Consider the following 115,103-nt stretch of genomic DNA (forward strand, 5'->3'; position numbering starts at 1 on the left):
GGATCCGTTCGACGAGGAGCTCGTCGAGCGACTGGAGAGCCATCAGTTCGATACGGTGAAAGTACTGCAATGGCGTACCGCCGCCTTCGACTTTTCATCGATCCCGGCATTGCAGCGCAGCCTGGAAGCCGCGCCGCGCGTCGAGGGGTTGACGCGTGCGCTGCCGGCAATCGACCAGCAGGCGCTCGATTTTCTGGCGCGCTATCCCGAGATCGTTGATCTCGCCAATACGCCAGCGCGGGTCGAGAAACTTTGGGAGGCTTGTGCGCTTCCCGATTATCGCAGAATTACACCGGCGCAGCATGCTGATCTGATCCAGAGCCTCTTTTCGGATCTTGTCAGGCATGGCACGGTAAATGAGGACTTCCTGGCCGAGCAGGTGAAACGTGCCGATCGCACTGATGGTGAAATCGATACGCTTTCGGCGCGAATCGCTCAGATCAGGACGTGGACTTATGTGTCGAACCGGCCGGGCTGGCTTGCCGATCCGACACACTGGCAAGAAAAGACGCGGGAAATCGAAGACCGATTGTCCGATGCGCTACATGAACGGTTGACGAAACGCTTTGTTGATCGCAGGACATCTGTGCTCATGAAGCGCTTGAGAGAGAATGCGATGTTGGAAGCTGAAATCAGTGTGAACGGCGATGTCTTCGTAGAGGGACATCACATGGGGCAGCTCGCCGGTTTCCGGTTCACGCCCATTTCGGGAACCGAGGGACCGGATGCCAAGGCTGTACAGTCTGCGGCCCAGAAGGCCCTCGGTCTGGAATTCGAGGCAAGGGCAGCAAGACTGCATGCTTCCGGCAACAATGATCTTGCGATTAGCTCGGACGGTCTGGTTCGCTGGCTCGGCGATCCCGTCGCACGCCTTACGGGCAGCGACCACATGCTGCATCCGCGCGTCATCCTGCTCGCCGACGAGCAGCTGACCGGCAATGCACGCGATCACGTGGTTGCTCGCATCGAGCGCTTTGTCAATCATCACATCTCGACGGTGCTGAAGCCGCTCGACGATCTTTCTCGCGCCGAAGACCTGCAGGGTCTCGCCAAGGGGCTGGCCTTCCAGCTCGTGGAAAACCTCGGTGTGCTGTTCCGTCGCGACGTTTCCGACGACGTGAAGTCGCTAGATCAGGATGCGCGCGCATCGATGCGCCGCTACGGCGTGCGTTTTGGCGCTTATCACATCTTCATGCCGGCTCTCCTGAAGCCGGCTCCGGCCGAACTCATCACCCTTCTCTGGGCGTTGAAGAATGACGGCCTCGACAAGCCGGGCTATGGCGACCTCATTCCGGTTCTGGCGGCTGGCCGTACCTCGGTGGTCACCGATGCCAGTTATGAGCGCATGTTCTACAAGCTCGCCGGCTTCCGGTTCCTCGGCAAGCGCGCGGTGCGCATCGACATTCTCGAGCGTCTGGCGGATCTCATTCGTCCGTTGCTGCAGTGGAAGCCTGGTGCCACGACGCGCCCGGACGGGGCCTATGACGGTCGCCGGTTCACGACCACGACCGCGATGCTGTCGATCCTCGGCGCCACGCCGGACGACATGGAAGAAATCCTGAAGGGTCTCGGCTACCGCGCCGACAGCGTCACCGCGGAAGAAGCTGCAGCCTTCCTTGCTGCGCAGTCACCGGTCGATGCTGCCCCGGCAGTCGAAGTTGCTGCGGGCTCCGAGGCAGTTTCGGAAGAAGCTTCCTCTGACGAAGAGCAGGGTGGCGACACCGCACAGGGCGAAGCTGAAAGCGAAGTCGTGGCGAGTGCCGAAGCCCCGGCAACGGATGCAGAAACAGCCGTTGCAGCGGACGTGGCGGTTTCTACCGAGGACGCCGTTTCAGCTGAAGATGCTGCACCCGCCGAGCCGAAGCCGGTTCTGCTGTGGCGTCCGGGTGGCCGCAACGACAACCAGCGTGGCGCGCGTCCGGGTGGCGAGCGGCGCCATGGTGGTGGCAACCGTGCCCCGGCCGAAGGTCGTGGCGAAGCCCGTCGTGACGATCGTCGCCGTGACGACGAGCGCCAGGGTGGCAAGCCCAAGGGCAAGGAAGGTGGACGCGGCGGGTTCGGTCAGAAGGCCGATGGCGGCGGACGTCCGGACCGCGGAGATCGCAAGGATCGTTCGAACCGGCCGGAGCGTGACAACAAGTCGCAGCCCGCCCGCTTCGAGGCGAAGCCGCCCCGCAAGGAAAAGCCGATCGATCCGGATTCGCCCTTTGCGAAGCTCGCTGCTCTCAAGGAGCAGATGAAGAAGTGACAACGGCCGATCAACAGCCACCTTCCGGTTCGCGTCAGCGCATCGACAAGTGGCTGTTTTTCGCCCGGATCCTCAAGTCCCGGACGCTCGCGCAGGAGCGGGTGTCCGCCGGCCATGTCAAGGTCAATGGCGCCAGCGTGCGCCAGCCCAGCCATCTCGTGAAAGTCGGCGATCGCCTGGAGATTGCGCTGGAAAGGCGCAATCTCGTAGTTATCGTGCTGAAATCCGGCGAGCGGCGTGGGCCTTACGAAGAAGCCCGACAGCTCTACGACGACCTAACGCCACCTCAACCCGAACGGATCACTCTGCTGGAGCAGGCGATGCGCCATACCGGCAGCGGCCGGCCCACCAAGAAAGAACGGCGTGCAATCGACCGATTGCGGCCGGACGAACCCTAATGTTCTGATTGAAACATGTCGCGCGAAAGCGCGGGGGATTTCACGGCGGCGACATGCAGCAAAACAGGGAGATAAAGCGCAGCGCGCGAATCTGAAGGATCGCGATGCGCTTTAGAAAACTGTATGTGTTCTGGGCTATTTCCAGGATTGTTTATCCTTGCTATAGCGCCAAGAACGCAGTAGCTGACGAGCCGTCCGACCGATCCTCCCAACCGGTTCACCGAGCGCGTTCGGCCTTGGTCTGAACCAAAATTTGCGCGGGACTAGGGTTCCACCGAACCTCGCGCGGAAAACGAGCTTCTGGAGTGCCGCAATGACCTATATTGTCACCGACAATTGCATCCGCTGCAAATACACCGATTGCGTGGAGGTCTGCCCGGTCGACTGTTTCTATGAAGGTGAAAACTTCCTCGTCATCCACCCGGACGAATGTATCGACTGCGGCGTGTGCGAGCCGGAATGTCCAGCCGAGGCGATCAAGCCTGACACTGAGCCGGGTCTCGACAAGTGGCTGAAGATCAATACCGAATATGCCAAGATCTGGCCGAATATCACGGTCAAGCGTGATCCTATGGAAGAAGCGCGGGAGATGGACGGCGTCGAGGGCAAGTACGAATTGTACTTCTCTCCCAACCCTGGCAAGGGCGACTGATAGCCCGTTCTGGGGAGATTGAGCCCTGTCTCCACTGTTCGGGTGATTCGCCGTATTTGAGGCATCGTCAAGTCTGCGTCGCGGCATTTGTGGCGACGCGGCAGTAAAATATTGATTTCCTCAGATTTTTATGATAGCTTCCAAAAACTGTTCCACCTTACGGCATTTGCTTGCCCTGAACCATCACGAAAGCAAACTCATCATCCTCCGCGATTTCCGTGACATCAACGACACCTTTATGTCGGGTCGCTGTCGCGAAGAGGATTGTTTTTGCGCGTGATGGGCTGGACCAGGATGGAGTGACCCGACGGTTTCCCCCGTCTCATCCGGGCCTGACCGACCCGGCGCCGGTGTCATACCGGGAGCATAACAGGGAGTTTTTGAAACGAATGACGACCCAGCAGAAGAAATCCCCGACACGCCACGGCTTCAAGACCGGCGAGTCGATTGTCTACCCGGCACATGGTGTCGGTACCATCAGCGCCATCGAAGAGCAAGAAGTAGCAGGCATGAAGCTTGAGCTTTTCGTGATCGACTTTGAAAAGGACAAGATGCGCCTCAAGGTTCCGGTCGCGAAAGCCGTCAGCATCGGCATGCGCAAGCTGTCCGAAACCGATTTCGTCGATCGTGCTTTGAAGGTCGTTCAGGGCAAGGCGCGCGTCAAGCGCACTATGTGGTCGCGTCGCGCGCAGGAGTATGATGCCAAGATCAATTCCGGTGACCTTATTTCCATCGCAGAGGTGGTTCGCGATCTCTATCGCGCCGAGAACCAGCCGGAGCAGTCCTATTCGGAGCGTCAGCTCTATGAAGCTGCTCTCGACCGTATGGCTCGCGAAATTGCTGCCGTGAACAAGATGTCGGAAACGGAAGCCGTACGCCTCGTTGAAGTGAACCTTGCCAAGGGTCCGAAGCGTGGCAAGAACATCGAGGAAGACGACGCGCCAGAAGAAGAGGCTGCATAAGTCTCCCCGCGCCGGCGATCTGGTCGCCAGTCGCATCCTTTGAAAAAGCCTCCGGTTTGCGCCGGAGGCTTTTTTATTGGGGTCTGATCCGGCCAGCAGTCGTCATGGCTGGCGGCCACTCGGTCGAATTATGGATCTCCCGGAGTGACAGGCCTCCGGGTAACTCCGGGTCCTATGTAAGTGACAATTGAGGCCTGAACTAAGAAATCTCACGGTGGGTGATGCCAGGCAGTTGCCGCCCTACCGCCCGGAACGACGTTCGATCAGAAACGCAATATCGGCTATTTCCACCGGGAGGTTCCTCGGGCTTGTGGGAATCGCCGGGCATTATTCCGCACGCGGATTTACCCTCACTCATCTTTTTGCTGATCGCGAACCGTGTTCAGGAGCCGGCTTCCCATGGCCTCGGCAGCCTGGCTGAAAGGCAAGCATTCAACCAACAAAAAAGCCCCGCCGGCTGGCGGGGCTTTTCAAACCGTTCGGACGAACCTGCTGGGGTTCTGTCCGGTCCAGTTCCTTCCGTTAATCGCGGTTGCCCATGAAACGGAGGAGGAAGAGGAAGAGGTTGATGAAGTCGAGGTAGAGCTGCAGGGCGCCCATGATGGCCTTGCGGCTGGCTACGTCTGCACCGTCAGCTTCATAATAGGATTCCTTGATGTTCTGGGTATCGTAGGCGGTGAGGCCCGCGAAGATCAGAACGCCGATCGCCGAGATGGCAAAATCCAGGGCCGAGGAGGCCAGGAAGATGTTTACCAGTGAAGCGATGATCAGGCCGAACAGACCCATGACCAGGAACGAGCCCATGGCGGACAGGTCACGCTTGGTGGTGTAGCCAAAGAGCGACAGGGCACCGAACGAAGCGGCCGTTACGAAGAAGGTCTGGACGATGCTGGCGCCGGTGTAGATCAAGAAGATCGACGAAAGCGACAGGCCCATCAGAGCTGCGTAAACCCAGAAGGTCGTCTGCGCGGCGGAAACGCTCATCGAATGGATCTTGAAGCTCATGAAGAACACGAGAGCGACCGGAGCAAAGATGACAACCCACTGCAGCGGGCTCTGGTACAAGGCAGCGCCGAGGCTGGTCAGCATCGTGCCGTTTCCGAGCTGCACGGCGGCGGCCGACTGATCGGTAGTCGTTGCCATCATGAAAGTGACGTATGCAGCAATACCGGTGATCGCGAGACCGAGGGCCATCAGATTGTAGACCTTCAGCATATAAGTGCGAAGGCCTTCATCGATCATTGTGGCCGATTGGGCGCCACTCTGGCCCATACGGCTTTGGTAGTTGCGGAGTTCAGACATTGTTTCCTCTTTTCAAGCCCCGAAAGAATTTACGGTGTCGGGCCAATTGCCCAGGCGCCGCTGCGGAGCTCCAGCATGCCTTGCGACAATATGAGGATTATTGCGTCCAGCGACAAGACCTGGGCATGTCAAAAAGCCGTTATCGCTCCACGCGTTGGTAAATAGAACCGAATTTAGAGCTCGCGCAGCACGGGTGCAGCTTTTTGCCCGAGGATACGCCAGGTGCCGGCCAGACCTATGCCGATCGTCGTCACCAGTGCGATCACCAGCGTCATGAGAGCGACGTCGGGAAGGAAATTGGAGGGCAGTTTCATGATCCGGCTCAGCACGTACCAGGCGACACCGCCGCCCGCTACGAGGGCGAAAATCGCGGTTGCCGCGCCGAGCAGGAGATATTCGTACGTGAAGGCCCGGATCAGCATGGCCCGGGTCGCGCCCAGCGTCTTCAGCACCACCGCATCGTGGGTGCGGGCGCGATTGCCGGCCGCAAGCGCGCCGGACAACACCAATACCGACGCAATGAGCGCGATTGCCGCTGCTGCCCGGATTGCGGTCGCGAGCTGCCCGACCAGCCGGTCGACGACATCGAGCGCATCCTTGACGCGAACGCTGGTGATGGTCGGATAGGCCTGCGTGACGGCTTTCAGGATTGCCGCTTCGTCCTCTGGCGTTGCCGCGGGATCGGAAAGCGTCGCCAGCCAGGCATGGGGTGCGCCAGCGAAGGTGTTGGGTGAGAAGACCATCACGAAATTGATCGATAGCGATTCCCACTCCACCTTGCGGAAGTTGGCGATACGGGCGGTGATATTCCGTCCCAAAACATTGACCGTGACGGTATCACCGAGCTTCAGGCCGAGTTCCCCCGCCTCCTGGGCGGAGAAGGAGACAAGTGGTTCGCCGGTATAATCCGCCGGCCACCAACTTCCTTCTGTAACGGAGGCATTTTCCGGCAGATCGGTGGAGTAGGTGATCCCGCGGTCGCCGCGCAGCACCCAGCGTCCCTCCGGGGGCACCTGCATCTTGGTGACATCGGTGCCGTTGAAGGCGAGGATACGTCCGCGCAGCATTGGCACCTCGACGATATCTCCCTTGGGTGCCTTTTGTTGCAGGATCGTGCGGAAGCCGTCGAGGTCGGCTTTCTGGATATCGACGAAGAAGAAGTTCGGCGCTCTTTCCGGCAGGTTGCCGGTCAGTTCCTTGCGCAGGTTGCCGTCGATCAGGGCGAGCGCCACGAGCAGGCTGAGGCCGAGCCCGAGCGAAAGGGTCACGGCCGGCGTCAGGGCGCCGGGCCGGTGAATGTTTCCGATGGCGAGCCGAAGTGCGGGTGACGGCATGTGGGGGCTGCGCCGGGCGAGGAAGGCGATCAGCATGGCCACCAGCCTCAGCAGCAGGAAGCCCGCCGCCATGGCCACCAGAAAAATCGTTGCAATACGCCGGTCTTCGGAAGAGAAGATAGCCAGTGCGGCGAGGCCGGCAAGCGCAAGCGTCGTTGCGGCGACATAGGGCCATGCCGGAAGACCTCTCGTCTCGAAGCCCTGTTCACGGAAGAGCGCCGTTGCCGGCACCTTGCGGGCGTGGCCGAGTGGCAGGATCGCGAAGGCGAGCGTCACCAGCATGCCGAACACGGCGGCGAGCAACAGCGCTGCCGGATAAAGCCGTGGTTCGGGTGAGATCGGCAGGACGCCGGCCAGATAGCTTGCCGCGATGATCGGAGCGATGGCACCGAGTAGCAGTCCGATACCGATGCCGATCGACGCAACGATGATGATCTGGAACAGATACACCATCACCACGACGGAGGCCGGTGCGCCGAGGCATTTCAGCGTGGCGATCACGGTGCGTTTGGAATCGAGGAAGGCACGCACAGCATTGGCGACGCCGACGCCGCCCACCACCAGCGCCGTCAGGCCGACCAGCGTCAGAAACTGTGAGAAGCGCTCGATGTTTTCCGTCAGCGACGGTGCTGCGCGGTCGCTGGTGCGGATCGACCAGCCAGCATTCGGCAATTCTTTCTGGGCCCTGTCACGGATTTCCGTCGGACCGGGCGCCGGATCGTTATAGCGGACTTTGTAGGCGTGTTCGACGAGGCTGCCGGTCTCTATGAGGCCGGTTGCCTTCAGCGCGTCGCGGCTGGTCAGAAGGCGTGGCGCAAAGCCGAAACCGTCGGAAATTGCATCCGGCTCGTTGATGATGGCGCCGGTGATCTTCAAGCGGGCCTTGCCCAGGAGGATCTCCTGCCCGACCGAAACGCCGAGCCTTTCCAGAAGCAACGGGGCGGCGACTGCGCCATAGACCCCGTCGCTCAAGGCAAGGAGATCGGCTTTAGGCAGGTCGGGCTCCGAAACCAGCTTGCCATAGAGCGGATATGCGTCATCCACGGCCTTGACCTCGACCAGCGACTGGTCCGATCCATCCGGCAGGCGAGCCATCGAGCGAAGCACCGTTGAGACGGAAACCGTTCCAAGTCCTTCGAGGAAACGCATCTCCTCACTGGTTGCCTCGCGATTGTTCAGTTCGAAGCGGATGTCGCCGGCAAGCAGGGTGCGGCCTTCCGAAGAGATGGAATCGGTGATCGCGGTGGAGACGGAGTTGACTGCAGCAATGGCGCCGGTGCCGAGGGCGATGCATGCGAGGAAGATGTAGAAGCCTTTCAGGCCACCCCGAAGCTCCCGGAGCGCGATGCGGAAGGCGATACCCAGCCTTGTGGAAAAATCCTTCATGCGGGTTGCCGTTCCGGCTGCTTCTCGTCGTTTGCGACGTCGGCGGCAATGCGCCCCGAGGCGACCCGCACCTGCCGGGAGCAACGGGCGGCAAGCACCGGATCGTGGGTGACGAGCACCAGCGTCATCCCGCGTTCGGCCTGCTTCGCAAACAGCAGATCGGCGATCTGGCGACCGGTCTCGACGTCGAGATTGCCGGTGGGCTCATCGGCAATCAGCACGGCGGGCGAGGGGGCAAGCGCACGTGCTATCGCAACGCGTTGCTGCTCGCCACCGGAAAGCTGACCGGGATAGTGGTCGAGACGCTCGCCAAGGCCGACGGCCTGAAGCTCCTTGCGTGCGATGTCGAAGGGATTGCGGACGTTTGCGAGTTCCAGCGGAACCGCAACGTTTTCCAGCGCGGTCATGTTGGCAATCAGGTGGAAGGACTGGAAGACGATGCCAATGTTCTTGCCGCGAAAATCAGCGAGTGCATCTTCTCCAAGGCGGTGCAGCGGCTCGCCATTGACGTTGATTTCGCCGCTATCAAGCCGTTCCAGCCCGGCGAGCACCATCAGCAGGGTGGACTTCCCCGAACCGGAAGGGCCGATGATGCCGACCGATTCACTCTGGGCGATGGCGAGATCGATATTCTTCAGCACGTGGACCGAGGCTGCGGCGTTCCCGAGCGTCAGATCGGCCTGCTTGAGTTCGATGATGGTTTTTCTCACGCTTTCCCGCCTTATATAGAATGACGCGAAGAGGTCGTCGCGCACCGTCATCGGCTTCGTCAATTTAGGAAAGGCACAATGATATTTAAAGCCGTTCTTCTTCATTTCGCCGTGATCCTCGGCGCAGCTTTTCCGCTCAACTCTTCCGCATCCGCCGAGCCGTTACAGCTCGTCGGCTTCGGCGACAGCCTGATGGCGGGATACCAGTTGCCGCCCGACGACGCATTGCCGAACCGTTTGCAGGCGGCGCTGGTGGCCAAGGGATATGACGTGGCGATCGCCAATGCGGGGGTATCCGGCGACACGACCTCGGCCGGTCTCGCTCGCGTCGACTGGTCCGTACCGGATGGTACTGCCGGCGTCATCCTCGAACTCGGAGCAAACGACGCCTTGCGGGGCATTGCACCGGAAGAGACCGAGCGCAATCTCGAAGCAATTATTAGCCGGCTTAAGGAGCGTAATGTTCCGGTGTTGCTGGTCGGAATGCTGTCGCCGCCCAATATGGGTGAAGACTATGCCAAGCGCTTCAATGGTATCTATCCGCGACTTGCCGAAAAATACGGCCTTGCCTTCTACCCCTTTGTTCTGGATGGCGTGGCGGCCCAGGCCGGATTGCAGCTGGAGGACGGGATGCACCCCAATGCCAAGGGGGTTGGTGTCATGGTCGAGCGTATGCTGCCGGTTACGGAGAGCTTCATTGCAACGATCGGTGGCAAGCGGAAATAATAGCTTGCGCCTATGCGCATTGCGTGATTCGCTATGTGCATCTGCAAAAGATTCGGGGAGCTCGCAATGCCGAGATTATTTACTGCCCTCGAAATTCCGCGCAATGCGGCATTAAGCCTCTCCTTGCTGCGCGGTGGTCTTCCCGGTGCCCGATGGATCGATGTGGAGAACTACCACATCACCCTTCGCTTCATCGGTGACGTGGATGGTCGCACCGCCGACGAGATCGTCGACCGGCTCGACCGCATCGACCGGCCGGAATTCCAGCTCAATCTCAACGGCATCGGGTCCTTCGGGTCGAAGAAGCCGCATTCGGTCTGGGCCGGTGTTACGCAGGCCCCTGAGATGTATGCCCTACAGGCGGAAATCGAACGAATCTGCCAGCGGATCGGTCTCCCGCCCGATCCGCGGAAGTTCACGCCGCATGTGACGCTGGCGCGTCTCAAGTCATCGCGTGTCGATGACGTGGTTCACTACCTCGCCGGTCGCGGCGATTTCCACACGGCTCCCTTCACCGTCACACGTTTCGTGCTGCTGTCGTCGAAGGAATCGGTCGGTGGCGGTCCTTATCTTACGGAAGAGGTGTTCCCGCTTCACGAAGCGCGGGCAGCCTCGAGCTTCGCGAGTATGGAACGACAGCCCGTCAAGAGCATGCTGTAGACCTGTTCGAAATCCGAGGTGGCGCCATAATAGGGGTCGGGGATCTCGGTTTCGTCTCCGAAGGCATAATTGCCGAAGAGCGTGATGTTGCTCCGGCTTGCTGGCGGAGCCATCTTGCGAAGGTCGGCGAGATTGTTCTTGTCCATCGCCAGGATCAGGCTGAAGCGTTCGAAATCCGTTGATACGATCTGTCTCGCCCGAAGGCCGGAAAGATCGATGCCGTGGCTGAGCGCCACCTTAACGGAGCGGTGATCCGGTGGATTGCCGATGTGCCAGCCGCCTGTGCCGGCGGAATCGGCGAGATAGGAAGAGGCGCGGTCGCCTTGCTCAGTCAGATGGCGGAAGACGCCTTCGGCCAATGGCGAGCGACAGATATTGCCGAGACAGACGAAAAGAATTGGGAACGCAGTCATTCAGGTCCTGTCCGAAGGCGTGTCGCGATCTTTTCGATTCGCTCCGTATGCCCTCGGCCTTAGTTGTATCGCATGTCGTCTTGCAAAACCGCTGCACTCCTTTGCACGACATGACTGAGGAGGTTTCGCTGCGATGAAATACGAGAAACTGGATGCAGCCGCAATCGACACCCTGTTGACGGAGCGGCGGCTATGGGAGCTCGCCCGCGACGGGGCCGCGATCAGCCGCAGTTTCAAGTTCCGGGATTTCGGTGAAGCCTTTGCCTTCATGACGCGCTGCGCGCTCATCGCCGAGAAGCTCGATCACCACCCCGAATGGTTCAACGTCTACAATCGCGTCGACATCGTCCTGTCGACTCATGCCGTCTCGGGGCTGAGTGCGCTCGACTTCAAAATGGCGGAGGCGATAGACCGCCTGACACCCGCCGATTGAATTTCCCCCGCCATTCACCATATTTTGATCGTGTCCAAACACAGGGATCATGCAGGCATGGACGATATCAAGATCGGTGAAATCCTTCTGCCAGGGGACGAAGAGACGCAGGAGCGGCAGGAAGAGAGGGTCCGCGCAAAATTTTGGCCAACGCTCAGGAAGGCATTCCGGCAGATCCCGTTCTCGCGTGATCTGGTTGCTTCTTTTTATTGCGCTACAGACCGGGAAACGCCGCTTCGTGTCCGTGGTATCCTGCTTGCAGCGCTTGGTTATTTCGTATTGCCGCTTGATGCCGTTCCCGACATGTTTGCCGTGATTGGCTTTACCGACGACATCGCCGTGCTGACGACGGCGATTGCACTGGTCAGCCGACACATCAAGGAGAGCCACTATGTGGCGGCGGACCGGATGCTGGCCGATGGTTCGTCGGAGCCGGATGCCGCTTAAGCGGCTGAAACGGGCTGCGAAAACCGATCTGTCAAAATCGTTTGCGAACAAAGACGCCTCCAGCCCAACTCTTGCCCGATTTCTTGAATCTAGATCAAATCATCGGGAAGGATGGTGCGGTAAACATCTCCCCAAGGCCCGGTCACTGATAGGAAGCCAAGGTTGTGACGCGACCTGCGACAAGAAACATCGCGGCGTTGACGGTTTGGTAACCTAAATTAAGTCAAACTGAATCATGTTTTGACGACAAGTGTCCCGATCTCCCCGATCGGGCGATGGATGGAAACACAACCGGCAGGAAGACATGTTCGCAAGAAGTACCGTAACCGCAGTGGCAATCCTTCTGGCAAGCGGCAGTATTGCTGCGGCCCAGTCGCCCACTCGCATCGAGCAGTTCAAGGCCTGGGGTGCCTATTCCTACAAGACGAATAGCGGAACGGTCTGCTACGTGTTGTCGGTACCGACCGACAAGCAGCCGGCTGCCGTTAATCACGGGGATATCTTCTTTGTCATATCCCAGCGTCCCGGCCAGAACATCTCCTACGAACCGCAGGCGATGATGGGCTATGCCCTCAAGGAAAATTCCAAGGTCAACGTCACGATCGACAACAAGAACTTCGTGATGTTCGTGAAGGATACCTCCGCATGGGTGGAAAACGCCGCTGAAGAGCCGGCGCTGGTCGCGGCCATGAAGACCGGTCATTCGATGACGGTCAAGGCGACCTCGGCCCGCGGAACGGGAACCGCTTACACCTATTCGCTTTCGGGCATTTCGGCTGCGCTGAAGAAGATCGAAGGCTGCAAGTAAGTCCGGCCCCATGAGGGCTGTGCACGAAGGGCCGGCGCAAGCCGGCTTTTCGCGTTTCGTGGAACCCTCACATTCGGCGTGACGCAGGGCAAAAAAGCTGCTAAAGGCGCGACCCGAGCCGGAAGGTCCGCGGGAATTCGCGCGCCTGCGGAATTGTCCGAACCGCGTCGTGATCCTGAAGATGGTATCCTGTGTTTCGGTTTCTTGTTTTTCGCATGTCGTGATCGCAAAACCGATCAATATGTTTGCCCGGCATGCCTTAGATGCATCGAAGTGTTCGACAGCGCCCGCTTTTGAAGCGGCGGCTCGGTCGGGGTATTTGGTCAGGAAGGTTGAGCGGCATGGCCGTCATGGAAAATGTGATCGCACGTGATGTTGCACCGGCGGCGCCCGTTGCGGGCAGGCTATCCGAAAAGCCGTCCCTGATCGGCCTCAGCCGCGAGGACATGGCGGCTGCGCTGCGCGAGAAGGGTGTGCCTGAACGTCAGGTCAAGATGCGCGTCAGCCAGCTGTGGAACTGGCTCTACGTTCGCGGTGTTTCCGACTTCGACGCGATGACCAATGTCGCCAAGGACATGCGGGAAATGCTGAAGACGCATTTCACCATCGCACGCCCGGAAATCGTTGAAGAGCAGGTTTCCAACGACGGCACCCGCAAGTGGCTGCTGCGCTATCCGGCACGCGGCGCCGGCCGGCCGGTCGAGGTCGAGGCTGTCTACATCCCCGAAGAAGGTCGGGGCACGCTCTGCATTTCCAGCCAGGTCGGCTGTACGCTGACCTGTTCCTTCTGCCATACCGGCACGCAGCGGCTGGTGCGCAACCTGACGGCGGAGGAAATCCTTTCCCAGCTTCTGCTTGCCCGTGACCGGCTCGGCGATTTTCCCGATCGCGACGTGCCGGTTGGCGCCATGGTTCCTTCCAGCGACCGCAAGATCACCAACATCGTCATGATGGGCATGGGCGAGCCGCTCTACAATTTCGAGAACGTCAAGCAGGCGCTGTTGATCGCGTCGGATGGTGACGGCCTGTCGCTTTCCAGGAGGCGCATCACGCTCTCCACGTCCGGTGTCGTGCCGGAGATCTTCCGTACCGGTGACGAGATCGGCTGCATGCTGGCGATTTCGCTGCACGCCGTGCGCGACGAGTTGCGCGACATGCTGGTGCCGATCAACAAGAAGTATCCGCTGAAGGAACTGATCGACGCCTGCCGGAATTATCCGGGCCTCTCCAACGCCCGCCGCATCACCTTCGAATATGTGATGCTGAAGGACGTGAACGACAGTCTCGAGGACGCCAAGGCGCTGGTCCAGCTCCTGAAGGGCGTTCCGGCGAAGATCAACCTCATTCCGTTCAATCCGTGGCCGGGCACCAACTACCAGTGTTCCGACTGGGCGCAGATCGAGAAGTTTGCCGACTTCATCAATCAGGCCGGTTATGCCTCGCCGATCCGCACCCCGCGCGGTCGCGACATTCTCGCCGCCTGTGGTCAGCTGAAGTCGGAATCCGAGCGGATGCGCAAGACCGAGCGCCTTGCCTTCGAGGCGATGATGATCGTCGGCCATGGCGAGGACGACTAAGGTCTGATGGGCCTTGGCGGCGCCTTGGGCCTGCGAGATTGATTTTGACCGATCGCTTCCATAAGAAGACCGGATAAAACAAAATCCCGGAGGTTACCCCCATGCGCGCTATCCTGCTCGCCCTGTTTGCCGCCACTGCGATCGTCCTGCCCGCGAAGGCCGAGGACGTCACCGTTGCTGTTACCGCCATCGTCGAACATCCCGCGCTGGATGCTGCGCGCGACGGCATCAAGGAAGCCCTTGCCGAAGCCGGCTACAAGGAAGGCGAGAACCTGAAGTTCGTCTACGAGTCCGCCCAGGGCAATCCGGGCACGGCCGCGCAGATCGCCCGCCAGTTCGTCGGCGACGCCCCGACCGTCATCGTTCCGATCTCCACCCCGTCCGCCCAGGCCGTGGTTGCCGCCACCCGCGACATTCCGGTGGTCTTCACCGCAGTTTCCGACCCGCTTGGCGCGCAGCTGGTCAAGGACATGGAAAAGCCCGGCGGCAACGTTACCGGCTTGTCCGACATGTCGCCGGTTGCCGACCATATCGCGCTGATCAAGGAAATTACGCCTAACGCCAAGTCGATCGGCTTCATCTACAATTCAGCCGAAGCCAATTCGGTTTCCACGCTTGCCGCTCTCAAGGCCGAAGCGGAGAAGGCCGGCCTGACGGTCGTCGAATCCGTCGCCACCAAGTCGGCTGAGGTACAGGGTGCGACCCGCGCCCTCGTCGGTCGCGCCGATGTGATCTACATTCCGACCGACAACACCATCGTCTCGGCATTCGAGGCCGCCGTTGGTGTTGCCCAGGAAGCGAAGATCCCGCTCTTTGCTGGCGATACGGATTCCGTTTCCCGCGGCGCGCTTGCAGCGCTCGGCTTCAACTATTTCGACGTGGGCAAGCAGACCGGCGAAGTCGTCGTTCGCGTCCTGAAGGGCGAAAAGCCCGGCGACATTCCGGTGCGTGTTGCTGCCGGCACCGACCTGGTGATCAACAAGGCCGCTGCCGCCAAGATGGGCGTCACCTTCCCGGAAAGCATCACCAAGCGCGCGACCAAGACGATCGAATAACCATCCGACAGCGGGGCCGCGATTGCGCGGCCCTTGCTCTTGCCGGGCTGCGGGCGGACATGTCGCGATGTCCGCCGCAAGCTTGAAGGACTTCTGCCGTGAGCCAAATCGCCTTCTGGGGTGCCGTTGAGCTGGGTCTGGTCTTCGCCTTCGTGGCGATTGGCGTTTATCTTGCCTTCCGTGTCCTCGATTTTCCTGACCTGACCGTCGACGGTTCGTTCCCACTCGGTGCGGCGGTCGCCGCCGTGTTGATCATCGCTGGGCTGAATCCCTGGGTCGCGACCGCCATCGCCATGGTGGCCGGGTCCGCTGCCGGTCTCGTGACCGCGCTGTTGAACGTGCGTTTCCGCATCCTCAACCTGCTGGCCTCGATCCTGACGATGATCGCGCTGTTTTCCGTGAACCTCAGGGTCATGGGCAAGCCGAACGTCGCGCTGCTCAATCAGGACACCATGCTGACGCCGTTCTACGGCCACGGAATCCCCGAATATTATGTGCGCCCGCTTTTCGTCTTCGCGCTGGTCGCCATCGTGATCTTCCTGGTCTGGCGCTTTCTGGAAAGCGATGCCGGTCTTGCCATGCGCGCGACCGGCGCTAATGCGCGCATGGCCCGCGCACAGGGCGTGCAGACGGATAACCAGATCTATCTCGGCATCGCGCTCTCCAATGCGCTGGTGGCGCTTGGCGGCGCCTTGTTTGCCCAGACGAACGGCTTTGCCGATGTCACCTCCGGTGTCGGCACCATTGTCGTCGGCCTTGCGGCCGTCATCATCGGTGAGACTCTGTTCGGCAAGCGCGGCCTGCTCTTCGCTTTGATTGGCTGCGTCGTGGGCTCGATCGCCTATCGCCTCGCGATCCAGCTTGCGCTGTCCAGCGACGTGCTCGGCCTCAAGGCTTCCGACCTGAACTTCGTAACTGCGGTGCTGGTTGCGGTTGCGCTCGTCCTTCCCAGACTGCGCCGGGGAGGAGCTTCGGCATGATTTCGCTCGAAAACATTGATGTCGTCTTCGGCCGCGGCACGCCGCTGCAGAAACAAGCGCTGAAGAACGTCAGCCTGACGATCGAGACGGGTTCCTTTGTCACCGTCATCGGCTCCAACGGCGCGGGCAAGTCGACGCTGCTCGGCGTGCTTGCCGGCGATGTGCTGCCGACCTCCGGCCGGGTCAATATCGGCAATGCGGATGTGTCACGCAAGCCGACCGCCAGCCGCGCCGGCCTCGTGGCCCGCGTCTTCCAGGATCCGCTGGCCGGTAGTTGCGGTGCGCTTTCCATCGAGGAGAACCTTGCGCTTGCGGCCATGCGGGGCAAGCGTCGCGGCCTTTCGGCAGCTCTTGGCGGAACTCGTCGCGGCGAGTTCCGCGATCGGGTGGCTGCACTTAATCTCGGGCTGGAAAATCGCATGGCGGACCGTATGGACCTTCTGTCCGGTGGTCAGAGGCAGGCGGTCTCGCTGGTGATGGCGACGCTCAGCGGTTCCGAGGTGCTGTTGCTCGACGAACATACGGCGGCGCTCGATCCTGGCATGGCCGAGTTCATCATGAACCTTACGCAGTCCATCGTATCGGAGCGCAAGCTGACCACTCTGATGGTAACGCATTCCATGCGTCAGGCGCTGGATTTCGGCGCCCGCACCATCATGCTGCATGCGGGCGAGATCGTTCTCGACGTTGCCGGCGACAGCCGCAAGGATCTGCAGGTGGAGGACCTGATTAACATGTTCAGGCGCATCCGCGGCCAGACGCTGGATGACGATGAATTGCTGATCGGCTGATTTCGACAGTCAGACTATAGAGAGAACGGCGTCCGGGGTCGATCCGGGCGCCGTTTTTCGTTCCAGGTTCAGCGCGCCTGGGTGAACATGATCTTCACTGCGAAGACCGAAAAGACACCGGCGAAGGTGTAGTCGATGGCGCGGAGAACCTTGCGGTTCGTCTGCAGCCAGCTCGACAGGCCATCGGCCATGTAGATGATGCCGAGGCCGATCGGCAGCGACAGGACGATCGACCAGATGCCGAGGAAGAGCAGCTTGCCGGTAACGTGCGGATCGCTGGCGCTGACGAATTGCGGCAGGAAGGTCATGAAGAAGATGATGACCTTCGGATTGAGCAGGTTGACCCACAGGCCGTTCAGGAACGCCTTCATCGGTGCCGACTGGCGCTGGCCGTCGGCGCGCACGACGAAGTTCGAACCGTGGCGCACAGCCTGGATGGCGAGCCACAGCAGGTAGCCGGCACCGCCGGTCTTCAGGATGGTGAAGGCCGTCGGCGAAGCGACAATCAGCGCCGAAATGCCGAAGGCCACCAGCATGGTGTGGATGGAGATCCCGAAGCTCGTACCTGCGAGCGTCATGAGCCCCGTCGCCCGGCCGTCGCGCAGGGAGCGGCTGATCCAGAGCGTCATGTCCGGCCCGGGCGTGATGGCGAGCAGGAGAATGGCAAGACTGAAGGCGAGGATGGTGGGAAGACTCGGGATGAATTCCATGAGGGCGGGTCCGTAGCAGAGAGAAGCCCGATATGGGCGACGCTAATACGCCATCCATACCGGGCTGCGGGCGGCTTGCCAATCGTGCTTATTGACCGTTCAGGAAAGCCCTGAATTTCGTTCCGTAGTCCGGATGCCAGCGTGACAGGGGTGGCCGGTTTTCGACGATGTCTCCGGCAGCCCAGAGGATGCGCTTCTCGTCGGTCGTGCGGTCCACGTCGTTATCCGGGCAAAGAATGTAGAAATCACCGCGGTCGATGCTTTCCAGCATGAAGCCGATGGTCTCCTCCGGAGTCCATGCGCCTTCCGGTTTCGTCTTTGCCTCTCCCCGCGTCAGGTTGGTGAAGACCCAGCCCGGGATCAGCAGGTGGGCCGATATCCTGCAGCCTTCAGTGTTGCGAAGCTCGTGTTGCAGCGCTTCGGTAAAGGCTTTCACGCCGGCTTTCGAGACGTTGTAGGCCGGATCGCCGGGTGGAGTGGTGATGCCCTGCTTCGAGCCGGTGTTGATGATGAGGCCCGGTTCCCCATGGGCGATCATGTTCGGACCGAAGGTGCGGGTACCGTTGATGACGCCCATCAGGTTGACGGCAAGCACGCTTTCCCAGTTGGCCTGGGGACCAAAAATACTACTGCCCGGTTGAATACCGGCATTGTTCATGAGGACGTGTACGCGTCCGAAACGCTGGATGACGGCCCGTTCGAGGGCCTCGAGCTGATCCAGCTTGCTGACATCCGTCTCGATCGCCACGATGTCCGTATCCGGATTGGCGGAGAGTTTGGCGACTTTCTCACGCGCCTCGGCCAGCGGATCGCCGCCGAGATCGACAAGCACGACCGCCATGCCCTTTTTTGCGAAGGCCATGGCGGCGGCAAGGCCAATGCCGGATGCGGCGCCGGTGACGACTGCGACATTACCCCGGGAAAATGCCTGATGCTGCATATGGTGTCTCCTCGTTATGGCAGTTGAGCTTTTGATATGGGGCATCGTGAGGCGCGGTCAAACCTCAAAGTGCTCCTGCCACGGCCGCGCATCATCGCCGCTTCTGCCTTCCGCGGCATCGGTTCCCCTTGCACGGCGCGATAATCTCGCTAAAAGTGCCCGCAAACCAAGGGTTCGTATGCCCTTGGCTGCCCACGCTCACGAACGGACTTCTCATCATGGCATCGCATAAAGACGTGAAGAAGGTCGTGCTCGCCTATTCCGGCGGCCTCGACACCTCGATCATCCTGAAATGGCTCCAGACCGAACTCGGCGCTGAAGTCGTGACCTTTACTGCCGATCTCGGCCAGGGCGAGGAACTCGAGCCTGCACGCAAGAAGGCCGAGATGCTCGGCATCAAGGAAATCTTCATTGAGGACGTCCGCGAAGAGTTTGTCCGCGACTTCGTCTTCCCGATGTTCCGAGCCAACGCCGTCTACGAAGGCGTTTACCTGCTCGGCACGTCGATCGCCCGTCCGCTGATCTCCAAGCACCTGATCGACATCGCCAAGAAGACCGGTGCCGACGCCATCGCCCATGGCGCGACCGGCAAGGGCAACGACCAAGTTCGCTTCGAGCTTTCGGCCTATGCGCTGAACCCCGACATCAAGATCATCGCCCCCTGGCGCGACTGGTCGTTCAAGAGCCGTACCGACCTTCTCGAATTCGCCGAGAAGAACCAGATCCCGGTTGCCAAGGACAAGAAGGGCGAGGCTCCCTTCTCTGTCGATGCCAACCTGCTGCACTCCTCCTCGGAAGGTAAGGTTCTGGAAGATCCGTCGCAGGAAGCACCCGAATATGTTCACATGCGCACCATTTCGCCGGAGGCTGCCCCGGACAAGGCCACGATCATCAAGATCGGTTTCGAAAAGGGCGACGCCGTCTCGATCAATGGCGTTCGCCTGAGCCCGGCGACCATTCTTGCCAAGCTCAACGATTACGGTCGTGACAACGGCATCGGTCGTCTCGACCTCGTCGAGAACCGCTTCGTCGGCATGAAGTCGCGCGGTGTCTACGAGACCCCTGGCGGTACGATCCTGCTGGCCGCGCATCGCGCAATCGAGTCGATCACGCTCGATCGTGGCGCCGCGCACCTCAAGGACGAGCTGATGCCGCGTTACGCCGAGCTGATCTATTACGGCTTCTGGTTCTCGCCGGAACGCCAGATGCTGCAGGCCGCGATCGACCTCAGCCAGAAGGATGTGGAAGGCGAAGTCACCCTCAAGCTCTACAAGGGCAATGTGATGGTAATCGGCCGCGAATCCTCGAAGTCGCTCTATTCCGACCAGCTGGTGACTTTCGAGGACGACCAGGGCGCCTACGACCAAAAGGATGCCGCCGGCTTCATCAAGCTCAATGCGCTGCGCCTGCGCACGCTCGCCAAGCGCAACCTCAAGGGCTGATCCAGCCCTTTCAGGATTGAAATCATAAAGCCGCCGGGATTTTGGCTCCGGCGGTTTTTTATTGCGGGTTTCTTTCAGCCGGCGCGGCGGCGGGCTGCCTGCAGGCCGAGATAGGCGAAGATCGCCATGAATTCCATGAAGGGGATGACGGTGCCGAAGGCCGTCAGCGGATCGCCGATAGTGGCGGCGGCAATACCGCCGAGGAAGCCGGATCCCATCTGGCCGAAGCCGAGCAGGGCGGCGGCTGAGCCTGCGATTTCAGGATGCGGTTGAAGGCCGGCGGTCGTGATGTAAGGGATCACGAAGGCGATGCCGAAGGAGCAGACGGCAACCGGTCCCATGATCGACAGGAAGCTCGGCTCGATAAAATGGACCGAAAGCGCGATCATCGCTCCGCCGATGCCGACAAGGGTAAGGCCGGTGCGCAGGGAACCACGTTCACCCAGTCGGGGGCTGAGGAAGCGGAGCGTAATGGAACCGGCGAAGTAGAAGCCCGACTGCATCAGCATGCCAAGGCCGAACTGTGCAGGCGTCAAGCCGACGCGATTGATCAGCACGAAGGGAAGCATGGTCGATTGGGCATAGAGAGCCCCGACACATCCGCCCAGCACGAGGGCGCAGAACAGCACTCTCAGATCGCTGACAAGCGTGACATAGGATGAGACGAGGCGGACCGGGTGGATCCTCGACCTGTCGGCGACGGTCGTTTCCGCCATCAGGAAGGCGACCATCAGGCCACTCAGTATTCCAAAGCCGACCATCAGGTAGAAGATCGCCTGCCAGCCGGAAAGGGATAGCGCCAAGCCGCCGAGCGTCGGCCCCGCCGCCGGGCCGATGGCGAGCATGATGCCCATCATGTTGAGGATACGGGCGGCTTCCGGTCCCGTGAACTGGTCGCGGACTATGGCGCGGGATACCGTGACGCCGACCGACGCGCCGATGCCCTGGATCAGGCGGCCGGTCAGCAGCCATTCGACCGAAGGCGCGAAGGCAGCCGTCAGGCTTCCGGCGATATAGATGGCGAGGAAGGCCAGCGTCGCTTTTCTGCGTCCGAAGGCATCCGACATCGGGCCTGAGAGAAGCTGGGCGCAGGCGAACCCGGCGAAATAAAGCGAGAGGCTCATCTTGATGGCGCTGTCGGTCGTCCCGAAGGCTTTCACCAGTTCCGGCATGGCTGGCGTGTAGATCGCCATGGAGATGGGGCCGATGGTGGTCAGCAGCGCGCCGATCAGCGAAGTGCGGCGCTCGCTCATGCGAGCCTGTGTCATGCTATTCCGTTCGATCTGGTGGTCTTGGCGCCACGGGGCAATCGGTCTGGCGTCAGAAAGTGAGTTCGCCACCTTTTACGACCGGAAGGAGTGCTTGGCGAGAGGCGAAATATATCTGTCCGGCGTCCGGCCTCATGCATGGAAGGTCGGAAATTTTGCCTCCGTGATCGTTTGCGTGCTTGCCAATCAAATGGTCGGGATACCATATCGCGTAAGGTGTCCGCTTCGCGGGTATCGGATCGAGGATCGACCAAGGGAAAATTGTCATGAGCAAAACGTCGTCATTCAGCCCCGCCGTCTACGAGTGGAACGGCCCGAACGGGTTGCCGCGCTTCGAAGCGGTTTCTGACGAGGATTTCGCTCCGGCCTTTGATGTGGCTCTTGCCGGGCACGACGCGGAGATCGATGCCGTCGCGACCAATCCGGAGACGCCGACCTTTTCCAACACCATCATTGCTCTGGAGATTGCAGGGGACAATCTCTCGCGCGTGTCCTCGCTGTTCTGGAACCGGGCCGGCGCTCACACCAACGACACGATCCAGGCGCTGGAGCGCGAGATCGCCCCGAAGATGTCTCGCCATTATTCGAAGATCGGTATGAATGCCGAGCTGTTCCGCCGCATCGACGCGCTCTGGGAAAAGCGCAGCGAACTCGGCCTGACGACCGAGGAGCTGCGTGTTCTGGAGCGTCACTGGAAGGGTTTCGTCAAGTCGGGCGCCAAGCTTGAAAAGGCGAAGCAGGAGCGTCTCGCCGCGATCAATGAAAAGCTGGCGGGTCTTGGCGCGCGGTTCGGCCAGAATGTGCTTTCCGATGAAAAATCCTGGGTGCTGCCGCTCGACGGCGATGACGACCTTGCCGGCATTCCCGATTTCCTGAAGGACGCGATGGCTGCCGCCGCGCAGGCTCGCGGCAAGGGGGAGGCCTATGTGGTGACGCTGTCGCGTTCCATCATCGAGCCTTTCCTCACCTTTTCCACGCGTCGGGATCTGCGTGAGCAGGCTTTCAACGCCTGGATTTCCCGCGGCATCAATGGCGGCGAAACCGACAACCGCGAAATCGTCAAGGAGACGCTGGCGCTGAGGTCGGAGAAGGCCGGACTGCTCGGTTACAAGGATTTCGCCAGCTACAAGCTGGACGACACCATGGCCAAGACGCCGGAAGCCGTGAACGAACTGCTGATGAAGGTGTGGAACAAGGCGGTGGTGCAGGCGAAGTCCGAGGAGGAAGAACTTGCCGGGCTGATCGCCGAGGAGGGCAAGAACCACGAGGTCATGCCGTGGGACTGGCGTCACTATGCCGAGAAGCTGCGCGCCCGCAAATTCGATTTCTCCGAGACCGAACTCAAGCCTTATCTCCAGCTCGAAAAGATCATCGAGGCCTGCTTCGATGTTGCCGGGCGCCTGTTCGGCATCAAGGCGGTGCCGCTCAAGAATGTTGCCGGCTACCATCCGGATGTCCGGGTCTTCGAGATTCGCGACAACAACGACAAGCTTGTCGCCATGTTTCTCGGCGATTACTTCGCCCGGCCGTCCAAGCGTTCCGGCGCGTGGATGAGTTCGTTCCAGTCGCAGCACAAGCTACCCTTGAAGAACGGTGCGGTCGGCGAGATTCCGATCATCTACAACGTCTGCAACTTCGCCAAACCGGAAGAGGGCAAGCCGGCGCTGCTGTCGCTCGACGATGCCCGCACGCTTTTCCACGAGTTCGGTCATGCGGCCCATGGCATGCTGTCGAACGTGACCTATCCCTCCGTCTCGGGCACCGGCGTTTCCCGCGATTTCGTCGAATTGCCGTCGCAGCTTTACGAGCACTGGCTGACGGTGCCGGAGATTCTCAAAACCTATGCCGTCCATTACGAGACCGGGCAGCCGATGCCGCAGGCCCTTCTCGACAAGGTGTTGGCGGCCCGCACCTTCAATGCCGGTTTCGCGGCGGTAGAATTCACCTCGTCGGCGCTGGTCGACATGGCGTTCCACACCCGCGGCCCGGTCGAGGATCCGATGGCGGTTCAGGCGGAAGTGCTGGCGAAGATCGGGCTTCCACGCTCGCTGGTGATGCGCCACGCGACGCCGCACTTCCAGCATGTCTTCGCCGGAGACGGCTATTCCGCCGGCTACTATTCCTACATGTGGTCAGAGGTGCTCGATGCCGATGCTTTCGCAGCCTTCGAGGAAACGGGAAACGCCTTCGATCCCGCCATGGCCGAGCGCCTGAAGGCGAACATCTACTCGGTCGGCGGCTCCATCGATCCGGAAGAAGCCTACAAGGCCTTCCGCGGACGGCTTCCGAGCCCCGAGGCCATGCTCAAGCAGAAGGGGCTGGCTGCCTGACGGCGGCCTGATCCTCCAGTGAATGCCGGATGGTTAGCGCAATCCGGCATTGGAGAAGGCGACGAATTCTCCTTCAAGGCGGCCGGCGATAACGCCGTCCGTCTCCAATGCCGCGGCAACGAGTATGCGTGCGCGTCCGCGTCGGGCGAGCAGCCGCGTAAATGAAGCCCATGCGTCCTGATCGACAAGGTAGGAGCGCGCGGTGAAGTCGTCGCTGATCGGGGCGAGATAGTCCATGCAGTTGTGCTGGATGACCACCCGGCTCTCTAGCCCCTCGCATTTCAGCCGCAGGTGGACGAGCGACCAGGCGGCAAGGATGGCGACGGCTGAGGCGCTGCCTCCGAAGACCGTTTCGCGGTGATTGATGTTCGGGGCAAGCGGGGCCTGAAGTGTGATGCTGTCCGGTTCCGTCGCGAGGACGCGGACATGCATCGCGGCGGAAATCGGAATGTGATCGTGAAGATAGGCCTGCAGGTCAGTGGGTGTCATCATGGGGCTCGCCACGTCGGTTTTCCTCCCCGGAAGGTGTCTTGCGACACTGGATTTAGGAAGGCTGGAGGTATCCCGAAAGGCCCTTCTGACGCTGCCGAGGCTCTTTCCCCTTTCGCAATTGCAAAAAACAGGGTATGAGCGCGCCAAAGAAACAAGGCGCCGCACCCCGTTTTGCGCCCCAGCCATCAGAGATCCGTTCATGAACCTTCGCAATATCGCGATCATTGCGCACGTTGACCATGGGAAAACGACCCTTGTCGACGAACTCCTCAAGCAGTCCGGCTCGTTCCGCGAAAACCAGCGCGTTGCAGAACGCGTCATGGATTCGAACGACCTCGAAAAGGAACGCGGCATCACCATTCTCGCCAAGGCGACCTCGGTCGAATGGAAGGGTGTTCGCGTCAACATCGTCGACACCCCCGGCCACGCCGACTTCGGCGGCGAAGTCGAGCGCATCCTGTCGATGGTGGACGGCGCGATCGTTCTGGTCGATTCGTCGGAAGGCCCGATGCCGCAGACCAAGTTCGTGGTCGGCAAGGCGCTGAAGGTCGGTCTCCGCCCGATCGTCGCGATCAACAAGATCGACCGTCCGGACGGTCGCCACGAAGAAGTCATCAACGAAGTCTTCGACCTTTTCGCCAACCTCGACGCGACCGACGAGCAGCTCGACTTCCCGATCCTTTACGGTTCTGGTCGCGATGGCTGGATGAACGTCAACCCCGAAGGTCCGAAGGATCAGGGTCTGGCGCCGCTTCTCGACCTCGTTCTGGAACATGTTCCGGCGCCGAAGGTCGAAGAAGGTCCGTTCCGCATGATCGGTACGCTTCTCGAAGCAAACCCCTTCCTCGGCCGTATCATCACCGGCCGCGTCGCGTCCGGTTCGATCAAGCCGAACCAGGCCGTCAAGGTCCTGAGCCAGGATGGCAAGACGGTCGAAACCGGCCGTATCTCGAAGATCCTCGCATTCCGTGGCATCGAGCGTCAGCCGATCGAAGAAGCGCAGGCTGGTGACATCGTCGCCATCGCTGGCCTTTCCAAGGGCACGGTCGCCGACACCTTCTGTGATCCTTCGGTCACCGAAGCCATGCAGGCCCAGCCGATCGATCCGCCGACCGTCACCATGTCCTTCATCGTCAACGACAGCCCGCTGGCCGGTACCGAAGGCGACAAGGTAACGAGCCGCGTCATCCGCGACCGTCTGTTCAAGGAAGCCGAAGGCAACGTCGCGCTGAAGATCGAAGAAGCCGAGGGCAAGGATTCGTTCTACGTATCCGGCCGCGGCGAACTCCAGCTTGCGGTTCTGATCGAGACCATGCGTCGCGAAGGCTTCGAGCTTGCCGTTTCGCGTCCGCGCGTCGTCATGCACAAGGACGAGAACGGCGTCACGATGGAGCCGATCGAAGAGGTCGTGATCGACGTCGACGAAGAGCATTCTGGCGTGGTCGTGCAGAAGATGTCCGAGCGCAAGGCCGAGATGACCGAACTGCGCCCCTCCGGCGGCAACCGCGTTCGTCTGAAGTTCCTCGCTCCGACCCGCGGCCTGATCGGCTATCAGTCGGAACTGCTGACTGACACGCGCGGTACCGCGATCATGAACCGCCTGTTCCACGACTATCAGCCTTACAAGGGTGAAATTAGCGGCCGTACCAACGGCGTTCTGCTTTCGAACCAGTCCGGTGAAGCCGTCGCCTATGCGATGTTCAATCTCGAAGACCGCGGCCCGATGATCATCGAGCCCGGTGAGAAGGTCTATGCCGGCATGATCATCGGTATCCATACCCGCGATAACGACCTCGAGGTCAACGTTCTCAAGGGCAAGCAGCTGACCAACATCCGTTCGGCCGGCAAGGACGAAGCCGTTCGTCTGACCCCGCCGATCCGCATGACGCTGGACCGTGCGCTGTCGTGGATCCAGGACGACGAACTGATGGAAGTGACGCCGAAGTCGATCCGTCTTCGCAAGATCTATCTCGACGCTAACGACCGTAAGCGCTTCGACAAGGCAAAGATCCAGGCCTGATCTTCTTTCCAGGTCTGCATTTTCAAGCCCCGGCTCATCGAGCCGGGGTTTTTGTTTGTGGTTTGATTGTGGCCGGGCTTGCGGCAAAGGTTAAAAAAGCGTTAAATTTTCCCCGTTGAACCTGATGAAAAGTCTGTGGGTTCCTCGCTTTTCCGGCACCTGCCGGTGGTGATCGGAGCGCAGCGGGACGAAAGTGACGTTATGAAGACGTTGTCGATCGATGTTCGCCCTGCCGAGCGGCAGGATGCGAGGGCCATAGCGGAGGCGCATCGCGCATCCTGGCAGCACAGCTACGCAGGCCTCATTCCGTATCGCGCCCTGACGAAGATGATCGAGCGCCGCAGTGAAACATGGTGGCGCAAGGCGACCTCCGGACCCGCAACCATCCTCGTGGCCGACGTCGCCGGAACCATTGCCGGCTATGCTACCGTCGGTCTCAACCGGGCTCGCGCCCTGCCGCAGGAAGGCGAAGTCTACGAGATCTACATGCGTCCGGAATATCAGGGCATCGGTCTTGGCCATACTCTGTTCGGCGAGGCGCGCCGGCTGTTGAAGTCGCTCGGCTGCAACGGCACCGTCGTCTGGTGTCTCGAGGATAGCCGTCACGCGGTCGATTTTTTCCGCTCTAATGGCGGGATTGATGCGGTCGAGGGCATGGAAGACTTTGACGACGTTCAGCTCAAGAAGCTCGGCTTCATCTGGAGCTGATCTCTTTTCCTACTGCTGGAGGAAGCCGTCGGGGAAGACATGCGTCGGTTCCGATGCCTTGTCGCCACGTTTTCCGTGCCATGCCGCTTCCTGATGGCCGCAGGCGAAGTCCTTGGCCTCTTCGTCTGCGACTTTGCGCGCCATTTCGTTGGCATCTGGATTGGTGAGCGCGTCGACGTACCCCACTACGCAACCAAGGCCGTCCTCCTGCTGAGCCACGCGGCTGATCACAAGTACTTGCCCGGTGCTGGCTTTGGTTGGTACCCCTTGGGGACCCACATTTTCCAGGAACCAGCGCAGGATTGCGGCGAAAGGCTTGCCCGAATCGTCCAGGCGCCATTCGATCTTCGCGCCGACGTGATTGAAGGGCTCAAAGGATTCGAAGCCCTGTTCCTGCCATTTCTTGTCGAGTGGGCCGTAGAAGACACTCTGGCGCAGGTCGCCCTCGGAAAAATGGACCTGATAGTCTTTGTAACCGCTGCACAGCATTATCGCGCCCATGTCGTCGGAGGCAACCGTCTTGCACTTGTCGAGATCAAGATCGGTATAGGTGCTATCATTGGCCAGTGCTGGCTCGTTAAAGGCACAGAATGAGGCGATAGTCCCCAGGGTTGCAAATATTGAAAGCTTCATGGTCGATCCCCCAGACATCAAACAATTATACCAGATCCGGCCGAGCTTCGTGTAGGGTTGCTGCAGGAAATGCAAACTAATTAGGCCGGCAACCTTGCCGACGATTGTCGACCTCTTCGCCCAAAGCTGTGTTGCATTGCGTTATGATTCCCTTTAGGAAACCCCGGATTTCAACACTCCCATGGGGACGAAAATGCGTATCGATGCTATCGCCATTGGCAAGAATCCGCCGGAAGACGTCAACGTCATCATCGAGGTGCCGGTCGGTGGCCAGCCGATCAAGTACGAAATGGACAAGGACGCCGGCGCGCTGGTCGTCGACCGCTTCCTCTACACGCCGATGACCTATCCGGGCAATTACGGCTTCGTACCCCACACCCTGTCGGAAGATGGCGACCCGGTAGACGTTCTGGTCTGCAACACGCGACCGCTGGTTCCCGGCTGCGTCATCAACGTTCGTCCGATTGGCGTCATGATCATGGAAGACGACGGCGGCAAGGACGAAAAGATCCTTGCGGTCCCGGTTCCGAAGCTGACGCGCCGCTATGACAAGATCGAGAACTATACCGATCTGCCGGAAATTACGCTGAAGCAGATCGAGCACTTCTTTGAACACTACAAGGATCTTGAGCCCGGCAAATGGGTGAAGATCGCTGGCTGGCAGGGCGTCGACGTCGCCAAGAAGCTTATTCTCGAAGCCATCGAGCGCTACAACTCGAAGAAGTGAGTTCAGACGGTCGTAAGGGCGTCCAGCTTCCTTTCCAAATCCTCCGGGTCGCCATCGATCCGGAGGATTTTTTGTCTGGCTGTTTCTCCTGAGACGATGGAGATGGATGACTTTGGAACGGCAATCGCCTTTGCGATCAGGGTGATCAGCGCCTTGTTGGCCTTGCCTTTTTCAGGCACGCTGGTGACTCGGGCGCGAAGGCAGGCCTCACCTTCCGCGTTTTCCTCTAGCCCCTCCAAAGCATCGCGCCCCGCATTCGGCGTTAACCGAATTGCGAGGCGCAGATGGTCTTCGAGGCGCTTGTAGGGTCGCTTCACAGAAAGAGCGGAACGATGCTGTTCCACATCAGCGAGCGGATGAAGAAGATGAGGAGCAGGACGACGATCGGCGAGATGTCGATGCCGCCAAGGTCAGGCAGAATCCTGCGTATCGGCCGTAAGACCGGTTCCGTCACGTTGTAGAAGAAGCTGCCCAGCGAATTGACGAAGCTGTTGCTCGAATTGATGACGTTGAATGCGTAAAGCCAGGAAAAGATGGCACTGGCGATCAGTATCCAGGTGTAGAGGTTCAATGCCAGATCGATCGTCTGAAACAGCGCGAGCATGCGGGTCTCCATTTCTCGGTTGACAGACATGTAGACATTGGCGACTAAGCGGGCAAGTACTGCGGTCAGCCGGAAAACGAAACATGTTTAACGGGCGCGCCGGTTTATCCGCGCAGCGTGCCCAGAGTGGAAAGTCCCGTCATGCATGCCTCCAGGTCCGGGGATCGTTTCGCAGCCTTCCGGCACGTTTCCTATGCACGCTTCTTCTTCGCCCGGTTTCTTGGAGCTTTCGCGACCCAGATCCTGAGCGTTTCCGTCGGCTGGCAGATGTATGACGAGACGAAGAGCGCCTTCTATCTCGGCATGATCGGGCTCGTGCAGTTCTTGCCGGCCCTGCTTCTGATCCTCGTCACCGGCTCGGTCGTCGACCGCTATAACCGGCGTGCGATCGTTGCCATCTGCATGATCGTCAGCGCGCTTTGCGCGGGGGCGATGCTGGTCATCACCGCGTTCGATGCGTTCGAGCCGATCCTCGTCTTCATTATCCTGACCATCTTCGGCATCGAGCGTGCCTTCAATTCTCCGGCGGTGCAGTCGCTGGCGCCGAACCTCGTGCCGGCCGAAGATCTTTCCAATGCGGTGGCGTGGAATTCTTCCTCCTGGCAGACGGCTTCGATCATCGGTCCGGTTGCGGGCGGCCTGCTTTACGGTTTCAGCCCGGTGTTGGCCTATACGGTTTCGTTCGTCTTCTTCCTCGGTGCGGCCCTCCTGGTCTTCATGGTCAAGAAGCCCGCGCAGCGTACTTCGTCGAAGGCCGTGACCTGGAACACGATCCTTGCGGGCTTCCGCTTCATCTTCGGCGAGAAAGTGGTGCTGGGGGCGATCTCGCTCGACCTGTTCGCCGTTCTGCTTGGCGGGGCTATCGCCCTGATGCCGGTTTTCGCCAGCGATGTGCTGACCCTTGGGCCCTGGGGCCTCGGCCTTCTCCGTTCGGCGCCAGGTGTCGGAGCGATTATCGTTGCGGTGACCCTTGCGAGCTTCCCGATCCGTCATAATGCCGGTGTCTTCATGTTTATCGGCGTTGCGCTGTTCGGAGTGGCGACGGTGATGTTCGGCCTCTCGCAGACGGCATGGATTTCCATCCTGGCGCTGATGCTGATGGGGGCGGCCGATATGGCGTCGGTCTATGTGCGCGAGACGCTGATCGCGCTCTGGACGCCGGATGAGGTGCGTGGTCGGGTGAATGCCGTCAATATGGTGTTCATCGGGGCATCGAACGAACTCGGTGAATTCCGGGCCGGCACGATGGCGCATCTGGTTGGACCGGTTCCGGCGGTGGTAATCGGCGGTCTCGGCACGCTTGCCGTCGCGATCCTGTGGTCCATCGGCTTCCCGCAGCTTCGCCGTATCGACAGCCTCGACGCACCGAATTCTCAGGATCACAAATAGGCGGCTTCAGGCCGGGCAGCGGTTCTTCTCGAAGACGAGATCGAGGAATTCGGACAGCCATGCCTTGAGCGGCGCATCGAAGATCATGCGCCCCTCAAGATGGTCGCGGCCCTGCTGGGCATTAGGCATGACGAAACGGCTTGCGCCATGCACCACCCAGCGATGCATCATTGCCCGGGTCAGTTCGGCATGGAACTGGATGCCCCAGGCGTTCTCGCCATAGCGGATCGCCTGATTGCGGTAGATATCGCCTTCCGCAAGCCGCTGACAGCCATGGGGAAGGTCGAAGCCCTCGCGGTGGAAATGATAGACCATTTTCGGCCAATGCATAAGCAGGCGGCCGTGTTCGGTCGGGCGGATGGGATACCAGCCGATCTCGACGCGGCCCTGAGGTTCAGTTTCCACTTTGCCGCCGAGGTGATGCACCAGCATCTGGGCGCCGAGGCAGATGCCGAGATACGGCTTGTTTTCCTTCAGCGGAATATCGAGCCAGTTGATCTCGGTCTTGACGAATTCGTCGGGGTCGTTGGCGCTCATGGGGCCGCCAAAGACCACTGCACCGGAGTGCTCGGCCAGAGTTTTTGGCAAGGCCTCGCCAAGGACCGGCCGGCGAATGTCCAACGGATAGCCCTTCTCAAGCAAAAGCTGACCGACGCGGCCGGCACTGGAGCGTTCCTGATGCAGGACGATGAGTACCGGAGCCTTGATACTCCGCCGTCGGTCGGGCATGTCAAGCATCGCTGTCGCTCCCCAGTCCGGCGCGGTTCACGGCATCGCGCCGTTCGCTGACACGGTCGCGACCCGACACGCCGAGCAGGTCGGCGATGCGCCAGATCACATGGTCTTCCATCTCGCTCCTGTCGCCGTCCGCATAGACAATGTCCCAGAGAATACCGACCAGCTGTTGGCGTTCGGCTTCGTTAAGGTGCCGTTTCAGGTCGGAGGTGAACCGGTAGTAGTCCACTGCCTCGCTCTCGGCTTTCTGGCCCGCATCAAGAAGTTCCTCAAGCTGCCCGCCCTCGAGGCCGTATTGTTCCCTGAGCAATTGCCGCAGCTTGTCCCGTTCGGCCTTGTGGACGAAGCCATCGGCCTCCATCACCTGAAAGCACAGGGCGGCGACCGCGATCCTCGGATCGTCAGGAGCAAAGGCGTTCCTTTCCCCACCTTGAGTCAGGGTCTGGAAGAAGGATTGCAGGCGTTCCAGCATGAGTTCTCCCTGTCAGAAAAGCCGGAGGCGGGTCTTGCTGTCGTCCGTTGCCCCCGCAGGATCGCGCACGCCGGGATCATCGGGCGGTCGGCCGAAGAACGGTTCGGGAACCGCCGTCGGAGCAGTCTCCTGCACCTTCGGCGTCTCCTGGGCGGGCTTGCGTACGGGCGCTGGCGCAGCGGCAGGCGTTGTGGTTTCGATGAACGGGTGCGTTTCGCGGTTTTCGGGGGCGGCTGGCGGCTGCGGCTTTGTCTGCAAGGGCGGCAGCGCACTCAGTGCCTGCTCGCCGCGGCTGATGGTGCCGTCCTCGATTGCGCCTTCGACCTGGTCGAAAGGCATTTTCCATTCGAAGGCATCCAGTTTGCCGGTGATGGGGGAAAGCGGCAGCCACCTTTCCGAGACGTAGCCATCGGCCACCCAGGCCGGGTCGCGACCGGCTTTCAATGCCTCGCCCATCCAGTAGCGGATGCGGCCCTGATCGTTCGTTTCAGCTTCCTCGATGTCAGCAAAGAGCAGGTAGACGCGCTCGCTCGATTCCATGCGGGCGGCGGCTTCCGCCTTGCTGCGCGCCTTGGCGAAGTCCTGGGCGTCGAGAGCGGCCTCTGCGACGATCAGCAGGGACTCGATGTTGTTGGGACGCAAATGCTCCAGACGCTCCGCCTTCTTCAACCTGTCGACGGCGCTATCGCCGCTGCGCGCCCGGAGATAGGTGTGGGCGATATCCGGGTGGGGCGAAAGCTTCCAGACCTGTTCCAGCACGCTCGTGGCTTTTCGCAGGTTGTCTTCCCGAAGGTAGCCTTTGGCGGCGACGATGGCCGCCGGCACCAGATCCCTGGCAAGCTTCAAAGCCTGAACAGCATTGTCTCGGGCAACGGACGGATCGCTTTCCAGCCGGTCCTCGGCCTTTGCGGTCAGAAGAACAGCCTTCAGGCGGTCGGCTTCGGCGCGCTTCAGGACATGGGCGACGCGCTGCTGGTCGAGCAGGCGGATCGCATCGTCCCAGTGACCAGCGCGACAGCGGTGTTCCAATGTCGATTTTGCCGCCCAGGGAAGGTAGGGCGCACTTTCGGCGGCGGTTTCCGCATATTGGCGTGCAGCCTCGTGGGCGCCGAGGCGGGTCGCCTCGACATGAAGCCCCCGCAGGCCGAGTTCGCGGGTTTCCGGATCCTCCGACATCTGCTGGAACAGGCGGCGGGCCTCATCGAAACGTCCCTCGATCACGGCGGCTTGCGCATCGAGCACGAGGATCAACGGCTCCTGATCGGCACGCAGCAGGCCACGAGCGCGGGCGCTCATCTTGCGGGCGAGTGCTGCATTGCCCGCACCGGCAGCAATAAGACCGGTCGAGAGAGCCTGATAGCCCCGATCCCGGGTGCGGGCACGGAAGTAACGGCGCACGGAATGCGGTGAAGTCCACACTGTCCGGGCGAACCACCAGACGAACATCACGAGCGCGACGATCGACACAAGAATGGCGGCGGCAACCATCAGGCTCATTTCGATCAGCTGGCCCTGCCAGATGATCGACAGCGAACCGGGACGTTCGGCAAGCCATGCGAAGCCGATACCGAGAAGAAGGACGAGGACGACGTAGGACAGGATTCTGAGCATCTATCGTTTCCTCAGCCCCGGGTGCCGTTGACGGCATTGGCCATGGCCGTGCCGATCAGCGCTTCCACGTCAATGCGGGTTTTCAGCAGATCATTGAAACCTGATGATGCCGCCTTTGCGGCGTCGGGCAGGGTATCCCATTCGAGTGAAGCACCCTTGAGGTCGCCATTCTGCAGCTTGTCCTCCATGCGGGCGATGATCGCCTCGGGCGTCGATCCCTCGACATTGCCGACAGGGCGAACCTTGACCACGGACAGGGCGCTGGAAAGAAGCCGCTGGCCGATGCCTTCGTTCGGATCCGGCTGGTGGATCGCGGCGAGTGCCGCATCTGCGGTCTGCGAGAAACGGCGAATGAGATCGGCGCGCGACTGAACGCCGGTCGCCGCATGCGGACGCAGGCCTTCCACTGCCGGATCATCCGGCGCAATGCTGGCGAGAGCATCGAGTTCCGCGAGATAGGGGCCACCCCGGTCGATCGCCGACTTCAGGGCCGTCACGGCGATGGCGCGGGCCATCTGCACATCGGTGCGCGGCTCCTCGATCTTCTTTTCGGCTTCTGCAAGGCGGCGCTCGCTGTCCGAGAGCGCCTGGCTGTTGCCGGCGACCGCATTGCGAAGGGTGGCGAGCGCTTCCTCGTTCTGGGCGAGTTTCAACCGGAGTTCCTCAACCGCACCTGGGTCGATGGCGGTTTCCTGTCGGCTTGCCACGGATGCCTCAAGGGCTGCCAGACGCTCCGCCAGAGCCGGATCGGTGGCCGCCGGTCCCGCTGCGGGCAGATTGGCGATCTGTGAACGGAGTACCTCAATCTCGGACGAAAGAGCCGATGTGTCAGCGTTGGAGCTTCCTGAGGGGGAAGCCGCCGGCAGGAAGCCGGCATATTGCATGCTGCCGGCGGCAAGCAACGCGATCAGGCCGCCTATAATGCCGGCTGCGACCAGAGACGAAGTCGCAGGAGCGGAGCGAGGTGTCGGAGCGGCGTAGGAGGGTGCGGTATCGGACGGTGGCGCTTCAGCGGAGGTCGCCTCGGAGGCGGTTCCCGTTTCGGCAAAGATGTCGCTGTTCGGCTTCCCTTCCACGGGCTCTGCCGGCGAAGGCTGTTCGGCAGTTGTTGCGGTTTCAGAGTCCTGAAGCGGTGCGTCGATCGGGCTGGTATCGGCCCGCGGCATCGAGGCATCCGCTGATATCTCCGCGTTGCCCGCCTGCTGCGTGGCCTCGGCCTCCGCGGGCTTCGCTTCCTCTGCTGTCAGGTCGATCGTGACCGGATCTTGCGGCGACTTCGATCGACGGGGCGGCTTTCCGGAAACCATGGCAACCTCTTCATTTCCCTGCGGTGCAGTAAAACTAGTCAGTGAAACAGAGGAAGGGAAGGCCGAAGATCAAAATTGGACCCTCTACCTTAGAGTAGCGCCAGCAGCGAAGCCTCCGTCGGAAGCCGGGCTACGCCGGCTTTCTGCTGCAATTGCGGGGGAATCGCGTTGCGGATTCTTTCGCTAAGGCAGAGGAATTTTACCTCTTCAAGCGTGTGCTTGCACGCTTTCGTGAAGGGCAGGGCGAAGAAGCGTCGCACGCTTTCGACGGAATAGAAGAGAATGGCGTCGACAGGCGGCGCTGTCAGGCTGTCCTGCAATGCCTGTTCGGTGATGGATGTGTTTTCCATGCGGTAGCATTCGCAGATGCTTGCCGGGATGTGTCGTTCTTCTAGAGCCTCTTCAAGACCGAACGCGCGTGGCTTCCCGGCCAGATAAAGCAGCGGTCGCCCAGCGGAATTCCTGCCTTCGAGATCTCGGGCGATGATTGCCGCCAGTGCGGCCCCATCGCCATCTCCCGCCACGACCTGCTGGAAACCCAGTCGCCTCGCGGCTTCAGCGCTTGCTGCGCCGACCGCGAAGAACAGGTCTTCTCGATAGGGCGAAATGGCATCGGCTCCCAGTTCCTCCAACGTACGGATGGCTTCAGCGCTGGTGACGGCGATTGCCGCATGGGGAAAGTCCAGCGCAGCTCTCGTCGCCGGAGTGTCGTGGACCGCCCTTGCGAGCGGGAGCACGACCGGGTCGTGCCCCATAAGGCGCAGTTTTTCGGCCGTGCGCGTGGCCGAAGGCTCCGGGCGCGTCACGAGAACGCGCACGGTTTCAGCTCCAGCTTTCGAAGAAACCGGTGCCGGCTGTTGCCCGCACGGCTTCGCCGGCATTGCGTCCGATCCGTTCGGCGTCGGTAGCGCTGCCTTCGGATGAAATGTCGTGAAAGCGGCTGCCATCCGGCGTCAGGATCATGCCGTAGAAACCGATCTTTCCTCCTTCCGAAATCGCGTGACCTGCGATCGGCGTGCGGCACGAACCGTCGAGTGCGCCGAGGAATGCCCGCTCGCAGGTCACGGCATTATGCGTGGTGCGGTCGTTGATCGCCTCCAATAACGTATTTACCCTCTTGTCGCCGATGCGGCTCTCGATGCAGATTGCACCTTGGGCGGGGGCTGGCGGAAAGTCCCTGGGGTCGAGCAGTTCGGTCGGAACGTCCTGCTTTCCGAGACGCTTCAGCCCGGCAAAGGCAAGGAGCGTCGCATCCACATGCCCTTCGGCCAGCTTGCGCAGACGGGTATCGACAAGGCCGCGGAAGGTGATGACGTTGAGATCCGGGCGCAGGCGGCGGATCAGTGCCTGACGTCGCAGTGACGACGAACCGACGGTCGCGCCTTCAGGAAGTTCGACAAGGCGCGGGGCGGCTGCGCCGACGAAGGCATCGCGTACGTCTTCCCGCGGCAGAAAGGCCGAGAGAAAGAGGCCGTCCGGCAGGACGGTCGGCATATCCTTCGAGGAATGGACTGCAAAATCGAGTTCGCCGGACGCAAGCTGCTCTTCCAGTTCGGCGGTGAAAAGGCCCTTGCCGCCGATTTCGGCGAGAGAACGATCGGTGATACGGTCGCCCTTGGTCGTCAGTGCGACGATCTCGAACATCTCTTCCGGCAGGCCATGGGCCGCCATCAGCCGGCTGCGGGTCTCATAGGCCTGGGCGAGCGCCAGCGGGCTGCCGCGCGTGCCGATGCGAAAAGGTTTTGTTTGCATCCGATCTGATCCGTTGTTACCGACAGTCCTCGTAGACCGGTTTCCGGGTGATCGCAATCAACGAACACAGGCAAATGGCATCCAGACTTCGCATTCTCGGCATCGAGACGAGCTGTGACGAAACGGCCGCGGCCGTCGTCACGCGCCTTGAAGACGGCACCGGCATCATCGAAGGCGACGTGGTTTTGAGCCAGCTCGACGAGCACAGCGCCTATGGCGGCGTGGTTCCCGAGATCGCCGCGCGTGCTCACGTCGAGGCATTGGACAGCCTGATCGAGGAGGCGCTTCAGCGCGCCGGCGTCACGCTGAAGGAGATCGATGCCGTGGCTGCGACATCTGGTCCCGGGCTTATCGGCGGATTGATCGTCGGGCTGATGACCGGCAAGGCTATCGCGCGGGCGGCAGGCAAGCCGCTTTATGCGGTGAACCACCTCGAGGGCCACGCATTGACGGCGCGGCTGACCGACAGCCTCACCTTTCCCTATCTTATGCTGCTGGTTTCCGGCGGCCATACCCAGCTCGTTTTGATCCGTGGTATCGGGGATTACGAGCGCTGGGGCACGACGATCGACGACGCGTTGGGCGAGGCCTTCGACAAGACCGCTAAGCTGCTTGGCCTTGCTTACCCCGGTGGTCCTGCTGTGGAACGGGCGGCAGCGACAGGCAACCCGAAGCGTTTCAATTTTCCCCGGCCGCTCAGGGGCGAGGAGCGCCTCGACTTTTCCTTTTCCGGGCTGAAGACCGCGGTGCGGCAGGCGGCCGAAAGTATCGCTCCTGTCAGCGACCAGGATATTTCCGATATCTGCGCCTCCTTCCAGCGGGCCATTTCCCGCACGCTGGAAGACCGTATCGGGCGCGGCCTGAAACGCTTCCTTGCAGAGTTTCCCGACGTCGAGGGCGTTCCGGCTCTCGTGGTGGCCGGGGGCGTTGCCGCCAATCAGGAACTCAGGCGTACGCTACAGGCGCTTTGCGACGAAAACGGCTTCCGTTTCGTCGCGCCGCCAATGCAGCTTTGCACCGATAATGCCGTGATGATCGCCTGGGCTGGGCTGGAGCGCATGGCGACCGGGGCCGCTCCTGATGATCTCGATGTACAGCCACGTTCGCGCTGGCCGCTCGATTCCGAAGCCAAGGCCGTGATCGGCCACGGAAAGCGGGGAGCAAAGGCATGAACGTGCCGGAACGTATCGCCGTAATCGGCGCGGGTGCCTTCGGCACGGCGCTGGCTGCCGTTATCGCCATCGAAGGGCGGGCGCAGGTGACGCTCGTGGGACGCGAGGCGGCACTGATGGCGGATCTGGCGTCGAGCAGGGTTCACGAGGCAGCCCTTCCGGGCATCGCTCTGCCGGAAAGGCTCGCCTTTTCAGCCGATCTTTCGGTGATTTCGAAGGCGGGCATCGTGCTTTTCGCCATGCCGTCGCAGGCACAGGTGGAAGCCGCCCGGCAGTACGGGCCTTATCTTTCCGAAGATGCTGTGGTCGTTACCTGCGCCAAGGGGATCGACCGCAGTTCCGCGCGTCTGTTGACGGATGTGCTCGAGGAAGCCTTGCCGAACCATGCTATCGCCGTGCTTTCGGGGCCGGGTTTTGCGGCGGATATCGCCGGCGGCCTGCCGACGGCCATGGCGGTTGCGGCGGGTGAACATGCGGTTGCGGAGCGGCTGGCGCGGGCGATTTCGGGCCGGACCTTCCGGCTCTATGCTTCCACCGACCGGACCGGCGTGCAGCTTGGCGGGGCACTTAAGAACGTGCTGGCGATTGCCTGCGGCATCGTCGAGGGCATGGGACTGGGCGATTCCGCGCGTGCGGCGCTGATCGCCCGCGGACTTGCTGAAATGTCGCGTTTCGTCGAGGCCATGGGCGGCAAGGCGGAAACCGTCAGCGGACTTTCCGGTCTCGGCGATCTTGTGCTGACCGCCACCAGTCACCAGTCGCGCAACCTGCGTTTCGGCATCTCGCTCGGGCGCGGGGAGCCGATCGATTTTTCTCGCGGCCAGCTTGTCGAAGGTGCCTTTGCGGCGGCCGTCGCGTCGCGTCTGGCAGAAGGTCTGGGAGTTCGCATGCCGATCACCGATGCGGTGGCGCAGGTCATCGACGGCAGCCTCGAAATTCCGACCGCCATCGAACAGCTGATGTCGCGGCCGATCACCACCGAATGACCAAAACCGATTGCAACAGGAGAAATGCGATGCTTTTTGCCTTTATCTGCAAGGATAAGCCCGGCCACCTAAATGTGCGGATGGAGACCCGTCCGGCTCATCTCGAGCATCTGAACAAGCTCAATGCCGAGGGAACCCTGAAGATCGCCGGCCCCTTTCTAGATGCCGAAGGCAAGCCGAATGGCAGTCTAGTGATCGTGGAAGCCGCAGATATCGATGCCGCCAAAGCTCTGGCCGATGCCGATCCCTATGCAAAGGCCGGTCTTTTCGAAAGCGTAGAGGTAAAGCCCTACAACTGGGTTTTCAACAATCCGGAGGCATGAGCGGAATGGCTTTCTGGCTCTACAAGTCGGAACCCTTCAAGTGGTCCTGGCAGATGCAGAAGGATGCGGGCGCGGCCGGCACCGAATGGACCGGCGTGCGAAACTATCTCGCGCGCAACAACATGCGGGCGATGAAGATCGGCGACAAGGGGTTCTTTTACCATTCGAACGAGGGGCTGGAGATCGTCGGGATCACCGAGGTCTGCGCGCTTTCCCATCCAGATTCGACGGCCGAGGGTGATGCCCGCTGGGACTGTGTCGATATTCGCGCCGTAATTGACATGCCGAAGCCGGTTTCGCTGAAGGACGTCAAGGCAAGTGAAAAGCTTGCCAAAATGTCGCTCGTCACCTCGATGCGCCTTTCCGTCCAGCCGGTGACGGAGGAGGAGTATTTTGAGGTTTGCCGCATGGGCGGCCTTGAAAACCCGCCGGTTTGAGGTTCGTCCTTGGTTACCGATCCGGAGACCTTCATTCTCGCCAATACCAGCCTGATGGCTCCGCCACATGTGCCGGAGATCCGGCTTCGGCTGGCAAGTGAGGTGCACGATCTCTGGCTGAAAACCGAGGATGATCTCAAGGAAATCGGCCTGCCTCCGCCGTTCTGGGCATTCGCCTGGGCCGGAGGGCAGGGGCTTGCCCGCTACATACTGGACCATCCGGAGACGGTCGCTGGCAAGAGCGTAGTGGATTTCGCCAGTGGATCGGGTCTGGTAGCGATTGCCGCAGCGCTTGCGGGGGCAAAAAGCGTACTTGCGGTCGATATCGATCCCTGGGCAAGGACGGCGGTCAGGCTCAATGCCGAGGCCAACGGCGTAAGCGTCGATTTTTCAGGCGACGACTTCATCGGACAGTCGCTCGACATTGATCTGCTTCTTGCCGGCGACGTTTTCTACGACCGGGATTTTGCGGCCGCACTGGTCGAGTGGTTCACGCGCCTCTCGGCCGGTGGCGTCACGGTTCTGGTGGGCGACCCGGGGCGCAGCTACCGTCCGACCGAACGGCTGGAGCCGCTCGCCACCTATGAGGTGCCTGTTACGCGTGTGCTAGAGGACAGCGAGGTGAAGAAGACGACGGTGTGGAAGTTCCGCTGAGGTCCTGTTAACGGGTCAGCGTGGACGGATGACGCATACGCCTGCTTCGAATGAGCATGCGCCATCGCCGGTTTCCGCATCGATTTCGATGATCTTTGCCTTTGGCGGCTGGTAGGTTGTGCGATTATTCACCGGCCATTTCTCGATCGCCATGTAGATGCCTGTGCCCTTAACGCGCACTGCGGTGAGGGAACCGGCGAAAGTGCCGAGACCCGGAACGACGGAAGGCAGGCCGTTGCCGCCGATGACGGCGCCGCCGTTATGGTGAGAAGAGACGTGTCGGTTATGTTGGTAGGGGCGGTCGTTGCCTGCCTGGAGGGGCGCCGATACGAGAACTGCGCATGTCGCTGTCAGGACGAAAAGCCCTTTCAATCCAATAGCCAAGACCATGGCCTACCCCTCGCAAACGTGACGCGATTAACAAAAAGTTAACGCCACTTTGCCGGATTTTCGCCCCGAAGTCATCCCGCCACGGCGAATTTCTACGGCGCGAGTTAACCTGCAGGTAGGCATAAAGTTCTATCCATCCGAATCGATTAAATTGAAAACGTCAAGCAATAGTGCTTGTCGCGCGACATTTCGGGGATTAAACGTCGCCGTTGATGCAATGCACCAAGCTTTTTTTGGGCATTGCCACGGAGGATGTCCGAGATCTCGGACCGCATTGCAACGCCGCGAGGTTCTGATGGCGAATGTGACAAATAACCGGCCATTGTCGCCGCATCTGCAAATCTACAAGCCGATCCCGACCATGGTCATGTCGATCCTGCATCGCATTACCGGTGGCGCTCTTTATTTCGGCACCCTGCTCGTGGCCTGGTGGCTGATCGCAGCCTCGACGGGCGCTGCCTATTTCGAGTGGGTCAGCTGGTTCATGGGCACTTTTATCGGCCGCCTGATCCTGTTCGGTTACACCTGGGCTCTGGTTCATCATATGCTCGGCGGTCTGCGCCACCTGATGTGGGACCTCGGCTACGGCTTCGACAAGCATTTCTCGACCAAGCTCGCCAAGGCCATGTTCGCCGGTTCGGTGGTGCTTACCCTGGTGATCTGGGTGATCGCCTACATCGTTCGCGCTTGAGGTGATTTCCATGGATATGCGTACTCCTCTCGGCAAGGTTCGCGGTCTCGGTTCGGCAAAGGATGGAACCGAACATTTCTGGCGCCAGCGCGTGACAGCCGTCGCCAACATTCCGCTCATAATCTTCTTCGTCGGCTTCGTGGTTCTCTACGGAGGCTCGCCTTACGCAGAAGTCGTCAGCGCGCTTTCGAACCCCCTCGTCGCCGTGATCATGGGTCTCGTGGTCATTTCGGGTCTCATCCACATGAAGCTTGGCATGCAGGTGATCATCGAGGACTACGTCCATGCGGAAGTGGTCAAGTTCCTTCTCCTGATGCTCAACACGTTCTTCACGATCCTGATCGGCGGTCTCTGTCTTTTCGCCATCTTGAAGATCGCATTCGTAGGGTAATTCAACATGGCATCGATCAGCTCTCCCGCCCAGAACGGCAAGGCCTACAAGTATGTCGACCATTCCTATGACGTTGTCGTCGTAGGTGCCGGCGGCGCCGGTCTGCGCGCCACGCTCGGCATGGCCGAACAGGGCTTCAAGACCGCCTGCATCACCAAGGTCTTCCCAACCCGCTCGCACACCGTTGCTGCGCAGGGCGGCATTGCGGCCTCGCTTACCAACATGACGCCTGACTGCTGGCAGTGGCACCTTTACGACACCGTCAAGGGTTCCGATTGGCTCGGCGACGTGGACGCCATGCAGTATCTCGCCATGGAAGCGCCGAAGGCCGTCTATGAGCTCGAGCATTACGGCGTCCCCTTCTCGCGTAACGAGGAAGGCAAGATCTACCAGCGCCCGTTTGGCGGCCACATGCAGAACTACGGCGAAGGCCCGCCGGTACAGCGCACCTGCGCTGCCGCCGACCGTACCGGCCATGCCATTCTGCATACGCTTTATGGCCAGTCGCTGCGCAACAATGCCGAATTCTTCATCGAGTATTTCGCGCTCGACCTGATCATGTCGGCCGATGGCCGCTGCACCGGCGTCGTTGCCTGGAACCTCGACGACGGCACGATCCATCGCTTCTCGGCGAAGATGGTGGTTCTTGCGACCGGCGGTTACGGCCGCGCCTACTTTTCGGCGACCTCCGCCCACACCTGCACGGGTGACGGCGGCGGCATGATCGCCCGCGCCAACCTGCCGCTGCAGGACATGGAATTCGTGCAGTTCCATCCGACCGGCATTTACGGCGCAGGCTGCCTGATCACCGAGGGTGCACGCGGCGAAGGCGGCTATCTCGTCAACTCGGAAGGCGAGCGCTTCATGGAGCGCTATGCTCCCTCGGCGAAGGACCTTGCCTCGCGCGACGTCGTTTCTCGCTGCATGACGATGGAAATCCGTGAAGGCCGAGGCGTCGGCAAGAACAAGGATCACATCTTCCTGCACCTCGACCACCTCGATCCCGCTGTTCTGCACGAGCGCCTGCCGGGTATTTCGGAAAGCGCCAAGATCTTTGCGGGCGTCGACGTGACCCGCGAACCGATCCCGGTTCTTCCGACCGTTCATTACAACATGGGCGGCATCCCGACGAACTACTGGGGCGAAGTGCTGAACGCCGATGCCGACAACCCGGAACGTATCGCGCCCGGCTTGATGGCCGTCGGCGAAGCCGGTTGCGCCTCGGTGCATGGTGCGAACCGCCTCGGCTCCAACTCGCTGATCGACCTCGTGGTCTTCGGCCGTGCCGCCGCCATCCGTGCCGGGCAGGTGATCGACAAGTCCGAGCCGGTGCCCGCGCTCGACATCGCTGCCTGCGACAAGATCATGGAACGCTTCGACGGCATTCGCCATGCCAACGGCTCGACCCCGACCGCCGTGCTGCGCGACAAGATGCAGCGCGCCATGCAGGAAGACGCCGCCGTGTTCCGCACCCAGGAAGCGCTGGAGAGCGGCTGCCGCCGCATATCGGCTATCTGGAAGGAACTGCCGGACGTCAAGGTCACAGACCGGTCGCTGGTCTGGAACTCGGATCTCGTCGAGACGCTCGAACTGCACAATCTGATGGCCAACGCCATCACGACGGTCTATGGCGCTGAAGCGCGCAAGGAAAGCCGCGGCAGCCACGCTCGCGAAGACTATGTCGACGGTCCGTTCGCCGGCCGCGACGACGTCAACTGGCGCAAGCACACGCTGGCCTGGGTTTCCGAAGCTGGCGATGTGAAGCTCGACTATCGTCCTGTTCATACCGACCTGATTGCCGACGGCATCGATCCCAAGAAGATCGCGCCGAAGGCCCGCGTCTATTGATCTGAAGAGGAACTGGACATGGTTGAACTCGCTCTCCCCAAGAACTCCCAGATCACCGAAGGCAAGGTATGGCCGAAGCCGGCCGGGGCCAAGAACGTCCGAGAATATCGGATCTATCGCTGGAACCCGGACGACGGTCAGAATCCGCGGATCGATACCTACTACATCGACGTCGACGATTGCGGTCCGATGGTGCTCGACGGTCTGCTCTATATCAAGAATAAGATCGATCCGACGCTGACGTTGCGCCGCTCCTGCCGTGAAGGCATTTGCGGTTCCTGCGCCATGAACATCGACGGCACCAACACGCTCGCATGCACCAAGGGCATGGACGAGGTCAACGGCACGGTGAAGGTCTATCCGCTGCCGCACATGCCGGTGGTCAAGGATCTGGTGCCGGATCTTACCAACTTCTATGCCCAGCATCGTTCGATCGAGCCTTGGCTGAAGACGGTTTCGCCGCCGCCGGCCAAGGAATGGAAGCAGAGCCACGAGGATCGCCTGAAGCTCGACGGTCTCTACGAGTGCATTCTGTGCGCTTGCTGCTCGACCTCCTGTCCGAGCTACTGGTGGAACGGCGACCGTTACCTCGGTCCCGCCGTCCTGCTACAGGCCTATCGCTGGCTGATCGACAGCCGCGACGAAGCCAAGGGTGAACGCCTCGACAACCTGGAAGATCCTTTCCGGCTCTATCGCTGCCACACCATCATGAACTGCGCGCAGGCCTGCCCAAAGGGGCTGAACCCGGCCAAGGCGATCGCGGAAATCAAGAAGATGATGGTCGAGCGTCGCGTCTGATCCGGTTCGATCCTGTCTGCTTTCGGGAATGGGTTGCATTTTGACCGATGTAGCCCATTTACCATATCGTAATGCGATTCAGTCTTGTTGAAAGACGGTGTGCGGAGTTTGCGAGGCCTGCTGTCTTGATTCGAGCAGGGCGTTTGCGATAATTCCGCCGTGTTTTCGTATGAGAAACCGGCCAGAAGCGGTCAACCGGGAGTATGATGATGAAGTTGAAGTATGCGGCAACGGGGGTCGCGATCGTTCTTTCGCTCGCTGGCTGCCAGCGAACCTCCTATAGCGGCCTTGATCAGCAGAATAGCGCACTTCCGCCGCTGCAGGCTCAGCCGGTTCCCTCCGTACAGTCCGGTCAGTTGCCTCCTCCCGGAGCAGCCGGAAACGGCCAGTTCCCGGCTGCTCCCGCAGCCGCTGCGCCTGGCTCGGGTATGAGCGATGCCGCCCCCGCGACGGCCATGGACGTGACCAAGGAATCCATGGTCGGCAACTGGAAGGTTTCCAACGGTGGCGCTTCCTGCGACATGTTCTTGACGCTCACCAATCTCGGCAGCGGTTCGCGCGGTGGTACACGTGGTTGCGCAGGTGAACTGACCCAGATGGGCTCTTGGGAGGTTTCCGGCAAGCAGGTGGTCCTCAAGGACCGCAACGGTAATGCCATCGGCCGCGTCTACAAGAGTGCCGATGCCCGCTTCGATGGCTCTACCTCGAGCGGCCAGCCAATCAGCCTCAGCCGGTAAGTTTTCTCCCTTCATGCCGTGCGGGTCGATGCCGAGGCGGCGCCCGCTCCGGCGGAGCATTTTGCATGCAGCCCATTCCGGATTACGCCTCAAGCGTGGCCGAGCAGCTCAAGTCGATGACCGAGGCCGGCACGCTGATGGCGGACAAGGCGCAGATGGAGGTTGCAAACCATCTCGACCGCATTCTCCATGACCTGAAACAACGCCGGCCGGCCGCCAAGAAGAGCGCGCTGGGCTGGATGTTCGCACAGAAGCGCAAGCCGCAGCAGCCAGTGCGCGGCCTTTACGTGCATGGTAGCGTTGGCCGCGGCAAGACCATGCTGATGGACCTCTTCTTCCGGATGGCGCCGGTGGAAAAGAAGCGCCGGGCGCATTTTCACGAATTCATGGCCGATGTGCATGGCCGCATCCACGCGCATCGCCAAAAGCTGAAGAATGGCGAGACCAAGCAGGCCGATCCGGTGCCGCCGGTGGCGATGGCGCTGCGCGAGGAAGCAGAGCTTCTTTGCTTCGACGAATTCACTGTGACGGATATTGCCGATGCAATGATCCTGGCGCGCCTCTTCACCGAGCTCTTCGCGCGGGGCTGCACACTGGTTGCCACCTCCAACGTCGAGCCTGAAAATCTCTATCGGGATGGTTTGAACCGCGGCCTCTTCCTGCCGTTCATCGCATTGTTGAAGCGGCATGTCGAGGTGACGACGTTGGATTCTCCAGTCGATTACCGGCTGGAGAAGCTTGAAAGCCTGCCGGTCTATACGGCACCTCTTTCGGCCGAGGCAGACCGTCTCATGGATATTGCGTGGGAGAGGACCACCGACGGTAGGCGCGAGATTGCGACCGAGATCGAAATGAAGGGGCGCAGTGTTCCCGTTCCGCGCGCGGCGGGCCGGGCTGCCCGGTTCTCCTTCGCCGAGCTTTGCGCACAGCCGCTCGGGGCATCGGACTTTCTCGAGATTGCCCGTCGGTTTGACGTCATCTTTATCGATCACATTCCTCTGCTCGGACCGCAGAAGCGCAACGAGACCAAGCGGTTTATCATTCTGATTGATGCTCTCTACGATGCTTCCGTTCGTCTCTTTGCCTCTGCGGCTGCGATGCCGGAAGAGCTGTTGACAGAGAAGAAGGGCACCGAGGGATTCGAGTTCGACCGTACTATTTCGCGGCTTTTCGAAATGCGTAGCGCCGACTATCTTGCACTTCATCAAGCCGCACGTGCGAAGATTTGACAGTTTTACGTCGATAAATTTGACGTTTACGTAAGATAATAATCATCTAACCGATTGAAAATACTGGATCAGAAATAATCGGTTGCAGTTTTTCTCAAGTAGGGATATGCGGTTTCGCACAAGGGTGGGCAGCCAATCCCTGTCGCCTTGGTTTTGGATCTAAAAGGAAGCACTTCAATGGCGCGCAATAAGATCGCTCTTATCGGTTCTGGAATGATTGGTGGTACGCTGGCTCATCTGGCCGGTCTCAAGGAGCTGGGCGACATCGTCCTGTTCGACATTGCCGACGGCATCCCGCAGGGCAAGGGCCTTGATATCGCCCAGTCGTCCCCCGTTGAAGGCTTCAACGCAAAGCTGACCGGCGCCAGCGATTACTCGGCCATCGAAGGCGCAGACGTTTGCATCGTCACCGCTGGTGTTGCCCGCAAGCCGGGCATGAGCCGCGACGACCTTCTCGGCATCAACCTGAAGGTCATGGAGCAGGTCGGCGCCGGCATCAAGAAGTATGCTCCGAACGCCTTCGTCATCTGCATCACCAACCCGCTCGACGCGATGGTCTGGGCGCTGCAGAAGTTCTCCGGCCTCCCGACCAACAAGGTCGTCGGCATGGCAGGTGTTCTTGACTCCGCCCGTTTCCGCCTCTTCCTCTCCGAAGAGTTCAAGGTTTCCGTTCAGGACGTTACCGCATTCGTTCTTGGCGGCCATGGCGACACCATGGTGCCGCTTGCTCGGTACTCCACCGTTGGCGGCATTCCGCTGACCGACCTCGTCAAGATGGGCTGGGTCACCAAGGAGCGCCTGGAAGAAATCATCCAGCGCACCCGTGATGGCGGCGCCGAAATCGTTGGCCTGCTCAAGACCGGTTCGGCCTACTACGCTCCGGCCGCTTCCGCCATCGAGATGGCTGAATCCTACCTCAAGGACAAGAAGCGCGTTCTGCCGGCCGCTGCATATCTCTCCGGCCAGTACGGCGTGAAGGACATGTATGTCGGCGTTCCGACGATCATCGGTGCGGGCGGCGTCGAGCGCGTCATCGAAGTAGAATTCACCAAGGCAGAAGAAGAAGCCTTCCAGAAGTCCGTTGGCGCTGTCGCCGGTCTTTGCGAAGCCTGCATCAATATCGCCCCCGCCCTCAAGTAATCCGCCTTAGAGGCCCAATACAGGGACAAGACGATGAATATTCATGAATACCAGGCCAAGGCCCTTCTGAAGGGCTACGGCGCACCGGTCGCGGAAGGTGTCGCGATCCTCAAGGCTGAAGAGGCGGAAGCTGCTGCCAAGTCTCTTCCCGGCCCGCTTTACGTGGTCAAGAGCCAGATCCACGCCGGCGGCCGCGGCAAGGGCAAGTTCAAGGAACTCGGCCCGGAAGCCAAAGGTGGCGTTCGTCTGGCCAAGTCGATCGATGAGGTCGTCGCCAACGTCAAGGAAATGCTCGGCAACACGCTGGTAACCGCGCAGACCGGCGAAGCCGGCAAGCAAGTCAACCGCCTTTACATCGAAGACGGCGCCGACATCGCTCGCGAACTCTATTGCTCGCTGCTGGTCGACCGTTCGGTCGGTCGTGTTGCCTTCGTCGTCTCGACCGAAGGCGGCATGGACATCGAGGCTGTCGCCCACGACACGCCGGAGAAGATCCACACCATCGCCATCGATCCGGAAGCCGGCGTCACGGCTGACGACGTCGCGAAGATCGTCAAGGCGCTCGAGCTGACCGGCGCTGCTGCCGAAGATGCCAAGTCGCTCTTCCCGATCCTCTACAAGGCGTTCAACGAGAAGGACATGTCCCTTCTCGAAATCAACCCGCTGATCGTCATGACCAATGGCCACCTGCGCGTTCTCGACGCCAAGGTTTCCTTCGACGGCAACGCGTTGTTCCGTCACGACGACGTCCGCGCACTGCGTGACGAAACCGAGGAAGACGCCAAGGAAATCGAGGCCTCCAAGTGGGATCTCGCCTACGTGGCTCTCGACGGCAACATCGGCTGCATGGTCAACGGCGCAGGCCTTGCCATGGCGACGATGGACATCATCAAGCTCTACGGCAAGGAGCCGGCAAACTTCTGCGACGTCGGCGGTGGCGCCGGCAAGGAAAAGGTTGCTGCAGCCTTCAAGATCATCACGGCTGACCCGAAGGTCGAGGGCATCCTCGTCAACATCTTCGGTGGCATCATGAAGTGCGACGTCATCGCCGAAGGCGTTGTCGCTGCGGTTCAGGAAGTCGGCCTGAAGGTTCCGCTCGTCGTTCGCCTCGAAGGCACCAATGTCGAGCTTGGCAAGAAGATCCTGAACGAATCGGGTCTGGCGATCACCGCAGCCGACGATCTGGACGATGCTGCGAAGAAGATCGTAGCCGCGATCAACGGCTAATTGAGGGACCTGAACCAATGTCGATTCTCGTCAATAAGAACACCAAGGTCCTCGTTCAGGGCCTGACCGGCAAGACCGGCACCTTCCACACCGAACAGGCGCTCGCCTATTACGGTACGCAGATGGTTGGCGGTATCCACCCGAAGAAGGGTGGCGAAACCTGGACCGGCTCCAAGGGCGAAACCCTGCCGATCTTCGCTTCCGTTGCCGAAGCCAAGGACAAGACCGGTGCAGACGCGACCGTGATCTACGTTCCGCCGGCAGGTGCAGCCGAAGCGATCATCGAGGCGATCGACGCCGAGATCCCGTTCATAACCTGCATCACCGAGGGTATCCCGGTCATGGACATGGTGCGGGTCAAGGCCAAGCTCGACAAGTCCAAGTCGCGCCTGCTCGGCCCGAACTGCCCGGGTATCCTGACGCCGGAAGAATGCAAGATCGGCATCATGCCGGGCTCCATCTTCCGCAAGGGTTCGGTCGGTATTGTTTCGCGCTCCGGCACGCTTACCTATGAAGCCGTGTTCCAGACCTCGAATGAAGGCCTCGGCCAGACCACCGCTGTCGGTATCGGCGGCGACCCGGTCAAGGGCACCGAGTTCATCGACGTCCTGGAAATGTTCCTGGCCGACGAAGCCACAACCTCGATCATCATGATCGGCGAAATCGGCGGCTCGGCCGAAGAGGATGCTGCACAGTTCCTCATCGACGAAGCCAAGAAGGGCCGCAAGAAGCCGATGGCCGGCTTCATCGCTGGTCGTACGGCTCCGAAGGGCCGCACGATGGGTCACGCTGGCGCCGTGGTTTCGGGCGGCAAGGGCGATGCGGAATCGAAGATCGCAGCCATGGAAGCTGCCGGCATCAAGGTTTCGCCTTCGCCGGCACGCCTTGGCAAGACGCTGGTCGAAGTCCTCAAGGGCTGAGACCTGAAAAGCATGCGCCAGGCAGGGCGGATCCACAGGGGTCCCCTTGCCTGGATTTGGCATTTTAGAGTCCCTGAATGCAATTTGCGTTCGGGTTGATGCAAAGCGGCAGGCCGGGCGTCCGGCCATCATCTTAAAGTCGGGAGGCGAGCGGAGACGTTCGCAGAACACAATGGGTAGGCAAGAAGCCAACGAGCAATTTCTGATCACGTCCTTCCTCGACGGATCGAATGCTGCCTATATCGAGCAGCTCTATGCGCGCTATGAGGATGACCCCTCCTCGGTTTCGGCCGAATGGCAGGCCTTCTTCAAGGCACTGGCCGATAACCCGGCCGACGTGAAAAAGGCTGCTGCGGGCGCCTCCTGGCAGCGCAAGAACTGGCCGATCCCGGCACAGGGCGAGCTGGTGTCGGCCCTCGACGGCAACTGGGGCGTGATCGAAAAGGTCATCGAAACCAAGGTCAAGGCCAAGGCTGAAGCGACTGCTGCCGCAACCGGCAAGCCGGCCAGCGAGGCCGAGGTGCTGCAGGCGACCCGCGATTCCGTCCGGGCCATCATGATGATCCGCGCCTATCGCATGCGCGGCCACCTGCACGCCAATCTCGATCCGCTCGGTCTGGCCGTCCCGGTTGAGGACTACAACGAGCTTTCGCCGGTCGCCTACGGCTTCAGCGAAGCCGATTTCGGCCGCAGGATCTTCATCGACAACGTCCTTGGTCTCGAATACGCGACCATCCCGGAGATGCTCGATATCCTGAAGCGGACCTATTGCTCGACCATTGGCGTCGAGTTCATGCACATGTCCAATCCGGATGAAAAGTCCTGGATCCAGGAACGTATCGAAGGTCCGGACAAGGGCGTGGACTTCACACCGAACGGCAAGAAGGCCATCCTTTCCAAGCTGATCGAGGCCGAAGGCTTCGAACAGTTCATCGACGTCAAGTACAAGGGCACCAAGCGCTTCGGTCTCGACGGCGGCGAATCCCTGATCCCGGCGCTTGAGCAGATCATCAAGCGCGGTGGCCAGGAAGGACTCGAGGAGATCGTCTTCGGTATGGCCCACCGTGGTCGTCTGAACGTTCTGACCAATGTCATGGCGAAGCCGCACCGCGCCGTGTTCCATGAGTTCAAGGGCGGTTCGTTCAAGCCTGACGAAGTCGAAGGTTCGGGCGATGTGAAGTACCACCTCGGCGCTTCCTCCGACCGCGAGTTCGACGGCAACAAGGTTCACCTGTCCTTGACCGCCAACCCGTCGCACCTGGAAATCGTCAACCCGGTCGTCATGGGCAAGGCCCGCGCCAAGCAGGACCAGCTCGCCAAGGTCTGGGACGGCGACATCATTCCGCTTCGTGAACGCGCCAAGGTGCTGCCACTGCTTCTGCACGGCGATGCGGCCTTTGCCGGACAGGGCGTCGTTGCCGAAATCCTCGGGCTTTCCGGTCTGCGCGGCCACCGCGTTGCCGGTACGATGCACTTCATCATCAACAACCAGATCGGCTTCACCACCAATCCGGCATTCTCGCGTTCGTCGCCTTATCCGTCGGACGTCGCCAAGATGATCGAAGCGCCGATCTTCCACGTCAATGGCGACGATCCGGAAGCGGTCGTCTATGCCGCCAAGATCGCGACCGAATACCGGATGAAGTTCCACAAGCCGGTCGTCATTGACATGTTCTGCTACCGCCGCTTCGGCCATAACGAAGGCGATGAGCCCGCGTTCACCCAGCCGAAGATGTACAAGGCGATCCGCGCCCACAAGACCGTGGTTCAGCTTTATGCTGACCGCCTGATCGCCGAGGGTCTGATCACCGAAGGCGAATTCGAGAAGATGAAGGCCGACTGGCGCGCCCACCTCGAACAGGAGTTCGAGGCCGGTCAGTCCTACAAGCCGAACAAGGCCGACTGGCTGGATGGCGTATGGTCGGGCCTTCGCGCTGCCGACAACGCCGACGAGCAGCGTCGCGGCAAGACCGCCGTGCCGATGAAGTCGCTGAAGGAAATCGGCCGTAAGCTGTCGACCATTCCGGAAGGCTTCAAGGCGCACCGCACGATCCAGCGTTTCATGGACAATCGCGCCCAGATGGTGGAGACCGGCGAGGGCCTAGACTGGGCCATGGGCGAGGCGCTTGCCTTCGGTTCGCTGGCCGTCGAGGGGCACAAGATCCGCCTGTCGGGCCAGGATTGCGAACGCGGCACCTTCTCGCAGCGCCATTCGGTTCTCTACGATCAGGAGACCGAAGAGCGCTACATCCCGCTCGCCAACCTCGCTGCGAACCAGGCTCGCTACGAAGTCATCAACTCGATGCTTTCGGAAGAGGCAGTGCTCGGTTTCGAATATGGCTATTCGCTGGCTCGTCCCAACGCACTGACCCTCTGGGAAGCCCAGTTCGGCGACTTCGCCAACGGTGCGCAGGTCGTCTTCGACCAGTTCATCTCGTCGGGCGAACGCAAGTGGCTGCGTATGTCCGGTCTCGTCTGCCTTCTGCCACACGGTTATGAAGGTCAGGGTCCGGAACACTCGTCCGCCCGTCTGGAGCGCTGGCTGCAGATGTGTGCCGAGGACAACATGCAGGTCGCCAACTGCACCACGCCGGCGAACTACTTCCACATCCTGCGCCGTCAGGTGAAGCGCGACTTCCGCAAGCCGCTCATCCTTATGACGCCGAAGTCCCTGCTCCGCCACAAGCGTGCTGTCTCCAGCCTGTCCGAAATGGCTGGCGAGAGCTCGTTCCACCGCCTGCTGTGGGATGATGCGGAGGTCATCAAGGACGGTCCGATCAAGCTGCAGAAGGACAACAAAATCCGCCGCGTCGTCATGTGCACCGGCAAGGTCTACTACGATCTTCTGGAAGAGCGCGAAAAGCGTGGCATCGATGACATCTACCTGCTGCGCGTCGAACAGCTCTATCCGTTCCCGGCCAAGGCGCTGATCAACGAGCTCAGCCGTTTCCGCAATGCGGAGATGGTCTGGTGCCAGGAAGAGCCGAAGAACATGGGCGCATGGTCGTTCATCGATCCTTATCTCGAGTGGGTTCTGGCTCACATCGACGCCAAGTACCAGCGGGTTCGCTACACGGGCCGTCCGGCCGCGGCATCGCCCGCAACCGGCCTGATGTCGAAGCATCTCGCCCAGCTCGAGGCCTTCCTCGAGGATGCGCTGGGGGGCTGATAGCCTCCCGGTCGCAACGACCCCAATCGACAGAAACGTTCTCTGATCAACGGAATTGACATCATGGCCACAGAAATCCGCGTTCCCACCCTGGGTGAATCCGTCAGCGAAGCGACGGTCGGCACCTGGTTCAAGAAGGTTGGCGACACCGTCAAGGCCGACGAGCCGCTCGTCGAACTCGAGACCGACAAGGTGACCGTCGAAGTACCTGCCCCGGCTTCCGGCGTGCTGACCGAGATCGTTGCCGCCAATGGCGAAACCGTCGGCCTCGGCGCGCTGCTCGGCCAGATCGCCGAAGGCGCTGCTGCTGCCGCTTCGGCACCTGCAGCCACTCCGGCCGCCGCTCCGGCTCCGGCTGCTGCACCGGCAGTTGCTGCCGCTGCTCCGGCCGCCTCGGCGATGCCGGCTGCTCCGGCAGCCGCCAAGATGCTTGCTGAAAACAACCTCTCGGCCGATCAGGTCGATGGTTCCGGCAAGCGTGGCCAGGTTCTGAAGGGCGACGTGATCGCTGCTATCGCCAAGGGTGCTACGGCTGCCGCCGCTCCGGCTCCGGCTGCCGCTCCCCGTCCGGCATCGAGCGCCGATGACGCCGTTCGCGAAGAACGCGTCAAGATGACCCGTCTGCGCCAGACGATCGCGAAGCGTCTGAAGGACGCGCAGAATACTGCCGCCATGCTGACCACCTACAACGAGGTGGACATGTCGGCCGTGATGGACCTGCGCAATCGCTACAAGGACATCTTCGAGAAGAAGCATGGCGTGAAGCTCGGCTTCATGGGCTTCTTCACCAAGGCCGTCACTCACGCGCTGAAGGAAATTCCCTCGATCAACGCCGAGATCGACGGCAACGACATCATCTACAAGAACTTCTGCCATGTCGGCATGGCGGTCGGCACGGACAAGGGCCTTGTCGTTCCGGTCATCCGCGATGCCGACGCGTTGTCGATTGCCGGCGTCGAGAAAGAACTCGGCCGTCTCGCCAAGGCCGCCCGCGATGGCGCGCTGTCGATGGCCGACATGCAGGGCGGCACCTTCACCATCACCAATGGAGGTGTCTACGGTTCGCTGATGTCCTCGCCGATCCTGAACGCACCGCAGTCGGGCATTCTCGGCATGCACAAGATCCAGGAGCGTCCGGTCGCCATCGGCGGTCAGGTCGTCATCCGTCCGATGATGTATCTGGCTCTTTCCTACGATCACCGCATCGTCGACGGCAAGGAAGCCGTGACCTTCCTCGTCCGCGTCAAGGAAAGCCTGGAAGATCCGGAACGTCTGGTTCTCGATCTCTGATCATTCTGGCGGGAGACCGGCTTTCGGTCTCTCGCTGATCCTGTTTTCCGGTGAACGCATCCGCATGAGCGGCATCACCGGCTTGGAGGCATCATGCACGCCTATCTTCTGGAACTCGCTTCGCTGATGGCGGTATTTTCCTTCGCCATCGTTTCCCCCGGCGCGGATACGGCAATGGTCATGCGCCAGGCGATGGTGCACGGGCGGCGTGAGGCAATCCTCACGAGTTTCGGCATCGGCACATCACTGATGTTCCATGTCACCTACACCATTCTCGGCCTCGGACTGATCATCTCGAAGTCACTTCTCCTGTTCAGCATCATCAAATGGGCGGGTGCCGCCTATCTTATCTATATGGGCGTGATGGCGCTGCGCGCCGGAAAGACCGATCTCGATTCGGTTGCCGATGGTGCCGAGCCTGCCCGGCAGAGTGCTTTGCGGGCCTTCGGCCTCGGTTTTCTCGCCAATGCGCTGAACCCGAAGCCGGTTCTCTTCTTCCTGTCGATCTTTTCGGCTCTGGTCGCCGCATCCACGCCCGGCACGGTGAAGTTCGGATATGGTCTGGTCATGGCGACATGCCTCATTGCATGGTTCGTCGGTGTGTCGTTCTTCATGACGACGCCGCGCATGCGTTCAGCCTTCTCCCGGGCCAGCAAGTGGATCAACCGTGCTTCCGGCATGGTGTTCATCGCTTTCGGCCTGAAGCTTGCGGCGACGAAGGCGAGCTAAGATGAAGCGGTCGCTCGTCGCGTCGCTTTCGCTTGCCGTTCTGGGGCTTTTTGCCCCGGCAGTGGCGGATGACTGCCGTATCGAGCGTGCCGTCTATGCCGAGGGTGAGACGGGCCTTGAGTTGCGTTTCAGACCGGGGAGCGGTGAAAACACGCCGGTCTCCCACAAGTTCGAGGTTCGGTCGGAAAAGGCCGGCCTCAAGCTTGACGGGCATGTGATGTATGATGGGGAAATCGCCCGGCCGGTGGGCATGGCGATGAACAACTGCCCGGAGGGCGATGTGACAGGCGCGGATCTCGCTGCCTGCACCGTCTGGCAGGGTATCGTCTATGCCGTGGATGGGCAGGGCAATGTCGACCTGCTGCCGCCGGAGGGTGCGGAAGCCCCGAAGACGCTGCTTCTTCCCGGGTTCGGAGCGGCTTTCAAGATGTCTGCCGTCGGCGACAAGGTCGAGGCCATGCCGTGGGACGGATTTTCATTCAAGGAATGCGCGCCGTAAGCGGATAACGGAACGGCGGCAAAGGAACACACAGAGGAACGACGAAAATGGCTTATGATGTAGTGGTGATCGGTAGCGGCCCCGGCGGTTACGTTTGTGCAGTCAAGGCAGCCCAGCTCGGCCTGAAGGTCGCCGTCGTCGAAAAGCGCGCGACCTATGGTGGCACTTGCCTCAATGTCGGCTGCATTCCGTCCAAGGCCCTGCTGCACGCATCCGAAATGTTCAACCATGTCGCCCATGGCATGGACGCCCTCGGCGTCGAGGTTGCCGCTCCGAAGTTGAACCTCGGCAAGATGATGGCCCACAAGGACAGCGTCGTGAAGGCCAACGTCGAAGGCGTTTCCTTCCTGTTCAAGAAGAACAAGATCGACGGTTTCCAGGGCACCGGCAAAATCGTTTCGGCCGGCAAGGTTTCCATCACCAATGACAAGGGCGAGGAACAGGTTCTCGAGACGAAGAATATCGTCATCGCCACCGGCTCCGACGTTGCCGGTATTCCGGGCGTTGCCGTCGAGATCGACGAGAAGGTGATCGTATCCTCCACCGGCGGTATCGCGCTCGACAAGGTTCCGGGCAAGCTGGTTGTCGTCGGCGGTGGCGTCATCGGCCTCGAGCTCGGCTCGGTCTGGTCGCGTCTCGGCGCCAAGGTCACCGTCGTCGAATATCTCGACAACATCCTCGGCGGCATGGACGGCGAAGTTTCCAAGCAGTTCCAGCGCATGCTCGCCAAGCAGGGCATCGAATTCAACCTCGGCGCCAAGGTCACCGGTGTCGAAAAGTCCGGCAAGGGCGCCAAGGTCACCTTCGAGCCGGTCAAGGGCGGTGAGGCGCAGGTTCTGGAAGCCGACGTCGTGCTCGTTGCCACTGGCCGCAAGCCCTACACGGCAGGTCTCGGTCTCGAAGCTGCAGGCGTGGTGCTTGACAACCGCGGACGCGTCGAGATCGACGGTCACTTCTGCACCAATGTCGCCGGCATCTACGCTATCGGCGACGTCGTGCGCGGCCCGATGCTCGCTCACAAGGCCGAAGACGAAGGCGTGGCACTCGCCGAGATCCTTGCCGGCCAGCATGGCCATGTGAACTATGACGTCATCCCGGGTGTCGTCTACACCCAGCCGGAAGTGGCTTCCGTCGGCAAGACCGAGGAGGAACTCAAGGCTGCAGGTGTCGCCTACAAGGTTGGCAAGTTCCCGTTCACCGCGAACGGCCGCGCTCGCGCCATGCTGGCGACCGATGGTTTCGTCAAGATCCTCTCGGACAAGGAAACCGATCGCGTTCTCGGCGGTCACATCGTCGGGTTCGGTGCCGGCGAGATGATCCATGAGATCGCAGTGCTGATGGAATTCGGTGGCTCAGCCGAAGACCTCGGCCGCACCTGCCATGCGCATCCGACAATGTCGGAAGCGGTCAAGGAAGCAGCGCTCGCCGCTTTCTTCAAGCCAATCCATATGTAAGAGAACTTTCCGGGTAACAGGACAAATCCGGTAAAGTATTATATTTTTGTAAGAATCGAAGCCGCGACTTGTTATTCAGGTCGCGGCTTTTATCATGGCGCGTAGTATTTTTCCGTGTTTTGACAAAAGGCAAGCGCCATGACTACGAACCCTGTGCTGGGATATTCTCTTCCGCAAAAGCTCATCCATTGGCTGATGGCCGCTTTGATCTTTTTCAACCTTCTCTTCACGGATGGCATGGAGCATTGGAATCGGCTGGTGAGTCGCGGCGAAGCAGTCACGCCCGATGATATCGCGTCGGCCAACGTGCACGCCTATGTCGGCATCGCTGTCCTCTGTCTTGCGGTGATCCGTCTCATTCTGCGGCTTACGCATGGCGCGCCGGATGCGCCGGCTGAGGAGCCTCCGATCCTTCGTCTTGCTTCCAAGGCGGCGCACGGTACGTTCTATCTACTGTTCTTCCTCCTGCCTATTAGCGGTGCTGCGGCCTATTACTTCGGTGTGGAGGCTGTCGGTTCGCTGCATGGCGGCCCGCTCAAGCTGCTGATGTGGCTGTTGATCGTGGTGCACATTGCCGCAGTGCTCGTGCATCAGTTTTATTGGAAAACGTCAGTTGCCCAGCGTATGACCAAAGGCTGAAACAACGGCCGGTCCGGCCGTATCAGCTCGAGGAAATGGTTATCGTGAGTATCGCGCCGGAGCCCGTCAGCCTGCCGCATCCGGCATTACCTGCGGCCGATTGGGCGGACCGCCATGTTTTCTCTGGCGCGGGCCCACAGGGCACGGCACTGGAGGTTAGCAAGCGGATGCTTGGCCGGCCTCCCGGCTGGATCCGGGGACTGATGGCCCTGCGCAATCGCATCGTCTCGCTGTTCGGGTTGAAGGCGGCAGATCTCGGGGTTGCCGAGACCACTTCGGTCGCCGGTTTTCCGGTCGTCTCCGAGCGGGAGGGCCAGGTCGTGCTCGGCTTCAACGACAGCCATCTCGATTTCCGGATCGTGGTCGATGTTGAGGCAAAGGGTGCGGATAACAGCAAGGTTGCTGTGACGACGCTTGTGAAGCGCCACAATGCCTTCGGGCGGCTCTATATCGCCGTGGTCACGCCGTTTCACAGGGTGATCGTCAGGTCGACGCTTGGGCAGCTTGCTCGGGATTGAGTGAATCAGCCGCCAGCGGGCGTCAGCGTGAAGCCCTGCTTCTTCAAAAGTTCGACGAGGCCTTCTTCGCCCGGCAGGTGAAGGGCGCCGACTGCGACGAAGGCGCCGCCCTTGGCAAGCACGGGGGCTGCGCGCTCCGCCATGACGTGGTTGCGATCGGTCACGATGCGCTGTTCAAAGTCCGCGTAGCTGCTCTTTTCTTTCCCAGTCTGCGCGGGTGAAACGATCTGGAGCATGGGCATGGTCATGCCGATATCGCCGGACAGATAGAGAGTCGTCATGGTCTCGATGACATCGTTCATCCTGTCGCCAAGCTCCAGCGTTTCGATCAGGGCCTGAAGGTGGAATTCCGTCGGAAGATCTGCCATGGCCTGCAACTGTTCGGCCAGTGTCTCCAGCCCGACGATGTTCTTGCCGGCCTTCACCGCGTCTTCCGCAATGTGCTTGTCGAGGAAGGAGGCGCCCTTCGCCTTGCGCGCCATCTCGCAGGCGGGCAGGGCAACGAAGCTTGAGATGATCCAGGGCTGCATCCGCTGGACGGCGGCAAGCGCCAGTCCGCGTTCCTTCAACCCTTTCTCAAGACGCATGGCCTGTTCCGGGCTCAGCTTGTCGCGGATCGTCTTGCCGTCGGTGAACATGGTGAGTTCCGGATGCATGAGCATCGCGGCGGCGGCCTTCTTCTCGTCGAGGATTTCGTCCGATTCAATGACGATGGTCGCGGCCTCGGCGGCGGCTTTCCGCGCCGGTTCCGGCATCGTCAGTACACGCGGATCGGTAACATGCATGGTGCCGAGAAGCCAGGACGGTGCAAGCCCCGGTTTCTCGATCTTCCAGAAAATGCCCTTGCCGTTCGGGATCGCGTCCGCTTCGGCACGAAGCTTGGCATAGGTCGCCGGCTCGTCCTTTGCCAGGGCAGCCAAGAGATCATTGCCACTGCAGGTTCCGCTTTCCTCCGCATGCGCCGGCTTCAATGTCATCAGTACCAGCGCAAAGGCTGCGAGCAGCGCGATATGGAAGGCCGCGGCAAGCCAGAGCACGGCGTCTCCCAGCGCAAGGAGCGACAATCGGTTGCGGATGCGGTCGATGGAATGCGCGATCATGATCTGTCCGTTAGTGTCGGGTCGCCGGAAGGCGGGGACTTGCCTGTTCTAGTGCCGGCACCCTCCATTTCCCTTAACGGTCTTGGTTAACGGCGGGCGATGAGGCGCGGGGGTGAGCCCGGTCGTAGACATCCAGCAGGCGCGCGGCATCGACGCCGGTATAGACCTGGGTGGTCGAGAGGCTCGTATGGCCGAGCAGTTCCTGGATGGTGCGAAGATCTCCGCCACCGCCGAGAAGGTGGGTCGCGAAGGAGTGGCGCAGCGCATGCGGCGTCGCCGAATCCGGCAGGCCCAGCGCGGAGCGCAGCCGTTGCATTTCCCGCTGGATGATCGCCGGTTGCAGCTTGCCGCCGCGCGCGCCGCGAAAGAGCGGTTCGGCCTCCTCCAGATGATAGGGGCAGAGCTTGATATAGGTCGCAACGGCCTCCGCGACGGCTGGGAGAAGAGGGACGAGCCGGGTTTTGTTGCCTTTGCCGGTGATCCTGAGTGCGGTGGTCTTGTTCCCGAAGTCCGCGGGTGTAAGGTCCAGTGCTTCGGAAATACGCAGGCCGCAGCCGTAGAGGAGGGTCAGCACTGCCGCATCGCGGGCGGCGATCCAGGGCTCCTCATGCATCTGTGCTTCATTACTGACGATGGTGAGCGCCTGGCTGCCTGACAGGGGCTTGGGCAGTGATTTCGGCTGTTTCGGCGAGCGGATGGCGCCGGCGCCGGCCGCATTGACCAGCCCTCTCTTTTCCAGATGGCGGAGGAAGGATCGAAGGCCTGCGAGATGGCGTCCGAGCGAACGCGGACCGGACCCCTGCTTGCGGCGGAACGCGAGAAAGGCGCGCAGGTCCGCGGGGCGCAATTCCCTGATATCGCGAATGGCGGCGGGCCCGCCGATGTGTCCGGTGAGGAAGGTGAGGAACTGTCGGGTGTCGCGTTCGTAGGCTTCCAGCGTGTTTTCCGAAAGCCGTCTTTCACCGGCAAGAGCCTGCAGCCATCCGGCGCGCTCGGCAAGAAGGTCGGAGTCGGCGAAGGTGAGCAGGTCGTTCATCGGCGCTCCCTTTACTTTGAGAATCGGCTAAGCCAACATGCCTTCCAGATGTTAGGGAATGCCTAAAATGCCGCATCCGGTGTCATGCTTCGATCACATTGGGCTGCGATAGAGCATTTTCGGCGAAAGCGGAATCGCCTCAATGCTCTATCTTTTTGTTTTTACGCAATTCCGGACGCAAAGCCGCTGCACACCTTTGCTGGAACTGCTCTAGAGGCTGATCGGTACAGTCGGGGTTTTCTATGGCGCGCCGTGATTCGATGACGATGTTCGGGCAATTCGCCGAAGCGGTTGCTCTGGTCTCACATGGCCAGCCGGGGCACATCGTCGACACGTTGATTGCCGAGCGCGGCCAGAAGATCGTGTACCATCCGCTGTGGCCCGTCATGCGGCCTTTTCTCTATACCCTGCTGCGTTACGCGAAGGCGGTCGAGTTCGCCGACGATATTGCCAACATGCCGGGTTTCCAGGCCTTCGAATATCTCAGCAACATCCTGCGCCTCGATATCAATGTCGTGAACGGTGAGCGGATACCCGAAAAGGGTGGCTTCATCATGGTCAGTAACCATCCGACGGGCATTGCCGATGGTGTCGCGGTGTTCGACCTCCTGAAACGCCGGCGTCCGGACATGATGTTCTTCGCCAACCGCGATGCCATCAGGGTTAATCCACGTTTTGCCGAGGTCATCATTCCCGTCGAGTGGCGCGAGGAACACAAGAGCAAGCTCAAGGCGCGCGAGACCCTCAAGCTGACCAACCGGGCGATCGAGGAGCAGAAGGCAACCGTGCTTTTCCCGTCCGGCCGCATCGCCTATTGGGCGAATGGACGGCTGAACGAGCGGCCATGGAAAACCTCGGCCGTCGGGCTTGCCCGCAAATACGATCTGCCGATCCTGCCGGTGCATATGACGGCCCGCAATTCCGGCCTGTTCTACTGGTTTGCCAAATGGTCGACCGAGCTCAGGGACATGACGGTTTTCCACGAACTTCTGAACAAGAAGGGCGATCGTTTCGACTTAACCATCGGCGAACTGATCTCTCCTGAACGGCTCGACGGCGACCTCAACGACGTCACCGCCGCTCTCGAGTATCATACCGTTCATGCGCTCGCCATGGACGGCAACGCGACCTTCCGCCTCTGAGGATTTAGATCTCGCAGAGAGGAACGCGAACGGGTTTTCGTTCCCGCAACGCGGATTCGTTGGCTTGCGCGTAAAGAGTTTCGATTTCCTGTGCTTTGAAACAACCTGAAGGTGTCAAACGGGCGTTTGGTGGGTTTTTTCAATTCAATGTGGGTTGGCAAACCGTAAACATGACATTAACGGTCATGTTCAAGGGGCATCGGGGTCATTATATTTTTTAAAATGCTAATGTTGTTTTTTTCTTCACACTGGCCACACGTCGTGGAGCAGCCGTTTCATGCTTGGGAAGCTGGACAACTAGACTGTCCAATCTCCCAAGGAATGTGTGGAAATGCTTTATAAGTTCAGAAAACCGCACCGCGCACTGGTGCTGGTTCTGCTCGTCTCGGCAAGTTATGCCCAGCTGCCGCTTTACGCGGCCTCGGCTCAGGATAGTTCCACGGAAGACGATACTGCCTCCAGCAACTCGTCGACCGTTCTCGCGCCAATCACGGTGACGGGCAAGAAGACCGGACGTCCGAGCGCGACGGAACCCATGGGCGCGACGTTTGCCGAGCCGGAATCGGCTCATCAGGCATCGCAGACCGTGTCTGTCGTCGAGAGATCGTGGATCGATACCACGACCCCGAAAAGCACGGTCGACATCCTCGCAGATGTGCCGGGTGTCACCATCTCGCGCAATGGCGGCCTCGGCGGCCAGATCTATCTGCGCGGTTTCAACTCGAATGACTGGCGGTCGAGCTTCTATATCGACGGCAACCGTTTCCGCGGCCGCAACACGCTGCAATACATGCTGATCGCCCCGGAAGAGATCGAGCGGGTCGAAGTCATTCGCGGCCCTGCCTCGCTCCTCTATGGCAGCGACGCATTGACGGGCGTGGTGAACGTCATTACGCGCCAGCCGGACTATGATACCTCGGGCGACTGGCGTATTGCCGGCGGCGGCAGCTCCGTTTCCTATAACAGCAACGGTAACGGGCTTGTCGGGTCCCAGGACCTGACCATCGTCGGTCATGACTTCGACATCACCGGCACGCTGACCGGCCGTCGTTCCAGCGATTACGAGTCGCACGCCGGTACGGTTGAAAACAGCGATTACAAGGCTCTCGGCGGCAGTGTGGTCGTTGGTTACACGCCCGTCGAAGGGCAGAGGCTGGAATTCGTCTATCGCGACCAGTATGTCGAAAGCGGCCGCGCGGGTGGTGTCGGCGGCGTGCCGGGCGCACCTTATCGTGCCGCTCGAGAAGACCCTCTCCAGGTCCACATGGGCCGGGTGAACTATTCCGGCGACTTTACCGATGGCCTGTTCGATCACATCGAGGCCAGCGCCTATGTCGACAAGTTCTACACCGAACTGGAGGTACAGGCGAACACCTTCAACAGCGCCGGACAGCTGACGCGCAATACCGCGACCCGCAACTATGTCGTCGACCCGACCGTGATCGGCGGTAACGTCAAGGGCTCCATTCCCTGGGAGCAGGGCGAGTGGGGCACAGGCAAGACCACGGTCGGGCTGGACTGGATGCATGAATCCCGTTCCGGTGGCGAGAGCTCTTCCGTCGTGACCAATTACAATCCGTCAACGGGTGCCGTGACGAGCACGACGTCCACGGCGCGCACGAAATCCAGCCCGGACACGACCCAGGCGAATATCGGCGCCTTCATGCTGAACGAGTGGACGCCGGTCGATCCGCTGACCATATCGCTTGGCGGGCGATACGACTGGTACCGCACGACGAGCGATCTTTCGCCGTTGCCGTCGGCGCTCCTGCCGTACTTCGAGGACAATAATGACAGCACGAACTCCGCCCTGACAGGTGGTGCGGGCTTCCTCTACCGGCTGACGCCGGAGTTCGACATTATCGGCAATATCGGGACATCCTATCGCGAGCCGCAAAACTCCGAGATGTTTGCTTTCACTAACGGTGCTACACTGACGATCCCCAATCCGGGGCTGAAGCCGGAAGAGGGCGTTTCCTACGAGCTCGGCGCCGCCTGGCGCAACGGGGATGTCGGTATTCAGGTCACGGGCTTCTACAACCGTTACCGTAACCTGATCGTCACGGCGCAGAACGTGCTCTACGAGGGAACGCGGGTGAACCAGCGACAGAACGTGGGTAACGCCGAGATAACCGGCGTTGAGGCGGAGATGCGCTGGCAGGCGACGGATTCGATCAACATCTTCGGCAAGATCAGCACGCTGCATGCCACTGATGTCGATACCAACGAGACGCTGCCTTACATTGCTCCCGTGACCGGCAGCATCGGCCTGCAGTATTCACCGCCGGATTCCGGCTACTCGCTGATCGCCAATGCCGAGTGGGCAGGCGACAAGCACCATATCACGTCGAGCGAATACCCCACGGACGGCTATATCGTCGCCAACCTCTACGGGCGGTTCGATCTCGAGAAGATGATCTCGGAAAACTACAAGGGAACGACACTCACCTTCGGTATCGAGAACATCTTCGACACCGAATATGTCAGCCCGTCTACTACGGTCAGTGTCGCTTCGGCGAGAAGCATGTACAACCCATTGGTCGAGCCAGGCCGCAGCTTTTCCCTGAAGCTGGAACACCGGTTTTGATCTGATAAGCGGATCCCGGACGTTGTCTGCGGTCGGGATCCGGAGCACGCTTTTCCGCAGCGGCATGGAACCTGCGGGGTGGAAGCGCCGCGCACTATAGACCGAGGTTCCGTTTCGCTCTCAATCGGATAGCGCTGACGCTCCCCGCAGGACACGGTTTTCGAGCGATATGGGGTGACGGTCAGCCTCTGGGCAGATGCCTGATCCGGAGCTGCGCCGCTGGTCGTGATGCGATGCAGAGTTGTATCGTTTCAGATGATTTTTCCGATGGTGGCAGGGTGTCGCGAAACCGCTACAGTTTTCGAATTTACTTAATTAGAGATATTTTCGATGCGCCCGTCTGGTTGGCCTTCGTTAACCACGCCCTCCCCAATTTGATGACTGTTGCGGGGGAGTGAAAGGCTTTGGTGCCTGCTCCCGGATTCATGCGCGCTCAGGGGGGTCACGGAATGCGCTTCAAGTCGATACAGTCAAAGATTGCAACCCTATCAGGTGTCTGCGTGCTTGCGGCCACTGCGGGGTTGGTGGGTTACGGAATTATTTCAGCGAGCAGTACGCGGGAGTTTGTCGCAACGCAGGTGACGAGCCTCACGGATGTGAAGACCAAGGAAAGTCTTCAGACACTCGCATCGACGCAAGCGGGTGTCATTCGCTCTTCGCTGGATGGCGCTTTCGATGCGGCTCGAGTCATGGCGCGGAGCTTCGAGATGCTGGCCGGCGGCGATGCCACCACTCCGCCTGAAACCCGTCGCACCCAGCTCAATGCGCTTCTTCTAAATGTGCTCAAGGACAATCCACGTTTCAACGGTACCTACAGCGCATGGGAGCCGAATGCGCTCGATGGTGCTGATGCCGAGTTTCGCGACCGTCGCGATATGGGATCGGATGCAACGGGCCGCTTCCTGCCGTACTGGACCCGGGATGCCGCGGGCAAGATCGCAATTCAGCCGCTGGTCGAATATGATAGCTCCGAGCTTCACCCGAACGGTGTGATGAAGGGTGGCTGGTATATCGGCCCGCAAACGGGGCATGGCGAGAGCATTCTCGATCCACTGCCCTACATCGTACAAGGCAAGAGCGTCTATCTTGCCACCATGTCGGTGCCGCTCACCGTAGATGGCAAGTTTGCCGGCGTTGCCGGTGCCGATTTCGATCTTTCCTTCGTGCAGAAGCTCGCCGAGCAGGTGAAAGCCTCGATCTACGGGGGCAAGGCGTCCGTATCGATCGTCAGTTACAAGGGGCTGGTGGTGGCTTCCAGCGAGAAGCCTGAGAGCATTGGCCAGCCGTTCGATCAGGGGAACAGCGCCCTGTCGCAATATCTGTCGCTCATCCAGTCCGGCAAGGAGGAGGTCCTGGCCAGCAACGAAGCGTTCAAGGCGTTTTCTCCGATTGTCATTGGCCGGACCAAGACGCCTTGGTCGGTGATGATCGATGTTCCGCGTGCGGTTGCGATGGCCGAGGCGACGAAGCTCGACCAGGATCTCACGGATCGCAGCGCCAGTGACGGTGTCCTGCAGGTCACCGTGGCCGCAGTCATCGCGCTGGGCGGCATCGCGGCCATGTGGCTTGTCGCGCGCAGCATTGCCGGCCCCATTCGCAATATGACCGCCAGCATGCGCCAACTGGCGGATGGCGACACGGACTGTAATATCCCGGGCATCGGTCTGTCTGACGAGATCGGGGCCATGGCCGCGGCAGTGGAGGTTTTCCGCAACAATGCGATCGCCAATCGCCGCCTCGAGCAAGAGGCTGCGGCAACGCAGGAGACGACGGAACGCGAGCGTCGCCGCAGCATGGACATTGAACGAGCGCGCACCGAGGCCATGACCCAGGCGACCGCCGGGCTGGCGGATGGCCTGAGGCAGCTTGCCGCCGGCAACCTTTCCTTCCATCTCGCCGATCCTTTTGCCGCCGAGTTCGAGAGCCTGAGAAGCGACTTCAACGCAGCCGTCACCCAGCTCGGTCGTGCCATGGCCGCGGTCGCTGCCGCGTCACGCTCCATCGATACCGGCACGCAGGAGATTAGCCAGAGCGCGGACGATCTTTCCAAGCGCACGGAGCAGCAGGCCGCCTCGCTGGAAGAGACTGCCGCCGCACTCGACGAAATCACCGTCAATGTGACGAATTCCTCGCGACGGGCCGAAGAGGCGCGAAGCGTCGCGGTCCAGGCCAACACCAGCGCGAACCATTCCGGCATCGTCGTGGCCGACGCCGTCAATGCCATGCAGCGCATCGAGCAGTCTTCCAACCAGATCGCCAGCATCATCGGCGTGATCGACGAGATTGCCTTCCAGACCAACCTTCTGGCGCTGAATGCCGGGGTCGAAGCCGCGCGTGCCGGGGAAGCCGGCAAGGGATTTGCGGTCGTTGCACAGGAAGTCCGCGAGCTTGCCCAGCGTTCGGCCCAAGCCGCCAAGGAGATCAAGGATCTCATCCGCAATTCCAGCGCGGAGGTGGAAAACGGGGTGAAGCTCGTCAAGGACACCGGCGAGGCGCTGAAGACGATCGAAGCCTATATCGTCACCGTCAACCAGCACATGGACGCGATTGCGACCTCCGCCCGCGAGCAGTCGGTGGGGCTTTCGGAGGTCAATACCGCCGTCAACCAGATGGACCAGGTGACCCAGAAGAATGCGGCCATGGTCGAGGAGGCCAATGCCGCCAGTGCGACGCTGGCCATCGAATCTCAGCGACTTCGCGACCTGATCGGACAGTTCCGGCTCGCAGAGGGTACACGTGATGGCGTTTTGCAGCTCCGCCAGATGGGGGCCGAGATGGCGACGCCGGCCCGGCGCTACGTGGCACGGGGATAACCTGGCCGGTTTCCCTTCCGCCTCACGGCATCAGATATTGCGGCTCGCGGTTTCCGCGGGCCGTTGACGTTTCCGCTGAGTATTTACGGTTTCCTTTCCCGATCCTTGCATGCAAGTTGGCGCCCCATGAGAGACGATTCGCCCGGACTGTTCGGTTCGCCGCCGCGCCCTCGCGTCGTGCCCGTTCTGGTGCCGATGCCGGCGCCGACGGCCTACAGCTATGCCGTGCCGGAAGGCATGGCGGTCGAGCCGGGTTCGATCGTGCAGGTGCCGCTCGGGCCGCGTCAGGTCATCGGCGTCGTATGGGACGGGCCGGATGCCGGTTCCGTCGATCCGAAGAAGCTGCGCGCCATCACCAAGGTGTTCGATTGTCCGCCGCTTGACCGGAATATGCGCACCTTTCTCGACTGGGTAGCGTCCTATACTTTGTCGCCTCCGGGTTATGTAGCGCGCATGGCGCTTCGGGCGCCGGCCGCGTTCGATCCAGAGCCGATGGTGGAAGGTTTTCGTTTTTCCGGTATCGAGCCGGAGAAACTGACGCCCGCGCGGCGCAAGGTTCTCGATCTCGCGGCGGACGGTCTTTCCTGGACGAAGAGCGGGCTCGCTCATGCATCGGGGGTTTCCACGAGCGTGATCGACGGACTGGTGAAGCAGGGCGTATTCGAGACCGTGTTCCTGCCACCGCCGCCGCTGGTGGCCAGACCCGATCCCGAATTTGCCGAATCCCGGCTTGCCGGTCCGCAGAAGGACGCGGCCGATGAAATCCTTGAAGGTGTTCGCGCCGGAGGCTTTTCCGTTGCCCTGATCGACGGCGTGACGGGATCCGGCAAGACCGAGGTCTATTTCGAGGCAATTGCGGAGACCTTGCGACAGGGAAAGCAGGTCCTGATCCTCCTGCCGGAAATCGCGCTGACGGCCAATTTCCTCGAACGCTTTCAGGACCGCTTTGGCGCGAAACCGGGGGAATGGCATTCGGATCTGGCGACGAAGACCCGCGAAAAGGTCTGGCGGCAATGCGCGACCGGCGATATCCGCGTGGTGGCCGGTGCGCGCTCCGCTCTCTTCCTGCCCTTCGAGGATCTCGGCCTCATCATCGTCGACGAAGAACACGATCCCGCTTTCAAGCAGGAGGATCGGGTATTCTATAACGCCCGTGACATGGCTGTGGTGCGTGCCCGGATATCCGGGTTCCCGGTCGTTCTGGTGTCGGCCACACCTTCGGTCGAAAGCCAGGTCAACAGCCAGAACGGGCGCTACCGGCGTATTCATCTGCCGACGCGTTTCGCCGGCGCGGCACTACCGGATCTGCATCTCATCGACATGCGGCGTCATCCACCGGAGCGCGGGGGCTTCATCTCGCCGCTTTTGCTCAAGGCCGTCGGCAAGACGGTTGAACGCCAGGAGCAGGCGCTGCTCTTCCTCAACCGGCGTGGCTACGCGCCTTTGACGCTTTGCCGTGTCTGCGGCCATCGCTTCCAGTGCCCGCAATGTTCTAGCTGGCTGGTGGAGCACCGGTTTCGCGGGCAAATCCAGTGCCATCAATGCGGCTATGCCGAGCCGACGCCGCAGGCCTGCCCGGAATGTGGTACGCTCGATCATCTGGTCGCCTGCGGACCCGGCGTCGAGCGCATCGCGGAGGAAGTCGAGAAGCACTTCCCCGATGCCCGGACACTGGTGCTTTCCTCCGACCTCGGCGGCGTGAAGCGACTACGTCTCGAACTGGAGGCCATTGCCAATGGCGAGGCGGACATTGTTATCGGCACCCAGCTCGTTGCGAAGGGGCATAACTTCCCGCTGATGACGCTTGTCGGTATCGTGGACGCCGATATCGGGCTTGCCAATGGCGACCCGCGGGCGGCAGAGCGTACCTTTCAGCTCCTTTCGCAGGTGACGGGCCGTGCCGGGCGAACGGGACGCAAGAGCCACGGCCTGCTCCAGACCTTCCAGCCAATGCATCCGGTAATGCAGGCGATCGTCTCGGGTGACGCCGAGGCCTTCTACGATCGCGAAATCCTCGAACGTGAGCGCGCCGGCCTGCCGCCCTTCGGCCGGCTGGTATCGATCATCATTTCGGCTGACAACCGTATCGATGCCGAGACCCACGCACGGCAGCTCAGGCAGGCAGCCCCCTCGGAGTCCGGAGTGGCCGTTCTCGGGCCGGCGGAGGCGCCTCTGGCGCTGATCCGGGGTCGCCATCGCTTCCGTCTGCTCGTTCATGGCCGTCGCAACAGCGATATGCAGGGTTTCGTGCGGACAATGCTCGCCAACGGGCCGAAGGAACGTCGCTCGATCCAGGTCCAGGTCGATGTCGACCCTCAAAGCTTCCTGTAATCCACCGAAATCCGATCCAACTGGCATTTCCGGGAGATACCGCGATCCACTCGTTTGTGCGATAAGCCTCGCCGGACTGTGATTTTAGAAGACGGGGATGACTGATGGAGTTCTACCTTCCAACGGAGTTTGGCGAGCAGCTGGCCTTCGGAGCGGCCGCGGCCACGGTTCTGATCGGTGCTTTCGTGATGTTCGCACCGGGTGTCGCCATGAGGCTTTTCGGCGTCCAGCCGCGGGAAGGTCGGCCGGAAGGCTATGGCGCCGTCCGTTCTGCTGGCGGCCTGATTGCGGGATTTGCGGGGACCGCTCTTCTCGTTGCCCAGCCGATGGTCTATCTCGCTCTCGGCTTTGCGATCGTTCTTGCGGCATTCGGGCGTATCCTCTCGATCATGTCGGACAGAGGCGCGACGCTCCTGAATTTTCTACTCTTGGTTGTGGAAGTTATTCTGGCGGCCTTGCCGATCATTTTCGTCTTTGGTCTTGTGTGAGCGCGCGGGGCGTTCCGGCGAAGCTGCCTTTTGGCAATTTGACGCAGTTTCCCGGAAAATTGCTGCCAAGGTCTTGTCCTAAAGACTCATTCCGTTAATACGCGTGTTGCGAGTCCAGAGTTCCTATGCTAGACGGACCGCGAAATTCGGAAAACGCAAGCGGACTATTCTTGTGTTTTCGGGGGAAAACGTAACGATTTCAGGGTTATGCGCATCGCCTCCAGGGGGCGGGCAGATTCTGGATGAAAATCAGGGAATATTTTGCCCGTGGCAGACACATCCCAAGTCATTTCAGGCGTGGCGGAGCGCTATGCATCCTCGCTTTTCGAGCTTGCTCTCGAAGCCGGTTCCGTTGATGCGGTCGCCGTCGATCTCAACCGTTTCCAGGCGATGATCGATGAAAGTGACGACCTGAAGCGACTGGTGCTTTCTCCGGTGTTTTCCGCCGAGGACCAGTCCAAGGCCGTTGAAGCACTCTGCGCAAAGGCCGGTATCGGCGGTCTCGTCGCAAACTTCCTCAAGGTGGTTGCAGGAAACCGGCGTCTTTTCGCCGTATCGGGCATGATCGCCGCTTTCCGGCAGATCGCAGCCCGTCATCGCGGTGAAGTCACCGCAGAGGTGACATCTGCCCACGCACTTACTTCCGAACAGGAAAACGAATTGAAGGCGGCGCTGAAGGGCGTCACCGGCAAGGATGTCTCGGTCAACGTCTCGATCGATCCATCCATTCTCGGTGGTCTGATCGTCAAGGTCGGCTCGCGCCAGATCGACACGTCCCTTCGCACCAAACTTTCCACCCTTAAGCTTGCACTGAAAGAGGTTGGCTGATGGATATCCGCGCCGCGGAAATTTCCGCAATTCTGAAAGATCAAATCAAAAATTTCGGCAAAGAGGCGGAAGTCTCGGAGGTCGGCCAGGTTCTCTCCGTTGGTGACGGTATCGCCCGCGTTTACGGTCTCGACAATGTTCAGGCCGGCGAAATGGTTGAGTTCCCCGGCGGCATCCGCGGCATGGCGCTGAACCTCGAAGCCGACAACGTCGGTGTCGTTATTTTCGGTTCCGACCGCGACATCAAGGAAGGCGACACCGTCAAGCGGACCGGCGCCATTGTTGACGTGCCGGTTGGTCCGGAACTGCTTGGCCGCGTCGTTGACGCTCTCGGCAATCCGATCGACGGCAAGGGCCCGATCAACGCTACCCGTCGCGCTCGTGTCGACGTCAAGGCTCCCGGCATCATTCCGCGCAAGTCGGTTCATGAGCCGATGTCGACTGGCCTCAAGGCCATCGACGCCCTGATCCCGGTTGGCCGCGGCCAGCGCGAGCTGGTCATCGGCGACCGCCAGACCGGCAAGACCGCCATCATTCTCGACACGATTCTGAACCAGAAGGCCATTCACGACAATGGTCCTGACGGCGACAAGCTGTTCTGCGTCTACGTCGCTATCGGCCAGAAGCGTTCGACCGTTGCCCAGTTCGTGAAGGTTCTCGAAGAGCGTGGCGCTCTGAAGTACTCGATCGTCGTTGCTGCGACCGCATCTGATCCGGCTCCGATGCAGTACCTCGCACCGTTCGCTGGTTGCGCCATGGGCGAATTTTTCCGCGACAACGGCCAGCACGCCCTGATCGGTTACGACGACCTTTCCAAGCAGGCTGTTGCCTACCGTCAGATGTCGCTGCTGCTGCGTCGTCCTCCGGGCCGCGAAGCTTATCCTGGCGACGTTTTCTACCTGCACTCCCGTCTGCTCGAGCGCGCTGCAAAGCTCTCCGACGAGCGTGGCGCCGGCTCGCTGACCGCTCTACCGGTTATCGAAACCCAGGGTAACGACGTTTCGGCGTTCATTCCGACCAACGTGATCTCGATCACTGACGGCCAGATCTTCCTTGAAACCGACCTGTTCTACCAGGGTATCCGTCCGGCCGTTAACGTCGGTCTCTCGGTTTCCCGCGTTGGTTCGTCGGCCCAGATCAAGGCGATGAAGCAGGTTGCCGGCTCGATCAAGGGCGAACTCGCCCAGTATCGCGAAATGGCCGCCTTCGCCCAGTTCGGTTCGGACCTGGACGCCTCCACCCAGCGCCTGCTGAATCGTGGTGCACGTTTGACCGAACTTCTGAAGCAGCCGCAGTTCTCCCCGCTCAAGACGGAAGAACAGGTTGCAGTGATCTTTGCCGGTGTGAACGGTTACCTCGACAAGATCGCGGTCGCTCAGGTCGGCAAGTTCGAACAGGGTCTGCTCTCCTACCTCCGGTCGGAAGGCAAGGCTATCCTCGACACCATCCGTGCGGAAAAGGCCATCAGCGACGACACCAAGGGCAAGCTCAAGGCTGCTCTTGACGCTTTCGCCAAGTCTTTCGCGTAAACGGGGCTCAAGCCAAGGACGGATAACGGATGCCTTCACTTAAGGATCTGAAAAACCGGATCGCCTCCGTCAAGGCGACGCAGAAGATCACCAAGGCGATGAAAATGGTCGCCGCGGCGAAGCTGCGTCGTGCGCAGGAGGCGGCCGAGGCCGCCCGGCCTTACTCGCAGCGGATGAGCGCCGTCCTTGCCAATATCGCCCAGGCGGTGGGTGGTGACGATGGCGCGCCGAAGCTGATGACGGGTACCGGCAGGGACGATGTGCATCTGCTCGTCGTCTGCACGGCGGAACGCGGCCTTTGCGGTGGCTTCAATTCCCAGATCGCGCGCTTTGCCCGTGATCATGCCCGCAAGCTTCTGGCGGCCGGCAAGACCGTCAAGATCTTCTGCGTCGGCAAGAAGGGATATGACAGCCTTCGTCGCGAGTTCGGCAGTCTGATTGTCGAGCGCACGGACCTGCGTGAAGTCAAGAAGATCGGTTTCGAGAACGCGGATGCGATTGGTCGCAAGATCATCGCCATGTTCGAGAAAGGTGAGTTCGACGTCTGCACTCTGTTCTATTCGGAGTTCAAGTCGGTCATCAGCCAGGTTCCGACCGCGCAGCAGCTGATCCCGGCTTCTGCCGGCGAAGCAGCGGCTTCGGAAGGCGCTACCGCGGTCTACGAATACGAGCCGGATGCAGGCGCGATCCTGACGGATCTCATTCCGCGCAACATCTCGGTTCAGGTTTTCAGGGCTCTGCTCGAAAACGTCGCCGGTGAAATGGGCGCCAAGATGAGCGCCATGGACAATGCGACGCGCAATGCAGGTGAGATGATCAACAAGCTGACGCTGTCTTACAACCGTCAGCGTCAGGCGCAGATCACCAAGGAACTCATTGAAATCATTTCGGGCGCGGAAGCGCTCTGAGGTTAAGGAAAGAGGGTAAGAAACATGGCTAAGGCAGCTACCCCGAAATCTACTGCGGCGAAGTCCGCAACCGGCTCTGTCGGCCGGGTTACCCAGGTCATCGGCGCTGTTGTTGACGTCGCTTTCGACGGCGAGCTGCCCGCGATTCTGAACGCGCTGGAAACCGAAAACCAGGGCAACCGACTGGTTCTGGAAGTTGCGCAGCACCTCGGCGAAAACCAGGTCCGCACGATCGCCATGGACTCGTCCGAAGGCCTCGTTCGCGGCCAGCTGGTCACCGACACCGGTGCTCCGATCTCGGTTCCGGTCGGCAAGGAAACCCTTGGCCGCATCATGAACGTCATCGGCGAGCCAGTTGACGAAGCCGGTCCGCTGGACACGGGCGTCCGTCGCGCCATCCACCAGGAAGCTCCGGCTTACGTCGAGCAGTCCACGGAAGCCCAGATCCTCGTCACCGGCATCAAGGTCGTCGACCTTCTCGCTCCTTACGCAAAGGGCGGCAAGATCGGCCTGTTCGGCGGCGCAGGCGTCGGCAAGACCGTTCTGATCATGGAACTGATCAACAACGTCGCTAAGGCACACGGCGGCTACTCGGTATTCGCCGGTGTTGGCGAGCGTACTCGCGAAGGCAACGACCTCTATCACGAAATGATCGAGTCCGGCGTTAACAAGCATGGCGGTGGCGAAGGCTCCAAGGCTGCGCTCGTTTACGGCCAGATGAACGAACCGCCGGGTGCCCGCGCTCGCGTCGCTCTGACCGGTCTGACGATCGCTGAACAGTTCCGTGACGAAGGTCAGGACGTTCTCTTCTTCGTCGACAACATCTTCCGCTTCACTCAGGCAGGCTCCGAAGTGTCGGCTCTGCTCGGCCGTATTCCTTCGGCCGTGGGTTATCAACCGACGCTGGCAACCGACATGGGTGCCATGCAGGAACGCATCACGACCACGACCAAGGGCTCGATCACCTCGGTTCAGGCCATTTACGTTCCCGCCGACGACTTGACCGACCCCGCTCCGGCAACCTCGTTCGCCCACTTGGACGCAACGACCGTTCTGTCGCGCTCGATCGCGGAAAAGGGTATCTACCCGGCCGTTGACCCGCTCGACTCCACCTCGCGCATGCTTGACCCGATGATCGTCGGCGAAGAGCATTACGAAGTGGCTCGTAAGGTTCAGTCGACGCTCCAGCGCTACAAGGCCCTGCAGGACATCATCGCCATCCTTGGTATGGACGAACTGTCTGAAGACGACCGTCTGGCCGTTGCCCGCGCCCGCAAGATCGAGCGCTTCCTGTCCCAGCCGTTCTTCGTTGCTGAAGTCTTCACCGGTTCGCCGGGCAAGCTCGTTGCTCTCGAAGACACGATCAAGGGCTTCAAGGGTCTCGTCAACGGCGAATACGACCATCTGCCGGAAGCTGCCTTCTACATGGTCGGATCCATGGACGAAGCCATCGAGAAGGCCAAGAAGCTGGCCGCCGAAGCTGCCTGATAATGGATCTGCGGCACGCGGGACAAGGGTCCTGCGTGCCGGTCCTTCATCCACGAGAGAAGTGAACCATCATGGCCGACAATTTCAATTTTGAACTCGTTTCGCCCGAGCGCCTGCTGCTTTCCGAAAAGGTGAGCGAAGTTGTCATTCCGGCAACCGAAGGTGAAATGACCGTCATGGCCAACCATGCGCCGACCATGACCACAATCAAGCCGGGCGTCGTCTCGGTGAAGCTCGCCTCGGGCCAGGTCACCAAGTACGTCGTCTTTGGCGGCTTTGCCGACATCGTTCCGACTGGCTGCACGCTTCTGGCGGAATCGGCTGTCGCCATGACCGAGCTGAACCGCGAAACTCTGACGAAGCGGATCGAGACTGCTCGCGCCGAGCTCAATGCGACCGACAACCACGAGCACAAGACTCGTCTCGAACAGTACCTTGCTGAACTGACTCATCTGAACGGCATATTGATTGCCGCCTGAGCTACTTCCGCGGGTTGACTGCGACTGATCCAGAATGAAAGAAAGCCGGGCCTTGCGCGCCGGCTTTTTTGTTTTCATGACCTTTTGTATCAGAGGTAGGCAATCTCAGTGGGCGTCTTCTAGAATCATCGCGGAGCCTTTTTCGGCGACCATCATTGTCGGGGCATTGATGTTGCCGGCAGTGACGTTCGGGAAGATGGACGCATCGATGATGCGAAGGCCTGCTATCCCATGGACGCGCAGTCGTGCGTCGACGACCGATTGCCGTTCGTCCGGCCCCATCGCGCAGCTTCCGCACAGGTGGTAGATCGAACCGCTGTTCTGCCGGAAGTAATCGAGCAGTTTCTCGTCGGTATCGGTTGCAGGGGAGGGAGAGACCTCTTCCTCGATAATCGTCGTCAGGGACGGGGCCGATGCGATCCTACGAACCAGACGGCTGCCTTGCAGTACCTCTTCGATATCGTGTTCCGTGGAGAGATAGTTGGGGCGGATCAGGGGTGCTGTCGCCGGGTCGGGTGAACCTATGGCGATCTCGCCGCGGCTGGTTGGCCGGCATGGATTGAAGGCGATGAGGAAGCCCGGATATGGCTCCGGTTTCAGACCTGATCTCGGATTTTCCGGAATGCGATAGGAGAGCGGGTTGAAATAGAGCTGGATGTTGGGACGAGGCGCATCGGGGCTGCCGCGGAAGAAGCCGCCGGCCTGATTGACGCTCATCGCGAAGGGGCCCTTGCGGGTCAGCAGATAACGTAACCCCAACGCTGCCTGACCGAAAATGCTACCGAAGCTACCGTTCAGCGTCGGCCGGTTGGCGCGATAGTAGAAGCTGGCGCAGATATGATCTTGAAGGTTCCTGCCCACCGCCCGAAGGTGATGGCGGACATCAATTCCGAGAGACTGCAAGGTCTCGCCATCGCCAATGCCCGAGAGTTGCAACAGCTTCGGTGTGTCGACGGCTCCCGCCGCGAGGATGACTTCTCTGCGGGCCTGGAATGAGCGCCGCTGCCCATGTTGCAGGACTTCGACGCCATTCGCCTGTCCGTCCTCGGCAAAAAGGAGGCGTTGCACGACGGCGTTGCGTTCGATGGCGAGGTTGGATCGTTTCAGTGCTGGCCGAAGATATTCGGCGCTGGAATGGGAACGTTGGCCGCAGCGCGTATTGATATCGTAAACGCCGGCCCCTTCGATGGAGGCGCCGTTGAAGTCTGTGTTGGCCGGCAGTCCGAGTTCTTCGCAGGCGGCAAGGAAGGCATCGGAAACCGGATGGATGTCGCCGCGCATGGGGGTGACATGGATTGGGCCGTGACCACCATGCCATTGCGAGGCACCTCCGGCATGGGTCTCAAGTTTGCGGAAATAGGGTAGAACGTCACCAGCGCCCCAGCCCGGATTGCCAGCGGCTTCCCAGTCGTCAAAATCGGATGCGGCGCCACGCACGAAGATCATGGCGTTGATCGATCCCGATCCGCCCTGCACCTTGCCGCGGGGGGCGTAGATGCGGCGGTTGCCGAGTTCGGGCTCCGGCTCGGTGGAATACATCCAGTTGACGGTCGGGTTGTAATAGCTGCGGGCGTAGCCGACCGGGATCTTGAACCAGAAGCTGTCATCGTTCCCGCCGGCTTCGATCAACAGAACGCTGTAGCGGCCATCCTCGCTCAGCCGGCTTGCGAGGATACAGCCGGCCGAACCGGCGCCGACAATGATGAAATCATAAGTCATGGCTTGCCGCTCAGCCCTTGGCCGGGGCGAAGGCTTTGACGTCGGCGGGCTCCGCTGCCATCTGCAGGTGCAGCCGCTCGCCGGTATAGGGCGTGTGCTGCTCCACGACGGCCATGTCGAGTTCGATACCGAGGCCCGGCTCGCGGGAGGGAATGAGATAGCCGTCGTCGAAGGCGAGCTTGTTCTTGAGGATCCGGCCATGGAAATCGCCGAAATCCAGTATTGCCTCGTGGATCAAGAAGTTGGGCGTTGCCGCGGAAAGCTGGATGCTGGCGGCGGCACCGACCGGGCCGTTATAGAGGTGCGGGGCGATCTGGGCATAGAAGGCCTCCGCCATGCCGGCGATCTTCTTTGCTTCCAGAAGGCCGCCAACGCGGGCGACGTTCATTTGCAGGATTGAGGCCGCGCCGAGCTGGAGAACGCGCTGGAATTCGTATTTCGTCGTGAGGCGCTCGCCTGTCGAGACAGGGATCGATGTGGCTCTAGCGACCTCTGCCATGGCGGCTTCCTGACCGGGCGGCACAGGCTCCTCGAACCAGAGCGGATCATATTTCTCCAGCCGCTTTGCCAGCCGGATCGCCGAGGACGGGACCATCTGGCCGTGGGTGCCGAAGAGAATGTCGGCACGGCTACCGATGGCGTCGCGGATCTTGCGGCAGAATTCCTCCGAGCGATCCATGACGCCGAGCGAAAGCTGGTGGCCGGAATAGTTGGTGTAGGGACCGGCGGGGTCGAACTTCACGGCGGTGAAGCCCATTTCGACCATGCGGACTGCCTCCTCGGCGGCGAGGTCGGGATCGTTATAGTCGTATTCGCCGGCTGAGTTCTTCGGGTAGAGATAGGTATAGGCGCGCAGCTTTTCGTGTACGGTTCCGCCGAGCAGGTCGGAAGCGGGCCGGTTCGCAGCCTTGCCGATGATATCCCAGCAGGCGATTTCAAGACCGGAGACGATGCCCATCATCGTCGGATCGGGACGCTGGGTGAAGCCGCTGGAATAGGCGGCACGCCAGAAGCGCTCGATCCGGTGCGGATCGTGATCCAGCAGATAGCGCTGGAAGACATCCTCGATCAGCGGCACGAGGCCGGAGGGATGGAAGGCGGTATCGTAGATCTCGCCGATACCCTTGATACCGCAGGCCGTCTCGATTTCGACGAAGATCCAGTACATGCCGCCGATATGCGGTGGCGGGACGGCAACGACATAGGTCTTGAGCGATGCGATCTTCATGATGGTTCCCCAGGGATATTGTTCGATCGTATTCTTGTGCTTGCAGGTTGGTGAGCGGGTCAGTGCTTCAGGACGACCAATCGAGTCTGGGTGAATTCCAGCATGCCGTGCTTGCCATCGTCTCCGCCGAGGCCAGAACGTTTCCAGCCGGCGTGATAGCCCTGATAGGGATCGGCCGGGAAACGGTTGATGTAGAGTTCGCCTGCTTCGATCTCGTTGGCGGCCTTCATCACCTTGCGGTAGTTCTCCGAAAAGACGACGGAGGCGAGGCCGTATTGGTGGTCGCTCGCCATGGCCAGTGCTTCGTCGAAATCTCCATAGGGCATGACCGCAAGTACGGGACCGAATACCTCCTCGCGGACGATCTCCATGTCCTGCCGGCAAGCGGAAAGAAGCGTTGGCGGATAAAAGAAGCCGGCCCCTTGAGGGATGATGCCGCCTGCCTCGACCTTTGCGCCTTCTGCCTTGGCGCGTTCGACCATGGCATGGATGCGCGAACGGGCAGCCTCGTTGGCGAGAGGGCCCATCAGGTCGGGGCACTTTGATCGGTCGCCAAAACGGCGGGATGAAAACGCCTCGCGAAGCTTGCCGAGCAATGCGTCATGAACGGCCTCATGTACGTAGAGGCGCTCGACCGAAGTACAGACCTGTCCGCAATGGGCGGTCTTGGCGGTAACCACCAGGCGGGCTACGGCATCGAGATCGGCATCCGGCTCGACGATCACCGGTGTCTTGCCACCGAGTTCCAGTGACGGTTTGGCGATATTGGCCTTGCAGTATTCGAGAACGGTGCGGCCGGCTGCGACGCTGCCGGTGAGCGTGATCATGCCGACCTCCGGCCGGGTGCACATGGTTTCGGCGACATCATGCGTCATCGTCATGATGTTGATAAGACCGGGCGGCAGGGCGGCTTCCTCAATCGCATCGGCAAAGACGAAGGCGGAGGTGGGCGTGTTGTTGCTCGGGCGCACGACGACGGCATTGCCGGCGACGAGGGCCGGGGCGATCTTGCGCACCAGCGTGTAGATCGGGAAATTGAAGGGGATGAGGCAGGCCACGACGCCGATCGGGGTGCGCTTCAGCATCAGCGTCTCGTCGGGCGTGTCGCTCTCGATTACCTCGCCCTCGATGCGCCGCGCCCATTCGGCGTGATAGCGCATCAGGACGGCGGCATAGATCGTCTCGGCTGTGGCATCCGCTATGCTTTTGCCGGACTCCCGCGCAAGCGCCTCACCGATCTGCCCCGCACGACGCTCGACCGCGTCGGCGACCCGTCGCAGGGCGTCGCCACGGTCGATTGCCGGAAGACGGCCCCAGCTCTTCTGGGCGCGGGCTGCGGCTTCGACGGCCCGGATGACATCGGCATCCGAGGCGGTCGGGACGCCTGCAAAGATTTCACCGGTGGCCGGGTTTATGATGTCGATCGCAGAAGGGCCTTCCGGCGAGACAAAACGGCCGTCGATGAAATTGCGATAATCTGTCATCGTCCCCTGCTTTTCCGGCGGATTTCCGTCGAGTAGGAGCCATCCCGCCTGTTCGCGCAAGCGAGTTATTCTCGGGTTCATCATTCGAAAATCGAATGTTTCAGGCTGCGCCGGCCTTGACTGCGGTCTCAGGGTTTCCGGCATGTTCCGGATCTCCGGAAAGTTCCAGACGCAGCCATTGCCGGAAGGCCTTCACATTGGCAGAGTCCACCTGTTCGGCCCTCGTCACCAGCCAATAGGATTCGTGGCCTTCCACCTCGACATCCAGCACCTTTGTCAGCCGGCCCTCTTCCATTAGCGACTCCACCATGAACCGGTCGGCAACGGTGACGCCGAGGCCATTGCAGGCAGCCTCGATCGCCATGTCGAGGAGGTCGAATTCCAGTCCGCCGCGGGTGTCGGTATGGCTCAGGCCGGCTGCATCCAGCCAGTGCTGCCATGTCAGGTAGCGTTGGTCGGCCGAGGCGAGAACATGGAGGAAAGTCAGGCCGGAAAGATCTAGAGGTCCTGAAGCGCAGCCGGCGAGCAATTGAGGCGAGCAGACGGCGATATGGCGTTCGGTTATCAGCAACTGGGACTGCAGCATGGGCCATTCGCCGTCGCCGAAGCGGATCGCGCAGTCGAGGATGCTCCGTTCGGTGAGGCTATCCTGCAGTTCGGTGGTGATGCTGATCTCGATATCGGGAAGAAAGCGGCGCAGGCTGCCGAACCGGGGCATCAGCCAGCGCTTGGCGAAGGTCGGCGGTACGTTGACGCGGAGCCGATTCTGGTTGCTTTTCTCCATGATGTTGCGAACGGTCAACTCAACGTCATGGAATGCGCGCTGGAGCGCTTCCAGCAGTTCGATGCCGGATGGTGTCAGGTCGAGATGATGGTGACGGCGGATGACCAGCGTTTCTCCGAGTTGTTCCTCGAGATTGCGCACTTGCCGGCTGACCGCGCTCTGGGTCAGGTTCAGCCTGTCGGCGGCGCGGGTGAAGCTGCGGGTCTGTCCCACGACCTCGAAGATCTTCATGGCGGAAAGTGCCGGCAGTTTTCGCATGATGGTTCCGTGTTTGCCGCGGATCGCGGCGCGTTGTCATCCCATTTAAACAGAGCAATCGTAACGACGTCATCCGGTTTCTGCCGTCGGTTTTTTGGATAACGGCGGAGGAAGGCGATTGAAACGTGGCATCGGGCAATGAGATAGTCCGCCAGCCGTTCGTCATTGGGGTAGGGGAGAGAATCATGAAAGTCGGCATTGTCGGAGCAGGCATGGTGGGAAGTTCGGCTGGATATGCGCTCGCCATGCTGGGTATCGTCAGCGATATCGTGCTGGTCGATCGCAATGCGGCGCTGGCTCTCGCTCAGGCGGAGGATATTTCGCACGCTGTTCCCTTCGTTTCCGCAACAACGGTGATCGCGGGAGACTATGCCGATCTTACCGGGGCGGGCGTCGTCATCCTTGCCGCCGGCGTCAGCCAGAAGCCGGGCGAAACACGCCTCGAACTCCTGGAGCGCAATGCTGCCGTCTTCCGCGATGTGGTCGGAGAGGTCCTGCGGGTCGCGCCGGACGCAATCCTGCTGATCGCCTCCAATCCGGTGGATATCATGACCCAGGTCGCGACTCGCCTCTCCGGCCTGCCGCCGCAGCGCGTGATTGGCTCCGGGACCATTCTCGATTCGGCCCGTTTCCGCAGCCTGATCGGCCGCCATCTCGGCATTTCCCCGCAATCCGTGCATGCCTATGTGCTTGGGGAGCATGGAGACAGCGAGGTGCTCGGCTGGTCGAATGCGCGGGCGGGTTCAGTTTCGCTCCAATCCTTTGCCGAGCAGATCGGGTCACCGCTGACGGACGATGTGCGCCAGTCGATTGACGAGGGAGTGCGCAACGCCGCCTACAAGATCATCAACGGCAAAGGTGCGACCTATTATGGCATCGGCGCCGGTCTTGCCCGCATCGTCAAGGCGATCGCCCAGGATCAGCGCGACGTACTTTCGGTGTCGATCGTTACGCCGCATATCGTGGATGTGGAGGATGTCGCTCTGTCGGTTCCCCGAATCGTCGGGGCTGACGGTGTGGTCGCCGATCTCATTCCCGAGCTTGAAGCCAGCGAACATACGGCCCTCGGAAGGAGTGCGGCCCTTCTCAAGGAAAGAGTGGAATCGATCAAATTTTGATTTTCATCAATTTCTGTGGGTTGGACAGGCTCTTTCCCTAGGTGCGGCACTCGTCTATTTCGAGTTTCGCTGCGTTGCGTTATATATGATGCACGGCGATAATCGCTCTTGCGCCCGGATGGTTTGATGAGTGTTCCGACCTTCAGTCCCGATATGAAAGAGGACCAGCTGGACGACTTCATGTCGAAGGCGCGGGCTGCGAGTACACTCCTCAAGGCGCTTTCGCATGAGACGAGGCTCCTGATCCTCTGCATTCTCAGCCGTGGCGAGAAAACCGTGGGTGAGATCGAGGCCATTCTGGGACTGCAACAGGCAGTGGTTTCTCAGCAACTCGCGCGCCTTCGGGCCGAACATCTCGTCCGGACGCGTCGCGAAGGTCGAATGATTTTCTATCGGATCGGTGACCCGGCGCTCAACGAACTCGTTTCCGTGCTCTACAAGATGTATTGCGAACCGGACGAAAAGACACCCGTTGCCAACGAAGTGCACGAGGGCGCCTGAGCCCTGCAACGTTGTCGCGGATCTTCCTCGGCTGGCGCATGCAGGGGAGGCGGCGTTGATCGACAAGCTTGAATTCTTCATCGCGCTCGCAAGAGCACAACATTTCGGCCGTGCGGCCGAGGAGTGCGGCATTACCCAGCCTACCCTGTCGGCTGCGATCCGGCAGCTGGAGGATCAGCTCGGGGTCATGCTAGTGCAGCGCGGTTCCCGCTATCAGGGGCTGACTCCCGAGGGGCAGCGGGTGCTGGAATGGGCGCGGCGCATTGTCGGCGATGCGCGGACCATGCGGGAGGAGATGCGCGCCGCCCGCCGTGGCCTTGCCGGGCATATTCGCATTGCCGTCGTTCCAACGGCACTTTCCATGGTGCCACGCATCACCGAGCCCTTTCAGGCCAAGCACCCGGACGTGACCTTTTCCATCCTGTCACGCACCTCGTTGCAGGTGCTGAGCCTTCTGGAGAACCTGGAGATCGATGCTGGGATCACCTATCTCGACAATGAACCGCTCGGGCGGGTCACTTCGGTGCCTCTATATTCGGAGCGATATCACCTGATCACCGCGGCCGGGACGCCCTTGTCGGATCGCGAAAAAGTGACGTGGCGGGACATGGCCGATCTTCGGCTTTGCCTATTGACCGCGGACATGCAGAACCGTCGCATCATCAACCAGCATATGGCTGAGGCCGGGGTCACGCCGCACCCGACGCTTGAGTCCAATTCGATGATCGTGCTGTTTGCCCATATCCGCACGGGCAAGTGGGCTTCGATCATGCCGCGCAATGTCGCGGAATCCTTCGGCTTTCCCGAAGAGATCCGGATGATCCCGATCGGTGAGCCGGAGGCTGAGCACTCCGTCGGACTTGTCGCCCAATACCGGGAACCCTTTACGCCCCTTGTTTCCGCCCTGTTGCACGAAGCCGGGCGGCTGGCGAATGCCCGGGCGTTTTGATAGAAAATTTCTATCGATTCACATGACTGCTTTATTGACCTTGCCGGGGGTGGAGGATCATTCTTGTTGAAAGTCGGCCGGGAATGAGAAATCCCGGTCTTCGTCAACGTTTCGGCCAGTTTATCCGACGGCGACGCCCGGGTTCAGGAATCGGCCGGTTGGCGATGTTCGTGTCGGTTTGGGAGGACTGAACATGAATGTGAGATCATCTTCGGATGATGTGTTGTCTCGCACATCCGCGATCATTTCCGATTTGCAGGGCCTTGAAGGACCGCTGCTGCCGATCCTGCATGCCGTGCAGGACACGTTCGGCTATGTGCCGGAAGAGTCCAAGCCGCTGATCGCGCAGGCGCTCAACCTGTCGCGCGCGGAAGTGCATGGCGTCGTTTCGTTCTATCACGACTTCCGCTCCCACTCCGCCGGGCGCCATGTGCTGAAGCTCTGTCGGGCCGAGGCCTGTCAGTCGATGGGCGGGGATGCGATGGCCGAGCGGGTCAAATCGCTTCTTGGCATCGATTTTCACGAGACGACGCCCGATGGCGCCGTGACGCTCGAGCCGGTCTTCTGTCTCGGGCTCTGTGCCTGCGCGCCCAGCGCCATGCTGGACGGCGAGCTGCATGGTCGCCTCGACGAAGACTGTCTTGGCGAACTTGTTGCGGAGGCACGTCGATGACAGTGACCATTTTTGTTCCCGGGGATTCCGCCGCCCTTGCCGTCGGCGCCGACAAGGTGGCCGCGGCAATCGAGCGTGAGGCAACGGCGCGCGGGATTGACGTGCATGTGGTGCGCAACGGTTCACGCGGCCTCCTCTGGCTGGAGCCGCTTGTCGAGGTTCGCTCGGACCATCAGCGGGTCGCCTACGGGCCTGTGAAGGCCTCGGATGTGTCCGGCCTGTTCGACGCCAATTTTCTTGAGGGCGGCGAGCATCCGCTCCTCCATGGGCAGACGAAGGATATGCCCTTCCTGTCGCGCCAGACGCGCCTTACCTTTTCTCGTTGCGGCGTGACCGATCCGCTTTCTCTGGAGGATTATCGCCACTATCAAGGCCTTAAGGGGCTGGAGAAGGCGATTGCCATGGCTCCCGCCGATATTGTCAAGCAGGTGGCCGATAGTGGTCTGCGCGGGCGAGGCGGTGCAGGTTTCCCGACCGGGATCAAATGGAAGACGGTTCTCGATGCACCGGGTGATCGCAAATACATCGTCTGCAATGCGGATGAGGGCGATAGCGGCACGTTTTCCGACCGCATGATCATGGAGGGTGATCCCTTCGTGCTGATCGAGGGGATGGCGATTGCCGGCCTAGCGACCGGGGCGACCAAGGGTTACGTCTACACCCGCTCGGAATATCCCCATGCGATCCACGTGATGACGGAAGCGATCCGGATCGCGCGGGAAGCTGGCATTCTCGGTCCTTCGGTGATGGGATCGGGCCGTGCTTTCGACATGGAAGTCCGCATGGGCGCGGGCGCCTATGTCTGTGGTGAGGAAACGTCGCTCCTCAACTCGCTGGAAGGCAAGCGAGGTATCGTCCGCGCCAAGCCGCCGCTGCCGGCGCTTCAGGGGCTTTTCGGCTGTCCGACCGTGGTCAATAACGTCATGTCGCTGGCGTCGGTGCCCGTTATCATGGACCGGGGGGCTGCCTTTTATCGTGATTACGGCGTTGGCCGCTCGCATGGCACGATCCCGATCCAGCTCGCCGGCAACGTCAAGCATGGCGGTCTCTACGAGACGGCTTTCGGTCTGACGCTCGGGGAGCTTGTCTATGACATCGGCGGTGGCACAGCCAACGGCCGTCCGGTCAAGGCGGTGCAGGTTGGTGGACCGCTCGGCGCCTATTTCCCGCCTTCGCTGTTCGACACGATCTTCGACTACGAGGCTTTCGCTGCAAAGGACGGCTTGATCGGTCATGCGGGTATCGTCGTGTTCGACGATACGGTCGACATGTTGAAGCAGGCCCGTTTTGCCATGGAGTTCTGCGCGGTCGAAAGCTGCGGAAAGTGCACGCCCTGCCGCATCGGTTCGACCCGCGGCGTGGAGACCGTCGACCGGATCGCCCGTGGCATCGAGCCTGAGAAGAACAGGGCGTTGCTCGGCGATCTCTGCAACACCATGAAGTTCGGATCGCTCTGTGCGCTCGGTGGGTTTACGCCCTATCCGGTGATGAGCGCCATGACGCATTTCCCCGAAGATTTCGCGCCGACCCCACTCGTTGAAGCAGCGGAGTAAAGCCATGTCTCTCATTCACGAAATCGACTACGGCACGCCAGCATCGAAATCCACCGACACGGTGACGCTGACGATCGATGGCCGGCAGGTGACGGTGGCTTCGGGCACTTCGATCATGCGTGCCTCCATGGAGGCGGGCATTCAGGTGCCGAAGCTCTGCGCGACCGATATGGTCGATGCCTTTGGCTCATGCCGCCTCTGTCTCGTCGAGGTCGAGGGCCGCAACGGCACCCCGGCCTCCTGCACCACGCCCTGCGCGCCGGGAATGGTCGTGCATACCCAGACGGACCGGCTGAAGCAGATCCGCAAGGGGGTGATGGAGCTCTATATCTCCGACCATCCGCTGGACTGTCTGACCTGTGCGGCCAATGGCGATTGCGAACTGCAGGACATGGCCGGTGCCGTGGGCCTGCGTGATGTCCGCTACGGCTATGAGGGTGACAATCACGTCAAGGCGCGCGATGGCGTCGGCGAAGTGAATGCCCGCTGGATGCCGAAGGACGAATCCAACCCCTATTTCACTTATGATCCGGCGAAGTGCATCGTCTGCTCCCGCTGCGTGCGGGCCTGCGAAGAGGTGCAGGGCACCTTTGCGCTGACCATCGAAGGCCGCGGGTTCGACAGTCGTGTCTCGCCCGGCATGCACGAGCAGTTCCTCGCGTCCGAATGCGTCTCCTGTGGCGCCTGTGTGCAGGCCTGCCCGACTGCCACGCTCACGGAAAAGTCGGTGATCGCCATCGGCCAGCCGGAGCATTCGGCGGTTACCACCTGCGCCTATTGCGGTGTCGGCTGCTCGTTCAAGGCGGAGATGCGCGGCGAGGAACTGGTGCGCATGGTGCCGTGGAAGGACGGCAAGGCCAATCGCGGCCATTCCTGCGTCAAGGGCCGCTTCGCCTATGGCTATGCTAGCCACAAGGATCGCATCCTCAATCCGATGATCCGCGAAAAGATCAGCGATCCCTGGCGCGAAGTCACATGGGAAGAGGCCTACGCCCATGTGGCGACCGAGTTCCGCCGTATCCAATACCAGTACGGCAAGGATTCGATCGGCGGCATCACGTCCTCCCGCTGCACCAATGAGGAAACCTTCCTCGTCCAGAAGCTGATCCGCGCCGGCTTCGGCAACAACAATGTCGATACCTGTGCCCGTGTCTGCCACTCGCCGACCGGCTACGGTCTGGGGCAGGCCTTCGGCACCTCGGCCGGTACGCAGGATTTCGATTCCGTCGAGCATTCCGATGTCGTCATGGTGATCGGCGCCAACCCGACTGACGGTCATCCGGTGTTCGGCTCGCGGCTGAAGAAGCGGCTGCGTCAGGGTGCGAAGCTGATCGTCGTCGATCCGCGCCGCACGGATATCGTGCGCAGCCCGCATGTCGAGGCTGCCTATCATCTGCCGCTGAAACCCGGCACCAATGTCGCTGTGATGACGGCGCTTGCACATGTCATCGTGACGGAAAGCCTGTTCGACGAGACGTTCATTCGCGAACGCTGCGACTGGTCGGAATTCGAGGACTGGGCGGCCTTCGTTGCCGAGCCGCAGCACAGCCCGGAAGAAACCGAAGCGTTTACCGGCGTTCCGGCCGATCTGGTGCGCGGCGCCGCTAGGCTGTTTGCAACCGGCGGCAATGGCGCGATCTATTACGGTCTCGGCGTGACCGAGCACAGCCAGGGTTCTACGACCGTCATGGCGATTGCCAACCTCGCAATGGCGACCGGCAATATCGGGCGTCCGGGCGTTGGTGTTAACCCGCTGCGCGGCCAGAACAATGTGCAAGGCTCCTGCGACATGGGTTCCTTCCCGCACGAGCTTCCGGGTTACCGCCACGTTTCCGACGACGCGACGCGCGAGACTTTCGAAAAGCTCTGGGGCGTCAAGCTCGACAGCGAGCCGGGCCTGCGCATTCCGAACATGCTGGATGCCGCCGTCGACGGCACGTTCAAGGGCATCTACATTCAGGGCGAGGACATCCTGCAATCCGATCCTGACACCAAGCATGTATCGGCGGGCCTTGCCGCGATGGAATGCGTGGTGGTGCAGGATCTCTTCCTCAACGAGACGGCCAATTACGCCCATGTCTTTCTGCCGGGCTCGACCTTCCTGGAGAAGGATGGCACCTTCACCAATGCCGAGCGGCGCATCAACCGCGTGCGCAAGGTGATGACGCCGAAGAATGGCTATGGCGACTGGGAGATCACCCAGAAGCTCGCGCAGGCCATGGGCCTCAACTGGAGCTACAAGCATCCTTCGGAAATCATGGACGAGATCGCCGCGACGACGCCGAGTTTCGCCAGTGTCTCCTACGACTATCTCGACAAGATGGGTTCGGTGCAGTGGCCGTGCAACGAGAAGTTCCCCGAGGGCTCGCCGATCATGCACATCGACGGCTTCGTGCGCGGCAAGGGCAAGTTCATCCGGACCGAATATGTCGCGACCGACGAGCGTACCGGACCGCGCTTCCCGCTGCTTCTGACGACCGGTCGCATCCTGTCGCAGTATAATGTCGGTGCGCAGACCCGCAGGACGGACAATGTGACATGGCATGCGGAAGACCGGTTGGAAATCCATCCTCACGATGCGGAGCAGCGGGGTATTAAGGACGGTGACTGGGTTAAGCTCGCCAGCCGCTCAGGCGATACGACGCTTCGTGCGCTGATTACCGAGCGGGTGGCTCCCGGCGTGGTCTACACCACCTTCCACCATCCCGATACGCAGGCGAATGTCATCACCACGGACTATTCCGACTGGGCAACCAATTGTCCGGAATATAAGGTGACGGCCGTGCAGATTTCTCCCTCCAACGGTCCGACAGACTGGCAGCAGGATTACGAGGAGCTGTCACGTCGTTCGCGTCGCATTGCCGGCAAGCTGGAGGCGGCGGAGTAGGAGCCAGGTTGTATGAAGACTTCCGTTTCCGCCCGTGAACTGCTGTTTCGAGATGGCGTGCTCACGCCGTCGTCGAGAGCCGTGCCGGAGGAAACGCCGATTGCGTTTTCCTACGGCGGGTCCACCCATGCTGTGATGATGGCAACGCCGGCGGATCTCGAGGATTTCGCCTTCGGTTTTTCGCTGGCGGAAGGGATCATTACGTCGCCGGACGAGATTCTGGCCGTCGAACCGCTGGAAGCCGGCGCGGGGCTCGATGTTCAGGTGACGCTTCGGGATGCGACGGCGGATGCGCTGACGGTGCGCCGCCGGCGGATGGCGGGTCCTGTTGGATGCGGCCTTTGCGGTATCGAATCGATCGAGCAGGCAAGCCGTCCGGTGCCGCGGGTGGCGGCCGCGGGCTTGCGTCTTGCGCCTGAAGATATCGAGGAAGCGATGACGGCGCTTGGTCGTGCCCAGGTACTGAACCGTGAAACACATGCTGTGCATGGCGCAGGCTTCTTCGTGCCGGGCGAGGGTCTGCTGGCCATCCGCGAGGATGTCGGGCGTCACAACGCGCTGGACAAGCTGGTGGGTGCGGTTCTGCGCGCCGGTCGTCGAGGCGAGGAGGGCGTCGTGGTCGTTACCAGTCGCCTTTCCGTGGAGATGGTGCAGAAGGCCGCGATTCTCGGCGCTTCGGTGCTCGTTGCCATTTCTGCGCCGACCGCGCTTGCCATCCGCACGGCGGAGGAAGCGGGAATGACGCTGATCGGTATCGCCCGAGGACATGATTTCGAAATTTTCACCGGATCGGAGCGCATCGTCACCGGAGTTGCCGCCAATGTCGCATGACACCTCGGAAAAGATCGTTCGCATGGCGAACCAGATTGCCACTTTCTTTCTTTCCCAGCCGGAGGCGGTGAGGGCAGAAGGCGTTGCCAACCACATCAACAAGTTCTGGGAGCCGCGCATGCGCCGCCAGTTCTTCGAGCATATCGACAAGGGCGGCGAGGGGTTGTTGCCGCTGGTGATCGAGGCTTCCAAGGCTGTCAAACGGCCGGTTGCCGCGTAGAGAGGCCCGGTGCTTTCGTCATTTGTGCCGGCGTGAAATCCCAAAACTGAAAAGGCAGAGACAAAAAAGCGTTTTGCCTCTGCCTTATGGTGTCGCCGGTACGCTTTAACTATGCCGCGACGAGTGAGTGCCTGATGTCACCGGGTCGGCCTATCCGGAAATCATCGAGAAGACCGTGGAGGCTTTCCGCCTCGCGTGCTAGACCGTGGCTGGCGGCCGTGGTTTCCTCGACCATCGCGGCATTCTTCTGGGTCGCCTGATCCATGTGGTTGACGGACTGGCTGATTTCCCTGAGTGCGCCGGACTGCTCGCGGGAGGCGCCGACGATGGCAGTTACGTTGGTGTCTATCTCGCCGACGCGGGAGGATATCTCGTGCAACGCCGTTCCCGTCCTCCCGACCAATGAGACGCCGTTCTTCACATGCTCGCCGGATGTGTGGATCAGCGTCTTGATTTCCTTGGCCGCCTGAGCCGAGCGTTGTGCCAGTTCCCGCACCTCCTGTGCGACGACGGCAAAGCCCTTTCCGGCCTCTCCGGCACGGGCCGCCTCGACGCCGGCGTTCAGCGCCAGCAGGTTGGTCTGGAAGGCGATCTCGTCGATGACGCCGATAATGCTGGTGATCTGCTGTGACGACTCTGCGATGCGGCTCATGGCCTCGATAGCCTGTTCGACGACTTCGCCGGAGGTCTCCGCACTCTTTCGAGTCTCGCGGACGAGGCGGCCTGCTTCGTCTGCCCTGCGGCTGGCGTCGGCGACGGTGGTGGTGATTTCCTCGAGGGCGGCAGCGGCTTCTTCGAGCGAGGCGGCCTGACGCTCGGTGCGCCGCGCCAGATCGTCCGAGGCCTCGCGCACTTCGGCGGAAGCCGACGCGATGCCTTCCGCATTGATGGCGACTGTCTGAAGGGCGTTGCGCAGCTTGGCGACGGCGGCATTGAAGTCCTGACGCACCTTTTCCATGGTCGGAACGAACGGCTGTTCAAGGCACTGGAGTAGGTCGCCATCGGCGACTGCATTGAGTGCGCGGCCCAGCGCGTCGATCGCGGTCATGCGAGGTGTGACGTCGGTTGCGAACTTCACTACCTTGTAGACCTGCCCGTTCAGGTCGTGAATGGGATTGTAGGAGGCCTGGATCCAGACTTCCTTTCCGCCCTTGCCATAACGGACGAATTCATTGGCCATGAAGCGGCCCTCGGCGAGCTGTGCCCAGAAGGTCTTGTATTCGGCGCTGGCGGCATATGCTGGTTCGCAGAACATCGAGTGGTGCCGGCCGACGATTTCGGAAAGGTCGTAGCCCGTCGCGTTGCAGAAGTTTTCGTTGGCTTTCAGGATCCGCCCGTCCGGGGTGAACTCGATCACGGCCTGGGAGCGGGAAATTGCGGAAATCTTGTCGGCGTCCTCGAGGCTTCTCTTCTTTGCTTCGGTGATGTCGGTGGCGATCTTGACCACTTTGTACGGCTTGCCGCCTGAAAAGACGGGATTGTAGGATGCCTGGATCCAGATTTCCCGACCACCCTTGCCTAAGCGCTTGTATTCGCGGGCGTCGAACTTGCCGGAGGCCAGATCGGTCCAGAATTCGCGATACTGAGCCGATTCCGCATACGCAGGATCGCAGAAGATTCGGTGGTGCTTGCCGATGATTTCTTCCAGGCTGTAGCCAACCGTGCGGCAGAAGTTCTCATTGGCATCGAGAATGGTCCCGGTAAGATCGAACTCGATCATCGCCTGGGACTTAGAAAGTGCGGAACGTACGTTGCTGGAGTCACTGCTTGCTGCAAACCATGCCATCCGAGTTGCCCTTCCTCTGGCTGCGTCCTCCACCGGCTGTACCATCGCATTGGCGAATACACCGGAATGCACGTTAAGATAGCGTTCTCGTATTTAATAATCTTATAATTACATAAGCAAAGTTTGATAAACTTAAGCGCGCAAGGGAAGCGTGAGACGAAAAAGGCCCCACGAATGGAGCCTTCAAAGAAGTCGTATCTGCCCTATTATGAAGGGCTCAGGCCGCGAGGTCTTCCGCTTCGGTGCCCTTGAACATCTTTGAGAGGTTCAGGAAGCAAATCATGCCGTTCTCGTTGGCGATGATGCCTTCGGAGAATGACTTGTCGAACGAGGCGGAGATTTCCGGAACGGGCTGCACCTGGCTCGACGGAATGGTGAGGATATCGGAGACGCGGTCAACCAGCATGCCGATGACCATGTTGTGTACTTCCGCGACGACAATGGCGGACCGTTCGTTGGCAACCGTGCTCTTCATACCGAGCTTGTAAGCGAGATCGATGATCGGGATAACCGAACCGCGGAGGTTCATGACGCCGATGACATCGGCCGGAGCATGCGGGATCGGCGTCGACGGAGCCCAGCCGCGGATTTCGCGGATCGTGGTCGTCTTCACGCAGAATTCCTGATCATGCAGGCGGAAGGCGATGATTTCGAGGGTTTCCCCACCGAAGGTCGTAGAGGGTATCGTCGTTGCCATCAGAATTCTTCCCAACTTTCCTGTGCCTGGGCAGAAGCGGCTGCGCCGGTGGAAGCGCGGGCGACCTTTGCCATGAGTGTGCGTGCCGGGGATGCAACGGGTGAGGCATCAGGACGCGCTATTTTTACTGTAGCGGAAGAGTGTTGCCCAAATCTAAACTGGGCGAGCAGATTTTTGAGCGTTTCCGCTTCTCGCGCAAGACTGTGGCTGGCGGCGGACGTTTCTTCGACCATGGCCGCATTCTGCTGGGTGTTCTGGTCCATTCCGTTGACGGCGCGGTTGATTTCCTGAAGCGCGGTCGACTGTTCGCGTGAGGCCTCTACGATGGCGGCGACGTTGCGGTCGATTTCCTGCACCTCGGCCACGATCTGATCGAGCGCCTTGCCAGTCTCGCCGACAAGTGAAACTCCGTTCTTCACCTGATCGCCGGAAGTATGGATCAGCGTCTTGATTTCCTTTGCAGCATTCGCGGACCGCTGGGCGAGTTCGCGTACTTCCTGCGCGACGACTGCAAAGCCTTTGCCGGCTTCGCCCGCGCGGGCTGCCTCTACGCCAGCATTCAGCGCCAGCAGATTGGTCTGGAAAGCGATGTCATCGATCACGCCGATGATGTTGGAAATTTCGTTCGACGAGTTTTCGATCTCGCCCATGGCGCCGATGGCATTCTTCACCACCTCGCCGGATCGTTCTGCGGCCGTCTTGGTACGAGCAACCAGTTGGCCAGCCTCGCCTGCGCGCCTGGAGCTGTCGGCGACCGTCTGCGTGATTTCCTCAAGCGCAGCGGCGGTCTCTTCGACAGCGGCCGCCTGCTGCTGCGTTCTTGTGGCAAGGCTGTCGGAAGCGACATGGATCTGCGCCGAGCTGGCGGCAATTCCTTCCGCATTCCCGCCGACAGTGCGCATGGCTTCTTGCAGCTTTTCGATCGAGGTGTTGAAGTCGGTGCGGACCTTTTCAAGCGTCGGTATAAACGGTTTTTCGATGCGCGTGGTGAGGTCGCCGTTGGAAAGTGCGGTCAGGCCGACTGCGAGATCATCGACGGCGCGGACGCGCTCGGTAATATCGGTGGCGAATTTAACGACCTTGAAGACCTTGCCGTTCATGTCGAAGATCGGATTGTAGGATGCCTGAATCCAGACGACCTTGCCGCCCTTGCCGATGCGCTTGAACTCCTGTGCGATGAACTCTCCTCCGGCCAGTTTCCGCCAGAAAAGCTTGTAGTCGTTGCCCTGGGTGTAGGCCGGTTCGCAGAACATCGAGTGATGCTTGCCGCGAATCTCTGACAAAGTGTAGCCAAGCGTCGACAGGAAGTTCTCGTTGGCTGTCAGAACTTCCCCATCGGGCGTGAATTCGATGATTGCCTGAGCCCGGGAGATCGCATCGAGCTTGCCGGAATCTTCGGCCGCCTTCAGCTTTGCTGCCGTGATGTCAGTAGCGAACTTCACGACCTTGTAGGGCTTGCCGCCGGAGAAAACGGGGTTGTATGAGGCCTGAATCCAGACCTCCTTTCCGGACTTGGCAATGCGCTTGTACTCCCGCGCATCGAACTCGCCCTTGGCGAGCTTGGCCCAGAACTCCTTGTATTCCGGAGAGGCCACGTAGGCCGGATCGCAGAATATGCGGTGATGCTTGCCCTTTATCTCTCCGAGCTCGTAGCCGAGAGCTTTACAGAAATTCTCGTTGGCGTCGAGGATATTGCCCTGCAGATCGAATTCGATCATTGCCTGGGACTTGCTGATGGCGGCGAGGATGGCCTTTGCATCCGCACCGAAAGGCATGAGGATGTTCATATAAGCGCCTTTGCTTCGAGCGTACCGTTTCACATCGCGATGGCCCCAGCGCAGAATTTGGCAATAGTCAAATCTTACTGAGTGTTCCCCTCGGGATTCGTCCCGGATTTGTTTTGTTTTCGCGTCATTTTATATGAGTATTTGAGTTAAAATATTGTTATTGGTGGATTTTTATCCAGAAAGACAACTATATGGTGTTGTTTGTATTTATCATTGGTTGTGTTTTTTGTTTTATCAACTATTAGTTATTTCTTAATTGAAGAATCTCTTCTTTGTTGTTTTCGGATTTAAATGGTGTGTTTCACCAGTGGTGATGCTCTCGCGAGAATCGCGAAAGATTGGGGTCAGGCCGCTGGCGCTCTAGCTCAACGAAAATACAGTCAGAGCGGGTTATCGCTTCGACCGCTCCTGACGTGTGATGAGTGCTCGTTTGTTTTTACTCAGGCGGGGCGCGTGGGGCGGTCCAGGACGCGGCGTCCGAACAGGCTCGCGGCCAATTCGACCATAACGCGGGCGCTCTTGCCCCGGTCGTCGAGAAAGGGATTGAGTTCGACCAGATCGAGCGAAGAAACAAGCCCGCTATCGTGCAGCATTTCCATGATCAGATGTGCTTCTCGAAAGGTGGCGCCGCCGGGAACCGTCGTGCCGACACCCGGCGCAACGTCCGGATCGAGGAAGTCCACGTCGAGGCTCACATGCAGCAGGCCGTTAGCGTTTGAGACATCTGCGATGATACGGCGGATGATAGCGCCGACGCCTTCCTCATCGATGGCGCGCATATCGAACACCTTGACATGATTCTTTCGGATCGCCACCCGCTCCTCCTCATCAACCGAGCGAATGCCGACCTGGTAGACATGAGCCGGATCAACGAGAGGACGTGCAGCCGGCAGGATCGGCGTGAACTCCGCCTTGCCGCAGAAGAACGCAACGGGCATGCCATGCATGTTGCCCGAGGGAGATGTTTCCGGAGAATTGAAGTCCGCATGCGCGTCCAGCCAGAGGACATAGAGAGGACGACCGAGATCCGTGGCGTGGCGGGCCATGCCGGAGACGCTGCCCATCGAAAGGCTGTGATCGCCGCCGAGCAGGATTGGAACGGTGCCCGCATGGGCCGCTTGATAGGTGCGTTCCTCCAGCGCGCGGGTAAAGGCGGCGACGACGGGTAGGTGGCGCGCATTCTGGTGGCGGGGCAGGTCCGTTGCGGGGGCGGGGCGAAGGTCGCCGATATCGGTAACGGCGTAGCCAAGCTCTCCGAGCGCATGGCCGATGCCGGCGATGCGAAGCGCGGCCGGCCCCATGGCGCAGCCGCCGCGGCCGGAGCCTTCTTCAAGGGGAACGCCGATCAAGGTTGCCGCCTTCTTCTCCGTCATACGGATCTCCTTTGAAACTGGCAGGAAAAGCCGGATTGTTATCAAAGCCTGCGTTGGCAAAAAGATGGAAAATTGTCGAAAAGGCAGCTAGATTAGACAAAATGTTAGCTCGAACTGACGAAGTGATGACGATGGATGATCTGGACCGGGATATCCTCAGCGCATTGCGCCAAAATGCGCGGGTTTCTGCTTCTTCGCTTGCTGCGACAACGGGTGCATCGCGGGCAACCGTGACCGCACGCATCGACCGGATGGTGGCGGATGGCACGATTGCGGCGTTCACGATCAGGACCGGAAGCGAGATCCGGCCGGCGGGGGTGAGGGCGATCGCGATGATCGAGGTTGTCGGCAAGTTTGCCGACCGCGTGGCTCATCAGCTGCGCGGGCTGCCTCAGGTGAGGTCGCTTCACAGCACCAACGGCCGGTGGGATTTCATCGCCGAGCTGGAGGATCGCGATCTCGCCTCTTTCGACGAGACCCTGCGGCGCATTCGCCTGATCGAGGGCATCAATACCACGGAATCGAGCATTCTGCTGAAGACCAGCAAGGTTGGCTGAGGCGACTTGTCCTTAGCCTTCAGCCATCTGACGCCCTTGAGGCGTCAGTATTCCTTTTCATAGTAGATGCCGCCGCCGGCGCCTTCCGCCCCTGCTTCGCCCTTCAGCTTCACGCCTCGGCCGACATCGAGGTTGATGACGGCCTTGCTCTGGCCAGAGCCGCTCTGCTGCAGCTCGATATAGGTGCGGTTGTTGAGGTACTTCCCGGCGCTGACATTGGTTTGGCCGGTCTCGTCGGTGGAGATGTCGAGATCGTCGACACCGAGTGTGGAGCGCAGGCTTTCGAAAAGCGAACCGGTGCGACCGCCGGCAAGCTGGCTTGCCGCGTCGGCAAGCTGGGCAATCTGCAGGGCCGACAGGCGGGACATCGACTGACCGAAGATCAGCTGCGCCAGAATTTCATCCTGCGGCAATGCGGGGGACGACGAGAAGGAAACCGAGGGATCGTTGGCAAAGCCGGCGATCGTGATGGTGATCGTCGTCGAGCCGGATGTCGTGGTCGCCTTCATGTCGAGAATCGGAATAAGGCCGCCGCCGAAGGTGATGTTGCCTTCGGTGAATTCCAGCCGCTTGGTCAGGATCGACATGCGTCCGCGACGCAGTTCGAAGCCCCCGGAGACATTCGGGCTTACGGCGTTTCCGGTCACCCGGACTGTTCCGCCGAGTTCCGCGTCGATACCACGTCCGCGCACAAAAATCTGTGAGGGAGAGGAAATCGTCAGATCGAGCGCTATGGTCGTGGATGAGCCGTGCTCTTCGGTCTTCGTCACCTTCGCCATCTGATTACGGACGCTGGCGGGCGCGTTCCTGTGCTGGATGTTCAGTTGCGAAAGGCTGGCGGGCAGTTTTTCCGGAATGGTGATTGCTGTCCGTGAAAGGGCGATGGTGCCGGAGAGCACTGGGTTATTGAGCAGGGGACCCTTAAGAGCGAGCTTGCCGTCGGCGGTACTCGCAACTATGGTTCCATCGACATAGACGGCCTTGTCCAGAGTAACCGCGATATCTGCCGGCAGCCCGGGCGAGCGAATATCGATAGAGCCGCTGCCGGAAATGCGGCCGCCGCTGGCGAGCTTGCCGCCGAGTTCGGTGATTTCCGCCCGGTCGCCGCGCAGGCTGATGGTTGCCGCAAGTTGTTCGAGCGCAAGATTGCGGCGAACGTCGATAAGCTTGGCGCCGGAGGTTCTCGCCGTACCGTTGATTTCGGGTGCGCCGGCAGTGCCGGTGACGGTGACATCTGCGTTGGCGCTGCCTTCGAGGATCAACCCCTGGCCCGACAGGACACCGCTCAATGCCGCGAAGGGGAGGTTGCCGGTGAACTTCATGTTGATCGGCCGGCTGCCGGCCAGGCCAAGCGTGCCGCCGCCTGCGAAGGCAAGCCCCTGCTGGCTCGTTACCCTGGTGTCGAGAGAGAGGTTCTGGTCCCTGAACTCGCCGTTTGCCGAGATCGAGAAGCTGCCGACGCCTGCCGATCTCGTCTGTGCCAGCCCCGCGTCCGCCCAGGTGAGATTATAGGTCAGCGCAGGTGCTGCCGCCGTTCCCTTGACCGTCACCGTACCGGATATGACCCCTTCGGGCGAAAGGTTTGGAGCCGCCTTCGCCGCAAGCGAAGCGGGCAAGCGATCCAGGGTGATGGCGAGATCGAGTTCATGGCCGGCACTGCCCTTGATATCGACCGTGCCACTGCCGGCGGAAATCGTGGCGGTTCCGATGGTCACGGTGCCCTCGCTCAGCCGCAATGCTGCGGGGCGAGCAAGCTTCAGCGGGATACCCGTGGGCGCTGCGGATGCCTTGTCGAGGGCGATATCCAGTCCGCCGGCGTTCTGCGTGACATTGCCCGCGACGACCAGCGGCGCCGCATCATAACGTGCGTTCAGATCAAAGGCGGTGCTTGCGCCCTGTCGCGTAAACGCAAGTTTCGGCGCTTCTACCCGGTTGGCGCCGGACTTGACCTCGGAGGCTGCAACGGTTCCCTCGACTGCAAAGGCTGCGAGGTCGGAAATGTTCAGCTTGATATCGGGCTTGGCGATGGTGAGGGTGTCGCGCTGGATGCTGTTGCCGGCAGCCACCACCTCGGCCGAGAGCCTTCCGTTGTTTTCCTGCAGCGCAAGCGTGCCCTTGAGATCGCCGCTCGCGGTCTGTCCGGCGAAAGCGGCAAGCAGGCCGATGTCGGGGAAATCGAAGGTCAGATTGCCAGATGGCAGGAAGGCCGGAGAAAAGGCGATGGCCCCGTCGAGCCTGTTGCTGCCGACGGTGATGTTAAGTGCCGGAATGGCGGAACGGCCGTTTTCCGCGACAAGGTCCGCGGTGCCCTGCACCTGCTGCCCGTCGATACGGCCGGCCATGCGCAAGGTGCCTTTGGGCGCGGCCTTGTCGGCGGTGCCTTCGACATCCACCGTGAAGCCTTCGAGCTTGCGGCCTGCGACCGTCGCCGCCTCGCTTCTGAGCGAAAGCTGGGCGGCCAGCGCGTCGAGTGGTCCATTGGCGGAAAGCGAGAAGTCGGAAACACCCTTGGTGTTGTCCATCAAGGCGCCGATATCGGCGATGCGGCCGCCAAGATCAGCCGTCAGCTTCTTTTCCGCATCGAGTTCGATGTTGCCGGAGGCTTCCCCGAGATTGGTGGTGATCTTCAGGTTGTTGAGCTTGATGTCCTGCGGCAGATTGTAATTCAGGTTGCCGGAGACGCGAATGGTGTCGCGGAGCTTGGCTGCGATGGCGTCGGGCAGAATGCCGGGAATGCCGAAGAGTTCGAAGCGGCCGGTGAGGCGCTTATCGGCAAGGGCGTACTGGCCAACCACTGTGCCGCCGATGCTGGCGCTTTCGATGGTTGCCGCTTCAAGACCTACGGCCGTTGCGGCCAGCACGATCGGTGCCTTCAACGTCATCGGCGCCTGCAGAAGGCGGTTGAGTTCGGCATCGGCGAACTGCATCCCGGCGACTGATACCATCGTCTCGATGCGGCCGGTCTGGTTTGCCAGATCGAAGGCCTTGCTCTTCACCTCGATGGCGAGGCCATCGAATTCGCCCTGCGCTGTCTTCACCTTGTCGAGCTTGGTAGACATTTCGAACAGGGCGGCATCGGCGCGACCGCGCAACGACAGGCTCGCCTCGCGGATGGCGAGCGCAATGTTATCGCTGCCGTTTGGATAGTTGAAATCGACGGGCCCCTTGAGACCGGTCAGTTCGGCGGAAAGGTCGTTTTCGCCTGACGGGTCGTAGCGGCCGGAAGCCGAAAGGGACAGCGCCCCGGTGGACAGGCTGCCGCGGCCGATCTGGATCGCACCGCCGGGCGCGAGGCTCGCATCGATATCGATGGTCGTTTCGTCCGCAAATGGCGGGCGAAGTCCCGGCGGGAGCATGGCATCGAAACGGCCGCCGCCCTCGATCAGAATGCGGCGCGTGCCATCGGCGGATTGCTTGTGGGTCGCGTGGATAGCAAGCGTGGGCCGACCATCGAGCGCGGCGGCAATCTTGCCCTGCCAGTCTGATAGTGGGCCGTCGCCCTCGACCGTGAGGTCGATGGCGGGCGTGCCCGGCAGCTTGAGAAGACCTGCCAGCAGGCCGCCGGTCGGCTCGACGATGTTGGCGGCAATCTGCAGCCGGTTCTTTGATGGCGCATAAACGAGATCCGCGCGGGCGCTGGTTTCAGGCGAATCGGGGCGCTGGGCCTCGATATTGGCGGTTATGGTGTCGCCCGACGCTTTGCCGGATCCCGTGAGCGAAAGGCGGATTTCACGACGGGCCAGCTCCGTGCCGATCTCGACGGACGGAAGCTCCAGCTTCTTGATGTTGATTGCAACCGGCAGGGAAAACTCGCCGCTGCCTGGCGTCTGCTCGACAGTTGCGGCCGGCGTGCGGTCGAGTCGCACGCGATCAGCCGCCAGACGCTGGGCGCGAAAGGTGCCGGAAAGCAGGTCGAGCGGCGTCCAGTCGAGTGCGAGATTGTCGATCTCCGCATAGACGCCTTTGGTATCTGCGATCGCCACATGCTCGACGCGCAGGGCGCCGGTCAACAGCGGTCCCGTGCCATCGATGGTGATGCGCCGGTCGGGGTTCGACAGCAGGGTCGAAAGCCAGTTGGTGACAATGCCGGCACCGGTCGTGGTGAAGCCACCGAAAAGGATCGCGACGACAGCGAGCGCAAGCGCTCCGCCCGCCGTGTAGGCGAACAGCCGAAGGATCCATCTGGTCAGGCGCTTCAGCATCAGGATCTCGTTTTCCCGTCTCGGCTATCCATCAGAAACTCTGTCCGATCCCTGCATAAATGCCGTACTGGCTACCCCCGTCATAGCGGTCGAGCGGCATGGCAACGTCAAGTCTCAGCGGTCCGAATGGCGTCATATAGCGCAAGCCTACGCCCGCTCCCATGCGCAGATCAGAGAAATCCGGAAAATTTGCCGTTGAGACGCTGCCGACATCGAGAAACGGCACGATTCCGATCTTTTCCGTGATGTTTATCCGTGCTTCGAACGAACCCAGAGCGTAGGAACGGCCACCGGTGGCGTCGTCATTGTCATTGTAGGGCGAGATTTCCTGATAGGCATAGCCGCGTACCGAGCCGCCGCCGCCGGCATAGAAGCGTCGCGTAGCCGGAATAGCCTTGAGGTCGCCAGCGCCGAGCAGGGTGCCCGCCGAAAGCTTTGCGGCGAGAACCACACGATCCTCCGCGCCGATCCCGTAGTAGCCGGAGACCGAACCTTCGAAGGAGGAGAAGATAGTGCTGCCGGTGATCTCGTAGCTCGGGATCGCGCTGACCGACGCATAGTAACCTTCGGTCGGGTTCAGCTTGTTGTCGCGCGTATCGCGGATGTAGCTTAACGGTACGCCGAAGGTCAGGTACCTGTTGTTGCCGAAGGCATCGTCGATGTCATCATATGTCAGCGAAAGACCGCCGCTGACGGTGTCGTGGTCGCTGATCTCGTAGGCGAGGGCGACCTTGCCGGCGATGGAATTCGCGTCATAGGAATCGGTGGTGAGTGTCGTGCCCTTGATGCTGGCTTCCAGTGTCGCGGAGGGGAAGAACGCGCCGGGCTTCACGAAGGTAATGCCGGCGGAATAATCGAGGTTATCGACGATATTTCCATCGCCGAGGCCGCTGACCGTTCCTTCCAGCCGCAGAGATTCCGCCTGGCCGAAAAGGTTGCGGTGACCCCAGTAGCCCTGCAGGCCGACGCCGTCGAGCGACGACCAATTCGCGCCGAAGCCGAAGTATCGATGTTTGCCTTCCGAGACGACGATGCCGAGCGGCAGCGAGCCGTCGCTCGAGAGTTTGCCGGCTTCCTCGATAGTCACGCTGGAGAATACGCCGAGGGCCCGCAGGCGTTCGCCGGCCTTGCGCAACTGCTCGGGCGAATATTGCTGGCCCGGCTGAAGCCGCGAGTAACGGCGGATGAAGGCCTCATCGACTTTGCGGGAACCCTTGACGGCGATCGGCCCGAGCGGCGCTACGGGGCCGGCTTCGGCCGCAATCACCACGTCGATCGTGTTCGTCTCGTGATCGGCGACCACTTCGCGTTTCGTCAGGTGCACCAGGGGGCGCCCCTCTGCCTTCAGGTCGTCGACGATCTTGCTGCCGGCCTTCAGGATCACCAGCGAACCCGCGGGACCGCCGCGGCGGAGATCGTAAGCGCCGGGGTCGAGCCGTGTGGCGTCGCCCTCCAGCGTGACGTCACCGATGGTGAAGAGAGGGCCGGGGTCGATGCGGACGGAGACGGGTACCGGCTTTGAGCGATCAAAGGCTGGGTTCGGCGGTAGTGAATCGAGATTCTGGCCCGCGATAGTCACAGTCACGACGCCGCCGTAACGGGCATTTTCGTAAAGCGTGGCGATCAGCCGGTCGCGATCATCGCGCGCCTTGATAACCACCCCCAGGTCGCCCGATACCGGCTTGCCTTCGTCGCTGACGAGAAGAGATGTGCGGTCCAGGGAATCTGCAAGGTCCTTGTCCGATCCATCGGTATCGAAGGTTACGGTGTAGCGGACGGGGTCGATGACGGTGACTTCCGTCTCGTCGTCGCCGAAGATGGTGATGCCAAAGATCTTGAAGGCATAGGCGTCGTCAGCAAAAATCACCGAAAAGCAAAGGCTTGCAGCAAGCGTGAAAGCAGTGCCGGTCGTCCGAAACGCAATACGTCCAATCGGTGGTCTCAATTTACTCGGCATGCACTACTTTGCTCAACGACGGGATCGGCCGTACGGACAATTCCGCCCAACCTTATCCAGTTTAGACGTAAACAACTGGATAAGACACTTTTTTTAGAGAAAAGCGAATCAAAGAGAGGGGCCGGGTGTACCCGAACCCTCCCGAAATCGGGTCTCAGTAGCCGCGCGGGCACGAGTCGATGTAGCGACGGCCATAGCGGTCGCGGTAGTAGCACTGGCCGGGCTGGTCTGAGACATTGCCGATAATGGCGCCGGATACGCCACCGATCGCAGCACCTATGGCCGCGCCACGGACGTTGCCCGTTACCGCTCCGCCGATGATTGCGCCCGAAGCCGCGCCGATGGTAGCGCCCTTTTCGGTCTGCGTGCAGCCTGCGACCGTCAGGCCGAGCAGTACGAGCACAAGAGCTTTTTTCATGCGTTTCTTCTCCACTGGTTATTCTTCCGGCAACGCCGGGCCGGCATCGGCCGTGCCTGCCCCGCAGGCATTGTCACGACGACCGTCTTCGCAGAATAGCCGGCAAATCGAGAAAGTCCATGGAGATCAAAGTCGATGACGGGTCTCCAGTATGGACTGCGCTTCATGCGACAAGAATGGAAGCGATCTTTTGCTGCGGCGCGAAATATAAATTTCCGAAATGCATAAAAGTACAGGTTGAAGATGATGTGAAAAAGTCAAATGATGCTCTTCGTGTCTGGGAGAGACACGAGGAGGAACAATATGGCAAAAGTAACGCTGACGGTGAACGGCCGTTCGGTGAGCGGCGAGTGTGAGGATCGGATGCTGCTCGTCCATTTCATTCGTGAAAAACTCGGCCTGACCGGCACGCATGTCGGCTGTGACACCACCCAGTGCGGCGCCTGCGTGGTGCATATGGATGGGAAGTCGGTGAAGAGCTGTTCGATCCTTGCCGTCCAGGCATCCGGTTCGAGTATCACCACCATCGAGGGGCTGGCGGGCGGCGGAGACTTGCACCCCGTGCAGGCAGCCTTCAAGGAGCACCACGGTTTGCAATGCGGCTTCTGCACGCCGGGCATGGTGATGACCGCTGTCGACATGATCAATCGCCATGGCGGGCATCTCGATGAAGCGACAGTTCGTCATGAGCTTGAAGGCAATATCTGTCGTTGCACCGGCTACCACAACATCGTCAAGGCGGTGCTGGCAGCCAATGTGGAAATGCATGGCAAGCGACAGGCTGCCGAGTAATCGTTCCATCCTCCGGCCGGACGTTGCGGTTGAGGAGCCGCAGCGAAGGGATTGCCGGGCCGGAAACGCCATCGGGAGGAAATCATGGGTGTCGAAGGAATTGGTGCGCGCGTGGCGCGCAAGGAAGACAAGCGCTTCCTGACCGGCAAGGGCCGGTATACGGACGACATGGTCGTGCCGGGAATGAAATATGCCTATTTCGTGCGTTCGCCTTATGCCCATGCCAGGGTCAGAAACGTGGATGCGTCCGCCGCCAAGTCCATGCCTGGCGTGATCGATGTACTCGACGGCAAGCAGCTGCTTGCCGATGGCATCGGCAACCTGATCTGTGGCTGGATGATCCATTCTAAGGACGGGTCACCGATGAAGATGGGCGCGTGGCGGCCGCTGGCGCATGACACGGTCCGTTATGTCGGCGACGCCGTCGCCGTCGTTGTGGCTGACAGCGCCGCCGAGGCCAATGATGCGGCGGAAGCGGTGATTGTCGAATATGAGGAGCTGCCGGTCGTGACTGAGGCCGCCGAGGCCCTCAAATCCGCTGCGCCGCAACTGCATCCTGAAGCGCCCGGCAACCTGATCTTCGACTGGGAGATCGGCGACAGCGCCGCAACCGACCGGGCCATCGCCTCCGCTGCACATGTGACCGAGATCGAGATCCACAACAACCGCCTCTCGCCCAATCCGATGGAGCCGCGCGCGGCGCTTGGCATCTATGACGCTGCCGAGGATCATTACACCTGTTACACCACGAGCCAGAACCCGCATGTGGCACGCCTTGTGATGAGCGCCTTCTACAATGTCGCGCCGGAAAACAAGCTGCGCGTCATCGCTCCCGACGTCGGGGGCGGCTTCGGTTCGAAGATCTACATCTATCCGGAAGAAATCGTCTGTCTCTGGGCGTCGAAGAAGACCGGCGTGCCAGTCAAATGGACCTCCGACCGCACGGAGGCCTTCCTGACGGATGCCCATGGGCGTGATCATGTCTCCAAGGTGAAGATGGCCTTCGATAGCGACAACCGGATCATTGGTCTCAAGGTGGATACCATTGCCAATCTCGGTGCTTACATGTCGCTCTTCTCGTCGGCGGTGCCGACCTATCTCTATGCGACGTTGCTTTCGGGCCAGTACGCCATTCCGGCGATCCATGCCAATGTCCGAACGGTCTATACCAATACGGTGCCAGTTGACGCTTATCGTGGAGCGGGTCGACCGGAGGCCACCTACCTTTTGGAACGGACGATGGAAACGGCGGCGCGTGAGCTTGGGGTTTCCCCTGCCGAACTGCGGCGGCTGAACTTCGTCCGTACTTTCCCGCACCAGACGCCTGTTATCATGAACTATGACGCCGGTGACTATGAGGCCTCGCTGGAAGCGGCGATGGCTGCCGCCGACTGGACGGGCTTTCCGGCACGGCGGGCGGAGGCCGCAGCCCGTGGCAAGAAACGCGGTATCGGCATGAGCTGTTACATTGAGGCCTGCGGTATCGCACCCTCGCAGGCGGTGGGTTCGCTCGGGGCCGGGGTCGGCCTTTGGGAATCGGCCGAAGTGAGGGTCAATGCTGTCGGCACCGTCGAAGTGCTGACCGGCTCGCACAGTCACGGCCAGGGACATGAGACGACCTTTGCCCAGCTGGTCTGTGACCGGCTCGGTGTGCCGATTGAAAACGTTTCCATCGTTCACGGCGACACCGACAAGGTGCAGATGGGCATGGGAACTTATGGCTCCCGCTCAGGTGCGGTTGGCATGTCGGCTATCGTCAAGGCGCTCGACAAGGTCGAAGCCAAGGCGAAGAAGATTGCCGCGCATCTGATGGAAGCCGACGAACGCGACATCGTCATCGAAAACGGCGAGCTTAAGGTTGCCGGCACCGACAAGACACTGCCGTGGTTCCAGATGGCGCTCGCCGCCTATACTGCACACAACCTGCCGGCTGGTATGGAGCCGGGGTTGAAGGAGGGCGCGTTCTACGATCCGTCCAACTTCACCTTCCCGGCTGGATGCTACATCTGCGAAGTCGAGATCGATCCGGAAACGGGCAAGACGACGATCATCAAGTTCGTGGCGGCCGACGATTTCGGCAACATCATCAATCCGATGATCGTCGAGGGGCAGGTGCATGGGGGAATTGCCCAGGGTGTCGGGCAGGCGCTCCTGGAAGGCGTTCACTACGATCCGTCAAATGGGCAGCTTCTGACGGCAAGCTACATGGACTATGCCATGCCCCGTGCAGACGACCTGCCGTCATTCGAGGTATCACACCAGAATACCCCCTGTCCGGGCAATCCGCTCGGAATCAAGGGTTGCGGCGAAGCCGGCGCCATCGGTTCTCCGCCGGCACTCATCAATGCCATCACGGACGCTATCGGAAATAACAGGCTCAACATGCCGGCCACGCCGAATGCGGTATGGTCGGCGTTACAGGCCGCGGAATAAGAGGGAGGATGTGTCATGCAGCTTTATCCAACCAGCTATCATCGTGCCTCTTCGCTGGAGGAGGCCGGCCGGCTTCTTTCCGGGGCCGATGACGGCAAGTATATCGCCGGTGGCCAGACCCTGATCGCGACGCTGAAGCAGCGGCTCGCTCAGCCGTCGGATCTGATCGACCTTAGGCATATCGCGGCCCTGAAGGGGATTGCGGTCGAAGGCCGGACGGTGACGATTGGCGCGGGGGTTACACATGCCGAAGTGGCGGAATCGGGCCTCATTCGCTCAGTCTGTCCGGCGGTCTGCTATCTCGCTTCGCTGATCGGCGATCCCCATGTGCGTCATCTCGGGACGATCGGCGGATCGATCGCCAATGACGATCCGGCGGCGGATTATCCGGCGGCGATGCTCGGGCTCGGCGCAACCATCTTGACCGATCGTCGCGAGATCGGTGCGGACGAATTCTTCGTCGGCCTTTTCGAGACGGCGCTCGATGAAGGCGAGATCATCCGGGCGGTCCGCTTCACCGCGCCCGACAGGGCGGGCTACGCCAAGTTCGCCAATCCGGCGTCGCGCTTCGCCATGACCGGGGTTTTCGTATCCAAGGGGACAGCGGGTGTACGGGTGGCGGTGACTGGTGCCGGTTCGGACGGCGTATTCCGTCATGGAGGGCTCGAAGAGGCTCTTTCGCGAGACTGGTCGCCCGCGACTGTTGCCAGTGTGACCGTCGATTCGTCTGACCTGATGGCTGATCTTCATGCGACGGCGGATTATCGCGCCAATCTCGTAAAGGTGATGACGAAGCGGGCTGTTGCTGCATCGTGATCCGTCTGCAGCCACGATATCGGAAAGGGCGGTTCCGGCTGCCCTTTTTCTTCCAGCTTGATACAGATCAAGTTTGAAATAGATGAGATCGATTAGCTCTTCTTTGAGAAGGTTCCTCAGACAGCGCCTTTTGTCGCAGTTTAGAATGAATTTACAATCCCGGGGTTGACCGCTGGCGCACAGGATCCCAAAAGAGAAGCAGCAGGCTGGAGTTTTTTGACGATGGATTTCGAAGCGTTTTTCAAGAGCGAGCTGGAAGGTCTTCACGAAGAAGGCCGTTACCGGGTTTTTGCGGATCTTGAACGGCAGCAGGGTAATTTCCCCCGTGCCACGCGCTACACCAAGGACGGCCAGCACGACGTTACCGTCTGGTGCTCCAATGACTATCTGGGCATGGGCCAGAACGCGTCCGTGATCGAGGCGATGAAGTCGACGATCGATCACTGTGGCGCGGGTGCGGGAGGCACCCGGAATATCTCTGGCACGAACCACTACCATGTTCTTCTCGAGCGCGAACTTGCCGATCTGCACGGCAAGGAATCGGCGCTGATCTTCACCTCTGGCTATATCTCCAACTGGGCGACGCTCGGCACGCTCGGCCAGAAGATCCCCGGTCTCATCATCTTCTCCGATGCGCTGAACCACGCCTCGATGATCGAGGGCATCCGCTATGCCAAGTGCGAGCGGGTTATCTGGAAGCACAACGACCTCAAGGACCTCGAAGCCAAGCTGGCGGCAGCCGATCCCAAGGCGCCGAAGCTGATCGCCTTCGAATCGGTCTATTCGATGGATGGCGATATCTCTCCGATCAAGGAAATCTGCGATCTCGCCGACAAGTATGGCGCGATGACCTATCTCGATGAGGTGCATGCCGTCGGCATGTACGGTCCGCGTGGCGGCGGTGTTGCGGAACGTGAGGGCCTGATGGATCGTCTGACCATCATCGAAGGCACGCTCGGCAAGGCCTTCGGCGTCATGGGTGGCTACATCACGGCGTCCACCGCGCTTTGCGACTTCATCCGTTCCTTCGCATCCGGCTTCATCTTCACGACGGCCCTGCCGCCGGCGTTGGCTGCCGGCGCTGTTGCCTCGATCCGTCACCTGAAGACGAGCCAGATCGAGCGCTTCGCCCATCAGGAGCGTGTCCGTCGCCTGCGTTCCATGCTTGATGCCCGTGGCATTCCGCACATGCCGAACCCGAGCCACATCGTTCCGGTGATGGTCGGCGACGCTTCCAAGTGCAAGTGGATCTCGGACATCCTGCTCGACAATTTCAACATCTACGTTCAGCCGATCAACTATCCGACCGTGCCGAAGAAGACGGAACGTCTGCGCATTACGCCGACGCCGCTGCACTCGGATGCCGATATCGACCATCTGGTGGGCGCATTGCACCAACTGTGGTCGCGTTGTGCGCTTGCCCGCGCTGTGGCTTGATCGCCGGCACAAACGCTGTCATTCCGATGCGGACCATGGAAACATGGTCCGCATTTTTCGTTTCGGGGGTTTTCAAGGATGACTGTTGCAGACCGCGTCAACCGGATGATCGATCAGGCCGTCGAGCAGGAGCGCATTACCGGCGCCGTCGTGCTGGTCTATCGCAACGGCGAGCCGCTGCTGCGGCGTGCCGCCGGGTTCTCCGACCGGGAAGCCGGTATCCCCATGCGGATCGACAGCATCTTCCGTTATTCCTCCATCACCAAGCCCATCGTGGCAGCCACGGCGCTGGCGATGATCGATGCGGGCCTATTCGGGCTCGATGACCGGATTTCGCAGTATCTCCCCTGGTTTCGGCCTAAGACCGCCGACGGGATCGAGGCGCCGATCACCATCCGGCACCTACTCACCCACACCTCCGGTCTAGTCTATGATCAGGGGCTGGAGCTTCTTCCCGATGACAGGGCGATCACGCTCGGAATTGCCGACACGGATCTCGGGCTGGAGGAGAACTTCGCGCGTCACAACGATATTCCGCTCGCCTTTGCGCCGGGCGAGCGTTGGGCCTATTCCTTTGCCACCGATATTCTCGGCGGTGTTGTGGCCGCCGTGCATGGCGGTACCCTGGAAGCGGCCGTCGTTCACTACGTCGCGGGTCCTCTAGGGATGCAGGATGCGCGTTTTCATGTCACAGACCCCGAACGCCTGACGGTGGCCTATGCAGATGGGGCGGCGCGGCCGGTACGGATGCCGGATCCGTGGGTTGCCGGGGAAGATGCCGGCTGGAGGGCCGTCTTTTCTCCTTCGCGGATCTTCAATCCGAAGGCGTTCCAGTCCGGTGGTGCCGGGATGGCGGGCACGGCGGATGACCTGCTTAAGCTGCTGGAAACGCTTCGCACCGGCGGTGCGCCGATCCTTAGATCCGAGACCGTCGAGGCGGGCCTCTCCAACCAGATCGGGGATATCGAGGGAGAGCCGGGTTCGCGGTTCGGTTTCTTCGGGGCGTTGATCACGGATTCGCGCGAGGCCGGAACCGCGCTGCCGCCCGGCGCGGTGCAGTGGGGCGGCGTCTACGGCAATAGCTGGTTCATGGATCCGGCCGAGGAACTGACCGTCGTCAGCATGACGAATACGGCGCTTGAAGGGTGCATGGGGTTCTATCCCGAGATGCTGCGCCGCGCCGTCTACGGGCACCGCTGCGGGTGATTTGACGGTCTGAGGCTCAGGCCGCCTGTTCCCGGATGGCGATGACCTGGACGGCGGTTCGCCTCGCCTCAGAGTCCGCAGCGAAGACTTCCGCAATGGTCCTTGCCGGGGGCAATGAGATGAGCCTTTCCATCACCTCCTCGACGATCTCAGCCATGCCGAGAAAGCCGATCCGGCTTGCGACGAAGGCGTTGAAGGCGGTTTCTTCCGCGGCATTCATGACGGCGGCCTGAACGCCGCCGCGCTCCAGCGCGGTACGCGCAAGCCGCAACGCCGGAAAGCGTTTCTCATCAGGCGCTTCGAAATCGAGCCGCGCCAGCTTTGCGAAGTCGAGCCGTTCCACGTCCAGCTTCGGGCGCTTCGGATAGGTCAGCGCATAGCCGATGGCGGTGCGCATATCCGGCGCGCCGAGTTGGGCGATGACGGAGCCATCGCTATAGCCGACCATCGAATGGACGATCGACTGCGGGTGAACGATCACCTCGACCTGATCGGGACGAAGGCCGAAGAGATGCTTGGCCTCGACCATTTCCAGCGCCTTGTTGAACATCGAGGCGCTGCCGACCGAGATTTTCAGGCCCATCGACCAGTTCGGATGGGTTCTGGCCGTCTCCACGGTGACGTTTGCCATCTGCTCACGGCTATGGGTGCGGAAAGGCCCACCCGAGGCGGTCAGCACGATCCGCTCCAGCGCGTGACGCTGGTCGTTGTCGAGACACTGGAAGATCGCGCTGTGCTCGCTGTCGACCGGGATCAGCCGGCCGCCACCGGCCCGGACGGCCTCGACGAAGAGTTCGCCTGCGGAGACGAGGCATTCCTTGTTGGCGAGTGCGATGTCGGCGCCACGGCTTGCAGCCTTCAGTGTCGGGGCGAGACCTGCCGTGCCGACAATCGCCGCCATGACCCATTCGGCTTCCAGGCTTGCGGCTTCATCGAGCCCGGAGACCCCCGCTGCTACGTCGACGCCGCTGCCGGAAAGCGCATCCTTCAGCGTCATGTACTGGCTTTCGTCCGCCGTGACCGCGAGTTTCGCACCGGTCTCACGCGCCTGCTGTGCCAGAAGCTCGATGTTGCCGTTGCCGGTGAGTGCCATCACCTCAAAGGCATCCCTGCCGCCGAGCTGACGCACGACATCAAGCGTGTTGACGCCGATCGAACCGGTTGAACCGAGGATTGTGAGGTGCCGCGGCCTTCCGCTATCCGTCGTCATCTGCATTTGTCCGGATGATTGCTTCATTTGCCGATCCGTCTACAAGGGAAAGGGGCAAGCGGCAAGTATTGCTTACAATGCTGAAGCAGTTGGACTGTCGCTTGTGGAGGCCGGAGCGGAGAACGATGAGATCCATTTCGACAGTCGTGCGTGACTATAGTGCGGCGGTTCTCGCGATTCTGGCGCTTGTTGCGCTTGGCGGCGGGGGGCTTTTCCTTTTCTTCGATCGTCCCGATCTTGCATCGCTTGCCTGGTATGCGGGAACGGGAATTGTTCTTGCAGCACTTGCCGTGGAAATCCTGCGCTCGCTGAGCAAAGGGCATTTCGGCGTGGACGTGATTGCCGGGCTTTCGATGTCCGCGGCGCTTGCCTTCAGCGAGCCTCTGGCTGGCGCCATCGTGGCGCTGATGTATGCCGGTGGACAGCAGCTCGAAAATTTTGCCGAAGGGCGCGCGCGGCGCGAAATGACGGCACTTCTCGGCCGCGTGGCACATACCTCCATGCGTTATGTCGACGGGCGGCTTGAGGAGGTTCCGATCGAGAACCTTTGTCCCGGCGATCGTATTCTGGTGCGTCGCGGCGAGGTCGTGCCCGTCGATGGAGTGCTTTTGTCCGAGCGGGCGGATGTCGACATGTCGGCGCTGACAGGTGAAGCACTTCCAGTCCGGCTTTCACGACGGGAAGAAGTGGCAAGCGGCGGTACTGTGGTCGGTAGCGCCTTCGATATCGAGGTTCTGCGGCGCTCCGACGAGAGCACCTATGCCGGTATCGTTCGATTGGTGGAGGGTGCCCAGCAGAGCCGAGCACCGATGATGCGGCTTGCCGATCGCTATGCCGTCTGGTTCCTGCTGCTGACGCTTGCGATTGCGGGTGGTGCATGGTGGGCAAGCGACGACGGCACCAGGGCTCTTGCGGTTCTGGTTGTCGCGACGCCCTGTCCGCTCATTCTCGCCGTGCCGGTTGCAATCATTTCGGGTCTGTCGCGCGCGGCTTCCCGTGGCGTGCTGGTCAAGAGCGGTGGCGCGCTCGAATCCCTTGCAAGGATCCGGACTGCCGTTCTCGACAAAACCGGTACCCTGACCAGCGGACAGGCGGGGGTGGTTTCGATCCGCTCCACCGGCGTCATGCCGGAAGGCGAGGTGTTGAGGCTCGCGGCATCGCTCGATCAAGCTTCCAACCACGTGAGTGCCGAAGCGCTTGTGCGCGAGGCAAAGGTACGCGGCATGACGCTTTCCACACCTGCTGATATCGTGGAGACACCGGGTTCCGGCCTCGAGGGGCGGCTCGATGGGCATTCGGTAGTGGTCGGCGGAAGCGACTTCGTGCATGGGAGATGTGAAGTCGGTGATCCCTACATGCTGGGGCGAGATCTGCCGCCCGGAACCGCCGTTGTCGCGCTGGGTGTCGATGGCAAGTTGGCAGGCATAATTCTTCTTTCTGACCGTATTCGCGAGGATGCAGGTTCGGCGATCAGGGCCTTTAGAGAACAGGGTGTCCGGCGTTTCGTGCTCGCCTCCGGTGACCGTACCGATGTGGTGGAAGTCGCTGGAACGCTGCTGGGGGTGGACGACATCCGCGGCGATCTACTGCCGGGCGAGAAGGTCGAGATCGTGCTCGCCGAGCGGAAGAATGGGCCGGTTATGATGATCGGAGACGGTGTCAACGACGCGCCGGCACTGGCTGCGGCGGATGTGGGCGTGGCCATGGGGGCCCGAGGCGCTGCGGCATCCTCCGAAACCGCTGACGTAGTACTGTTGGTCGACATGCTTGATCGCCTCCCGCAGGCATTGGCGATCGCCCGCAGAACACGAAAGATCGCGCGGCAAAGCGTTCTCGCCGGTCTCGCCCTGTCGCTGATCGCGATGGTGGTCGCCGCTTTCGGTTATCTGCCGCCTGTTCAGGGTGCGCTGTTGCAGGAACTTATCGACGTTGCGGTAATCCTGAATGCCCTGCGTGCATTGCGTGATTGATATTTGAACGTTTTCTCGTTTCTCCGGAACAAAGGCGTTTCTGTGTGGTTGTGAACCTGTGGTTTTCAACGCGATGAGGAGATAGCCGCGATGACACAGAAGACACTGGACGACCTCTTTCACGATACCCTGAAGGACATTTACTACGCTGAGCGGAAGATCCTGAAGACATTGCCCAAAATGGCTCGGGGAGCTCAGGATCCGAAATTGAAGGCTGCTTTTGAGAAGCATAAGGATGAGACCGAAGGCCAGGTCGAACGTCTGCAGCAGATCTTCGAAATGATTGGCAAGCGGCCTCGCGCCAAGACCTGCCCTGCAATCGATGGTATCATTGATGAGGGTGAGGAAATCCTCGAGGAATTCAAGGGCACGCCAGCCCTCGACGCAGGGCTGTTGGCTGCTGCTCAGGCTGTCGAGCATTACGAAATCAGTCGCTACGGCACATTGCGTGCCTGGGCGCAGCAGCTTGGCCATCGCGATGCGGTCACCTTGTTGAATGCTACGCTGGAGGAAGAGAGCGACACGGACGATGCGCTGACCAAGCTTGCGGAAACGGCGGTCAACGCCGCTGCAAGCAAGAAGGCCGCCTGAGCATCTTTCATGCTTGGCGAGGTCCGCTCAACATCGGGCCTCGCCATCGATAGCCAGCAATCCCGCATATTTTTATAGCCGACGTTCTTCTGGATGGCGCGGGCGATAGGTGGACGGGGAGTTGCCGCTCCGGGTGTTTCTCATACCCCCGCGCAGCTCATTAGGCGCTGACGATACAGCTTTTCACCTTCCCCTTGAACTCCGCATTCCGGGAACACTCTCCCTCGCATGGCGGTCACGATCAGCATTTCCTCTGCGCCGATAAAACGTCCTGGGCCGTTCTCTCTCTGGGCCGTTTCAAGCACGCCGGCGTGACTTGAAAGCGTCGTCCTTGTGGATGAGACACGGGGCTGCCCCTGGGGCGGTTGGTGACCGATAAGATGCTTGTTGTGCAGGCTCGATAGGAAATCGTAGAATTAGATTGCATTTTAGCGATCGACTTAAGCGGACTCAAAAGCTTCTGCGTCATTCTGTTTGTGACTGATCCAGGAGCAACCGACCATGACCACGAGGATGAAATCCCTCATTTTCGCGACCAACATCTCACTCGCCATGTGGGCGTGTCTGATCGGTATCGGTGTGTGGGCCTTTCAGGACAATACCCCGCATCTCGACGGCCAGTTGACCGCCAGCATCGGCAGTTCCGAAGGCACCAAGTGCTATTGAGTTTTGTTCAGGTTAACCTGCGGTTCTTCTGGAAGGTCCGCGATATTTCGATTTAGTTTGTTGCACTTGGGGCCATTGTTATATGCAGGTCCTCGTCGCAGTGCGGCTGCGCAGCTTTGCGTGACATGCCTTGATTTCTACTGGGACGGTAATACCGCTGTGTTCACAGGCGAAATTCAGGCCCTCACCAGATCCGGATCTACTTCCTTTAAAAGTTGACGCATCGCGTCCTGCCGGCAGCAGTCATGCTTTCCCATGTAATACTCGATGATGGATTCCATCATCTCGTCGTCTGTCAGGCAGAAGGTCTGACGGAAGGTCGTCTCGATGGTCTGAGACCTGGAAGATACGCGGCGCAATACTGTAAACAGCATAACGAAGGCGAAGATGGCGAGAAGCCAAAGAGGCCATCCCATCTTCTGCAGAGCCCGGATCTCAAATCCAAAGATACTGATTTCGTTCTGCATTGCGGTCCCCACGGCAATGATGACGGAAGATTATCGCCGGATGTCCCATTCGAGATCAAGACTTGAAACGTCTTGGGGCCAGAGCAATCTTGAGTAGTGGTAAATATTCCGCTCTCGGAGCATAGCCAACAGGGCATAGTGAGCGCTCAAAGGGCCGATGGTGATCCCGGCGCGATTCGAACGCGCGACCCCCAGATTAGGAATCTGGTGCTCTATCCTGCTGAGCTACGGGACCACTTGACGCATCCATACAAAAGGCCGGGCGGGAAGCCAAGCCCTTTTCCTGAGGTGATGTTCGGCTTCAGTCGGTCAGGCGCTGCTCTGCGAGCCTGACCCAATAGGAAATGCCGTAGGCCAGCACCTCGTCGTTGAAGTCGTAGGCCGGGTGGTGAAGGCCGGGTGTGTCGCCGTGGCCGATCATGATGTAGGCGCCGGGTCTGGACTGCAGCATGAATGCGAAGTCCTCGCCGGCCATCGAGGGGTCGACCTCGGCATTGACCTTGTCCTTGCCGGCGACATCCATGGCGGCGCGTGTGGCATGTTCGGTCTCCTTCGGATGGTTCACAGTGACCGGGCAGGCGCGTTCGTACACGACTTCCGCCATCGCCCCGTTGGCGGCGGCGAGGCCTTGGGCAATTTCATGTATGCGCTTTTCGGCGAGGTCGCGGACGGTCTCATCAAGCGAACGGACCGTGCCGGTCAGCGAAGCCTCTTCCGGAATGATGTTGTGGGTGGTGCCAGCGTTGAAGCGGGTGACGGAAACCACGACGGAACGTATCGGATTTGTGTTGCGCGCGGTGATCAGCTGCAGGTTGGTGACGATCTGGGCTCCGATGGCGATCGGGTCCACCGTGTTGTGCGGTTCGGCCGCGTGGCCGCCGCGGCCCTTGATGGTGATGAAGAACTTGTCCGGGGCGGCCATGATGCCGCCCTTGCGGATTGAGAAGGTGCCGACCGGCTGGCCCGGCATGTTGTGCATGCCATACACTTCCTCGATGCCGAAACGTTCCATCAGCCCATCCTGGATCATGGCGAGCGCACCTGCGCCGCCTTCTTCCGCCGGCTGGAAGATGACGATGATTCGACCGTTGAAATTGCGGGTTTCGGCGAGATATTTTGCCGCACCCAGGAGCATGGCCGTGTGGCCGTCATGGCCGCAGGCGTGCATTCTGCCCGCAATCTTCGATGCCCAGGGCTTACCGCTGATCTCCTCGATTGGCAAGGCATCCATGTCGGCGCGCAAGCCAATGGAGCGGCCGCTTTCGCCGCGTCCCTTGATCACGCCCACGACGCCCGTTCTGCCGATACCGGTTATGATTTCGTCGACACCGAATTCCCTGAGTTTCTCCGTGACGAAGGCCGCGGTGTTCTCGACATCGTAGAGAATTTCCGGATTGGCATGAAGATGGCGACGCCATTCGCTGACCTCCGCCTGTAGTTCGGCAGCGCGGTTCAATATCGGCATGTTGCTTTCCTGCTCGACGAATTCAAGGTATTGCTTGGACTGGCGCGGGAATGCGCGCCTCAAGATTGACGTATTCAATGGGCTTTGCCATTGCTTGAAGTCATAGGGCAAATCATTGCCGTTTGCGAGACTCATCCGCATCCGAAGAGGACTGATCGTGTCGACGAGGTATTCCACCGTGCAGAAAACCAAGTTCAACGGCCGTAAGCTGGCGGTCTTTTTCTGTGCACTGGCCGTGGCGTTTCCGACGCTCTCCCATGCCAATCCGAAGATGGTGGTCGATGTTGCCACCGGCAGGGTGATCGAGCATGAGGATGCGTTCCGCAAATGGTATCCCGCTTCGCTCACCAAGATGATGACCGCCTATTCGACCTTCAAGGCTATTCGCGCCGGCGAGGTTTCTCTCGAGAGCATCGTTACGATGAGCAAGGTTGCCGCGGATCAGCCGGCGAGCAAGATGTATTACAAGCCGGGAGCTCAACTGACGCTCGACAGCGCGCTGAAGATCATGTTGGTCAAGTCGGCCAATGACATTGCCGTTGCCATCGGCGAGCGGGTCGGCGGGTCCCTCGACGGTTTTGTCGCGCGCATGAACGCAGATGCGAGAAGCCTCGGCATGACATCCTCGCATTTCATCAACCCCAATGGGCTGCCGGGCAAGGGCCAGTATACGACGGCGCGTGATCTTGCTATCCTCGCCGTTGCATTGCGGCGGCAGTTCCCGGAATACGCCGGTTATTTCTCGCTAGAGGGTATCAATACCGGCAAGAAGGAATACCCGAATTACAATCTGCTGATCGGTCGCTTCGACGGCGCGGATGGCATGAAGACGGGCTATATCTGCGCTTCCGGTTTCAATCAGGTTTCCTCGGCCACCCGTAACGGCCGGACGGTCGTTTCGGTCGTTCTCGGCGCCGACAGTCTCGGCGGGCGCGCCGACGTCTCCGCCGAACTGCTGCAGAAGGCGCTGACCACATCGGGCGCTTCCGGTCCGCGCCTCGATACGTTGCAGCCATATGGCGATGCGGCGGGCGAGGTGACCGACATCAGCGCCGAAGTCTGCAATCCGAAAGCGC

At 60.7% G+C, this 115,103-nt stretch carries 102 protein-coding genes and 1 tRNA gene (2 of these 103 only partly in view); 68 read left to right on the forward strand and 35 right to left on the reverse strand.

The window, feature by feature from the left end:
- From H4I99_RS16525 to H4I99_RS16540, 4 genes are all read left to right on the forward strand, one after another.
- Positions 1-2,248: the 3' portion of a helicase-related protein gene (locus H4I99_RS16525; RefSeq protein WP_163905929.1), read on the forward strand. Its footprint begins 833 nt before the window's first position; 2,248 of the gene's 3,081 nt are visible here — the last part of the coding sequence; the start codon falls outside the window, past its left edge; its stop codon occupies positions 2,246-2,248.
- Positions 2,245-2,646, forward strand: a complete 402-nt coding sequence (gene hslR / locus H4I99_RS16530) for an Hsp15 family ribosome-associated heat shock protein (protein WP_163902083.1) — start codon at positions 2,245-2,247, stop codon at positions 2,644-2,646. The genes H4I99_RS16525 and hslR overlap by 4 nt, the downstream gene beginning before the upstream one ends.
- A gap of 313 nt (positions 2,647-2,959) precedes the next feature.
- Positions 2,960-3,298, forward strand: coding sequence for a ferredoxin FdxA (fdxA, locus tag H4I99_RS16535; RefSeq protein WP_163902081.1), 339 nt, complete (start codon positions 2,960-2,962; stop codon positions 3,296-3,298).
- A 389-nt stretch (positions 3,299-3,687) separates the two neighbouring features.
- Complete coding sequence (locus tag H4I99_RS16540) at positions 3,688-4,260, forward strand: CarD family transcriptional regulator (RefSeq protein WP_099059603.1); 573 nt, start codon at positions 3,688-3,690, stop codon at positions 4,258-4,260.
- 522 nt (positions 4,261-4,782) lie between these two features.
- Here H4I99_RS16540 and H4I99_RS16545 read toward each other — a convergent pair.
- From H4I99_RS16545 to H4I99_RS16555, 3 genes are all read right to left on the reverse strand, one after another.
- The gene (locus H4I99_RS16545) at positions 4,783-5,562 is read right to left on the reverse strand and encodes a Bax inhibitor-1/YccA family protein (protein ID WP_163902079.1); all 780 of its coding nucleotides are present in this window, start codon (positions 5,560-5,562) and stop codon (positions 4,783-4,785) included.
- Positions 5,563-5,735: 173 nt separating this feature from the next.
- Positions 5,736-8,282 (reverse strand): ABC transporter permease, encoded by a 2,547-nt coding sequence (locus H4I99_RS16550; RefSeq protein WP_163902077.1) that lies wholly within the window; start codon positions 8,280-8,282, stop codon positions 5,736-5,738.
- The gene (locus H4I99_RS16555) at positions 8,279-8,992 is read right to left on the reverse strand and encodes an ABC transporter ATP-binding protein (protein WP_163902075.1); all 714 of its coding nucleotides are present in this window, start codon (positions 8,990-8,992) and stop codon (positions 8,279-8,281) included. The genes H4I99_RS16550 and H4I99_RS16555 overlap by 4 nt, the downstream gene beginning before the upstream one ends.
- Positions 8,993-9,070: 78 nt before the next feature.
- On the opposite strand from H4I99_RS16555, the gene H4I99_RS16560 reads away from it, so the two are divergent.
- Both H4I99_RS16560 and thpR read left to right on the forward strand, forming a co-directional pair.
- Complete coding sequence (locus H4I99_RS16560; protein ID WP_163902073.1) at positions 9,071-9,718, forward strand: arylesterase; 648 nt, start codon at positions 9,071-9,073, stop codon at positions 9,716-9,718.
- Between the two features lie 66 nt (positions 9,719-9,784).
- The gene (gene thpR, locus H4I99_RS16565) at positions 9,785-10,378 is read left to right on the forward strand and encodes an RNA 2',3'-cyclic phosphodiesterase (RefSeq protein ID WP_163902071.1); all 594 of its coding nucleotides are present in this window, start codon (positions 9,785-9,787) and stop codon (positions 10,376-10,378) included.
- Here thpR and H4I99_RS16570 read toward each other — a convergent pair.
- On the reverse strand, positions 10,312-10,791 hold the full coding sequence (locus H4I99_RS16570; RefSeq protein ID WP_163902069.1) for a low molecular weight protein-tyrosine-phosphatase: 480 nt from the start codon (positions 10,789-10,791) through the stop codon (positions 10,312-10,314). The two genes, thpR and H4I99_RS16570, sit on opposite strands and share 67 nt — an antisense overlap.
- A gap of 133 nt (positions 10,792-10,924) precedes the next feature.
- On the opposite strand from H4I99_RS16570, the gene H4I99_RS16575 reads away from it, so the two are divergent.
- The 7 genes from H4I99_RS16575 (at position 10,925) to H4I99_RS16605 (ending at position 16,882) form a co-directional block, all read left to right on the forward strand.
- Positions 10,925-11,224, forward strand: a complete 300-nt coding sequence (locus tag H4I99_RS16575) for a 4a-hydroxytetrahydrobiopterin dehydratase (protein WP_163902067.1) — start codon at positions 10,925-10,927, stop codon at positions 11,222-11,224.
- A 57-nt stretch (positions 11,225-11,281) separates the two neighbouring features.
- A complete protein-coding gene (locus H4I99_RS16580) occupies positions 11,282-11,671 on the forward strand; it encodes a YkvA family protein (RefSeq protein WP_163902066.1) in 390 nt (129 codons plus the stop codon).
- 304 nt (positions 11,672-11,975) lie between these two features.
- Positions 11,976-12,479, forward strand: a complete 504-nt coding sequence (locus H4I99_RS16585) for an invasion associated locus B family protein (protein ID WP_163902064.1) — start codon at positions 11,976-11,978, stop codon at positions 12,477-12,479.
- Between the two features lie 350 nt (positions 12,480-12,829).
- Complete coding sequence (gene rlmN / locus H4I99_RS16590; protein WP_425314390.1) at positions 12,830-14,056, forward strand: dual-specificity RNA methyltransferase RlmN; 1,227 nt, start codon at positions 12,830-12,832, stop codon at positions 14,054-14,056.
- 101 nt (positions 14,057-14,157) lie between these two features.
- Positions 14,158-15,111, forward strand: a complete 954-nt coding sequence (locus H4I99_RS16595; RefSeq protein WP_163902060.1) for an ABC transporter substrate-binding protein — start codon at positions 14,158-14,160, stop codon at positions 15,109-15,111.
- A gap of 98 nt (positions 15,112-15,209) precedes the next feature.
- Positions 15,210-16,091: an ABC transporter permease gene (locus H4I99_RS16600; protein ID WP_163902058.1), complete on the forward strand. Its 882-nt coding sequence runs from the start codon at positions 15,210-15,212 to the stop codon at positions 16,089-16,091.
- Positions 16,088-16,882, forward strand: coding sequence for an ABC transporter ATP-binding protein (locus tag H4I99_RS16605; RefSeq protein ID WP_163902056.1), 795 nt, complete (start codon positions 16,088-16,090; stop codon positions 16,880-16,882). The genes H4I99_RS16600 and H4I99_RS16605 overlap by 4 nt, the downstream gene beginning before the upstream one ends.
- Positions 16,883-16,950: 68 nt before the next feature.
- Here H4I99_RS16605 and H4I99_RS16610 read toward each other — a convergent pair whose 3' ends face one another.
- Both H4I99_RS16610 and H4I99_RS16615 read right to left on the reverse strand, forming a co-directional pair.
- Positions 16,951-17,592 (reverse strand): LysE family translocator, encoded by a 642-nt coding sequence (locus H4I99_RS16610; RefSeq protein ID WP_163902054.1) that lies wholly within the window; start codon positions 17,590-17,592, stop codon positions 16,951-16,953.
- An 88-nt stretch (positions 17,593-17,680) separates the two neighbouring features.
- Positions 17,681-18,532, reverse strand: coding sequence for an SDR family NAD(P)-dependent oxidoreductase (locus tag H4I99_RS16615; RefSeq protein WP_163902052.1), 852 nt, complete (start codon positions 18,530-18,532; stop codon positions 17,681-17,683).
- Between the two features lie 218 nt (positions 18,533-18,750).
- Here H4I99_RS16615 and H4I99_RS16620 point away from each other — a divergent pair, with 218 nt between their 5' ends.
- Positions 18,751-19,974: an argininosuccinate synthase gene (locus H4I99_RS16620; RefSeq protein ID WP_163902050.1), complete on the forward strand. Its 1,224-nt coding sequence runs from the start codon at positions 18,751-18,753 to the stop codon at positions 19,972-19,974.
- Positions 19,975-20,048: 74 nt separating this feature from the next.
- On the opposite strand, the gene H4I99_RS16625 is transcribed toward H4I99_RS16620, so the two are convergent.
- Positions 20,049-21,242: a multidrug effflux MFS transporter gene (locus H4I99_RS16625; RefSeq protein ID WP_186663349.1), complete on the reverse strand. Its 1,194-nt coding sequence runs from the start codon at positions 21,240-21,242 to the stop codon at positions 20,049-20,051.
- A gap of 266 nt (positions 21,243-21,508) precedes the next feature.
- On the opposite strand from H4I99_RS16625, the gene H4I99_RS16630 reads away from it, so the two are divergent.
- Entirely contained in the window at positions 21,509-23,572 is a 2,064-nt protein-coding gene (locus H4I99_RS16630; protein ID WP_163902048.1) for a M3 family metallopeptidase, read from the forward strand.
- Between the two features lie 33 nt (positions 23,573-23,605).
- On the opposite strand, the gene H4I99_RS16635 is transcribed toward H4I99_RS16630, so the two are convergent.
- On the reverse strand, positions 23,606-24,064 hold the full coding sequence (locus H4I99_RS16635) for a YiiD C-terminal domain-containing protein (protein ID WP_244625131.1): 459 nt from the start codon (positions 24,062-24,064) through the stop codon (positions 23,606-23,608).
- A 199-nt stretch (positions 24,065-24,263) separates the two neighbouring features.
- Here H4I99_RS16635 and typA point away from each other — a divergent pair, with 199 nt between their 5' ends.
- A complete protein-coding gene (gene typA, locus H4I99_RS16640) occupies positions 24,264-26,084 on the forward strand; it encodes a translational GTPase TypA (RefSeq protein WP_163902046.1) in 1,821 nt (606 codons plus the stop codon).
- A gap of 201 nt (positions 26,085-26,285) precedes the next feature.
- Complete coding sequence (locus tag H4I99_RS16645; RefSeq protein WP_163905923.1) at positions 26,286-26,792, forward strand: GNAT family N-acetyltransferase; 507 nt, start codon at positions 26,286-26,288, stop codon at positions 26,790-26,792.
- A 9-nt stretch (positions 26,793-26,801) separates the two neighbouring features.
- Here the strand turns inward: H4I99_RS16645 and H4I99_RS16650 are convergent, their stop codons facing one another.
- Positions 26,802-27,425, reverse strand: a complete 624-nt coding sequence (locus H4I99_RS16650; protein WP_163902044.1) for a hypothetical protein — start codon at positions 27,423-27,425, stop codon at positions 26,802-26,804.
- 193 nt (positions 27,426-27,618) lie between these two features.
- Here H4I99_RS16650 and ppa point away from each other — a divergent pair, with 193 nt between their 5' ends.
- On the forward strand, positions 27,619-28,152 hold the full coding sequence (gene ppa, locus H4I99_RS16655) for an inorganic diphosphatase (RefSeq protein WP_163902043.1): 534 nt from the start codon (positions 27,619-27,621) through the stop codon (positions 28,150-28,152).
- Positions 28,153-28,154: 2 nt separating this feature from the next.
- Here the strand turns inward: ppa and H4I99_RS16660 are convergent, their stop codons facing one another.
- Entirely contained in the window at positions 28,155-28,469 is a 315-nt protein-coding gene (locus H4I99_RS16660; RefSeq protein WP_163902041.1) for a DUF167 domain-containing protein, read from the reverse strand.
- Complete coding sequence (locus H4I99_RS16665; RefSeq protein WP_163902039.1) at positions 28,466-28,786, reverse strand: YggT family protein; 321 nt, start codon at positions 28,784-28,786, stop codon at positions 28,466-28,468. Before H4I99_RS16665 ends, H4I99_RS16660 begins: the two co-directional genes overlap by 4 nt.
- Before the next feature lie 111 nt (positions 28,787-28,897).
- On the opposite strand from H4I99_RS16665, the gene H4I99_RS16670 reads away from it, so the two are divergent.
- Positions 28,898-30,145, forward strand: coding sequence for an MFS transporter (locus H4I99_RS16670; RefSeq protein WP_163902037.1), 1,248 nt, complete (start codon positions 28,898-28,900; stop codon positions 30,143-30,145).
- A 6-nt stretch (positions 30,146-30,151) separates the two neighbouring features.
- Here H4I99_RS16670 and H4I99_RS16675 read toward each other — a convergent pair whose 3' ends face one another.
- From H4I99_RS16675 to hemC, 6 genes are all read right to left on the reverse strand, one after another.
- Positions 30,152-30,883 carry a glutamine amidotransferase gene (locus tag H4I99_RS16675; protein WP_244625132.1) on the reverse strand — a complete coding sequence of 244 codons (732 nt, stop codon included), beginning with the start codon at positions 30,881-30,883 and terminating at the stop codon, positions 30,152-30,154.
- Positions 30,876-31,352 (reverse strand): tellurite resistance TerB family protein, encoded by a 477-nt coding sequence (locus H4I99_RS16680; protein WP_163902035.1) that lies wholly within the window; start codon positions 31,350-31,352, stop codon positions 30,876-30,878. Before H4I99_RS16680 ends, H4I99_RS16675 begins: the two co-directional genes overlap by 8 nt.
- A 12-nt stretch (positions 31,353-31,364) precedes the next feature.
- Positions 31,365-32,963 carry a heme biosynthesis protein HemY gene (locus H4I99_RS16685; protein ID WP_163902033.1) on the reverse strand — a complete coding sequence of 533 codons (1,599 nt, stop codon included), beginning with the start codon at positions 32,961-32,963 and terminating at the stop codon, positions 31,365-31,367.
- An 11-nt stretch (positions 32,964-32,974) separates the two neighbouring features.
- The gene (locus H4I99_RS16690; RefSeq protein ID WP_163902031.1) at positions 32,975-34,270 is read right to left on the reverse strand and encodes a COG4223 family protein; all 1,296 of its coding nucleotides are present in this window, start codon (positions 34,268-34,270) and stop codon (positions 32,975-32,977) included.
- Positions 34,271-34,359: 89 nt separating this feature from the next.
- Positions 34,360-35,088 carry a uroporphyrinogen-III synthase gene (locus H4I99_RS16695; protein WP_163902029.1) on the reverse strand — a complete coding sequence of 243 codons (729 nt, stop codon included), beginning with the start codon at positions 35,086-35,088 and terminating at the stop codon, positions 34,360-34,362.
- A gap of 4 nt (positions 35,089-35,092) precedes the next feature.
- Positions 35,093-36,022, reverse strand: coding sequence for a hydroxymethylbilane synthase (hemC, locus tag H4I99_RS16700; protein WP_163902027.1), 930 nt, complete (start codon positions 36,020-36,022; stop codon positions 35,093-35,095).
- 74 nt (positions 36,023-36,096) lie between these two features.
- Between hemC and tsaD the strand changes: the two genes are divergently transcribed.
- The 5 genes from tsaD to H4I99_RS16725 are packed head-to-tail and all read left to right on the forward strand — an operon-like array spanning position 36,097 to position 39,594.
- Positions 36,097-37,194, forward strand: a complete 1,098-nt coding sequence (tsaD, locus tag H4I99_RS16705; protein ID WP_163902025.1) for a tRNA (adenosine(37)-N6)-threonylcarbamoyltransferase complex transferase subunit TsaD — start codon at positions 36,097-36,099, stop codon at positions 37,192-37,194.
- A gap of 2 nt (positions 37,195-37,196) precedes the next feature.
- Positions 37,197-38,180: an NAD(P)H-dependent glycerol-3-phosphate dehydrogenase gene (locus H4I99_RS16710; RefSeq protein WP_186663353.1), complete on the forward strand. Its 984-nt coding sequence runs from the start codon at positions 37,197-37,199 to the stop codon at positions 38,178-38,180.
- Positions 38,181-38,209: 29 nt separating this feature from the next.
- A complete protein-coding gene (locus tag H4I99_RS16715; protein ID WP_163902021.1) occupies positions 38,210-38,503 on the forward strand; it encodes a YciI-like protein in 294 nt (97 codons plus the stop codon).
- Positions 38,504-38,508: 5 nt separating this feature from the next.
- Positions 38,509-38,940 carry an EVE domain-containing protein gene (locus H4I99_RS16720; RefSeq protein ID WP_099059572.1) on the forward strand — a complete coding sequence of 144 codons (432 nt, stop codon included), beginning with the start codon at positions 38,509-38,511 and terminating at the stop codon, positions 38,938-38,940.
- Between the two features lie 9 nt (positions 38,941-38,949).
- Positions 38,950-39,594, forward strand: a complete 645-nt coding sequence (locus H4I99_RS16725; RefSeq protein ID WP_163902019.1) for a class I SAM-dependent methyltransferase — start codon at positions 38,950-38,952, stop codon at positions 39,592-39,594.
- Positions 39,595-39,609: 15 nt separating this feature from the next.
- Here H4I99_RS16725 and H4I99_RS16730 read toward each other — a convergent pair whose 3' ends face one another.
- Positions 39,610-39,984: a hypothetical protein gene (locus H4I99_RS16730; RefSeq protein WP_163902018.1), complete on the reverse strand. Its 375-nt coding sequence runs from the start codon at positions 39,982-39,984 to the stop codon at positions 39,610-39,612.
- A gap of 295 nt (positions 39,985-40,279) precedes the next feature.
- Between H4I99_RS16730 and sdhC the strand changes: the two genes are divergently transcribed.
- The 16 genes from sdhC to H4I99_RS16810 all read left to right on the forward strand — a co-directional run bounded on the left by sdhC (position 40,280) and on the right by H4I99_RS16810 (position 57,263).
- Positions 40,280-40,675 (forward strand): succinate dehydrogenase, cytochrome b556 subunit, encoded by a 396-nt coding sequence (gene sdhC / locus H4I99_RS16735; RefSeq protein ID WP_163902017.1) that lies wholly within the window; start codon positions 40,280-40,282, stop codon positions 40,673-40,675.
- Between the two features lie 10 nt (positions 40,676-40,685).
- Positions 40,686-41,066 carry a succinate dehydrogenase, hydrophobic membrane anchor protein gene (sdhD, locus tag H4I99_RS16740; protein WP_163902016.1) on the forward strand — a complete coding sequence of 127 codons (381 nt, stop codon included), beginning with the start codon at positions 40,686-40,688 and terminating at the stop codon, positions 41,064-41,066.
- Between the two features lie 6 nt (positions 41,067-41,072).
- Positions 41,073-42,914: a succinate dehydrogenase flavoprotein subunit gene (gene sdhA, locus H4I99_RS16745; protein ID WP_163902015.1), complete on the forward strand. Its 1,842-nt coding sequence runs from the start codon at positions 41,073-41,075 to the stop codon at positions 42,912-42,914.
- Between the two features lie 18 nt (positions 42,915-42,932).
- The gene (locus tag H4I99_RS16750; protein WP_163902014.1) at positions 42,933-43,712 is read left to right on the forward strand and encodes a succinate dehydrogenase iron-sulfur subunit; all 780 of its coding nucleotides are present in this window, start codon (positions 42,933-42,935) and stop codon (positions 43,710-43,712) included.
- Positions 43,713-43,921: 209 nt separating this feature from the next.
- On the forward strand, positions 43,922-44,449 hold the full coding sequence (locus H4I99_RS16755; protein WP_163905919.1) for a protease inhibitor Inh/omp19 family protein: 528 nt from the start codon (positions 43,922-43,924) through the stop codon (positions 44,447-44,449).
- A 65-nt stretch (positions 44,450-44,514) separates the two neighbouring features.
- Positions 44,515-45,678 (forward strand): cell division protein ZapE, encoded by a 1,164-nt coding sequence (zapE, locus tag H4I99_RS16760; RefSeq protein WP_163902013.1) that lies wholly within the window; start codon positions 44,515-44,517, stop codon positions 45,676-45,678.
- Between the two features lie 177 nt (positions 45,679-45,855).
- Positions 45,856-46,818 carry a malate dehydrogenase gene (gene mdh / locus H4I99_RS16765; RefSeq protein WP_163902012.1) on the forward strand — a complete coding sequence of 321 codons (963 nt, stop codon included), beginning with the start codon at positions 45,856-45,858 and terminating at the stop codon, positions 46,816-46,818.
- A 33-nt stretch (positions 46,819-46,851) separates the two neighbouring features.
- Entirely contained in the window at positions 46,852-48,045 is a 1,194-nt protein-coding gene (gene sucC / locus H4I99_RS16770) for an ADP-forming succinate--CoA ligase subunit beta (RefSeq protein WP_099059565.1), read from the forward strand.
- Between the two features lie 17 nt (positions 48,046-48,062).
- On the forward strand, positions 48,063-48,965 hold the full coding sequence (gene sucD, locus H4I99_RS16775; RefSeq protein WP_099059564.1) for a succinate--CoA ligase subunit alpha: 903 nt from the start codon (positions 48,063-48,065) through the stop codon (positions 48,963-48,965).
- A 172-nt stretch (positions 48,966-49,137) separates the two neighbouring features.
- Positions 49,138-52,134: a 2-oxoglutarate dehydrogenase E1 component gene (locus H4I99_RS16780; protein ID WP_163902011.1), complete on the forward strand. Its 2,997-nt coding sequence runs from the start codon at positions 49,138-49,140 to the stop codon at positions 52,132-52,134.
- Positions 52,135-52,197: 63 nt separating this feature from the next.
- Positions 52,198-53,424, forward strand: coding sequence for a 2-oxoglutarate dehydrogenase complex dihydrolipoyllysine-residue succinyltransferase (odhB, locus tag H4I99_RS16785; RefSeq protein WP_163902009.1), 1,227 nt, complete (start codon positions 52,198-52,200; stop codon positions 53,422-53,424).
- A gap of 93 nt (positions 53,425-53,517) precedes the next feature.
- Entirely contained in the window at positions 53,518-54,153 is a 636-nt protein-coding gene (locus H4I99_RS16790) for a LysE family transporter (protein WP_163902008.1), read from the forward strand.
- A gap of 1 nt (position 54,154) precedes the next feature.
- A complete protein-coding gene (locus H4I99_RS16795; RefSeq protein WP_163902006.1) occupies positions 54,155-54,652 on the forward strand; it encodes a hypothetical protein in 498 nt (165 codons plus the stop codon).
- 47 nt (positions 54,653-54,699) lie between these two features.
- Positions 54,700-56,106, forward strand: a complete 1,407-nt coding sequence (gene lpdA / locus H4I99_RS16800) for a dihydrolipoyl dehydrogenase (RefSeq protein ID WP_163902004.1) — start codon at positions 54,700-54,702, stop codon at positions 56,104-56,106.
- Positions 56,107-56,244: 138 nt separating this feature from the next.
- Positions 56,245-56,745, forward strand: coding sequence for a cytochrome b (locus tag H4I99_RS16805; protein ID WP_163902002.1), 501 nt, complete (start codon positions 56,245-56,247; stop codon positions 56,743-56,745).
- Positions 56,746-56,780: 35 nt separating this feature from the next.
- A complete protein-coding gene (locus tag H4I99_RS16810) occupies positions 56,781-57,263 on the forward strand; it encodes a DUF2867 domain-containing protein (RefSeq protein ID WP_163902000.1) in 483 nt (160 codons plus the stop codon).
- 5 nt (positions 57,264-57,268) lie between these two features.
- On the opposite strand, the gene H4I99_RS16815 is transcribed toward H4I99_RS16810, so the two are convergent.
- Complete coding sequence (locus tag H4I99_RS16815; protein WP_163901998.1) at positions 57,269-58,363, reverse strand: TraB/GumN family protein; 1,095 nt, start codon at positions 58,361-58,363, stop codon at positions 57,269-57,271.
- Positions 58,364-58,436: 73 nt separating this feature from the next.
- The gene (locus H4I99_RS16820) at positions 58,437-59,399 is read right to left on the reverse strand and encodes a tyrosine recombinase XerC (protein WP_163901996.1); all 963 of its coding nucleotides are present in this window, start codon (positions 59,397-59,399) and stop codon (positions 58,437-58,439) included.
- A 242-nt stretch (positions 59,400-59,641) separates the two neighbouring features.
- Here H4I99_RS16820 and H4I99_RS16825 point away from each other — a divergent pair, with 242 nt between their 5' ends.
- The 10 genes from H4I99_RS16825 to H4I99_RS16870 all read left to right on the forward strand — a co-directional run bounded on the left by H4I99_RS16825 (position 59,642) and on the right by H4I99_RS16870 (position 73,992).
- Positions 59,642-60,541 carry a lysophospholipid acyltransferase family protein gene (locus H4I99_RS16825; protein ID WP_163901994.1) on the forward strand — a complete coding sequence of 300 codons (900 nt, stop codon included), beginning with the start codon at positions 59,642-59,644 and terminating at the stop codon, positions 60,539-60,541.
- A 331-nt stretch (positions 60,542-60,872) separates the two neighbouring features.
- The gene (locus H4I99_RS16830; RefSeq protein WP_163901992.1) at positions 60,873-63,128 is read left to right on the forward strand and encodes a TonB-dependent receptor plug domain-containing protein; all 2,256 of its coding nucleotides are present in this window, start codon (positions 60,873-60,875) and stop codon (positions 63,126-63,128) included.
- A gap of 449 nt (positions 63,129-63,577) precedes the next feature.
- Complete coding sequence (locus H4I99_RS16835; protein ID WP_163901990.1) at positions 63,578-65,941, forward strand: methyl-accepting chemotaxis protein; 2,364 nt, start codon at positions 63,578-63,580, stop codon at positions 65,939-65,941.
- 126 nt (positions 65,942-66,067) lie between these two features.
- Positions 66,068-68,272: a primosomal protein N' gene (locus H4I99_RS16840; RefSeq protein ID WP_163901988.1), complete on the forward strand. Its 2,205-nt coding sequence runs from the start codon at positions 66,068-66,070 to the stop codon at positions 68,270-68,272.
- Between the two features lie 104 nt (positions 68,273-68,376).
- A complete protein-coding gene (locus H4I99_RS16845; protein ID WP_163901986.1) occupies positions 68,377-68,760 on the forward strand; it encodes an AGROH133_08824 family phage infection protein in 384 nt (127 codons plus the stop codon).
- Between the two features lie 267 nt (positions 68,761-69,027).
- Positions 69,028-69,588 (forward strand): F0F1 ATP synthase subunit delta, encoded by a 561-nt coding sequence (locus H4I99_RS16850; RefSeq protein ID WP_281357669.1) that lies wholly within the window; start codon positions 69,028-69,030, stop codon positions 69,586-69,588.
- On the forward strand, positions 69,588-71,117 hold the full coding sequence (atpA, locus tag H4I99_RS16855; protein ID WP_163901982.1) for a F0F1 ATP synthase subunit alpha: 1,530 nt from the start codon (positions 69,588-69,590) through the stop codon (positions 71,115-71,117). Before H4I99_RS16850 ends, atpA begins: the two co-directional genes overlap by 1 nt.
- 29 nt (positions 71,118-71,146) lie before the next feature.
- Entirely contained in the window at positions 71,147-72,025 is an 879-nt protein-coding gene (locus tag H4I99_RS16860) for a F0F1 ATP synthase subunit gamma (RefSeq protein ID WP_163901980.1), read from the forward strand.
- 24 nt (positions 72,026-72,049) lie between these two features.
- Positions 72,050-73,513, forward strand: coding sequence for a F0F1 ATP synthase subunit beta (atpD, locus tag H4I99_RS16865; RefSeq protein ID WP_163901979.1), 1,464 nt, complete (start codon positions 72,050-72,052; stop codon positions 73,511-73,513).
- A gap of 71 nt (positions 73,514-73,584) precedes the next feature.
- Positions 73,585-73,992, forward strand: a complete 408-nt coding sequence (locus H4I99_RS16870; RefSeq protein ID WP_099059547.1) for a F0F1 ATP synthase subunit epsilon — start codon at positions 73,585-73,587, stop codon at positions 73,990-73,992.
- Between the two features lie 105 nt (positions 73,993-74,097).
- On the opposite strand, the gene H4I99_RS16875 is transcribed toward H4I99_RS16870, so the two are convergent.
- From H4I99_RS16875 to H4I99_RS16890, 4 genes are all read right to left on the reverse strand, one after another.
- A complete protein-coding gene (locus H4I99_RS16875) occupies positions 74,098-75,711 on the reverse strand; it encodes a GMC family oxidoreductase (RefSeq protein ID WP_163901978.1) in 1,614 nt (537 codons plus the stop codon).
- A gap of 10 nt (positions 75,712-75,721) precedes the next feature.
- A complete protein-coding gene (locus H4I99_RS16880; protein ID WP_163901976.1) occupies positions 75,722-76,939 on the reverse strand; it encodes a mandelate racemase/muconate lactonizing enzyme family protein in 1,218 nt (405 codons plus the stop codon).
- Positions 76,940-76,998: 59 nt separating this feature from the next.
- On the reverse strand, positions 76,999-78,423 hold the full coding sequence (aldA, locus tag H4I99_RS16885; RefSeq protein WP_163901974.1) for an aldehyde dehydrogenase: 1,425 nt from the start codon (positions 78,421-78,423) through the stop codon (positions 76,999-77,001).
- A 100-nt stretch (positions 78,424-78,523) separates the two neighbouring features.
- Complete coding sequence (locus H4I99_RS16890) at positions 78,524-79,465, reverse strand: LysR substrate-binding domain-containing protein (RefSeq protein WP_163901973.1); 942 nt, start codon at positions 79,463-79,465, stop codon at positions 78,524-78,526.
- 185 nt (positions 79,466-79,650) lie between these two features.
- Here H4I99_RS16890 and H4I99_RS16895 point away from each other — a divergent pair, with 185 nt between their 5' ends.
- From H4I99_RS16895 to H4I99_RS16930, 8 genes are all read left to right on the forward strand, one after another.
- A complete protein-coding gene (locus H4I99_RS16895) occupies positions 79,651-80,583 on the forward strand; it encodes an L-lactate dehydrogenase (RefSeq protein WP_163901971.1) in 933 nt (310 codons plus the stop codon).
- 126 nt (positions 80,584-80,709) lie between these two features.
- Positions 80,710-81,084: an ArsR/SmtB family transcription factor gene (locus tag H4I99_RS16900; RefSeq protein WP_163901969.1), complete on the forward strand. Its 375-nt coding sequence runs from the start codon at positions 80,710-80,712 to the stop codon at positions 81,082-81,084.
- 55 nt (positions 81,085-81,139) lie between these two features.
- Positions 81,140-82,033, forward strand: coding sequence for a LysR family transcriptional regulator (locus tag H4I99_RS16905; protein WP_163901968.1), 894 nt, complete (start codon positions 81,140-81,142; stop codon positions 82,031-82,033).
- A 193-nt stretch (positions 82,034-82,226) separates the two neighbouring features.
- Positions 82,227-82,706 (forward strand): formate dehydrogenase subunit gamma, encoded by a 480-nt coding sequence (locus tag H4I99_RS16910; protein ID WP_163901966.1) that lies wholly within the window; start codon positions 82,227-82,229, stop codon positions 82,704-82,706.
- Positions 82,703-84,259, forward strand: a complete 1,557-nt coding sequence (locus tag H4I99_RS16915; RefSeq protein ID WP_163901964.1) for a formate dehydrogenase beta subunit — start codon at positions 82,703-82,705, stop codon at positions 84,257-84,259. Before H4I99_RS16910 ends, H4I99_RS16915 begins: the two co-directional genes overlap by 4 nt.
- A 4-nt stretch (positions 84,260-84,263) precedes the next feature.
- Positions 84,264-87,146, forward strand: coding sequence for a formate dehydrogenase subunit alpha (gene fdhF, locus H4I99_RS16920; RefSeq protein WP_163901962.1), 2,883 nt, complete (start codon positions 84,264-84,266; stop codon positions 87,144-87,146).
- A gap of 12 nt (positions 87,147-87,158) precedes the next feature.
- A complete protein-coding gene (gene fdhD / locus H4I99_RS16925) occupies positions 87,159-87,977 on the forward strand; it encodes a formate dehydrogenase accessory sulfurtransferase FdhD (RefSeq protein WP_163901960.1) in 819 nt (272 codons plus the stop codon).
- Entirely contained in the window at positions 87,967-88,197 is a 231-nt protein-coding gene (locus H4I99_RS16930; protein ID WP_163901958.1) for a formate dehydrogenase subunit delta, read from the forward strand. Before fdhD ends, H4I99_RS16930 begins: the two co-directional genes overlap by 11 nt.
- A gap of 109 nt (positions 88,198-88,306) precedes the next feature.
- Here H4I99_RS16930 and H4I99_RS16935 read toward each other — a convergent pair whose 3' ends face one another.
- From H4I99_RS16935 to rocF, 4 genes are all read right to left on the reverse strand, one after another.
- Positions 88,307-89,983: a methyl-accepting chemotaxis protein gene (locus H4I99_RS16935; protein ID WP_163901956.1), complete on the reverse strand. Its 1,677-nt coding sequence runs from the start codon at positions 89,981-89,983 to the stop codon at positions 88,307-88,309.
- Positions 89,984-90,200: 217 nt separating this feature from the next.
- Positions 90,201-90,680: a chemotaxis protein CheW gene (locus tag H4I99_RS16940; protein ID WP_163901954.1), complete on the reverse strand. Its 480-nt coding sequence runs from the start codon at positions 90,678-90,680 to the stop codon at positions 90,201-90,203.
- A complete protein-coding gene (locus tag H4I99_RS16945; RefSeq protein ID WP_163901952.1) occupies positions 90,680-92,467 on the reverse strand; it encodes a methyl-accepting chemotaxis protein in 1,788 nt (595 codons plus the stop codon). Before H4I99_RS16945 ends, H4I99_RS16940 begins: the two co-directional genes overlap by 1 nt.
- Before the next feature lie 440 nt (positions 92,468-92,907).
- Positions 92,908-93,840, reverse strand: a complete 933-nt coding sequence (gene rocF / locus H4I99_RS16950) for an arginase (protein ID WP_163901950.1) — start codon at positions 93,838-93,840, stop codon at positions 92,908-92,910.
- A 131-nt stretch (positions 93,841-93,971) separates the two neighbouring features.
- Here rocF and H4I99_RS16955 point away from each other — a divergent pair, with 131 nt between their 5' ends.
- Complete coding sequence (locus H4I99_RS16955) at positions 93,972-94,397, forward strand: Lrp/AsnC family transcriptional regulator (RefSeq protein WP_163901948.1); 426 nt, start codon at positions 93,972-93,974, stop codon at positions 94,395-94,397.
- 44 nt (positions 94,398-94,441) lie between these two features.
- Here the strand turns inward: H4I99_RS16955 and H4I99_RS16960 are convergent, their stop codons facing one another.
- The 3 genes from H4I99_RS16960 to H4I99_RS16970 all read right to left on the reverse strand — a co-directional run bounded on the left by H4I99_RS16960 (position 94,442) and on the right by H4I99_RS16970 (position 100,974).
- Positions 94,442-98,599: a translocation/assembly module TamB domain-containing protein gene (locus tag H4I99_RS16960; protein ID WP_194362142.1), complete on the reverse strand. Its 4,158-nt coding sequence runs from the start codon at positions 98,597-98,599 to the stop codon at positions 94,442-94,444.
- A gap of 31 nt (positions 98,600-98,630) precedes the next feature.
- Complete coding sequence (locus H4I99_RS16965; protein WP_163901946.1) at positions 98,631-100,556, reverse strand: autotransporter assembly complex protein TamA; 1,926 nt, start codon at positions 100,554-100,556, stop codon at positions 98,631-98,633.
- Positions 100,557-100,710: 154 nt separating this feature from the next.
- Positions 100,711-100,974, reverse strand: coding sequence for a YMGG-like glycine zipper-containing protein (locus tag H4I99_RS16970; protein ID WP_163901944.1), 264 nt, complete (start codon positions 100,972-100,974; stop codon positions 100,711-100,713).
- Between the two features lie 303 nt (positions 100,975-101,277).
- Here H4I99_RS16970 and H4I99_RS16975 point away from each other — a divergent pair, with 303 nt between their 5' ends.
- The 5 genes from H4I99_RS16975 (at position 101,278) to H4I99_RS16995 (ending at position 107,658) form a co-directional block, all read left to right on the forward strand.
- Positions 101,278-101,766 (forward strand): (2Fe-2S)-binding protein, encoded by a 489-nt coding sequence (locus H4I99_RS16975; protein ID WP_163901942.1) that lies wholly within the window; start codon positions 101,278-101,280, stop codon positions 101,764-101,766.
- 84 nt (positions 101,767-101,850) lie between these two features.
- Positions 101,851-104,199, forward strand: a complete 2,349-nt coding sequence (locus H4I99_RS16980; protein WP_163901940.1) for a xanthine dehydrogenase family protein molybdopterin-binding subunit — start codon at positions 101,851-101,853, stop codon at positions 104,197-104,199.
- A 15-nt stretch (positions 104,200-104,214) separates the two neighbouring features.
- A complete protein-coding gene (locus H4I99_RS16985) occupies positions 104,215-105,015 on the forward strand; it encodes an FAD binding domain-containing protein (RefSeq protein WP_163901938.1) in 801 nt (266 codons plus the stop codon).
- Between the two features lie 222 nt (positions 105,016-105,237).
- Entirely contained in the window at positions 105,238-106,452 is a 1,215-nt protein-coding gene (hemA, locus tag H4I99_RS16990) for a 5-aminolevulinate synthase (protein WP_163901936.1), read from the forward strand.
- 78 nt (positions 106,453-106,530) lie between these two features.
- Positions 106,531-107,658 carry a serine hydrolase domain-containing protein gene (locus tag H4I99_RS16995; protein ID WP_163901934.1) on the forward strand — a complete coding sequence of 376 codons (1,128 nt, stop codon included), beginning with the start codon at positions 106,531-106,533 and terminating at the stop codon, positions 107,656-107,658.
- A gap of 16 nt (positions 107,659-107,674) precedes the next feature.
- Here the strand turns inward: H4I99_RS16995 and dxr are convergent, their stop codons facing one another.
- The gene (dxr, locus tag H4I99_RS17000) at positions 107,675-108,868 is read right to left on the reverse strand and encodes a 1-deoxy-D-xylulose-5-phosphate reductoisomerase (protein ID WP_163901932.1); all 1,194 of its coding nucleotides are present in this window, start codon (positions 108,866-108,868) and stop codon (positions 107,675-107,677) included.
- 125 nt (positions 108,869-108,993) lie between these two features.
- On the opposite strand from dxr, the gene H4I99_RS17005 reads away from it, so the two are divergent.
- From H4I99_RS17005 to H4I99_RS17015, 3 genes are all read left to right on the forward strand, one after another.
- A complete protein-coding gene (locus H4I99_RS17005) occupies positions 108,994-110,838 on the forward strand; it encodes a heavy metal translocating P-type ATPase (protein WP_163901930.1) in 1,845 nt (614 codons plus the stop codon).
- Positions 110,839-110,928: 90 nt separating this feature from the next.
- The gene (locus H4I99_RS17010) at positions 110,929-111,429 is read left to right on the forward strand and encodes a YciE/YciF ferroxidase family protein (RefSeq protein WP_163901928.1); all 501 of its coding nucleotides are present in this window, start codon (positions 110,929-110,931) and stop codon (positions 111,427-111,429) included.
- Positions 111,430-111,930: 501 nt separating this feature from the next.
- Entirely contained in the window at positions 111,931-112,095 is a 165-nt protein-coding gene (locus tag H4I99_RS17015; protein WP_163901926.1) for a hypothetical protein, read from the forward strand.
- A gap of 176 nt (positions 112,096-112,271) precedes the next feature.
- Here H4I99_RS17015 and H4I99_RS17020 read toward each other — a convergent pair whose 3' ends face one another.
- The 3 genes from H4I99_RS17020 to H4I99_RS17030 all read right to left on the reverse strand — a co-directional run bounded on the left by H4I99_RS17020 (position 112,272) and on the right by H4I99_RS17030 (position 114,027).
- Entirely contained in the window at positions 112,272-112,562 is a 291-nt protein-coding gene (locus H4I99_RS17020) for a hypothetical protein (protein ID WP_163901924.1), read from the reverse strand.
- 158 nt (positions 112,563-112,720) lie between these two features.
- Positions 112,721-112,797 (reverse strand) — tRNA-Arg (locus tag H4I99_RS17025).
- 66 nt (positions 112,798-112,863) lie between these two features.
- The gene (locus tag H4I99_RS17030) at positions 112,864-114,027 is read right to left on the reverse strand and encodes a M20 aminoacylase family protein (RefSeq protein WP_163901922.1); all 1,164 of its coding nucleotides are present in this window, start codon (positions 114,025-114,027) and stop codon (positions 112,864-112,866) included.
- A 178-nt stretch (positions 114,028-114,205) separates the two neighbouring features.
- On the opposite strand from H4I99_RS17030, the gene H4I99_RS17035 reads away from it, so the two are divergent.
- Positions 114,206-115,103, forward strand: the 5' portion of a protein-coding gene (locus H4I99_RS17035; protein ID WP_425314388.1) for a D-alanyl-D-alanine carboxypeptidase family protein. 200 nt of this gene lie beyond the right edge of the window; only the first 898 of its 1,098 coding nucleotides appear in the window; the start codon lies at positions 114,206-114,208; the stop codon falls past the right edge of the window.

It is taken from the genome of Paenirhizobium daejeonense, from assembly GCF_014280875.1.
In the GTDB taxonomy this organism is placed as follows: Bacteria; Pseudomonadota; Alphaproteobacteria; order Rhizobiales; family Rhizobiaceae; genus Allorhizobium; species Allorhizobium daejeonense.

Bases quoted from the DNA above. Each gene is read 5' to 3' on its own strand.
- H4I99_RS16940 (WP_163901954.1), bottom strand. From the start codon at position 90,680: ATGGCAACGACGATACCCTCTACGACCTTCGGTGGGGAAACCCTCGAA.
- H4I99_RS16690 (WP_163902031.1), bottom strand. From the start codon at position 34,270: ATGGTTTCCGGAAAGCCGCCCCGTCGATCGAAGTCGCCGCAAGATCCG.
- H4I99_RS16670 (WP_163902037.1), top strand. From the start codon at position 28,898: ATGCATGCCTCCAGGTCCGGGGATCGTTTCGCAGCCTTCCGGCACGTT.
- H4I99_RS16570 (WP_163902069.1), bottom strand. From the start codon at position 10,791: ATGACTGCGTTCCCAATTCTTTTCGTCTGTCTCGGCAATATCTGTCGC.
- H4I99_RS16720 (WP_099059572.1), top strand. From the start codon at position 38,509: ATGGCTTTCTGGCTCTACAAGTCGGAACCCTTCAAGTGGTCCTGGCAG.
- H4I99_RS16730 (WP_163902018.1), bottom strand. From the start codon at position 39,984: ATGGTCTTGGCTATTGGATTGAAAGGGCTTTTCGTCCTGACAGCGACA.
- H4I99_RS16810 (WP_163902000.1), top strand. From the start codon at position 56,781: ATGGTTATCGTGAGTATCGCGCCGGAGCCCGTCAGCCTGCCGCATCCG.
- H4I99_RS16615 (WP_163902052.1), bottom strand. From the start codon at position 18,532: ATGCAGCATCAGGCATTTTCCCGGGGTAATGTCGCAGTCGTCACCGGC.
- ppa (WP_163902043.1), top strand. From the start codon at position 27,619: ATGCGTATCGATGCTATCGCCATTGGCAAGAATCCGCCGGAAGACGTC.
- thpR (WP_163902071.1), top strand. From the start codon at position 9,785: ATGCCGAGATTATTTACTGCCCTCGAAATTCCGCGCAATGCGGCATTA.
- H4I99_RS17015 (WP_163901926.1), top strand. From the start codon at position 111,931: ATGACCACGAGGATGAAATCCCTCATTTTCGCGACCAACATCTCACTC.
- sucC (WP_099059565.1), top strand. From the start codon at position 46,852: ATGAATATTCATGAATACCAGGCCAAGGCCCTTCTGAAGGGCTACGGC.
- H4I99_RS16780 (WP_163902011.1), top strand. From the start codon at position 49,138: ATGGGTAGGCAAGAAGCCAACGAGCAATTTCTGATCACGTCCTTCCTC.
- atpA (WP_163901982.1), top strand. From the start codon at position 69,588: ATGGATATCCGCGCCGCGGAAATTTCCGCAATTCTGAAAGATCAAATC.
- H4I99_RS16675 (WP_244625132.1), bottom strand. From the start codon at position 30,883: ATGCTTGACATGCCCGACCGACGGCGGAGTATCAAGGCTCCGGTACTC.
- sdhA (WP_163902015.1), top strand. From the start codon at position 41,073: ATGGCATCGATCAGCTCTCCCGCCCAGAACGGCAAGGCCTACAAGTAT.
- H4I99_RS16845 (WP_163901986.1), top strand. From the start codon at position 68,377: ATGGAGTTCTACCTTCCAACGGAGTTTGGCGAGCAGCTGGCCTTCGGA.
- hemC (WP_163902027.1), bottom strand. From the start codon at position 36,022: ATGCAAACAAAACCTTTTCGCATCGGCACGCGCGGCAGCCCGCTGGCG.
- H4I99_RS16895 (WP_163901971.1), top strand. From the start codon at position 79,651: ATGAAAGTCGGCATTGTCGGAGCAGGCATGGTGGGAAGTTCGGCTGGA.
- H4I99_RS16935 (WP_163901956.1), bottom strand. From the start codon at position 89,983: ATGGCATGGTTTGCAGCAAGCAGTGACTCCAGCAACGTACGTTCCGCA.
- H4I99_RS16575 (WP_163902067.1), top strand. From the start codon at position 10,925: ATGAAATACGAGAAACTGGATGCAGCCGCAATCGACACCCTGTTGACG.
- H4I99_RS16790 (WP_163902008.1), top strand. From the start codon at position 53,518: ATGCACGCCTATCTTCTGGAACTCGCTTCGCTGATGGCGGTATTTTCC.
- H4I99_RS16995 (WP_163901934.1), top strand. From the start codon at position 106,531: ATGACTGTTGCAGACCGCGTCAACCGGATGATCGATCAGGCCGTCGAG.
- H4I99_RS16545 (WP_163902079.1), bottom strand. From the start codon at position 5,562: ATGTCTGAACTCCGCAACTACCAAAGCCGTATGGGCCAGAGTGGCGCC.
- H4I99_RS16755 (WP_163905919.1), top strand. From the start codon at position 43,922: ATGAAGTTGAAGTATGCGGCAACGGGGGTCGCGATCGTTCTTTCGCTC.
- H4I99_RS16880 (WP_163901976.1), bottom strand. From the start codon at position 76,939: ATGAAGATCGCATCGCTCAAGACCTATGTCGTTGCCGTCCCGCCACCG.
- H4I99_RS17010 (WP_163901928.1), top strand. From the start codon at position 110,929: ATGACACAGAAGACACTGGACGACCTCTTTCACGATACCCTGAAGGAC.
- H4I99_RS16975 (WP_163901942.1), top strand. From the start codon at position 101,278: ATGGCAAAAGTAACGCTGACGGTGAACGGCCGTTCGGTGAGCGGCGAG.
- H4I99_RS16585 (WP_163902064.1), top strand. From the start codon at position 11,976: ATGTTCGCAAGAAGTACCGTAACCGCAGTGGCAATCCTTCTGGCAAGC.
- H4I99_RS16930 (WP_163901958.1), top strand. From the start codon at position 87,967: ATGTCGCATGACACCTCGGAAAAGATCGTTCGCATGGCGAACCAGATT.
- H4I99_RS16910 (WP_163901966.1), top strand. From the start codon at position 82,227: ATGAATGTGAGATCATCTTCGGATGATGTGTTGTCTCGCACATCCGCG.
- H4I99_RS16635 (WP_244625131.1), bottom strand. From the start codon at position 24,064: ATGATGACACCCACTGACCTGCAGGCCTATCTTCACGATCACATTCCG.
- H4I99_RS16900 (WP_163901969.1), top strand. From the start codon at position 80,710: ATGAGTGTTCCGACCTTCAGTCCCGATATGAAAGAGGACCAGCTGGAC.
- tsaD (WP_163902025.1), top strand. From the start codon at position 36,097: ATGGCATCCAGACTTCGCATTCTCGGCATCGAGACGAGCTGTGACGAA.
- fdhD (WP_163901960.1), top strand. From the start codon at position 87,159: ATGAAGACTTCCGTTTCCGCCCGTGAACTGCTGTTTCGAGATGGCGTG.
- H4I99_RS17020 (WP_163901924.1), bottom strand. From the start codon at position 112,562: ATGCAGAACGAAATCAGTATCTTTGGATTTGAGATCCGGGCTCTGCAG.
- aldA (WP_163901974.1), bottom strand. From the start codon at position 78,423: ATGACAGATTATCGCAATTTCATCGACGGCCGTTTTGTCTCGCCGGAA.
- H4I99_RS16860 (WP_163901980.1), top strand. From the start codon at position 71,147: ATGCCTTCACTTAAGGATCTGAAAAACCGGATCGCCTCCGTCAAGGCG.
- H4I99_RS16980 (WP_163901940.1), top strand. From the start codon at position 101,851: ATGGGTGTCGAAGGAATTGGTGCGCGCGTGGCGCGCAAGGAAGACAAG.
- H4I99_RS16945 (WP_163901952.1), bottom strand. From the start codon at position 92,467: ATGAACATCCTCATGCCTTTCGGTGCGGATGCAAAGGCCATCCTCGCC.
- dxr (WP_163901932.1), bottom strand. From the start codon at position 108,868: ATGACGACGGATAGCGGAAGGCCGCGGCACCTCACAATCCTCGGTTCA.
- zapE (WP_163902013.1), top strand. From the start codon at position 44,515: ATGCAGCCCATTCCGGATTACGCCTCAAGCGTGGCCGAGCAGCTCAAG.
- H4I99_RS16685 (WP_163902033.1), bottom strand. From the start codon at position 32,963: ATGCTCAGAATCCTGTCCTACGTCGTCCTCGTCCTTCTTCTCGGTATC.
- atpD (WP_163901979.1), top strand. From the start codon at position 72,050: ATGGCTAAGGCAGCTACCCCGAAATCTACTGCGGCGAAGTCCGCAACC.
- rlmN (WP_425314390.1), top strand. From the start codon at position 12,830: ATGGAAAATGTGATCGCACGTGATGTTGCACCGGCGGCGCCCGTTGCG.
- hemA (WP_163901936.1), top strand. From the start codon at position 105,238: ATGGATTTCGAAGCGTTTTTCAAGAGCGAGCTGGAAGGTCTTCACGAA.
- H4I99_RS16625 (WP_186663349.1), bottom strand. From the start codon at position 21,242: ATGACACAGGCTCGCATGAGCGAGCGCCGCACTTCGCTGATCGGCGCG.
- H4I99_RS16875 (WP_163901978.1), bottom strand. From the start codon at position 75,711: ATGACTTATGATTTCATCATTGTCGGCGCCGGTTCGGCCGGCTGTATC.
- H4I99_RS16840 (WP_163901988.1), top strand. From the start codon at position 66,068: ATGAGAGACGATTCGCCCGGACTGTTCGGTTCGCCGCCGCGCCCTCGC.
- sdhD (WP_163902016.1), top strand. From the start codon at position 40,686: ATGGATATGCGTACTCCTCTCGGCAAGGTTCGCGGTCTCGGTTCGGCA.
- fdxA (WP_163902081.1), top strand. From the start codon at position 2,960: ATGACCTATATTGTCACCGACAATTGCATCCGCTGCAAATACACCGAT.
- H4I99_RS16610 (WP_163902054.1), bottom strand. From the start codon at position 17,592: ATGGAATTCATCCCGAGTCTTCCCACCATCCTCGCCTTCAGTCTTGCC.
- H4I99_RS16580 (WP_163902066.1), top strand. From the start codon at position 11,282: ATGGACGATATCAAGATCGGTGAAATCCTTCTGCCAGGGGACGAAGAG.
- H4I99_RS16620 (WP_163902050.1), top strand. From the start codon at position 18,751: ATGGCATCGCATAAAGACGTGAAGAAGGTCGTGCTCGCCTATTCCGGC.
- H4I99_RS16665 (WP_163902039.1), bottom strand. From the start codon at position 28,786: ATGTCTGTCAACCGAGAAATGGAGACCCGCATGCTCGCGCTGTTTCAG.
- H4I99_RS16540 (WP_099059603.1), top strand. From the start codon at position 3,688: ATGACGACCCAGCAGAAGAAATCCCCGACACGCCACGGCTTCAAGACC.
- H4I99_RS16750 (WP_163902014.1), top strand. From the start codon at position 42,933: ATGGTTGAACTCGCTCTCCCCAAGAACTCCCAGATCACCGAAGGCAAG.
- mdh (WP_163902012.1), top strand. From the start codon at position 45,856: ATGGCGCGCAATAAGATCGCTCTTATCGGTTCTGGAATGATTGGTGGT.
- H4I99_RS16820 (WP_163901996.1), bottom strand. From the start codon at position 59,399: ATGAACGACCTGCTCACCTTCGCCGACTCCGACCTTCTTGCCGAGCGC.
- lpdA (WP_163902004.1), top strand. From the start codon at position 54,700: ATGGCTTATGATGTAGTGGTGATCGGTAGCGGCCCCGGCGGTTACGTT.
- H4I99_RS16715 (WP_163902021.1), top strand. From the start codon at position 38,210: ATGCTTTTTGCCTTTATCTGCAAGGATAAGCCCGGCCACCTAAATGTG.
- H4I99_RS16835 (WP_163901990.1), top strand. From the start codon at position 63,578: ATGCGCTTCAAGTCGATACAGTCAAAGATTGCAACCCTATCAGGTGTC.
- sdhC (WP_163902017.1), top strand. From the start codon at position 40,280: ATGGCGAATGTGACAAATAACCGGCCATTGTCGCCGCATCTGCAAATC.
- H4I99_RS16890 (WP_163901973.1), bottom strand. From the start codon at position 79,465: ATGCGAAAACTGCCGGCACTTTCCGCCATGAAGATCTTCGAGGTCGTG.
- H4I99_RS16970 (WP_163901944.1), bottom strand. From the start codon at position 100,974: ATGAAAAAAGCTCTTGTGCTCGTACTGCTCGGCCTGACGGTCGCAGGC.
- sucD (WP_099059564.1), top strand. From the start codon at position 48,063: ATGTCGATTCTCGTCAATAAGAACACCAAGGTCCTCGTTCAGGGCCTG.
- H4I99_RS16985 (WP_163901938.1), top strand. From the start codon at position 104,215: ATGCAGCTTTATCCAACCAGCTATCATCGTGCCTCTTCGCTGGAGGAG.
- H4I99_RS17030 (WP_163901922.1), bottom strand. From the start codon at position 114,027: ATGCCGATATTGAACCGCGCTGCCGAACTACAGGCGGAGGTCAGCGAA.
- H4I99_RS16825 (WP_163901994.1), top strand. From the start codon at position 59,642: ATGGCGCGCCGTGATTCGATGACGATGTTCGGGCAATTCGCCGAAGCG.
- H4I99_RS16630 (WP_163902048.1), top strand. From the start codon at position 21,509: ATGAGCAAAACGTCGTCATTCAGCCCCGCCGTCTACGAGTGGAACGGC.
- typA (WP_163902046.1), top strand. From the start codon at position 24,264: ATGAACCTTCGCAATATCGCGATCATTGCGCACGTTGACCATGGGAAA.
- H4I99_RS16595 (WP_163902060.1), top strand. From the start codon at position 14,158: ATGCGCGCTATCCTGCTCGCCCTGTTTGCCGCCACTGCGATCGTCCTG.
- H4I99_RS16560 (WP_163902073.1), top strand. From the start codon at position 9,071: ATGATATTTAAAGCCGTTCTTCTTCATTTCGCCGTGATCCTCGGCGCA.
- H4I99_RS16870 (WP_099059547.1), top strand. From the start codon at position 73,585: ATGGCCGACAATTTCAATTTTGAACTCGTTTCGCCCGAGCGCCTGCTG.
- rocF (WP_163901950.1), bottom strand. From the start codon at position 93,840: ATGACGGAGAAGAAGGCGGCAACCTTGATCGGCGTTCCCCTTGAAGAA.
- H4I99_RS16960 (WP_194362142.1), bottom strand. From the start codon at position 98,599: ATGCTGAAGCGCCTGACCAGATGGATCCTTCGGCTGTTCGCCTACACG.
- fdhF (WP_163901962.1), top strand. From the start codon at position 84,264: ATGTCTCTCATTCACGAAATCGACTACGGCACGCCAGCATCGAAATCC.
- odhB (WP_163902009.1), top strand. From the start codon at position 52,198: ATGGCCACAGAAATCCGCGTTCCCACCCTGGGTGAATCCGTCAGCGAA.
- H4I99_RS16550 (WP_163902077.1), bottom strand. From the start codon at position 8,282: ATGAAGGATTTTTCCACAAGGCTGGGTATCGCCTTCCGCATCGCGCTC.
- H4I99_RS16815 (WP_163901998.1), bottom strand. From the start codon at position 58,363: ATGATCGCGCATTCCATCGACCGCATCCGCAACCGATTGTCGCTCCTT.
- H4I99_RS16915 (WP_163901964.1), top strand. From the start codon at position 82,703: ATGACAGTGACCATTTTTGTTCCCGGGGATTCCGCCGCCCTTGCCGTC.
- H4I99_RS16605 (WP_163902056.1), top strand. From the start codon at position 16,088: ATGATTTCGCTCGAAAACATTGATGTCGTCTTCGGCCGCGGCACGCCG.
- H4I99_RS16955 (WP_163901948.1), top strand. From the start codon at position 93,972: ATGGATGATCTGGACCGGGATATCCTCAGCGCATTGCGCCAAAATGCG.
- H4I99_RS16830 (WP_163901992.1), top strand. From the start codon at position 60,873: ATGCTTTATAAGTTCAGAAAACCGCACCGCGCACTGGTGCTGGTTCTG.
- H4I99_RS17005 (WP_163901930.1), top strand. From the start codon at position 108,994: ATGAGATCCATTTCGACAGTCGTGCGTGACTATAGTGCGGCGGTTCTC.
- H4I99_RS16650 (WP_163902044.1), bottom strand. From the start codon at position 27,425: ATGAAGCTTTCAATATTTGCAACCCTGGGGACTATCGCCTCATTCTGT.
- H4I99_RS16680 (WP_163902035.1), bottom strand. From the start codon at position 31,352: ATGCTGGAACGCCTGCAATCCTTCTTCCAGACCCTGACTCAAGGTGGG.
- H4I99_RS16795 (WP_163902006.1), top strand. From the start codon at position 54,155: ATGAAGCGGTCGCTCGTCGCGTCGCTTTCGCTTGCCGTTCTGGGGCTT.
- H4I99_RS16805 (WP_163902002.1), top strand. From the start codon at position 56,245: ATGACTACGAACCCTGTGCTGGGATATTCTCTTCCGCAAAAGCTCATC.
- H4I99_RS16965 (WP_163901946.1), bottom strand. From the start codon at position 100,556: ATGCCGAGTAAATTGAGACCACCGATTGGACGTATTGCGTTTCGGACG.
- H4I99_RS16645 (WP_163905923.1), top strand. From the start codon at position 26,286: ATGAAGACGTTGTCGATCGATGTTCGCCCTGCCGAGCGGCAGGATGCG.